General features: G+C 72.7%; 101 protein-coding genes and 2 pseudogenes (1 of these 103 cut by a window edge). 55 read left to right on the forward strand and 48 right to left on the reverse strand.

What is annotated here, in order from left to right:
* Positions 1-65: 65 nt before the first annotated feature.
* The gene (locus tag ACYUD3_RS09265) at positions 66-284 is read left to right on the forward strand and encodes a hypothetical protein (RefSeq protein ID WP_470966533.1); all 219 of its coding nucleotides are present in this window, start codon (positions 66-68) and stop codon (positions 282-284) included.
* Between the two features lie 65 nt (positions 285-349).
* On the opposite strand, the gene ACYUD3_RS09270 is transcribed toward ACYUD3_RS09265, so the two are convergent.
* On the reverse strand, positions 350-910 hold the full coding sequence (locus tag ACYUD3_RS09270; RefSeq protein ID WP_470966536.1) for a TetR/AcrR family transcriptional regulator: 561 nt from the start codon (positions 908-910) through the stop codon (positions 350-352).
* A gap of 301 nt (positions 911-1,211) precedes the next feature.
* Between ACYUD3_RS09270 and ACYUD3_RS09275 the strand changes: the two genes are divergently transcribed.
* The 10 genes from ACYUD3_RS09275 to ACYUD3_RS09320 all read left to right on the forward strand — a co-directional run bounded on the left by ACYUD3_RS09275 (position 1,212) and on the right by ACYUD3_RS09320 (position 11,920).
* Complete coding sequence (locus ACYUD3_RS09275) at positions 1,212-2,510, forward strand: NmrA family NAD(P)-binding protein (RefSeq protein ID WP_470966538.1); 1,299 nt, start codon at positions 1,212-1,214, stop codon at positions 2,508-2,510.
* Positions 2,507-3,274 (forward strand): glucose 1-dehydrogenase, encoded by a 768-nt coding sequence (locus ACYUD3_RS09280; RefSeq protein ID WP_470966541.1) that lies wholly within the window; start codon positions 2,507-2,509, stop codon positions 3,272-3,274. Before ACYUD3_RS09275 ends, ACYUD3_RS09280 begins: the two co-directional genes overlap by 4 nt.
* Before the next feature lie 124 nt (positions 3,275-3,398).
* Positions 3,399-3,911, forward strand: coding sequence for an EF-hand domain-containing protein (locus ACYUD3_RS09285; RefSeq protein WP_470966543.1), 513 nt, complete (start codon positions 3,399-3,401; stop codon positions 3,909-3,911).
* 206 nt (positions 3,912-4,117) lie between these two features.
* On the forward strand, positions 4,118-5,341 hold the full coding sequence (locus ACYUD3_RS09290; RefSeq protein ID WP_470966545.1) for a cytochrome P450 family protein: 1,224 nt from the start codon (positions 4,118-4,120) through the stop codon (positions 5,339-5,341).
* A 132-nt stretch (positions 5,342-5,473) separates the two neighbouring features.
* Positions 5,474-6,046: a hypothetical protein gene (locus tag ACYUD3_RS09295; protein ID WP_470966548.1), complete on the forward strand. Its 573-nt coding sequence runs from the start codon at positions 5,474-5,476 to the stop codon at positions 6,044-6,046.
* 181 nt (positions 6,047-6,227) lie between these two features.
* Complete coding sequence (locus ACYUD3_RS09300) at positions 6,228-7,715, forward strand: ABC transporter substrate-binding protein (RefSeq protein WP_470966550.1); 1,488 nt, start codon at positions 6,228-6,230, stop codon at positions 7,713-7,715.
* Entirely contained in the window at positions 7,712-9,403 is a 1,692-nt protein-coding gene (locus tag ACYUD3_RS09305) for an ABC transporter permease subunit (protein WP_470966552.1), read from the forward strand. Before ACYUD3_RS09300 ends, ACYUD3_RS09305 begins: the two co-directional genes overlap by 4 nt.
* 9 nt (positions 9,404-9,412) lie before the next feature.
* Positions 9,413-10,624, forward strand: coding sequence for a cytochrome P450 family protein (locus ACYUD3_RS09310; protein WP_470966555.1), 1,212 nt, complete (start codon positions 9,413-9,415; stop codon positions 10,622-10,624).
* A 93-nt stretch (positions 10,625-10,717) separates the two neighbouring features.
* Complete coding sequence (locus ACYUD3_RS09315; RefSeq protein ID WP_470966558.1) at positions 10,718-11,419, forward strand: SDR family oxidoreductase; 702 nt, start codon at positions 10,718-10,720, stop codon at positions 11,417-11,419.
* Positions 11,420-11,491: 72 nt separating this feature from the next.
* Complete coding sequence (locus ACYUD3_RS09320; protein ID WP_470966561.1) at positions 11,492-11,920, forward strand: tautomerase family protein; 429 nt, start codon at positions 11,492-11,494, stop codon at positions 11,918-11,920.
* A gap of 26 nt (positions 11,921-11,946) precedes the next feature.
* Here ACYUD3_RS09320 and ACYUD3_RS09325 read toward each other — a convergent pair whose 3' ends face one another.
* The gene (locus ACYUD3_RS09325) at positions 11,947-12,357 is read right to left on the reverse strand and encodes a VOC family protein (protein WP_470966563.1); all 411 of its coding nucleotides are present in this window, start codon (positions 12,355-12,357) and stop codon (positions 11,947-11,949) included.
* Positions 12,358-12,615: 258 nt separating this feature from the next.
* Between ACYUD3_RS09325 and ACYUD3_RS09330 the strand changes: the two genes are divergently transcribed.
* The 3 genes from ACYUD3_RS09330 to ACYUD3_RS09340 are packed head-to-tail and all read left to right on the forward strand — an operon-like array spanning position 12,616 to position 16,887.
* Complete coding sequence (locus ACYUD3_RS09330) at positions 12,616-14,613, forward strand: carbamoyltransferase family protein (RefSeq protein ID WP_470966565.1); 1,998 nt, start codon at positions 12,616-12,618, stop codon at positions 14,611-14,613.
* Positions 14,614-14,623: 10 nt separating this feature from the next.
* Positions 14,624-15,520 carry an SAM-dependent methyltransferase gene (locus tag ACYUD3_RS09335; RefSeq protein WP_470966567.1) on the forward strand — a complete coding sequence of 299 codons (897 nt, stop codon included), beginning with the start codon at positions 14,624-14,626 and terminating at the stop codon, positions 15,518-15,520.
* The gene (locus tag ACYUD3_RS09340) at positions 15,517-16,887 is read left to right on the forward strand and encodes a cytochrome P450 (RefSeq protein ID WP_470966569.1); all 1,371 of its coding nucleotides are present in this window, start codon (positions 15,517-15,519) and stop codon (positions 16,885-16,887) included. The genes ACYUD3_RS09335 and ACYUD3_RS09340 overlap by 4 nt, the downstream gene beginning before the upstream one ends.
* A 1-nt stretch (position 16,888) precedes the next feature.
* On the opposite strand, the gene ACYUD3_RS09345 is transcribed toward ACYUD3_RS09340, so the two are convergent.
* Positions 16,889-18,067 carry a cytochrome P450 gene (locus ACYUD3_RS09345; RefSeq protein ID WP_470966572.1) on the reverse strand — a complete coding sequence of 393 codons (1,179 nt, stop codon included), beginning with the start codon at positions 18,065-18,067 and terminating at the stop codon, positions 16,889-16,891.
* Positions 18,068-18,226: 159 nt separating this feature from the next.
* Between ACYUD3_RS09345 and ACYUD3_RS09350 the strand changes: the two genes are divergently transcribed.
* From ACYUD3_RS09350 to ACYUD3_RS09360, 3 genes are read left to right on the forward strand one after another with little or no spacing between them, the layout of a single operon-like run.
* The gene (locus tag ACYUD3_RS09350) at positions 18,227-19,045 is read left to right on the forward strand and encodes a methyltransferase domain-containing protein (RefSeq protein WP_470966576.1); all 819 of its coding nucleotides are present in this window, start codon (positions 18,227-18,229) and stop codon (positions 19,043-19,045) included.
* The gene (locus ACYUD3_RS09355; RefSeq protein WP_470966579.1) at positions 19,024-20,217 is read left to right on the forward strand and encodes a cytochrome P450; all 1,194 of its coding nucleotides are present in this window, start codon (positions 19,024-19,026) and stop codon (positions 20,215-20,217) included. The genes ACYUD3_RS09350 and ACYUD3_RS09355 overlap by 22 nt, the downstream gene beginning before the upstream one ends.
* Positions 20,218-20,267: 50 nt before the next feature.
* Positions 20,268-20,675, forward strand: a complete 408-nt coding sequence (locus ACYUD3_RS09360; protein WP_470966582.1) for a VOC family protein — start codon at positions 20,268-20,270, stop codon at positions 20,673-20,675.
* Here the strand turns inward: ACYUD3_RS09360 and ACYUD3_RS09365 are convergent, their stop codons facing one another.
* Both ACYUD3_RS09365 and ACYUD3_RS09370 read right to left on the reverse strand, forming a co-directional pair.
* Positions 20,676-22,043: an NDP-hexose 2,3-dehydratase family protein gene (locus ACYUD3_RS09365; RefSeq protein ID WP_470966585.1), complete on the reverse strand. Its 1,368-nt coding sequence runs from the start codon at positions 22,041-22,043 to the stop codon at positions 20,676-20,678.
* Positions 22,031-22,987, reverse strand: a complete 957-nt coding sequence (locus ACYUD3_RS09370) for an NAD-dependent epimerase/dehydratase family protein (RefSeq protein WP_470966587.1) — start codon at positions 22,985-22,987, stop codon at positions 22,031-22,033. Before ACYUD3_RS09370 ends, ACYUD3_RS09365 begins: the two co-directional genes overlap by 13 nt.
* Positions 22,988-23,162: 175 nt before the next feature.
* Here ACYUD3_RS09370 and ACYUD3_RS09375 point away from each other — a divergent pair, with 175 nt between their 5' ends.
* The 5 genes from ACYUD3_RS09375 (at position 23,163) to ACYUD3_RS09395 (ending at position 28,405) form a co-directional block, all read left to right on the forward strand.
* On the forward strand, positions 23,163-24,497 hold the full coding sequence (locus ACYUD3_RS09375) for a nucleotide disphospho-sugar-binding domain-containing protein (RefSeq protein ID WP_470966590.1): 1,335 nt from the start codon (positions 23,163-23,165) through the stop codon (positions 24,495-24,497).
* On the forward strand, positions 24,494-25,603 hold the full coding sequence (locus tag ACYUD3_RS09380) for a polysaccharide pyruvyl transferase family protein (protein WP_470966594.1): 1,110 nt from the start codon (positions 24,494-24,496) through the stop codon (positions 25,601-25,603). The genes ACYUD3_RS09375 and ACYUD3_RS09380 overlap by 4 nt, the downstream gene beginning before the upstream one ends.
* Before the next feature lie 37 nt (positions 25,604-25,640).
* Complete coding sequence (locus tag ACYUD3_RS09385; RefSeq protein WP_470966597.1) at positions 25,641-26,564, forward strand: Gfo/Idh/MocA family protein; 924 nt, start codon at positions 25,641-25,643, stop codon at positions 26,562-26,564.
* Between the two features lie 37 nt (positions 26,565-26,601).
* Entirely contained in the window at positions 26,602-27,513 is a 912-nt protein-coding gene (locus ACYUD3_RS09390) for a phytoene/squalene synthase family protein (RefSeq protein WP_470966600.1), read from the forward strand.
* 77 nt (positions 27,514-27,590) lie between these two features.
* A protein-coding gene (locus tag ACYUD3_RS09395) for an IS5 family transposase (RefSeq protein ID WP_470966604.1) occupies positions 27,591-28,405 on the forward strand; the annotation gives its coding sequence in 2 pieces (ribosomal slippage) (positions 27,591-27,933 and positions 27,933-28,405; 816 coding nt in all).
* 34 nt (positions 28,406-28,439) lie between these two features.
* Here the strand turns inward: ACYUD3_RS09395 and ACYUD3_RS09400 are convergent.
* Together ACYUD3_RS09400 and ACYUD3_RS09405 are read right to left on the reverse strand one after the other, a co-directional pair.
* Positions 28,440-29,012 (reverse strand): TetR/AcrR family transcriptional regulator, encoded by a 573-nt coding sequence (locus tag ACYUD3_RS09400; RefSeq protein ID WP_470966607.1) that lies wholly within the window; start codon positions 29,010-29,012, stop codon positions 28,440-28,442.
* A 32-nt stretch (positions 29,013-29,044) separates the two neighbouring features.
* Positions 29,045-29,293, reverse strand: a complete 249-nt coding sequence (locus tag ACYUD3_RS09405; protein WP_470966609.1) for a hypothetical protein — start codon at positions 29,291-29,293, stop codon at positions 29,045-29,047.
* Positions 29,294-29,347: 54 nt separating this feature from the next.
* Between ACYUD3_RS09405 and ACYUD3_RS09410 the strand changes: the two genes are divergently transcribed.
* Complete coding sequence (locus ACYUD3_RS09410) at positions 29,348-30,151, forward strand: DUF6585 family protein (RefSeq protein ID WP_470966612.1); 804 nt, start codon at positions 29,348-29,350, stop codon at positions 30,149-30,151.
* Between the two features lie 30 nt (positions 30,152-30,181).
* Here the strand turns inward: ACYUD3_RS09410 and ACYUD3_RS09415 are convergent, their stop codons facing one another.
* Positions 30,182-30,619, reverse strand: a complete 438-nt coding sequence (locus tag ACYUD3_RS09415) for a hypothetical protein (RefSeq protein ID WP_470966615.1) — start codon at positions 30,617-30,619, stop codon at positions 30,182-30,184.
* A 392-nt stretch (positions 30,620-31,011) separates the two neighbouring features.
* Positions 31,012-31,344 (reverse strand): annotated as a pseudogene (locus tag ACYUD3_RS09420) (aromatic amino acid lyase); the annotation flags it as partial.
* Here ACYUD3_RS09420 and ACYUD3_RS09425 point away from each other — a divergent pair.
* Entirely contained in the window at positions 31,343-31,849 is a 507-nt protein-coding gene (locus tag ACYUD3_RS09425; protein ID WP_470966618.1) for a MarR family winged helix-turn-helix transcriptional regulator, read from the forward strand. The pseudogene ACYUD3_RS09420 and the gene ACYUD3_RS09425 sit on opposite strands and share 2 nt — an antisense overlap.
* 482 nt (positions 31,850-32,331) lie before the next feature.
* Here the strand turns inward: ACYUD3_RS09425 and ACYUD3_RS09430 are convergent, their stop codons facing one another.
* Complete coding sequence (locus ACYUD3_RS09430) at positions 32,332-32,949, reverse strand: winged helix-turn-helix transcriptional regulator (protein WP_470966621.1); 618 nt, start codon at positions 32,947-32,949, stop codon at positions 32,332-32,334.
* 159 nt (positions 32,950-33,108) lie between these two features.
* Between ACYUD3_RS09430 and ACYUD3_RS09435 the strand changes: the two genes are divergently transcribed.
* The gene (locus tag ACYUD3_RS09435; RefSeq protein WP_470966623.1) at positions 33,109-34,182 is read left to right on the forward strand and encodes an alkene reductase; all 1,074 of its coding nucleotides are present in this window, start codon (positions 33,109-33,111) and stop codon (positions 34,180-34,182) included.
* 23 nt (positions 34,183-34,205) lie between these two features.
* Here the strand turns inward: ACYUD3_RS09435 and ACYUD3_RS09440 are convergent, their stop codons facing one another.
* The 3 genes from ACYUD3_RS09440 to ACYUD3_RS09450 all read right to left on the reverse strand — a co-directional run bounded on the left by ACYUD3_RS09440 (position 34,206) and on the right by ACYUD3_RS09450 (position 37,104).
* Positions 34,206-35,147 carry a zinc-binding dehydrogenase gene (locus tag ACYUD3_RS09440; RefSeq protein ID WP_470966626.1) on the reverse strand — a complete coding sequence of 314 codons (942 nt, stop codon included), beginning with the start codon at positions 35,145-35,147 and terminating at the stop codon, positions 34,206-34,208.
* A gap of 200 nt (positions 35,148-35,347) precedes the next feature.
* Positions 35,348-35,932 (reverse strand): TetR/AcrR family transcriptional regulator, encoded by a 585-nt coding sequence (locus ACYUD3_RS09445; RefSeq protein ID WP_470966629.1) that lies wholly within the window; start codon positions 35,930-35,932, stop codon positions 35,348-35,350.
* 134 nt (positions 35,933-36,066) lie between these two features.
* Entirely contained in the window at positions 36,067-37,104 is a 1,038-nt protein-coding gene (locus tag ACYUD3_RS09450; RefSeq protein WP_470966631.1) for a zinc-dependent alcohol dehydrogenase, read from the reverse strand.
* A 199-nt stretch (positions 37,105-37,303) separates the two neighbouring features.
* Here ACYUD3_RS09450 and ACYUD3_RS09455 point away from each other — a divergent pair, with 199 nt between their 5' ends.
* Positions 37,304-37,783 carry a GtrA family protein gene (locus tag ACYUD3_RS09455; RefSeq protein WP_470966634.1) on the forward strand — a complete coding sequence of 160 codons (480 nt, stop codon included), beginning with the start codon at positions 37,304-37,306 and terminating at the stop codon, positions 37,781-37,783.
* A 68-nt stretch (positions 37,784-37,851) separates the two neighbouring features.
* Positions 37,852-39,003 (forward strand): sensor histidine kinase, encoded by a 1,152-nt coding sequence (locus ACYUD3_RS09460; RefSeq protein ID WP_470966636.1) that lies wholly within the window; start codon positions 37,852-37,854, stop codon positions 39,001-39,003.
* A 65-nt stretch (positions 39,004-39,068) separates the two neighbouring features.
* Here the strand turns inward: ACYUD3_RS09460 and ACYUD3_RS09465 are convergent, their stop codons facing one another.
* The 6 genes from ACYUD3_RS09465 to ACYUD3_RS09490 form a co-directional block, all read right to left on the reverse strand.
* Complete coding sequence (locus tag ACYUD3_RS09465; protein ID WP_470966639.1) at positions 39,069-41,291, reverse strand: MMPL family transporter; 2,223 nt, start codon at positions 41,289-41,291, stop codon at positions 39,069-39,071.
* Positions 41,292-41,478: 187 nt separating this feature from the next.
* On the reverse strand, positions 41,479-42,096 hold the full coding sequence (locus ACYUD3_RS09470) for a class I SAM-dependent methyltransferase (protein WP_470966641.1): 618 nt from the start codon (positions 42,094-42,096) through the stop codon (positions 41,479-41,481).
* 26 nt (positions 42,097-42,122) lie between these two features.
* Positions 42,123-42,578: an anthrone oxygenase family protein gene (locus tag ACYUD3_RS09475; protein ID WP_470966644.1), complete on the reverse strand. Its 456-nt coding sequence runs from the start codon at positions 42,576-42,578 to the stop codon at positions 42,123-42,125.
* Complete coding sequence (locus ACYUD3_RS09480) at positions 42,575-42,952, reverse strand: SchA/CurD-like domain-containing protein (RefSeq protein WP_470966647.1); 378 nt, start codon at positions 42,950-42,952, stop codon at positions 42,575-42,577. Before ACYUD3_RS09480 ends, ACYUD3_RS09475 begins: the two co-directional genes overlap by 4 nt.
* The gene (locus ACYUD3_RS09485; protein WP_470966650.1) at positions 42,952-43,689 is read right to left on the reverse strand and encodes an SDR family NAD(P)-dependent oxidoreductase; all 738 of its coding nucleotides are present in this window, start codon (positions 43,687-43,689) and stop codon (positions 42,952-42,954) included. Before ACYUD3_RS09485 ends, ACYUD3_RS09480 begins: the two co-directional genes overlap by 1 nt.
* A 17-nt stretch (positions 43,690-43,706) precedes the next feature.
* A complete protein-coding gene (locus tag ACYUD3_RS09490; RefSeq protein WP_470966652.1) occupies positions 43,707-45,620 on the reverse strand; it encodes an AfsR/SARP family transcriptional regulator in 1,914 nt (637 codons plus the stop codon).
* Between the two features lie 375 nt (positions 45,621-45,995).
* On the opposite strand from ACYUD3_RS09490, the gene ACYUD3_RS09495 reads away from it, so the two are divergent.
* The 3 genes from ACYUD3_RS09495 to ACYUD3_RS09505 all read left to right on the forward strand — a co-directional run bounded on the left by ACYUD3_RS09495 (position 45,996) and on the right by ACYUD3_RS09505 (position 48,041).
* Positions 45,996-46,331, forward strand: a complete 336-nt coding sequence (locus ACYUD3_RS09495; RefSeq protein WP_470966655.1) for a TcmI family type II polyketide cyclase — start codon at positions 45,996-45,998, stop codon at positions 46,329-46,331.
* A gap of 133 nt (positions 46,332-46,464) precedes the next feature.
* A complete protein-coding gene (locus tag ACYUD3_RS09500; protein ID WP_470966657.1) occupies positions 46,465-47,364 on the forward strand; it encodes a haloalkane dehalogenase in 900 nt (299 codons plus the stop codon).
* Positions 47,352-48,041 carry an SDR family oxidoreductase gene (locus tag ACYUD3_RS09505; RefSeq protein ID WP_470966660.1) on the forward strand — a complete coding sequence of 230 codons (690 nt, stop codon included), beginning with the start codon at positions 47,352-47,354 and terminating at the stop codon, positions 48,039-48,041. The genes ACYUD3_RS09500 and ACYUD3_RS09505 overlap by 13 nt, the downstream gene beginning before the upstream one ends.
* Before the next feature lie 67 nt (positions 48,042-48,108).
* On the opposite strand, the gene ACYUD3_RS09510 is transcribed toward ACYUD3_RS09505, so the two are convergent.
* The 11 genes from ACYUD3_RS09510 to ACYUD3_RS09560 form a co-directional block, all read right to left on the reverse strand.
* Positions 48,109-48,408, reverse strand: coding sequence for an antibiotic biosynthesis monooxygenase family protein (locus tag ACYUD3_RS09510; protein ID WP_470966662.1), 300 nt, complete (start codon positions 48,406-48,408; stop codon positions 48,109-48,111).
* Entirely contained in the window at positions 48,405-48,767 is a 363-nt protein-coding gene (locus ACYUD3_RS09515; protein ID WP_470966665.1) for an antibiotic biosynthesis monooxygenase family protein, read from the reverse strand. The genes ACYUD3_RS09510 and ACYUD3_RS09515 overlap by 4 nt, the downstream gene beginning before the upstream one ends.
* Positions 48,764-49,522 (reverse strand): SDR family NAD(P)-dependent oxidoreductase, encoded by a 759-nt coding sequence (locus ACYUD3_RS09520; RefSeq protein WP_470966667.1) that lies wholly within the window; start codon positions 49,520-49,522, stop codon positions 48,764-48,766. The genes ACYUD3_RS09515 and ACYUD3_RS09520 overlap by 4 nt, the downstream gene beginning before the upstream one ends.
* Positions 49,523-49,585: 63 nt before the next feature.
* Entirely contained in the window at positions 49,586-50,041 is a 456-nt protein-coding gene (locus ACYUD3_RS09525) for an anthrone oxygenase family protein (protein WP_470966671.1), read from the reverse strand.
* A 2-nt stretch (positions 50,042-50,043) separates the two neighbouring features.
* Positions 50,044-51,300 carry a beta-ketoacyl synthase N-terminal-like domain-containing protein gene (locus ACYUD3_RS09530; RefSeq protein WP_470966674.1) on the reverse strand — a complete coding sequence of 419 codons (1,257 nt, stop codon included), beginning with the start codon at positions 51,298-51,300 and terminating at the stop codon, positions 50,044-50,046.
* Positions 51,297-52,601, reverse strand: coding sequence for a beta-ketoacyl-[acyl-carrier-protein] synthase family protein (locus ACYUD3_RS09535; RefSeq protein ID WP_470966676.1), 1,305 nt, complete (start codon positions 52,599-52,601; stop codon positions 51,297-51,299). Before ACYUD3_RS09535 ends, ACYUD3_RS09530 begins: the two co-directional genes overlap by 4 nt.
* Complete coding sequence (locus ACYUD3_RS09540) at positions 52,598-53,437, reverse strand: cupin domain-containing protein (protein WP_470966678.1); 840 nt, start codon at positions 53,435-53,437, stop codon at positions 52,598-52,600. Before ACYUD3_RS09540 ends, ACYUD3_RS09535 begins: the two co-directional genes overlap by 4 nt.
* Before the next feature lie 9 nt (positions 53,438-53,446).
* Positions 53,447-53,701, reverse strand: coding sequence for an acyl carrier protein (locus tag ACYUD3_RS09545; RefSeq protein WP_470966681.1), 255 nt, complete (start codon positions 53,699-53,701; stop codon positions 53,447-53,449).
* A gap of 36 nt (positions 53,702-53,737) precedes the next feature.
* Positions 53,738-54,628: an NAD(P)H-binding protein gene (locus ACYUD3_RS09550; protein WP_470966683.1), complete on the reverse strand. Its 891-nt coding sequence runs from the start codon at positions 54,626-54,628 to the stop codon at positions 53,738-53,740.
* Entirely contained in the window at positions 54,625-55,326 is a 702-nt protein-coding gene (locus ACYUD3_RS09555; protein WP_470966686.1) for an antibiotic biosynthesis monooxygenase, read from the reverse strand. Before ACYUD3_RS09555 ends, ACYUD3_RS09550 begins: the two co-directional genes overlap by 4 nt.
* Positions 55,323-56,540: an FAD-dependent monooxygenase gene (locus ACYUD3_RS09560; protein WP_470966688.1), complete on the reverse strand. Its 1,218-nt coding sequence runs from the start codon at positions 56,538-56,540 to the stop codon at positions 55,323-55,325. The genes ACYUD3_RS09555 and ACYUD3_RS09560 overlap by 4 nt, the downstream gene beginning before the upstream one ends.
* 242 nt (positions 56,541-56,782) lie before the next feature.
* Here ACYUD3_RS09560 and ACYUD3_RS09565 point away from each other — a divergent pair, with 242 nt between their 5' ends.
* On the forward strand, positions 56,783-57,637 hold the full coding sequence (locus tag ACYUD3_RS09565; RefSeq protein WP_470966691.1) for an SDR family oxidoreductase: 855 nt from the start codon (positions 56,783-56,785) through the stop codon (positions 57,635-57,637).
* A gap of 110 nt (positions 57,638-57,747) precedes the next feature.
* On the opposite strand, the gene ACYUD3_RS09570 is transcribed toward ACYUD3_RS09565, so the two are convergent.
* Positions 57,748-58,755 carry a methyltransferase gene (locus tag ACYUD3_RS09570; protein ID WP_470966694.1) on the reverse strand — a complete coding sequence of 336 codons (1,008 nt, stop codon included), beginning with the start codon at positions 58,753-58,755 and terminating at the stop codon, positions 57,748-57,750.
* Positions 58,756-59,017: 262 nt separating this feature from the next.
* On the opposite strand from ACYUD3_RS09570, the gene ACYUD3_RS09575 reads away from it, so the two are divergent.
* Entirely contained in the window at positions 59,018-59,884 is an 867-nt protein-coding gene (locus ACYUD3_RS09575; protein WP_470966695.1) for an NAD(P)-dependent oxidoreductase, read from the forward strand.
* A 53-nt stretch (positions 59,885-59,937) separates the two neighbouring features.
* On the opposite strand, the gene ACYUD3_RS09580 is transcribed toward ACYUD3_RS09575, so the two are convergent.
* Together ACYUD3_RS09580 and ACYUD3_RS09585 are read right to left on the reverse strand one after the other, a co-directional pair.
* A complete protein-coding gene (locus tag ACYUD3_RS09580) occupies positions 59,938-61,011 on the reverse strand; it encodes an LLM class flavin-dependent oxidoreductase (RefSeq protein ID WP_470966699.1) in 1,074 nt (357 codons plus the stop codon).
* A 36-nt stretch (positions 61,012-61,047) separates the two neighbouring features.
* A complete protein-coding gene (locus ACYUD3_RS09585) occupies positions 61,048-62,241 on the reverse strand; it encodes a cytochrome P450 (RefSeq protein WP_470966701.1) in 1,194 nt (397 codons plus the stop codon).
* Positions 62,242-62,454: 213 nt separating this feature from the next.
* On the opposite strand from ACYUD3_RS09585, the gene ACYUD3_RS09590 reads away from it, so the two are divergent.
* Positions 62,455-63,771 (forward strand): NAD(P)H-binding protein, encoded by a 1,317-nt coding sequence (locus ACYUD3_RS09590; protein WP_470966704.1) that lies wholly within the window; start codon positions 62,455-62,457, stop codon positions 63,769-63,771.
* A 56-nt stretch (positions 63,772-63,827) separates the two neighbouring features.
* On the opposite strand, the gene ACYUD3_RS09595 is transcribed toward ACYUD3_RS09590, so the two are convergent.
* On the reverse strand, positions 63,828-65,318 hold the full coding sequence (locus tag ACYUD3_RS09595) for an FAD-binding oxidoreductase (RefSeq protein ID WP_470966706.1): 1,491 nt from the start codon (positions 65,316-65,318) through the stop codon (positions 63,828-63,830).
* A 198-nt stretch (positions 65,319-65,516) separates the two neighbouring features.
* On the opposite strand from ACYUD3_RS09595, the gene ACYUD3_RS09600 reads away from it, so the two are divergent.
* Positions 65,517-66,287, forward strand: coding sequence for an SDR family NAD(P)-dependent oxidoreductase (locus ACYUD3_RS09600; protein WP_470966709.1), 771 nt, complete (start codon positions 65,517-65,519; stop codon positions 66,285-66,287).
* Positions 66,288-66,521: 234 nt separating this feature from the next.
* Here ACYUD3_RS09600 and ACYUD3_RS09605 read toward each other — a convergent pair whose 3' ends face one another.
* Both ACYUD3_RS09605 and ACYUD3_RS09610 read right to left on the reverse strand, forming a co-directional pair.
* Complete coding sequence (locus tag ACYUD3_RS09605; protein WP_470966711.1) at positions 66,522-67,343, reverse strand: SAM hydroxide adenosyltransferase; 822 nt, start codon at positions 67,341-67,343, stop codon at positions 66,522-66,524.
* Positions 67,344-67,570: 227 nt separating this feature from the next.
* Entirely contained in the window at positions 67,571-68,713 is a 1,143-nt protein-coding gene (locus ACYUD3_RS09610; protein WP_470966714.1) for an SGNH/GDSL hydrolase family protein, read from the reverse strand.
* Between the two features lie 199 nt (positions 68,714-68,912).
* Between ACYUD3_RS09610 and ACYUD3_RS09615 the strand changes: the two genes are divergently transcribed.
* Positions 68,913-69,758, forward strand: coding sequence for a hypothetical protein (locus ACYUD3_RS09615; protein WP_470966717.1), 846 nt, complete (start codon positions 68,913-68,915; stop codon positions 69,756-69,758).
* Between the two features lie 63 nt (positions 69,759-69,821).
* Here ACYUD3_RS09615 and ACYUD3_RS09620 read toward each other — a convergent pair whose 3' ends face one another.
* The 3 genes from ACYUD3_RS09620 to ACYUD3_RS09630 are packed head-to-tail and all read right to left on the reverse strand — an operon-like array spanning position 69,822 to position 73,181.
* Positions 69,822-70,505 (reverse strand): SDR family NAD(P)-dependent oxidoreductase, encoded by a 684-nt coding sequence (locus ACYUD3_RS09620; protein WP_470966719.1) that lies wholly within the window; start codon positions 70,503-70,505, stop codon positions 69,822-69,824.
* Between the two features lie 49 nt (positions 70,506-70,554).
* Positions 70,555-71,286 carry an SDR family NAD(P)-dependent oxidoreductase gene (locus ACYUD3_RS09625; RefSeq protein ID WP_470966721.1) on the reverse strand — a complete coding sequence of 244 codons (732 nt, stop codon included), beginning with the start codon at positions 71,284-71,286 and terminating at the stop codon, positions 70,555-70,557.
* Positions 71,283-73,181 (reverse strand): APC family permease, encoded by a 1,899-nt coding sequence (locus ACYUD3_RS09630; protein ID WP_470966724.1) that lies wholly within the window; start codon positions 73,179-73,181, stop codon positions 71,283-71,285. The genes ACYUD3_RS09625 and ACYUD3_RS09630 overlap by 4 nt, the downstream gene beginning before the upstream one ends.
* 253 nt (positions 73,182-73,434) lie before the next feature.
* Here ACYUD3_RS09630 and ACYUD3_RS09635 point away from each other — a divergent pair, with 253 nt between their 5' ends.
* The 5 genes from ACYUD3_RS09635 (at position 73,435) to ACYUD3_RS09655 (ending at position 79,919) form a co-directional block, all read left to right on the forward strand.
* A complete protein-coding gene (locus ACYUD3_RS09635; protein WP_470966726.1) occupies positions 73,435-74,346 on the forward strand; it encodes a LysR family transcriptional regulator in 912 nt (303 codons plus the stop codon).
* 157 nt (positions 74,347-74,503) lie between these two features.
* Positions 74,504-75,805, forward strand: a complete 1,302-nt coding sequence (locus ACYUD3_RS09640; RefSeq protein ID WP_470966729.1) for a flavin-containing monooxygenase — start codon at positions 74,504-74,506, stop codon at positions 75,803-75,805.
* Between the two features lie 14 nt (positions 75,806-75,819).
* Positions 75,820-76,419, forward strand: coding sequence for a TetR/AcrR family transcriptional regulator (locus ACYUD3_RS09645; protein WP_470966731.1), 600 nt, complete (start codon positions 75,820-75,822; stop codon positions 76,417-76,419).
* A 115-nt stretch (positions 76,420-76,534) separates the two neighbouring features.
* Positions 76,535-78,793, forward strand: coding sequence for a glycoside hydrolase family 3 C-terminal domain-containing protein (locus tag ACYUD3_RS09650; RefSeq protein ID WP_470966733.1), 2,259 nt, complete (start codon positions 76,535-76,537; stop codon positions 78,791-78,793).
* Between the two features lie 85 nt (positions 78,794-78,878).
* Positions 78,879-79,919 carry an isopenicillin N synthase family dioxygenase gene (locus ACYUD3_RS09655; protein ID WP_470966736.1) on the forward strand — a complete coding sequence of 347 codons (1,041 nt, stop codon included), beginning with the start codon at positions 78,879-78,881 and terminating at the stop codon, positions 79,917-79,919.
* Between the two features lie 36 nt (positions 79,920-79,955).
* Here ACYUD3_RS09655 and ACYUD3_RS09660 read toward each other — a convergent pair whose 3' ends face one another.
* Both ACYUD3_RS09660 and ACYUD3_RS09665 read right to left on the reverse strand, forming a co-directional pair.
* A complete protein-coding gene (locus ACYUD3_RS09660) occupies positions 79,956-80,876 on the reverse strand; it encodes an MBL fold metallo-hydrolase (protein ID WP_470966738.1) in 921 nt (306 codons plus the stop codon).
* Positions 80,877-81,117: 241 nt separating this feature from the next.
* Positions 81,118-81,960, reverse strand: coding sequence for a FadR/GntR family transcriptional regulator (locus tag ACYUD3_RS09665; RefSeq protein ID WP_470966740.1), 843 nt, complete (start codon positions 81,958-81,960; stop codon positions 81,118-81,120).
* Between the two features lie 157 nt (positions 81,961-82,117).
* On the opposite strand from ACYUD3_RS09665, the gene ACYUD3_RS09670 reads away from it, so the two are divergent.
* The 6 genes from ACYUD3_RS09670 to ACYUD3_RS09695 are packed head-to-tail and all read left to right on the forward strand — an operon-like array spanning position 82,118 to position 88,729.
* Positions 82,118-83,014 carry a proline iminopeptidase-family hydrolase gene (locus ACYUD3_RS09670; RefSeq protein ID WP_470966742.1) on the forward strand — a complete coding sequence of 299 codons (897 nt, stop codon included), beginning with the start codon at positions 82,118-82,120 and terminating at the stop codon, positions 83,012-83,014.
* Positions 83,015-83,045: 31 nt separating this feature from the next.
* Entirely contained in the window at positions 83,046-84,755 is a 1,710-nt protein-coding gene (locus ACYUD3_RS09675; protein ID WP_470966744.1) for an ABC transporter substrate-binding protein, read from the forward strand.
* A complete protein-coding gene (locus tag ACYUD3_RS09680; RefSeq protein WP_470966746.1) occupies positions 84,743-85,786 on the forward strand; it encodes an ABC transporter permease in 1,044 nt (347 codons plus the stop codon). Before ACYUD3_RS09675 ends, ACYUD3_RS09680 begins: the two co-directional genes overlap by 13 nt.
* A 3-nt stretch (positions 85,787-85,789) precedes the next feature.
* Complete coding sequence (locus tag ACYUD3_RS09685; RefSeq protein ID WP_470966748.1) at positions 85,790-86,758, forward strand: ABC transporter permease; 969 nt, start codon at positions 85,790-85,792, stop codon at positions 86,756-86,758.
* On the forward strand, positions 86,751-87,767 hold the full coding sequence (locus ACYUD3_RS09690; protein WP_470966750.1) for an ABC transporter ATP-binding protein: 1,017 nt from the start codon (positions 86,751-86,753) through the stop codon (positions 87,765-87,767). Before ACYUD3_RS09685 ends, ACYUD3_RS09690 begins: the two co-directional genes overlap by 8 nt.
* The gene (locus ACYUD3_RS09695) at positions 87,764-88,729 is read left to right on the forward strand and encodes an ABC transporter ATP-binding protein (protein ID WP_470966753.1); all 966 of its coding nucleotides are present in this window, start codon (positions 87,764-87,766) and stop codon (positions 88,727-88,729) included. The genes ACYUD3_RS09690 and ACYUD3_RS09695 overlap by 4 nt, the downstream gene beginning before the upstream one ends.
* 16 nt (positions 88,730-88,745) lie before the next feature.
* Here the strand turns inward: ACYUD3_RS09695 and ACYUD3_RS09700 are convergent.
* Together ACYUD3_RS09700 and ACYUD3_RS09705 are read right to left on the reverse strand one after the other, a co-directional pair.
* A pseudogene (locus tag ACYUD3_RS09700) lies at positions 88,746-89,203 on the reverse strand (Uma2 family endonuclease).
* 43 nt (positions 89,204-89,246) lie between these two features.
* A complete protein-coding gene (locus tag ACYUD3_RS09705; protein WP_470966755.1) occupies positions 89,247-97,157 on the reverse strand; it encodes an SDR family NAD(P)-dependent oxidoreductase in 7,911 nt (2,636 codons plus the stop codon).
* Between the two features lie 521 nt (positions 97,158-97,678).
* Here ACYUD3_RS09705 and ACYUD3_RS09710 point away from each other — a divergent pair.
* Positions 97,679-98,797: an SDR family oxidoreductase gene (locus ACYUD3_RS09710; protein ID WP_470966758.1), complete on the forward strand. Its 1,119-nt coding sequence runs from the start codon at positions 97,679-97,681 to the stop codon at positions 98,795-98,797.
* 166 nt (positions 98,798-98,963) lie between these two features.
* A complete protein-coding gene (locus tag ACYUD3_RS09715; RefSeq protein ID WP_470966759.1) occupies positions 98,964-99,560 on the forward strand; it encodes a hypothetical protein in 597 nt (198 codons plus the stop codon).
* On the opposite strand, the gene ACYUD3_RS09720 is transcribed toward ACYUD3_RS09715, so the two are convergent.
* Positions 99,457-101,661, reverse strand: coding sequence for an MMPL family transporter (locus tag ACYUD3_RS09720; RefSeq protein WP_470966761.1), 2,205 nt, complete (start codon positions 101,659-101,661; stop codon positions 99,457-99,459). The two genes, ACYUD3_RS09715 and ACYUD3_RS09720, sit on opposite strands and share 104 nt — an antisense overlap.
* 149 nt (positions 101,662-101,810) lie before the next feature.
* On the opposite strand from ACYUD3_RS09720, the gene ACYUD3_RS09725 reads away from it, so the two are divergent.
* The gene (locus tag ACYUD3_RS09725) at positions 101,811-103,067 is read left to right on the forward strand and encodes a GNAT family N-acetyltransferase (RefSeq protein ID WP_470966764.1); all 1,257 of its coding nucleotides are present in this window, start codon (positions 101,811-101,813) and stop codon (positions 103,065-103,067) included.
* A 12-nt stretch (positions 103,068-103,079) separates the two neighbouring features.
* On the opposite strand, the gene ACYUD3_RS09730 is transcribed toward ACYUD3_RS09725, so the two are convergent.
* A complete protein-coding gene (locus ACYUD3_RS09730) occupies positions 103,080-103,943 on the reverse strand; it encodes a sigma-70 family RNA polymerase sigma factor (protein ID WP_470966766.1) in 864 nt (287 codons plus the stop codon).
* Between the two features lie 79 nt (positions 103,944-104,022).
* Between ACYUD3_RS09730 and ACYUD3_RS09735 the strand changes: the two genes are divergently transcribed.
* The 5 genes from ACYUD3_RS09735 to ACYUD3_RS09755 all read left to right on the forward strand — a co-directional run bounded on the left by ACYUD3_RS09735 (position 104,023) and on the right by ACYUD3_RS09755 (position 108,007).
* Positions 104,023-104,688 carry a flavodoxin family protein gene (locus ACYUD3_RS09735; RefSeq protein WP_470966768.1) on the forward strand — a complete coding sequence of 222 codons (666 nt, stop codon included), beginning with the start codon at positions 104,023-104,025 and terminating at the stop codon, positions 104,686-104,688.
* Positions 104,689-104,783: 95 nt separating this feature from the next.
* Positions 104,784-105,590 carry a hypothetical protein gene (locus tag ACYUD3_RS09740; RefSeq protein ID WP_470966771.1) on the forward strand — a complete coding sequence of 269 codons (807 nt, stop codon included), beginning with the start codon at positions 104,784-104,786 and terminating at the stop codon, positions 105,588-105,590.
* Between the two features lie 578 nt (positions 105,591-106,168).
* The gene (locus ACYUD3_RS09745) at positions 106,169-106,615 is read left to right on the forward strand and encodes a hypothetical protein (protein ID WP_470966773.1); all 447 of its coding nucleotides are present in this window, start codon (positions 106,169-106,171) and stop codon (positions 106,613-106,615) included.
* Entirely contained in the window at positions 106,612-107,022 is a 411-nt protein-coding gene (locus ACYUD3_RS09750) for a hypothetical protein (RefSeq protein ID WP_470966776.1), read from the forward strand. The genes ACYUD3_RS09745 and ACYUD3_RS09750 overlap by 4 nt, the downstream gene beginning before the upstream one ends.
* A 157-nt stretch (positions 107,023-107,179) precedes the next feature.
* The gene (locus ACYUD3_RS09755) at positions 107,180-108,007 is read left to right on the forward strand and encodes an SAM-dependent methyltransferase (protein ID WP_470966778.1); all 828 of its coding nucleotides are present in this window, start codon (positions 107,180-107,182) and stop codon (positions 108,005-108,007) included.
* A 26-nt stretch (positions 108,008-108,033) separates the two neighbouring features.
* On the opposite strand, the gene ACYUD3_RS09760 is transcribed toward ACYUD3_RS09755, so the two are convergent.
* Both ACYUD3_RS09760 and ACYUD3_RS09765 read right to left on the reverse strand, forming a co-directional pair.
* On the reverse strand, positions 108,034-108,951 hold the full coding sequence (locus ACYUD3_RS09760; RefSeq protein ID WP_470966780.1) for a helix-turn-helix domain-containing protein: 918 nt from the start codon (positions 108,949-108,951) through the stop codon (positions 108,034-108,036).
* A 104-nt stretch (positions 108,952-109,055) separates the two neighbouring features.
* Complete coding sequence (locus tag ACYUD3_RS09765) at positions 109,056-109,292, reverse strand: DUF397 domain-containing protein (RefSeq protein ID WP_470966783.1); 237 nt, start codon at positions 109,290-109,292, stop codon at positions 109,056-109,058.
* Between the two features lie 912 nt (positions 109,293-110,204).
* Between ACYUD3_RS09765 and ACYUD3_RS09770 the strand changes: the two genes are divergently transcribed.
* Positions 110,205-111,221: a zinc-dependent alcohol dehydrogenase family protein gene (locus ACYUD3_RS09770; RefSeq protein WP_470966785.1), complete on the forward strand. Its 1,017-nt coding sequence runs from the start codon at positions 110,205-110,207 to the stop codon at positions 111,219-111,221.
* A 383-nt stretch (positions 111,222-111,604) separates the two neighbouring features.
* On the opposite strand, the gene ACYUD3_RS09775 is transcribed toward ACYUD3_RS09770, so the two are convergent.
* Positions 111,605-112,674, reverse strand: partial view of an ArnT family glycosyltransferase gene (locus ACYUD3_RS09775; protein ID WP_470966787.1) — the final stretch only. 1,399 nt of this gene lie beyond the right edge of the window; only the last 1,070 of its 2,469 coding nucleotides appear in the window; the start codon falls outside the window, past its right edge; the stop codon is at positions 111,605-111,607.

The following is a 112,674-nucleotide window of genomic DNA, read 5'->3' on the forward strand; positions in this document are numbered from 1 at the left end:
GACTGTAGAGAGAACGGGCGGTCTCCCTTGAGGCGCGCCCTTTTTTCATGGACGGAAGAGGAGACATGGCTGAGATCGACCTGGGCAAGGTGCTCGACAAGGCGTGGGCGGACAAGAGCCTGCCGGAGATCATGGCCGCGCCGGTGGCCGCGCTGAAGGGCGTCTCCGACCGGCACGGCGAGCTGCTCCAGGAGGCGTTCGGCATCAAGACCGTCGCCGACCTGGCCGACCTGAAGTACGTCCGCTGGGCCCAGGCGCTGGCCGCGCTCGACACGGCGAAGTGACGCGGGTGTAGGTCGCGGGGCGGGGGGCGGCCGGGTGACTCCCGGGAGCCGACGCCGCCCCGCCCTCACCCCGCCGGGCTGATCCCCGCGACGGCCAGCGCCAGCAGGCGGGCCGCCTCCGTGGCCGGATCCGCGTGGTGTTCCGTGGCCAGGACCAGGCCCGCGCAGAGGATCAGCAGATCGGGGACGGCCACGCCGGAGGCGACCGCGCCGGAGTGCGCCGCGCGGCGCAGGAGCGGGTCCACCGCCTCGGTGAGCCGCGCCGTACAGCCGCTCATGTCCCCCACCGCGCTCTCGCCCTCCCGGGTCAGCGCCACGGCAAGACCCCGCGCGGAGGCGGCGAACGCGATGAACGTGTCCAGCCACTCCAGCAGCGCGGCCCGCGCGTCCGGCGCGCCGGCCAGTTCCCGGGCGTTGCCGCACAGCGCCTCGATCCGCCCGTCGAACACCGCCTCCAGCAGCGCGAGCCGGGTGGGGAAGTGCCGGCGCACGGTCGCCGAACCCACGCCCGCGGTGCGGGCGATCTGCTCCAGCGAGGCACCCGCCCCGTGCGCGGCGACCTCCGCCTCGGCGACTTCGAGGATGAGCGCGTAGTTGCGCCGGGCGTCCGCACGCCGAGCGCTCACGGCGTCACCCCCCTGCATCCGTCGGGCGTCCGCACGCCGGCCGGGCACGGCGTCACCCCCGGCATCCGCACGCCGAGCGCTCACGACGCCACCCCCAACACCCGCCGGACATCCGCACATCGGCCGGTCACGGCGTCACCTCCTGAGTCCGCCGGGCGACCCGCGTTGCTAAGTGGCGGGGCCCTCCGTATTGTAGCCGCACAGCAAACGGCGGGGTCCGCCACTTAGCTCGGCGGACCCGTATGCCCTTCGGCCCCGGCTTTCGGGCACGCCATCTCTCCCACGTTCCCCCGGAGCACCCATGTCCACAGAATTCCCGCAGCTCGCGGTGACCGGCGCCACCCTGCCGGTCCTCGTGACCGGCGCCACCGGCCGGCAGGGCAAGGCGGTCGTACGCGCCCTGCTCACCGCCGGTTTCGACGTACGCGCCCTGGTCCGCGACCCGGGCACCCCCGCCGCGCGGTACGTCGAGACGCTCGGCGTCCGGCTCCTGACCGGCGACCTCGACGACCCCGGCTCCCTCAAGCGCGCCGCCGAGGGAGTGCACGCCGTCTTCTCGGTACAGCCGGCCGACCCCCGGAGCGAACTCGCCCGGGCGGACCGGCTGATCGCCGCCGCGCGGGACGCGGGCGTCACGCACTTCGTGCACTCCTCCGGCTACGGCGTCGGACAGAACTCCGTTGCTGAGCAAGGGAGTTGGGCGGCGAAGGCGGCGGTCCAGGACGGGGTCCGCGCGGCCGGCTTCCGGTACTGGACGATCGTCAAGCCCGCCCTGCTGATGGAGAACTTCCTTCCCCCGGCGCCCCGTTCACCGTACGGACCCGCCCCGCACCCCGGCGCCGGCCTCGCCCTGACCGCCGTCGCCGACGTCGGCCGCGCGGTGGCCGCCGCGCTGGGCGACCCGGAGCGGTTCCACGGCGCCGAGCTCGAACTCGCCGGCGATCATCTGCCGCCCGCCCGGATCGCGGAGACCGTCGGCCTGCGGCCGGACACCGAACCCGCGCCGGACCTCCCGTACACCTGGCACGACCAGACCCTCGGCGCCCCCGGCGTCCCGCTCACCTCCTTCGCGCAGTGGGCCGGCCGGCGGCTGGCGGCGCCGACGCTGGAGGAGCGGGTGCGCAGGCTGGAGGACCGGACCGACATCGTGGAGCAGGTCGTGCGGTACGCGGTCGGCGCCGACCGCCGGGACTGGCAGATGTTCGGCGGGATCTTCACCGACCCCCTGTACGCGGACCACACCCAGGTCGGCGGCGCCGTCGCGCGGCTCAGCCGGAAGGAGATCGCCGAGCGCACCGCCGCGGCTCTGGACGGGTTCGGCGCGACCCAGCACATCAGCCCCGACCACCTCGTCGAGTTCGACGACGACGATCCCGACCGGGCCGTCTGCCATTCCTACCTGTACGCGCAGCACCTGCTCGAAGACGCCGAGGGCGGTGACTACTGGCTGCTGCGCGGCTCCTACATCAACCACATGCTGCGCACCCCGGACGGCTGGCGCATCGCCCGCATCGCCGTGCGGCCCGGCTGGTCCGACGGCAACCCCGACGTCCTCGTGCAGGCGGCGGCACGCAACGCCAAGGCGAAAGGCGCCTCATGACCGACAGCACCTTCACCCTCGGCGGTAAGACCGTCCTCGTCACGGGCGCCGCCCGGGGCATCGGCGCCGCCACCGCCCGCCAGGTCGTCGCCTCCGGCGGCAACGTCGTCGTCGCGGACGTCCTGGAGGACGAGGGCCGGGCCACCGCGTCCGCGCTCGGCGAGCGCGCCCGGTTCGTCCGGCTCGACGTGACGTCCGAGGAGCAGTGGCGGCGGGCCGTGGACTTCGCCCTCGCCGAGTTCGGCACGTTCGACGGGCTGGTCAACAACGCCGGGATACCCGGCGGGCAGCCGCTGGAGACGGAGAGCGTCGAGAGTTTCCGCAGGGTGCTCGACGTCAATCTGACCGGTGTCTTCATCGGGCTGCGCACGGCGATACCGGTCCTGCGGGACAACGGCGGCGGGGCGATCGTCAACATCTCCTCCACCGCCGGGCTCACGGGCATGGCGAGCACCGCGTCCTACGGGGTCTCGAAGTGGGGGGTGCGGGGCATCACGAAGATCGCCGCCGTGGAGCAGGGTCCGGTGGGGGTCAGGGTCAACTCGGTCCACCCGGGGGTGATCTACACCCCCATGACCACCCCGGCGGGCGTCCGCCAAGGCGCGGGCAACCTCCCCGACACCCCCCTGGCCCGGGTCGGCGAGCCCCACGAGATCGCCGCGGCCGTCGTCTACTTGCTCTCGGACGCCGCCGCGTATGTGACGGGAGCCGAGCTGGCGGTCGACGGAGGCTGGACCGCCGGACGGGCCGCCAAGTTGAGCTGATCCACCCCGGGGGGCGGGCGCCGGCACGGACTCGTCCCCCTTGCGGCTGTCGTACGTGATTCATGACGTATCGGCGGATACGGTGACGGACGTCAAGTAACCGGTGAACAAAGGGAGAAACCACATGTCCGACCCGGTGTCCGATGCCGCCAAACGCCGTGTCTTCGCCATGCTGGACGTGGACGGGGACGGAGTCATCACCCAGGCCGAGTACCTCGCCCGGGTCGGCCGCGCGGCCTCCGCGATGGGGCGGGACGCGGGCCATCCGGTCGTCGCCGCCGCACTGGAGGCCCATGAGACGGTCTGGCGGGACATGGACGGGGACCGCGACGGCCGGGTGAGTTTCGAGGAGTACCGCTCCTGGGCCGGCCACGACGCGTTCGAACGGTCCTGCCGGCCCGCGCTGGGCTCCCTCTTCGACATCGCCGACACCGACGCCGACGGGCGGCTGACCCGGGCCGAGTTCACCCGCCTTCGTACGGCGACGGGGAACAGCACGGCCGACGCCGACGCGGCGTTCGGCAGCCTCGACACCGACGCCGACGGGCTGGTCGGCCGGGACGACTACCTCGCGGGCATCCGGGACTTCGTCACCACCGGGGTCTCCGCGATGGCGGCGGCGTACGGCGCGGGCTGAGCGGACGCCTCCTGAGCGGACGGGGCGGGCGGACGGGCGGGGTGGCCGGACGGGGCGGACGGGGTGGCCGGGCGGGGTGGGCGTACGGCCGGATTTCGCGCCGACCGCGACTCGGGGCCATCGATAAAATGGGCGTCGACCTGCCAGACGCCCACGCTCCGGCACGGCGTCCCCGGATTCGGCACGTATCGCACCGAGGAGCGCCCATGTCCTCCCCGACGCCCCGTCGCCACCCCGTCCTCGACCCCAGCGCGCGCTGCCCCCACGCCGAAGCGGCCGGACTGCGGGAGCAGGCGCCCGCCGTGGTCGTGGAGCTGCCGGGAGGGGTGCGGGCCTGGGCGGTCACCCGGCACAGCGTGGTCACCCGGCTGACCGCCGACCCGCGGATCTCCCGCGACCACACCCGCCACTTCCCCGGCCTCGCCGACATCCCCGACGGCTGGCCGCTCGCCACGATCGGCCTCCAGGACAGCTTCTACAACACGTACGCCGGCGAGCACCGCGCCCTGCGCGCCCGCGTCTCCCCCGCCTTCACCCCGCGCCGCGTGTCCCGGCTGGTCCCCCAAGTGGAGGCGATGACACGGCAGTTGGTGGACCGTATGGCCGCGCTGCCGCCGGGCCGCAGCACCGATCTGCGGGCCGAGCTGTCGCTCCCGCTCACCATGAACGTCATCTGCGACCTGTTCGGCGTGCCCGAGCCGATGCGCGCGGAGCTGGGCGAGGCCTTCGACCGGTCGTTCGTCAGCACCGCCTCCCCGGAGGAGGTCGTCGACAACGACGCCGTCCTGGCCGCCCGTCTCGACGAACTCATCGCCCACAAACGCGCCCACCCCGGCCCGGACCTGAGCAGCGACCTCCTGGCCACCCCCCGCCCCGGCACCCCGGCACAGCTGCGCAGCGACTTCTTCCTGCTGATCAACGCGGGGTACGAGACCACGGTCAACCTCATCACCAGCGCCGTCCACGCCCTGCTGACCCACCCCGACGTCCTCGCCGGCGTCCGCGCCGGAGAGCTGACCTGGGACGACGTGATCGAGGAGTCCTTACGGCACGAGGGCCCGGTCAAGAACCTGCCGTTCCGCTACCCCCTCGACGACATCGACCTCGGTGAGGGCGTCGTGATCCGCGCCGGTGAGCCCATCCTCCTCAACTTCGGCGCGGCGGGCCGCGATCCGCGGCGGCACGCCGAATCCCCGGACCGCTTCGACCCGTCCCGCCCCGACAAGGAGCACTTGTCTTTCGGCCACGGCCCGCACTTCTGCCTGGGCGCCCACCTGGCCCGCCTGGAGGCCCGCACCGCCCTGGACACCCTGTTCACCCGCCTCCCCGGCATCACCCTCGCCGCCCCCGCCGAGGAACCACCCCGCATCCCCTCCCTCATCATCAACGGCCTGGCACACCTGTACGTGGTCCCCGTACCGGCGCTCTGAGCAAGACAGTCGTCACTCATCTGGGCGTTCGCCTGCCAAAACGCGGGGTGCTGAGGCATCGTCGTTCCTGAGCAGGACGCACGGCAACCGCCGCCGAAGCGGCAAGAACAGGCAGTGTGGGAGGGGAACTCGGTGAACTGGCGGGACGAGGAGTTCGGGACGTCGCACGAGGGCAGGGCGAGCGCGGTGCTCACCGACGGCAGCGAGCCGGAGCCGATGCACTTCGCCGCCGCCAACAGCGGCTCGGTGCACGAGAGTACGGACTGGTGGGTGTACGACGGCACATTGGGCGCTCCGACGGCGACGGGTCTGCGCGGGATCTGCTCGTGCGGCTGGCGCGGTACGGAGGTGTACCCGCTCGACTGGTCCGAGGTCGACATGGAGTACGCGTTCAACCACTACACCCCGGGTCCCATGGACGACTGGGAACAGCACATCAAGGAGGTCGACGCGCGGACCGTACCGCTGCCCGAGGAGCTGACGGAGCTGGTGGACCAGCTGGAGAAGAAACTCGACGAGCTGACCGAGCGCAATCCGCTGGCCGGGCTGCGGGCCGTCGCCGACCTGGAGCGGCTGGCCGAGCGGCGGGGCCGGCGGGCGGCGTTCAACATCATGGCGCGCGGGATCTCGGACGAGGCCGTCGCCGAGGCCCTCGGGCTGACCGAGCGCGACGTCAACTCCCTTCTCCTGCGCCACAAGTACTGACACCCGGCGCTTTTCCCGAGGGCGCCCCGCAGGCCGGCGGGGCGCCCTCTCGGTGCGACAAAGACCCCCTACCTGTGAATTCGGTAAGGGTTGCCTTATAAGATGACCGGGTCCTCCGCGTCGTACGGGCATATGTCCGTACAGCGAGGGCGTTTTCGTTCCCTCGTACGACAGGACCCTCATGCGCACCACCTCCCGCGGCCTGATCGCGGCGCTCGCTCTCACCCCGCTGCTGGCCGGCTGCTTCTCGTCGGGCGGGTCGCAGAGTTCGGGGGGCGGGCGGCTGCGGGTCGCGCTCGCGGTGCCGCCCGTGCAGGCGCTGTCGCCGTACAGCAACGACGCGACGGTGCTGAGCAAGCTCTCGGTGACCGAGGGGCTGACCGCGCTGGACGGGAACGGCGCCGCGAAGCCCGCGCTGGCCACGGCGTGGCAGCGGACCGCGCCCACCACCTGGACGTTCACCCTGCGCGAGGCGGACTTCCAGGACGGCACGCCGGTCACCGCCGAGGCGGTCGTCAACGCCCTCGGCCACGCGAACGGCGCCTCGCCGAAGCCGCGTGTCCTCAGCGACGTCACCCTCACCGCGCGGGCCACCGGACCGCACGCCGTCACCCTCACCACGAAGACCCCCGACCCGGTCCTCCCGCTGCGCCTGGCGAGCCCGGCCCTCGGCATCCTCGCGGCGAAGGCGTACGGCGCGAACGGCGCGGTCACCCCGGTCGGCACCGGCACCGGCCCGTTCCGCATCACCAAGCTGACCGGCAAGACCGGCGCGGCCCTTGACCGGTACGACGGCTACTGGGGCGGCAAGGCGAAGGCGCCCGGCGTCGACGTCACCTGGATCGCGGACGGCACGGCCCGCGCGAACGCCCTGCGCGCCAAGGACGTCGACATCGCGGAGTGGATACCCACCGCGCAGGCGAAGCTGCTGGACGCGAGGACCCGGCACGAGGTGCCGTCGGTGCGCACCGACAGCCTCGTCCTCAACACCCGCAGCGGTACGTTCGCGGACGCGGGGCTGCGCGCCGCCGCCCGCGAGGCCGTGTCGGGGCAGGCGCTCGTCGGCTCGGTGTTCGGCGGCTACGCGGACGCCGCGCAGGGCCTGTTCGGACCCGCCGTGCCCTGGGCCGCCGCCGACCGCGTCGCCGTGACCGGCCGCCCGGCCGCCGTCAAGCCGGCGAAGGGGACGACCGTACGGCTCGCCACGTACACCAACCGGACCGAGCTGCCCGAGGCGGCGACCGTGCTGCAACAGCAGCTGGAGAAGGCCGGGTTCACGGTCAGGCAGGACGTGCGCGAGTACACGCAGATGGAGGCGGACCTGCTCGCCGGGAAGTACGACGCGCTCGTGTTCTCGCGGGTGACGCTGCTCGACACCGGGGACGCCGTCTCGTATCTCGCGAGCGACTTCACGAGTGACGGGGTGTACAACATCGCGGGGCTGAAGGACGCGAAGGTCGACGCGGCGATCCAGGCCGCCGCCGCGGAGGGCGACGCGGCCGAGCGGCACAAGAAGGTCATGCGGGCCGAGGCGGCGATCCTGCGCACGGACGCCGTGGTGCCGCTGGTGCACGAGAAGGCCGTGCAGGGGATCGCCGCGGACGTCGAGGGCGTGCTGCTCGACCCGCGCGAGCGCTCCCTCGTCGACGCCGGCACCCACCTGAGGTGAGAGCCGCCGCAGGCCGTCTCCCCGCCGCCGCGGGCCGTCTCCTCGCCGGGGCCGGCCTCCTCGCCGCCGTCGGCACCCTCCCCTGGCTCTCCGGGACCGACCCCGCGCTGACGGTCCTGCGGGCGCGCTCCGGCGACCAGGACCCGACGCCCGGCCAGCTGGCCGCCGTACGCGCACAACTCGGCCTGGACGACGGCCCGTTCACCCATCTGCTGCGCTGGCTCGGCGGGGACGCGGGGACGTCCTGGGTGTCGGGGGAGGCGGTGTGGCCGCAGGTCGCGGACGCCTTCGCGGTGTCGGTGACGATGGTGCTGGGCGCGCTCGTGGTGAGCGTCGCGGTGGTCGCGCTGCTGTGCGGGCCGACCCTGTACCGGGGCCGGGCGGGCAGCGGGACGGCCGCCGCCGTGCTCGCCGCGCTGCCGAAGTTCCTGCTGGCGTCGCTGCTGGCGACGGTGTGCGGGGTGTGGCTGGGCTGGCTGCCGTCCAGCGGCTGGGAGGGGCCGTCGTCGATGGTGCTGCCCGCGCTGGCGCTCGGGGTGCCGTCGGGCGCGATGATCGGCGGGCTGCTCCAGCAGGCGCTGCCGGGCGCGTTCGAGGAGCCGTGGGCGCGCACCGCGCACGCCTTCGGGCTCTCCCGGCGGTATGTCGCGCGGCACGCGCTGCGCCGGGCGCTGCCCGGGGTGCTGCCCCAACTGCTGCCCACGGTCGTGGGGTTGACGGGCGGTTCGGTCGCCGTGGAGAAGATCTTCAACATCCCCGGGCTCGGCCGGCTCGCCCTGGACTCCGCGCTGGCGCAGGACCTGCCGCCGCTCCAGACGGTGACGCTGGTCCTCGCGCTGCTCGGGGTGGGCGCCGGGCTCGTGATCCGGGCCGGCTGCGGGGCGCTGCTCGGCCCGGCGCTGCGGGAGGACGCGCTGCCCGCGCTGCCGCAGCCCCGGCCGGTGCCTCGGCGCGCGCTGGCGCTGGTCCTCGCCACCGCTTTGGTCTGCCTGGTCGTCGCCGGGCTGCTGCGCGATCCCGAACGGGTGGACACCGCCGCCCGGCTGCTCGCGCCCTCGGCCGGACACCCGCTGGGCACCGACTCGTTGGGCCGGGACATGCTCGCGCGGCTCGGGCACGGCGCGCTGCGCACCGCGGCCACGGCCGCCGCCGTGACGGTGGTGAGCGTGCTCGCCGGGCTGCTGCTGGGGCTCGCCGGGCGGGTGGGCGCGGGGCTCACGGAGGTCGTCTCGACCCTCCCGGCCGTCCTCGCCGGGCTCCTGACGACGGCGGTGACGGGTCCGTCGGTGCAGGGCGCCGCGCTCGCCGTGTGCCTGGTCGGCTGGGCGCCGTACGCGGCGCAGACGGCGGCGCTGCTCGCGCAGGAGCGGGCCGCCGGGCACACGCTCGCGTCCCGTTCGCTGGGCGCGGGCCCGGCTCATCTGCTGCGCCGTCACCACCTCCCGGCGGTGCTGCCCGCGGTGTCGCGCAACGCGTTGCTGCGGCTGCCGACGACCGTGCTCGTCCTCGCCTCGCTGGGCTTCCTCGGCCTCGGCGCACAGCCGCCGAGCCCGGAGTGGGGGCGGCTGCTGTCGGAGAACCAGCCGTATCTGGAGCTCGCGCCGTGGACGGTGCTGGGGCCCGCGGGGGCGTTGGTGCTGCTGGCGGTGCTGGCGGTTTCGGTCCCGCACGCCCCGCGGAGTAAGTAGCGTGCTCGCATGATCTCGTCACAGGGAACCTTCGGCGCGGAGTTCTGGCAGGACCCCCACCCCACCTACGCCGAGCTGCGCCGGGAGGCGCCGGTGCACCGTACGGTCACGCCGGACGGGCTGCGGGTGTGGATCGTCACCCGGCACGAGGACGTGCGGGAGGTGCTGACGGACCCGCGCCTGTCGAAGGACTCGGACGTGCTCGGCGAGCTGTTCCTGAGCAACTCCGAGTCGGGGCGGGCCACGCGTCCGGCGGAGCGCAAGACGTCCGGGCACATGCTGAACAGCGACGCGCCGGAGCACACCCGGCTGCGCACGCTCGTGTCGAAGGCCTTCACCCCCCGGCGGATCGCCGCGCTGCGCCCCCGGGTCGAGGAGATCTCGGCGTCCTTGCTGGACGGGCTCGCCGGGCGCGAGGAGGTCGACCTCGTCGGCGAGTACGCGTTCCCCCTGTCCATCACGGTGATGTGCGAGCTGCTGGGCTTCCCTGAGGGTGAGCGGGAGTCGTTCGGGCGGTGGACGCGGGACTACAACTCGACGGGCTCGCCGCAGGTCATCGCCGAGGCCGCCGAGGCGATCGCCGGCTACCTCGGCGAGCTGATCGGGAGGAAGCGGCAGGACCTGGGCGACGATCTGCTGTCCGCCCTGATAGAGGCACGCGACGCGGGCGACCGGCTCTCCGGCGAGGAGCTGGTGGCGATGGTGTTCCTGCTGCTGAGCGCGGGCCACGAGACGACCGTCAACCTCATCGCGAACGGCACCCGCGCCCTGCTGTCCCACCCCGGTGAACTGGCCCGGCTGCGCGCGGACCCGGACCTGCTGCCGGCGGCGGTCGAGGAGTTCCTCCGCTACGACTGCCCGGTGAACCTTTCGACGTACCGGTACACGACCGTCCCGGTCACCGTCGGCGGCGTCGGCATCCCGGCGCGGGAGCTGGTCCTGGCCGCCGTCGCCTCCGCCAACCGCGACGAGGAGCGCTTCGACGCCCCCGACCGCCTCGACCTGGGCCGCACCCCCAACCGGCATCTCGCGTTCGGCGCCGGGGCCCACTACTGCCTGGGCGCCCCGCTGGCCCGCCAGGAGGCGCACGTCGCGTTCGGCGATCTCCTGCGCCGCTGGCCGCACTTCGAGCCCGCCACCCCGCTCCCTGGGCTCCACTACCGGCCGAGCCTCCTCATCCGCGGCCCCGAATCCCTGCCGCTGCGCGTCCACGCGGGCTGACCCAGGGGCGCGGGGGCGGGCCCGGTCTTGCGGCTCTATTTAGATGATGGCTATCATCTAAATAGAGCCGTACCGGACCCTTGGAGATGCCCCATGTCCCCCATCGAAGACTCGGTCGCCCTCGTGACCGGTGGTCAGCGCGGTCTGGGCCGCGCGTTCGTCGACGCGCTGCTGCGGCGCGGCGCCGCGAAGGTGTACGCGACCGCCCGCAACCCCGTCGAAAGCGACGACCCGCGCGTCCACCCGGTCGCCCTGGAGGTCACCGACGCCGCCTCGGTCGCGGCCCTCGCCGCGCGCGCCGGTGACGTCACCCTCGTCGTGAACAACGCGGGCGTCCTGCACCCGGCGCCGCTGCTGACCACACCTCTCGACGCCGTCGCCGCCACGTTCGACACCAACGTCTTCGGACCGCTGCGGATCGCCCAGGCCTTCGCGCCGGTGCTGGCGGCCCACGGCGGCGGCACTCTGGTCGACATCCACTCGGTGCTGTCCTGGGGTTCGGGCTCCGGGGCGTACGGGGCGTCGAAGGCGGCGCTGTGGTCGCTGACGAACTCGCTCCGCCTGGAGCTGGCGGCCCAGGGCACCCAGGTCACCGGCGTCCACCTCGGCTTCGCCGACACCGACATGACCAGGGCGCTCACCGCGCGGAAGCTGGCGCCCGCCGAGGTCGCCGAGGCGGTGATGGACGGGGTCGAGCGGGGGGACGCGGAAGTCCTGGTCGACGAAGTGACGCGGAGCGTCAAGGCGGCGCTCAGCGGGCCGGTGGAGAAGCTCGCGCTCACCCTGGGCGGCTGAGTTCCCTGAGCAGCTGAGCCGGCCGGACCACTCAAAGCACCGAAGCCGCCCCCTTCACCCAAGGACACCACCATGCCCCTATGGCACATCCACCACCCCGAGAACACCTACACCGACGCCGACAAAGAAGCCTTCGCCGGTGACATCACCCGCTACTACACCCGCCTCGGCCTCCCCGCCTTCTACGTCGTCGCCCTCTTCCACGAGACCCCGCCCACCTCCTGCTTCATCGGCGGACAGCCCTCATCCGGCGCCGTACGCATCGTCATCGAGCACCTGGCCCGGCACGCCGACGACGACGCCGTGCGGGAGCGGATGACGGACGGGCTGGACTCGGTCATGGCGCCCTACACCCGGGACCGGGGCCTGCACTACGAGTTCCATGTCGACGAGACCCCGCGTGATCTGTGGATGATCGGCGGACTGCGTCCGCCCGCGAGCGGGAGCGCGGCCGAGCAGGAGTGGGCGCGGGTGAACAGACCTGTTCCGTACGCCCGGTAGCGGGGCGGCCCCGGGTGGGGGCGGGGTCAGTCGGCGGCCGGCACCTGGAAGTACCAGCGCACGCCGAACTTGTCGAAGACGCCCGCGCCCTGCTCGCCCTTGGCGGTGTGCTGGAGGTCGAAGTGGACGCCGCCCTCGTCCACGGACAGCCGCTGCGCGAGGTGTTCGGCCTTGTCGGCGGACTCGATCACGAGCATCACGGAGTAGCCCGAGTACGCGAACGGCTCCAGGATCATGTCCCCGCAGGTCAGCCGCCCGTCGCCGATCCTGAGGGTGGCCATGAGTATTTTGTGGCCCAGTTCGTCGGGCACTCCGTGGTGGTCCGGCAGATCGCTGTAGCGGGTCAGGCTCTCCACTTCCGCCCCGAGAGCGCTCCCGTAGAACTCGATGGCTTCCTCGCAGCGTCCGAAGAAGTCCACGTGCGGCAATACCTGCATGGTCGGTTCCCCTCCGTCGATTCCCGGCCAACTCGCCCCGGGCCGAGCCCGTTTCAGGTTATCGGCCCGCCGCGCCGGATACCGGGGAACACAAAAGAACCAGACCTCTTCCCCATCGCCTTCACGTGAATCACCCCAGGAATCCCCGCCGCATCACAGAACTCCGCCGCCACTCCGGTCGGCCAAACGTGTACAGCTGCCGTGTTCCCCGTTGCCCGGATTGCAGGGTTCCGGAGACCGCCACTAACGTTGTCGAACATGCTGACGATCGGATTGAACGGAAACTTCTCCCCGGAGAATTCCGACCTCGTTCCCGGTCTGCGCGAGTACCTCTACCATGACGCGGCAGCCGCTCTCGTCCGGGACGGCGTCCTGATCGCGGCGGTCGAGGAAGAGCGCCTCAACCGGATCAAACACACCACGAAATTCCCGGGCCGCGCCCTGCGCGCCTGCCTCGACCTGGCCGGCGCAACTCCCGCCGACATCGACGCAGTTGGCTACTACTTCCCCGAGCGGTACCTGGACCTGATGCTCAACGGTCTCTACGTCGACCACCCCGGCGTCGAGCTGCGCTATTCCCGGCAGCTCATCAAGGACCGGTTCAAGGCGGAGCTGGGCTGGGACCTTCCCGACGAGAAACTGTTCTACGTCTCGCACCACCGCGCCCACGCGGTCTCCGGGTTCGCCCGCTCGGGTATGTCGGACGCGCTGGTCGTCGTGCTCGACGGCATGGGCGAGGATTCCTCCGGGACCGTTTTCAGCGCGGGCGGCGGGGAGTTGGAGGCCGTTCACCGGTTCGCGATGCACAAGTCGCTGGGACTGCTCTATCTCAACGCGACCCGGCATCTGGGATTCCGGTTCGGCGACGAGTACAAAGTGATGGGGCTCGCGCCGTACGGTGATCCGTCCGTCTACCGGCCGGTGTTCGACTCGATGTACACGCTGGCGCCGGACGGGGAATACGAATTCCCGCCGCACGCGCTGGCGTTCGAGTACGTGAGCAATCTCTTCTTCGCCCACGGAATGCCGCCCCGGCGCTCTTCGGGGCCGCTGGAGCAGTGCCACAAGGATTTCGCCGCCGGGCTCCAGGAGATGCTGGAGCGGATCGTGCTGCATGTGCTGGCGCACTGGCGGCAGTCCACCGGGCACACCAAACTCGTGTTCAGCGGCGGGGTCGCCCACAATTGCAGCCTCAACGGGGCGGTGCTGCGCTCGGGCCTGTTCACCGAGATGTTCGTGCACCCCGCCTCCCATGACGCCGGGACCGCCGAGGGGGCGGCGCTGCTGGCGCAGGAGGCGCTGCCGGGGGCGGTGCGGCTCAAGGAGCGGCTGCGCAGCGCGAGTCTGGGGCCGGGGCTCGGCAGTCCGACGGCCGTCGCGGACAAGCTGCGGGCGTGGGGGGCGCTGGTGGAGTTCGAGCGGCCGGCGGACGTCGTCGAGGAGACCGCGCGGCTGCTCGCCGGCGGCGCGGTCGTCGGATGGGCGCGGGGGCGCTCGGAGTTCGGGCCGCGCGCGCTGGGCAACCGCAGCATCCTCGCCGACCCCAGGCCGGCGGAGAACCGGACCCGCATCAACGCGATGATCAAGAAGCGGGAGAGTTTCCGGCCGTTCGCGCCCATGGTGGTGGCCGAGGCCGCCGGCACCTACTTCGACCTCACCGACACCACCGCGCACCACGACTTCATGTCGTTCGTGGTGCGGGTGCGGCCCGAGCACCAGGAGCGGCTGGGCGCGGTCACCCATGTCGACGGCACGGCCCGGGTCCAGGTCGTCGACCCGGAGGCGAGCCCGCTGGTGCATCAGCTCGTCAGCCGCTTCGGCGCGCTGACCGGTACGCCGGTGCTGCTCAACACGTCGATGAACAACAACGCCGAGCCGATCGTGCAGAGCGTCGAGGACGTGCTGACGTGTCTGCTCACCACCGGTCTCGACTGCGCGGTCGTCGAGGACTTCGTCGTCCGCCGCCGCCCCGGCTTCCTCGACGCCCTGGACGGCTGCGTCGTCACCCTGCGGCCCGTCACCACGCTGACGCGGACCACCCGCGCGGACCCGCCCGGGACCGTCCATGAGATCGCCCTCGACTACGCCACCGGCCCGCGCGCCGCCGTCTCCCCGGAGCTGTTCGCGCTGCTGGAGCGGGCGGACGGGATGCGGACCGTGGGCGAACTGGCCCGCGCCGCGGGCGTCCGAACCGAACCGGAAGAGCTGCACGCCCTGTGGCAGCAGCGCTTCTTCACCCTCACCCCGGCCCGCTGAAAGGACACACATGCAGAACGCCGAGTACCTCGAACTCGTCAAGACACCCGCAGGCCGGGAGGACCACTACGCGCGGGTCGTCGACCGCTACTACGAACAGGTCACCGAGGTCTGCCGGGACATCTGGTCGGACTCCTTCCACCTCGCCTGGTTCACGGAGGGGCAGCAGCTGCACGAGGCGCAGCGCGCGCTCCAGCACTGGCTCGCCGACGAGGGCCGGTTCGGCGCGGGCGACCAGCTGCTCGACGTCGGCTGCGGCATCGGCGGCCCGGCGGCGGCGATCGCCGGGTACACGGGCGCCGACGTGACCGGCGTCAACATCTGCGGCCACCAGGTGCGGGTCGCCCGCTCGCTGCACCAGGACAGCGGTATCGGCGGGCAGTTGACGTTCGTCGAGGCCGACGCGATGGCGCTGCCCTTCGAACCCGGCCGGTTCGACGGCGTGTTCTCGATCGAGGCCCTGTGCTACGCCCCCGACAAGGACCACGTCTACGCGCAGATCGCGAAGGTCCTGCGCCCCGGCGGCGGTTTCGTCGGCGTCGACTGGTTCTGCGCCGACGGCCTCTCCGAGCAGGAGTACACCCGCTGGGTCGAGCCGATGTGCCAGGGCTTCGCCATCCCGCACGTCATCCCGTTCGGCGCGCTCCAGGGCCACTTGGAAGCCGCCGGGTTCGAGGTCGAGTCGGTGTCCCGGTACGACGACCACGGGGACATCGGGCCCAACTGGCCCGCGCGGGAGGCCGACACGGACCCCGGGTACGAGTTCGCGGACGGTTTCCACAAGCTGCTGGCGGACTCGATGCCGGCGCTGCGCGACGGCTGCCGGGCGGGGAAGATCGTCATGGGGTGCTGGGTGGCCCGTAAGCGCACCGCACCGCACTCCGGTCCCGCCGGCGACCACGCATGACCACCGTCGCGAAGGACTCCCCCCTCACCGCCGCGAAGGCCGCCCTGGCTCCCGGCGCCCTCCCGGTCCTCGGCCACGCCCTCTCCCTGGGCCGCCGGCCCCTCGACTTCCTCGCCTCGCTGTCCGCGCACGGCGACCTCGTCCGGATCAAGCTCGGCCCGGTGCCGTTCCACGTCCTGTGCGACCCGGACCTCGTCCATCAGGTGCTGCTGGACGACCGGACCTACGACAAGGGCGGCGCGATCTTCGAGCTGGTGCGGACCGTCGCCGGGAACGGCCTGGCGACCTGCCCGCACGCCGACCACCGCCGCCAGCGCAGGCTGCTCCAGCCCGCGTTCCACCGCGACCGCCTCCCCGTCTACGCGCAGGTGATGTCGGCGGAGATCACCACGATGCTCCAGGGCTGGTCGGAGGGGAGCGAGCTCGACATCCTGGCCACGGTCAACGAGCTGACCGCGAGCCTCGCGACGCGCACGCTGTTCGCCGCCGAGCTGGACGACGAGACGTTCGCGGAGCTGCGGCTGTGCATGCACGACGTGATGACCGGCATGATGCGCCGCATGCTGCTGCCCTGGCCGCTGCTGAACCGGCTGCCGACCCGGGGCAACCGCCGCTTCGGCCGCTCCCGGGCGCGGCTGCGGCGGTACGTCGCCCAGCTCACCACCGACTACCGGCGCGCGGGCGTGGACCACGGGGACCTGCTGTCGATCCTGCTGGCCGTGCGCGACGACGACGGGCGGGGGCTGACCGAGGCGGAGATCCACGACCAGGTCTTCACGTTCTACCTCGGCGGCAGCGAGACCACGGCCCCGCTGCTGTCCTGGGCGCTGTATCTGCTCGGCCGCCATCCGGCCCTGCGGGAGGAGCTGCACGCGGAGGTGGACGCGGTGCTCGGCGGGCGGATCGCCGAGCACGCGGACATCCCGCGGCTGCCGCTGACCCGCCGGGTCATCATGGAGACGCTGCGCCTGTACCCGCCGGGCTGGCTGTTCACCCGGGTCGCCACGAAGGACGCCGAGCTGGCGGGCCGCCGGCTCCCGGCCGGCTCGGTCCTCGTGTACAGCCCGCACATCGTGCACCACCGGGCGGACCTCTTCCCCGACCCCGAGCGCTTCGACCCCGGCCGCTGGCAGGAGGACGCCGGGCAGCTCGCGCGGGGGGTGTTCACGCCGTTCGGCAGCGGCGCCCGCAAGTGCATCGGCGAGGTCTTCGCGCTGACCGAGGCGACGCTGGCGCTGGCCTCGATCGTGGCCCGCTGGCAGCTCGACCCGCTCCCCGGCGCGCACGCCCGCATGGCACCCCGGCTGTCCTCGACACCGAGGTCCCTGCCGATGTCCCTGAGGAAACGGACCCCGGGTATCACCTGACTCACCACCCGACGGGCATCGCCCGCGGCCCCCGCAGCGACATCCCGGTCCGCCATACGACGTCCCCGGCCGGCCGGAGCCCCGGCAGCCGCTGCAAGAGCGCGCGCAGAGCCTCTTGCAGCTCCACGCGGGCCAGCGCCGCTCCGGGGCAGTAGTGGGGGCCGTGCCCGAACGCCATGTGCTGGTTGCTCTCCCGGCCGAAGTCGAGGTCGCCGGGTGTCGGGAAGCGCCGTCCGTCGCGGTTGGCGGCGCCCACCGACACGACCACCGGATCGCCCTCGCGTACGAGGGTCGCGCCGACACGGACGTCCTCGGTGGCCCAGCGGGCGGCGACGGCGCCGGTGCGCAGGGGCACGAAGCGCAGCAGTTCCTCGACGGCGGCCGGGATCAGCGCCGGGTCGTCCCGCAGCCGGCACAGCTGGTCGGGGTGGCGGAAGAGGACGGACAGGAAACTGGGGATGGAGGTGGCCGTCGTCTCATGGCCGGCGATGAGCAGGCCCACGCACTGTTCGAACAACTCGGCCTCGGAGAGCCGGTCTTCGTGGTCGCGGGCGGCGATCAGGGCGGTCATCAGGTCGTCGCCGGGGCGGGCGCGGCGTTCGGCGACGAGGCCGGCGATGTAGTGGTGGAACGCCGCGCTGCCGGCCTCGGCCTCGGCTGCGCTGACCGTGCTGGAGACGGCCTGTTCGGTCCATGCCCGGAAGCGGGGGTGGTCGGCCTCGGGGACGCCGAGGAGGCGGCAGATGACGGCGACGGGCAGCGGGAGCGCGAAGGACTCGACGAGGTCGGCGGGCTGCCCGGCGGCGGCCATGTCGTCGAGCAGCCCTTCGGCGAGGGCGCGCACCTGCGGGCGGATGGCTTCCATGCGCTGGAGGGTGAACGCGGTGGCGAGCAGTTTGCGCAGCCGCGTGTGGTCCGGCGGGTCCATGGCGTTGAGGCCGCGCACGACCTGGGACGGCGACTCGCGCGGCTCGTCGTTGGCGGCGCAGGCGGCGCGGCTGAACCTCGGGTCGCCCAGGACGTCGCGGGCGTCGGCGTACCGGGTGACGAGCCAGGCGGGGTCTCCGTACTGCAGCCGGACCCGCGTCAACTCCTCGTCCTTCAGGGCCTGTTGGTAGCGGCCGGACAGGTCGAGTCCTGGCCCTTCGTTGAAGGGGTAGGCGGCGGGTTCGGTGGACATCCGGGCCCCTTTCGTCGGTCTTGCAGTGCCCAGGGCCGTGCGGAGTATCCGTGGGGCGCCGGGGATTCCCTCGAACGGTCCCTCTCGCGGCGGCGGGCGTTTCGGCCGGCGGGCCCGGGTGCAGTGCTCCTTATCGACACGCTGATCCGAGGAGGACAGATGGCGGACGCGATGCCCGTGGCCGAGGAGGTCGGGCGGATGTACGACCGCATGACGGTGCTGGCCGCCGGTCTCACGGGCGAGGCCGGCTACAACGCGCACCTCGGGTACTGGGACGGCCCGGACAGCGCCGCGACGTACGAGGAGGCGACGGACCGGCTCACGGACGTGATGGCGGAGCGGCTGCGGCTCGGGGCCGGGGGGCGGCTGCTGGACGTCGGGTGCGGGGTGGGCGCCCCGGCGGTGCGGATCGCCCGGCGGACGGGGGCCGGGGTGGCGGGTGTCTCCGTCAGCGCGGAACAGGTCGTGCGCGCCCAGGAGCTGGCGCGGGTCTCGGGGCTGGCGGACCGGGTCTCCTTCGAGCGGGCGGACGCGATGCAACTGCCGTATCCGGACGGCTCGTTCGACGCGGCTCTGGCGATCGAGTCGATGCCGCACATGCCGGACCGGGGGCGGGTGCTGGGCGAGGTGGCGCGGGTGCTGCGGCCGGGCGGGCGGCTCGTGCTGACCGACTTCTTCCGCCGGCCGGGTCCGTCGGCGCAGGCGCATCCGCTGGGGGAGGTGATGGGTTCGACGAGTGTGCGGCTCGACGACTATCCGGCGCTGCTGCGGGCGTCGGGCCTGCGGTTCGTGGAGATGCTGGACATCACCGACGAGACCGTGCCCCGCTCGTTCGAACTCCTCGCGCGGCGGGCGCGGGAGCTGCGGCTGGCGTCGGACGACACGGCGGCGAACTGCTACTTCGACCCTCAGTCCCTGATCGACCCGGCGCTGCTCGGGTGTCTCCTGGTCGTCGCGTGCCGTCCGCCGACGGGCTGAGCGCCGCGGCGCGGCTGCCGTTCGAGCAGGCCGACCCGCTGCGGATCCCGCCCCTGCTGGGCGAGTTGCTGTCGCGGGGCCCGGTGCACCGGGTGCGGACCGCGCTGGGCGACGAGGCGTGGCTGGTCACCGGTCACGCGTGGGTGCGCCGGCTGCTCGCCGACGCCCGGCTCGGCCGCTCCCACCCGGCGCCCGAGCGCGCGGCGCGCACCGGGGAGAACCTGTTCGACTCGGTGCTGGGCAACTACGACACCGAGGTCGCCGACCACGCGCGCATCCGCTCGCTGCTGCGCCCGTACTTCGCCCCGGCGCGGATGCGGGCCCTGCGCCCGCGCGTGGAGGCCCTGACCGCGCGGCTGCTGGACGAGCTGGCCGCGCAGGGCCCGCCGGCGGACCTGCACGCGACGGTCGCCGAACCGCTGCCGGTCCTGCTGATCTGCGAACTGCTCGGCGTCCCGCACGAGGACGCCGGCCTCTTCCGCGCCCTGACGGCCGACGCGGGCGCCCTGGACGACCCCGCCCGCTCACAGCGCGGGGTGGGTGAACTCTTCGCCTACGGACGGGAGTTGGTCGCCCGCAAGCGGAAGGCGCCGGGCGACGACGTGATCTCCGGGCTGTGCGCGGCCGAGGGCGTGCCGGACGACGAGATCGCCGGTCTGTCGATGGCGCTGCTGTTCGCCGGGCACGAGACCACGGTCGTCCATCTCAGCCTCGGCACGCTGCTGTTGCTGACGAGCCCGCGGCAGTGGCGGGCGCTGGTGGCGGACCCTTCGCTGGCCGGCCCGGCGGTCGACGAGATCCTGCGGGCCTCGACGATGGGCACGGGCGGCGGGGTGCCCCGGTACGCGCGGGAGGACCTGGAGATCGACGGCGTGACCGTGCGGGCCGGTGAACTGGTGCTGCTGGGCAACGCCGCCGCCAACCACGATCCCGGGGTCTTCCCCGACCCGCACCGCCTCGACCTCGCCCGCCAGGCCGGCGCGCACGTCACCTTCGGGCACGGCGTCCGCTACTGCCTGGGCGCGCCCCTGGCCCGGCTCGAACTAGAGGCGGTGTTCACCCAGTTGGCGACCCGGTTCCCGACGCTGGCCCTGGCCGTGGGGGCACCGGAGCTGCGGACCCGCCGCACCTCGCTGACCGGCGGGCTCGCGGAACTGCCGGTGCGGTGGTGAGTAAGGGGCGCGGCCGGCCGCGCCCGTGGATCAGTGACCAGGAGGTCGTCATGCCGTTCACGACGTGTATCAGCGTCCGGGACACCGCCGCCAGCATCGCGTTCTACGAGAAGTTGGGCTTCGAGGTGGACTCCGGTCTCGCGCGGCCCGGCGACGACGTCCATCTCCTGCTGCGCCGGGGCGAGTTCTGCGGGCTCCTGTACAGCAACGCCGACCTCAAGGAGTGGCTGCCCCCGCTCGCCGGCGCGCCCATCGGTCTTGCCGGGATGCTGTATCTGACCGTCACCGACTTCGACGACTTCCACACCCTGGTGGCCCGGCACACCGAGGTCATCAAGGGCCCGCTGACCGACCATGTGGGCCAGCGGGTGTTCTACTTCCGCGACCTCGACGGGTATGTCATCGGCATCCACGACGACGCGGCGTTCCGGGCGAGCGAGCTGGTGAGGTACGCGTGATCACAGCAGGCACGCCATCAGGCTGCGGGTCTCGACGTTCACGTAATAGCCCAGCCGCATCAGGCGGTTGAGGAGGCCGAGGGTCATCCAGCGGTAGTGCGGCGGGGCCTCGACGGGATGGTCGTCGGGGAGGCGGACGACGAGGTGGCGGGTGTCGGCGTGCTGGAACCGGCCGCCGTCCTCGGACTGCACGGCGTCGACGACCGCCCAGGACGGGTCGTGGTCCAACAGGGCGGCCAGCGGCGGCAGGTCGTGCGGGCCCCGGTAGCTGCCCGGGGTCAGCTGGACCGTCGCGGCCAGTTCGACCCGGTCGGTGGCGCCGGGCTGGGCCATCGCCTGGATCAGGAAGCGCAGGGTGCCTTGGTGGCGCTGGGCGACGAGGGCGACGGTGTTGCCGGGGCAGGGGCGCAGCATGGGCTGGGTCCAGGTGGTGACCTCGCGGCTGGTGGCGGCCACCGACAGGCCGACGATCTCGAAGTAGCGGCCCTCGTCGTGCCGGACGCTGTACCCGTCGCAGGTCCAGCCGGTCATCTCGCGCAGGCCGGTGCGCCTGACGTCGAGGCCGAACCTGGTCTTCTGGTCGATGAGCCAGCTCATCGCCGCCGCGAGGTCGACGTCGGAGGACTGCCGCCGGTGCGAGCGGACGACGTCCGCGTGGAAGCCCGCGCAGTCGGTGCCGGAGGGCGCGTAGGTGATCGCGGACAGGACGGTCCGCGCGTTCATGTTGACCCGGTCGCCCAGCGCGAGCATCCGCCGCAGCTGGCCGAGCGTCAGCCAGGTGAACTCCTCGCCGGCCGGCACCTCTTCGTCCTCGGGGATCTCGACGATCATGTTGCGGTTGCGTTTGTAGAGGTACCAGGAGGAGTGCTCGGACAGCAGCTGGTCGAAGACGACCCTGCGGTGACCGGGGTCGAGGAAGTAGCCGAGGTACGGCGTCGACCTGCCGCCGTGCACCCGCTCGTAGTTGCTGGGGGTGGCCTGGACGGTCGCCGAGTACTGGACCAGGGCGCTGTTGCCGGGCTCCATCTTGGCCTGCATCAGGAAGTGCGCGACGCCGCCGATCCGCTTCACCAGGATGCCGAGGACGCCGATGTCGGCCTGGACGATGATGGGCTGGCACCAGTGGGGTGTCGTCCCGAAGCCGGTGCGGACGTCGAGTCCTTCGACGGTGAAGAAGCGGCCCGAGGCGTGGCCGATGACGTCGTCGTAGCGCCAGTCGGTGAGGGAGTCCAGCGGGACCTGCTCGACGTGGAAGGCGGACGCGGCGGCGCGTTCCTTGAGGAAGGCCTCCGGGTCCGGGGTCAGCGGGGTGCCGGGGGTGTGCGCGGAGGTGAGGAAGTCCGGGCCGCCGGTGATCAGGACCGACATCCGTCGCCTCCCGCCCGCAGCCGGCCCGCCATCAGCTCGATGCCGGCGGCGGGGCCGAGCGGCGCGAAATCGACGAGCGAGCGCAGCAGGGCCGTGTCCACGACCAGGTTCCCGGTGTCGGTCCCGGCGCTCGGTCCGGCCGTGACGGGGATGTGCCGTCGCATGGCGGCGGCGACCCGGTCGACGACCTCCGCGATCGAACACCCCATGCCTGAACCGACGTTGACGGTGCCGGGCAGCGAGTCGCCGAGGGCGAGCAGGTCGAGGGCGGCCCGGACGAAGTCGTCGGCGTGCAGGAAGTCCCTGCGCTGGGCGCCGGTGCCGTGCAGTGTGAAGGGTTTTCCGGTGAGCGCGCAGCGGAACGCCGCCGAGACCACCCCCTGGCCCCGGGTCTCGGGGAGCAGCCGGCCGTAGACGTTGGAGCAGCGCAGGGCGGTGCAGCGCAGGCCGTGGGCGCGGCGGTAGAAGCCGAGGTAGTGCTCGGCGGTCAGGCGTGACATGCCGTAGGGGGAGGTGGGCTCGGGCTGTTCCGCCTCGGTACGCAGGCCGGGGCCCGGGGCGTAGACGCCGCCGGCCGAGGAGAGGAACACGATCCGGGTGGCCGGGCCGAGCGTGCGGACCGTCTCGCAGACGTTGATGAGGAGCGAGAGGGTGTCGACGGCGTCGGCTTCGGGTTCGTCCGCCGAGGGGACGGGGAAGCGTCCGCCGGCGGCGATGACGACGGCGTCCTGGCCGTCTTCCCGTAGCACGCCCGGGAGTTCGGCCGCTCCGGCGCCGAGGACGAGCCGGAGGCCGGGCCGCTCGCGCAGCCGGAAGGGGTCGGAGCGGCCGATCACGGTGACGCCCCAGCCCCGGTGCGCGGCACCGAGGGCGAGGGCGCCGCCGAGGAAGCCGGCGCCGATGACCGTGAGGCGCCTCGCCGTGTGTCTCCTGGGTGCAGTCATGGCCCCGGTCCTTTCGCCGTCTCCACCCGAACCGCCGTCGTCCCATGTTCTCCGTCCACGGCCCCGGGACTCCGGCGCGGCGGACTTTGAACTCGATCGAGCTAACGGACGCACGATCGGCGGCGGCCCTGGGAAGAGTGACGACAGCCCGCACGCCTCGCGAACGGAGTCCCGGATGCGCGTCGTCTTCGCCGTCCTGCCGGTGAGAGCGCACCTCAACGCGGTGGTCCCGCTCGCCTGGGCGCTGCGCAGCGCCGGGCACGAGGTGGTGGTGACCGGGGACTGGGGGCCGGAGCGGGAGGCGACGCGGCACATCAGGGCGGCGGGCCTGGACGCGGTGCCGCTGGGCGGGGCGGGCGACGTCTCGCCGGTGCGGCCGGGGGCGCACAACCAGTCCGACTTCCTCGCGCTGGACGCGGACACCGCGGACGAGGAGCAGTGGAACCGCTTCCGCGCGGCGATCCGCTACCTGTGCGCGGAGGTGTACGCGCCCGACACCGCGCTCGGCCGACAGGCTTGTCTGCTGCGGAAGTTGGTCGCGTTCACCGGGTCCTGGCGGCCCGATCTCGTGCTGTGGGACATGCTCATGTTCCCCGCCCCGGTGGCGGCCCGGGTCTGCGGCGCCGCGCACGCGCGGATCGTGTGGGGGAGGGACCTGATCGGTATGCTCCGGGCCCGGCTGCTGACCCCGGCCGGGGACGATCCGTGCGCCGGCTGGCTGCGGCCCCTGCTCGACCCGTACGGCCTGGAGCCCAGCGCGGCGACCCTGCTCGGGGACTGGTCGGTCGACCTGGGCCGGCCGCACCCGTACCGGCCGCACGGGACGACCGTGCCGGTCCGCCGTATCCCCTACGGCGGGTCGGCCGAACTCCCGTCCGGGCCGCCCGAGTTGCCCACCCGCCCCCGGGCCGTGCTGACCCTCGGCATGACCCGGGACGAGATCCACTCCCAGGGCTCGGCGTTCCCGCTGCGCGGCTTCCTCGACGCGGCGGGCGGGCTGGACGTGGAGCTGCTGGTCACGCTGGCGGAGGAGCAACTGGCGGCGCTCGGCGGGCCGTTGCCGGACAATGTGCGGGCCGTCGGCTATGTGCCGTTCGGCCGGCTCCTGCCGTCCTGCGCGGCGATCGTCCACCAGGGCGGCCGGGGGACGTTCGCCACGGCCGCCGCCTACCGGGTGCCGCAGATCGTCGTCCCGCAGCCGCTGTGGGACGAGACGGCGACCGCCCGCCAGGTCGCGCGCTACGGCGCCGGGCTCGCCCTCGACCTGGCCGGGCTCACCGGCGCGGAGGTGGGCGCGGCGCTGGCGCGGGTGCTGACGGAGCCCAGGTTCCGGGCCGGGGCGGGGAGGCTGTACGCCGACACGATGGCCGATCCTGCGCCGGGGGGTGTGGTGGGGCGGTTGGAGGAGTTGACGGGGGCGCATCGGGGTGGCGGCGGGTGGCCGGGGGCGAGCGGCGCGGAACTGTCTTCGGGCGGCGGCGCACGCCCCGGCCCGGGTGACCCCCGATGACCGGCCCCCACTACCTCGTCTGCCCCGCCGGCATCCCCAACTACGGTGACGAACTCATCGCCGGCGCCTGGCTGCGCCACCTCTCCGAGGCCGCCCCCGAGGTGGACGTGATCGTCGACTGCCTCTCCCCCGAAGTCGCCGCCGCGCACCTCACCGGGCTCCACCCCCGCGCCCGCTTCACCAACGTCCTGTGGCAACTGTGCCTGCGCCGCTGGCCGGAGAGCGATCCGGCGGTGATCTGCCCGTGGGTGGAGCGCGCGGTGCGCGAACCGGGGCTCGTGCCGGAGCTCGCGGACGGCATCGCGGACCTCGCCGGCGCACGCGTCGTCCATCTACTGGGCGGCGGTTTCCTCAACGCGCTCTGGCCGTACTTCGCCGGTCTGCTCGCCGGGATCACGGCGGCGGGCGGCGCGCGGACTGCGATGAGCGGGCAGGGGCTGTGGCCGCCGGCCGACACCGCCGGGGTGACCCGGGAACTGATCGGCCGCTTCGACGTCGTCGACGTACGCGACGCCCCCTCCGCCCGGTTCGCGGGCCTCGCCCCCTCCCCCGGCCACTGCGACGACCTGTTCCTCGGGCTCGGCCCGCATCTGCTGCGGGCGGGCGGGGAGGCGCCGGAGGTCATGGTGAGCGTGCAGTCGCTGGCCGCCGAGAGCCCGGCCGCCGCCGAGGGGACGGTGCGGTTCGTGGCGGAGGTGCTGCGCGCGTGGCGGGTGACGGACGTGGGCCTGCTGGAGTGCTCCCCCGAGCACGACCGCGACGTGCTCGCCGCCGCCGGCCGGCTGCTGCCGGGCGCCCGCCGCTACGGCCTCGCCGACGTCCTCGCCCACGGCCTGCCCGTACGCCCCGGCCAGACCTGGATCAGCACCCGGTTCCACCCCCACCTGGTCGCGGCGGCGGCCGGCGCCTCCGGCATCGCGCTGGCGGTGCGGGCCGACTACTACGGCACCAAGCACCGCTCGCTGATCGACGCGGGCTCCTCCTGGCGGCTGCACGAGCGGTCCGGGACACCCGGGCGCCCGGCCTGCGGCGGGTACGACGCCGGGCGGCTGGCGGCGCTGCGGGACGCCAAGTCGGCGGTGGCACAACGGATTTACGGCACGTGAGCATCAGGACCCGCGTGCGCGTCAGGAACGAGGAGCTGTGGAACTACTGCTGATCGGACTCTCCCGCTTCGCCCGCCGCCGGGTGCTGCCGGCCGCCGCCGCGCTGCCGGAGTTCACCGCCGTGGACGTCGCCAGCCGCCACGCCACCTCGGTCGACACCCCCAAGTCCCGCAAGCTGTACGCCGATTGGCGCGAGGCCCTGACGGCGGCGGCGCCGGGCCTGGCCTACGTCTCCCTCGTCAACGCCGAGCACGCCGACGCCGTGCGGTACGCGCTGGAGCGGGGCTGGCACGTGGTCGTCGACAAACCGGCGTTCCTGGACGCCGGTACGGCCGTGGAGTCGGTCGCGCTGGCCCGGCGTTCCGGTCTCGTCCTCGCGGAGGCGACCTGCTACGCCTTCCACCCCATGTTCGCCGTGGTCAGGGAGTTCGCGGCGGACGCGGACAAGGCCGTCGCCGTCTTCACCCCGCCGGTCCCCGCGGCCGACTTCCGCCACGACCCGGCGCGCGGCGGGGGCGCGCTGCTCGACACCGGGCCCTATCTCGCCTCGCTGGGCCGGGTGTTGTGGGGTCTCGAACCGGACGAGGTGAGCGTGATGGTCGGCGACCGCACGCCGGGCGGGCTCGATCTCTCCTACAGCGCGCTGGTCCGCTACCCCGGCGGCCGGACCGCCGTCGGCCACTTCGGGTTCACCAACACCTACCAGAACACACTCCAGTTGCTGGGCCGGCACGAAGTCGCCCATGTGGAACGGCCCTTCTCGGCGCCGCCGGAGCTGGAGCCGGAGGTGCGGGTGGACAACGGCCAGGTGCAGCACGTCCGTTGCGTGCCGGGGGCCGACAGTATGCGGGTCTTTCTCGACCGGGTACTGGGGGCGGTCCGTAGCGGTTCGCGGGAGTTCGACGAGCTGCTGCTCGGCGACGCCCGGACCTTGGACCGCCTCATCCAGGCGGCCCGGTGACGTCAGGCCTCTTCCGCGCGGCCACTACGATCGGCACGTGAGCGCATGGGATCGAAGTCTGGACGCGGCCGGCGTCCGTGAGCCGGGACTGCGGAGCGACTACGGCGCGCAGCGGCAGGTGGTCGCGCGGTACCGGCGTACCGCGTACCTCGCGACCCGGCTGCTGCTGCCGCCCGCGACGCTGCCGCACGCCCTCGCGGCGACCGCGTTCATGCACCACGGCGACAATCTGCTGGACACCGGGCCGAAGCCGGAGCGGGCCGCCGCCTGGGAGCGCTGGGAGCGGCGGGTGCGGGAGGTGCTGGCCGGCGGGGCGGGCGACGATCCGCTGCTGCGCGCGCTGGCGCACACCGTCGCCGCCCGGCCCCGGCTGCGGGGGGCGGTGGAGGAGTATCTGGCCACCGCCACCGCCGAGTTGCACTTCACGGGCTTCGCCACCGAGGCCGACTACCAGACCTACGTCGACGCCTACACGCTGCCCGCCTTCCTGCTGATCGCCTCGCTGGTGAGCCCCGAGGACGACGACGGGGAGTTCCGGGCGGCCTGCCGCACCTTCATCGACGGCAGCCAGCGCCTGGACTTCGTCAACGACCTCGCGGAGGATCTGCGGGAGGGAAGGCTGGGCGTCCCGGCGGAGACGCTGAAGCGGTTCTCGCTCACCGAGGACGATCTGATGGACGGTCAACGTTCGTCGTCCGTGCGGGAGTTGGTGGACCATCAAGTCGGCTTGGCGCGGGCCGACTTGGCGCGGGCCAGGGAGTTGCCGGGGCTGGCGCCCGCTCCTTTCCGGCCGCTGCTGGGCGCCCTCGTCGACATCGAACTCCTCACCGCCGACGCGGCGTTGGCGCGGGGTGCCGGGCTGCTGGAGGGGTCGGCGAGTCCGTCGGCGCGGCGGGCGGTGGGGGTGCTGTTCGTGGCGTGGCGGCGGGCGAAGGCTGCGCGGACTTAGCGGGCTCTTAGAACTCCTAACGAAATGATCTTCGAGGTGGTTGGATCGCTCCGGGACCGTTGATCCGGGGGTGTGAGGTGGCTCGGCCGAAGCCGTGGGATGTCGACGACGAGTTGTGGGCGGTGATCGAGCCGCTGCTGCCCACGATCGAGCGTCGGACCCGGCATCCTGGGCGCAGGCGGCATCCGGACCGGCTGGTGTTCCAGGGCATCCTGTTCGTGCTGCACACCGGGATCGCCTGGGAACACCTGCCGCAGGAACTCGGCTTCGGCTCGGGCATGACCTGCTGGCGGCGCCTGGCCGAATGGACCGGGGCCGGCGTGTGGCCCAGGCTGCACGAGGTCCTCCTCGCCGAGCTCCGCAGCGCGAACGCCCTGGACTTCTCCCGGGCGGCGGTCGACGGCTCCCACATCCGGGCGCTAAAGGGGGAGCCAGGACCGGACGAAGCCCCGTCGACCGGGGCAGGACGGGCAGCAAACACCACCTGATCACCGACGCCACCGGTATCCCGCTCGCCGCCACCCTCACCGGCGGCAACCGCAACGACGTCACCCAGCTGATCCCCCTCCTCCAGGCCGTGCCGCCCGTGCGGGGCAAACGAGGCCGGCCCCGACGCCGCCCCGATGCGGTGCTGGCCGACCGCGGCTACGACCACGACAAGTACCGCCGGCTGGTCCGGGATCTCGGCGTGAAGCCGCTGATCGCCCGCCGCGGCACCGACCACGGCTCCGGGCTCGGCACCCAACGCTGGGTCGTGGAGCGCGCCTTCGCCCATCTGCACTGGTTCCGCCGCCTGCGCATCCGCTGGGAGATCCGCGACGACATCCACGAAGCCTTCCTCACCCTCGGATGCGCACTCATCTGCTGGCGACGCCTGAAGTCATTCCGATAGGAGTTCTTAGGGGGCGTCGCCGGAGCCGGGCTCCCTACCGCGCCCCCGCCCACCCGATCAGCGCCCCTCTCAACGCCGCCACCAACCGAGTAGCCGCCTCCTCCTCGGTCCGCCCGCTCTTGATGAGATCAAGAATGTCGCGCGGATCGAACAAGGCGTTCCACAGATACAGCGCCTCCTCCCCCAAGTCCCCCAGCCCCAGTTGCTCGGTGGTCTCCCGCAACGGCTCGGTGAGCGCCTCGGCTTGGGGCAGCAGATACCCCGTGTCCTCCCGCAGCCGCTCCAAGTACCCCCGGTGCGAACGCATTTGGGCCATGGCACCGCCGTGTTCGAGGACCAGGGAGACCCATTTCCGGGACACCGCCTCCAGGCGCGGCAGCCCCTCGGTGGTCTGTGCGGCGCTGAAGTCCCGCAGTTCGGTGCCGACTTGGGCGCGGAAGGCGTGCAGGATCTCCTCGACGGAGGAGAAGTGGCGGTAGGCGGTGGCGGTGGAGACCTCGGCGTGCTTGGCGATCTCGGCGAGGCTCACGGGGGTCGGCGAGTTCTCGAAGAGGCGGGCCGCCGCCTTGATGAGGTGCCGGCGGTTGCGCTCGGTGTCACTGCGCATCGGTCGGCTCCTCGTCGTGCGCGGTTCGGTGCTCATCGCAGGGTCGCGAAGGCGGCGGCCAGCCGGCGGACGCCCTCCACGATGGACTGCGGACCGGCAGCGTACGACAACCGTAGGTGATATTCGCCGCAGGCCCCGAATTCGCTGCCGGGGCGGACGGCCACGCCGTGCGCGCGCAGCGCCGCCACGACCTCCACCGAGGGCTGAGCGGCAGGGCGGCTGCGGCTGCGGCTGCGGCTGCGGCTGCGGCTGCGGGTCGTAGCCGGAATCGCCCTCTTCACACATTCCGCGCCCTCCTCCGACAATGTCTCCTCCAGCGGCCCTTGGGGGGATTCATGCCGGATCAGAGCGCTGTCGTCGTACCGCCCGCGATGCGGGACGCCGCGCGGGACTGTGAGTTGGGCGGGCGGCGCGGGCTCGTGCGGACCGAGCCGAGGCGGGGCGGCTGGGGGGTGCTGGCGGCCATGGTGGTGTTCGGCCTGGTCATGCTGTCGTACGGCGTCCGGCTCGCCGTCGAGGATCAGCGCACCAGCGGCGCCTGGTACTACGCGGCGCCGATCCTCCTCCTCGGCGCGGCGCCGCTCGCCCTGGCCGTCCGGCTCATGGTGCGGCTCTGGAGCCGGCCGCAGATCTGGGTCGCCCACTACGAGCACGGGCTGATGCGGTGGGTCACCGGGAGGGTGCCCGAGGTCTACGAGTGGGACGAGATCGCGGGCGTCACCCGGGAGGAGACCCGGGTGACCGACGGACTCAGCGGCTCCACCTGGCGCACGCTCACCGTGTTCCCCGAGGGGGGCGGCCAGATCGTGGTGGACGACACCTACAAAGGGCTCGCCCAGTTCGCCGACACCTTCGACACCGCGTTCACCCGGGTACGGCTCCCCCAGGACGCGGCGCGGCTGGAGGCGGGCGAGCGGGTCGACTTCTTCGTCGTTCAGCTCGATCCCGCGGGGATCGGACACCTCGGCGAGCGTCTGGGCTGGCGGGAGGTGAAGCGGGTCGAGGTGCGGCAGGGTTTCCTGAACGTCCATCAACTCGGCGCGAAGAAGCCGTGGTTGTCCGTCCCTGCGGCGTCCGTCCGCAATCTGCGGGTGTTGCTGTCGCTTGCCGAGGGGTTGCGGGGGCGGGGTGGCGGGTGATCGGGGCGGGCGGGGTGAGCTGTCGGTGCCCTAGCCGACCGTGCCGACCGTTTCGCAGTAGGCCCTGGGGGAGCCGCTCACGTACATGCAGACCTTGTCGCCGGGGACCAGGGCTGGGACGGGGGTGAACTCGCCTCGCACGGCGGGCGGTTGCCGCGTGTAGGTGAGGCTTCCGGTGCCGGAGGCGCCGTTGACCGTGAAGTGGAGGTTCAAGGTGGCCGGCGCGGGGTTGAGAGTGAACCAGTAGCGGTAGCCCTGCGCGGCGCTCCCCCGGATTCCGTAACAGACGGAGGCTTCGGGCAGGCAGACGGCGCGCGGGGTGTCGGGCACGGCGGTGGCTGTCGTCGGGGCGGTAGCCGCCGTCGGGGCAGTTGCCGCCGTCACGGCGGTGGCCGTCGCCGGGGCGAGGGCCGCGACGAGGGTGGCGAGGGCGGGCAGGGTGACGAGAGCGTTCCCTCTGATGCGCACGGTTGTCTCCTTCTCTCCGGTCGGCGGCCATGGCGCGTCGGCCGCCACGACAAATCGGTTACTACGGACACTGGTTCGCCGCCCCCGGGGTACGCAAGGGTGCGCAATCGGACAATACCGCCGACCGTCATCGGCCGGCGTGGCACCTACGAGGGCGGCGACGCTGGACGATGCCCTTGTCCTACGGCCGACCCTCGACGAGGAGGCGGACGGCGGCGGTCTCGGTGACGAGCTGCACGGCGAACCGGGCGTCGCGGGCCGCGATCGTCCCCATGCTGACCTTGCCCTGGCCGTACGCCTCGGGGGTCGGCGACGCCGATCGCGGTGAGCTTGATCGCGTGCGGGGCTCCTGGAGGCGCTGGTCGAGTCGGCGGAAGCCGGTGGCGGGTGTCGGCTGCGGCCAGGGTGGCGAACGTGAACATCAAGGAGGTGCCGTTGGCCAGGGCGAGGCCCTCTTCGGCCTCCAGTTCCACCGGTTCGAGGCCGTACGTGTCCAACGCGTCGGCGGCCGGTCGGCGTACACGGCCTCGCCCTCCCCCACGAGCGGTGCGCCGAGGTGGCTCAGCGGCGCGAGGTCCCGACTGAGTTGCACTCGAGGAGGGGGTCGTGTTCGAGCAGGTCGAGCAGTCGGCGTACCGGTGAAATGATTCCGCGACAAGCGGCGTGCTCCCCCCTGTCGACGGGAGGGTCGTGTGCCGGGTACGTGAGTGAGGAGCCGTAGTCATGCCGTCAGTGCCCGAACCGGTCCGGGGGGCCGACGGCGTGGTGCCGGCCGTCGCCGATGCCCCGCTCAGCGAGGCCCTTTTCCGTGCGGCCCGGGTGCATCGGATCGCGGCCGGCGCCCTGTTGCGTGACACCGGTCTCTACCCCGGCCAGGAGCTGCTGATGATGCGGCTGTGGGAGCGGGGTGAGCAGCGGCAGGCGGATCTCGTCAAGACGCTGGGGCTCGATCCGTCGACCGTCACGAAGATGCTTCAGCGCCTGGAGCAGTCGGGGTTCGTCACCCGCAGCCCCTCCACCACCGACCGCCGCGCCGTCGTAGTCAATACCACCCGCGCGGGCCAGGCCCTGCACGACCGGGTCCTCCAGGCCTGGCGGAACCTGGAGACGGTCACTTCGGCCGGGTTCACGGAGGAGGAGTATCGGCTGGCGATGCGGGTGCTGACCCAGATCGAGACGAACCTGAACGGACCGGCGGCCGAAGGGGAGGGGGGCTCGGCGGCTTGCTGAGGTTTTAGGGGGTGCGTGGTCTGGGGGGGGGCTTCGGAGGTCATGGTCCGGCTCGCTGAGTTCGCGGGGTCGGGAGCGGGGTGGAGGGCGCGGGGGCAGGGGGAGGCGGAGGGCGCGAGATCGGGGGCGAGGCGAAGAGCCGGGGGGCGGGGGAGCGGGGCGAAGAGCGCGGGGTCGGGGTCGGGATGGAGGGGCGGGGAGCACAAGGTCGGGGGCGAGGCGAAGAGTGCGAGCTCTGGGGGCGAGGCGAGGGGCACGGGGTCAAGGGAGCGGGGCAAAGAGCGCGAGGTCGAGGGCGAGGCGGCGGGCTCGGAGCCGGGGTGGAGGGGCGGGGAGCGCAGAGTCAGGGGCGAGGCGGAGGGCGCGAGGTCTGCGGGGCCTGCGGGTCTGCGGGATCTGCGGGGCCTGCGAGGTCTGCGGCAACGAGATTCCGCTGTGGCCGGCCAGCGCCCCGGGCAGGCCAGCACCCTTCGTGCCGGTACTCATGCGCTTCTCCCCCGTCCGGCAGCCCTGCTGGGGCGGCAGCACGCTATTGCGTACAGGGTGGCGATACCCAGAGCTACTGAAACGATCCGGCCGCCATGACACCCCGCGCGCCGCGCCACCCCGCCCGCCATGACACCCCACCACACCACTCCGCCCACTGAAACCACCCCGCCGAGCCCCTCCGTTCGCGACGCCAACAGACCCCGGTACACCGCGCAAGCCGCCTCGACCTGGCGCCATGCCCCTATGGACCACTCCGCGAGCGCGGCGAGGACCAGCCCGAGGGAGACGGCGAGCGCAGCGGCCTCGTACTCGACCCTCGGGGGCGCCCCCTCGTAGGCGGTACGGGCCACGAAGCCGTCGCGTTCGAGCTGGCGGAGTCTCTGGGCCGGCATCCTCGCGGAGATCCGAGGGAGCCAGCGGCGCAGTTCGGTGGAGCAGGGCCGGGCGGTATGGCCGATGCCGCCGCCGCACCCGCCGCACCTGCCTGCCGCCGCTGCCGTCGCACAGGCGACACCACAGCACCTGCGCAGTCCATTTGCCGTGCATCGCTTCGACGACGGAACCCACATGGCCCCGCCCGGCAAGAGGGCAAGGCAGGCACCACTGTCCATCCAGACACACCCCCCATCATCATTGGTCGGCCCACAACAATCCGCCAGCGAACAGCAAAATGGCCCCCAGGAATAGATTCATGAGGTTTACTTGTTCGGACAGTAAACGGCCGTGAGGCACACCTCACCGGCCCCCGTTCCGAACCAAGGATGATCACCATGTCGAAGGCCTTCGAAGCGTACGAACTGGGCGGGGTTCGCCTGGTCAACCGGATCGTGATGGCGCCGATGACCCGTTCGCGTGCCTATGGCGCGGGCAACAGCCCGACCGAGCTGATGGCCGAGTACTACGCCCAGCGCGCCGGCGCGGGGCTGATCGTCACTGAGGGGACTCAGCCCTCGGTGATCGGTCAGGGGTACCCCGACACCCCCGGGATCCATTCAGAGCAGCAGGTCGCCGGCTGGCGCAAGGTGACCGACGCCGTGCACGCCGAAGGTGGGGTGATCTATCTCCAGTTGATGCACACCGGCCGGGTCGGACACCCGTCCCTGATGGGGCTGAACCCGGTCGGCCCGTCCCCGGTGAAAGCCGCCGGGCAGGTCTACACCCACGAGGGCCCGCAGGACTTCGTCACGCCGAGGGAGCTGACCGAGGACGAGATCTGGGAGACGATCGCCGACTACGCGGACGCGGCCCGCAAGGCCGTGGCGGCCGGTTTCGACGGAGTCGAGCTGCACGGCGCCAACGGCTACCTCATCCACCAGTTCCTCGCCCCCAACTCCAACACCCGCACGGACGGTTGGGGCGGCAGCCCGGAGCGGCGCATCCGGTTCGCCGTCGAGACCGCGAAGGCCGTCGCCGACGCCATCGGCGCGGACAGGACCGGCTTCCGGATCTCCCCGGCCAACCCCTACAACGACATCGACGAGAGCGACCGCACGGACGCCGACGCCACCTACACGGCCCTCGTCGACGCCCTCGCCCCGCTGAACCTGGCCTACCTGCACCAGATGGAGGCGCCCGACGTCCGCGACCTGACCCTCCGTCTGCGCAAGGCCTGGCCGACGACGTTCATCCTCAACCCCTTCACCGGCCAGTCCCCCACCGGCCCCGGCGAACTCGCCCTCCTCGACGACGGCACCGCCGACCTCATCGCCTACGGCGCCCTCTTCCTCGCCAACCCCGACCTCCCCGCCCGCCTCGCCAAGAACGGCCCCTTCAACACCCCCGACCCCGCGACCTCCTTCGGCGGCGACCACACCGGGTACACCGACTACCCGACCCTCGCCTGACCGGACCGGCCGGTCCCGCCCCCTCACCAGGTGACGACCACCCTCCCGAACCGCTCGTTACCCACAAGATCCGTGAACGCGGCCCGCAGCCGCCCCATGTCGTACACCGCCTCCACCACCGGCTCGATCCGCCCCCGGACCACCATGTCCAGCACGCGGGCCTGGGCCGGCGCCGTGGAGTGCGGGACGTACACCAGCGGCATCCTGCGGCTGCTGAAGCGGGCGGCGGCCAGGCCGGTGAGGTCCTTGTGCGGGGTCGCGGTGACGAACGCCCCCTTCCGGGAGAGCTTCCGGCTGACCTGGGTGAAGCTCAGCGTCCCGGAGAGGTCGACGACGGTGTCGTAGGGGCCGGTCAGGTCCTCGAAGAAGGTGTCGCCGTAGTAGTGGGCGCTGTGCGCGCCGAGTTCCTTGAGACGGGCCGGCGCGCCCCGGCCGCCTATCGCGGTCACCTCGGCTCCGCGCGCGGCGGCGATCTGGACGGCGTACACGCCCACTCCCCCGCTCGCGCCGACGACCAGCACCCGGTCGCCGCTGCCCACGGCCGCCCCGTCCAGGCCCCGCAACGCGGTCTCGGCGCCGATGGGGAGCGCGGCGGCGCCGGCGAAGCCCAGGGTGTCGGGGAGTTCGGCGAGGTATTCCTCGGGGACGGCGACGTACTCGGCGAGCGCCTTCTCGCCCCGGGTGAGGTGCGGGCCGCCCATGACGCGCTGCCCCTCGCGCAGGCGCAGGCCCTCGGAGCGGACGACGCCGGAGAACTCCAGGCCCAGGTTCACCGACCGTCTGCGGGTCCTGCGGGCCAGCGAGCGCGGGTCGTCGGCGCGCGCGAACTCCTTCTCCCAGGGGCTCAGCGCGACGGCCTTGACCTCGACCAGCACCGATCCCGCAGCGGGACGCGGGGTCGGGACACTGCCGAGGCGGAACTTCTCGGCGCCTCTTCGGAGGGGGTCGATGAGGACGGCTTCCATGGGGGGAACTCCGTTCGGGGCAGGGCGAAGCCCAGGGCGGTGTGGGGGTGAGATACAAGAAAACCAGGCGAACCGGCAGCGGCAGCGGCAGCGGCAGCGGCCCAGCATCCCGAGCGAGCGGGCGAGCCGGCGGGCGCTCAGCCCGACCGCGTCAACAGGAGCAGCAGCCCCACGCGGCGCCGGCCCCGTACAGCCGGCGCTCAGCGCACCGGCGCCCGGGGAAACAGCCGTATCAACACGCCCACCGCCTCCTCCCGGCCCACCCGGTCCGCCAGGACCCCCTCCGCGAGGCGGTCGGCGGCGCCCAGGAAACCCGTGGTCAGCGCGTACGCCTCCCGGGGAGCCACGTCGAGCAGTTCGGAGACCAGTCCGGCGTACCGCTCGGCCTCGTCTCCGTGGACGTCGCCGCCGGACTCGCCGGTGGCGACGAGGGCCGCGCTGACGTCCGTGTGCAGCGCGCCGTTCTCCAGCGTGCAGACGACGTACGCGTCGCACAGCGCCCACAGCGCCTCTTCGGCGGCGGTCGCGTGGGCGCGGTGCGCGGTCATCGCCTCGGTGACCGTCTCCTCGTACTCGGCGCCGACGCGGCGCAGCATCGCGCGCAGGAGGCCGGCGAGGGAGCCGAAGTGCTGGTAGGCGATCGGCTTGCTGACCCCGCAGGCGTCCGCGAGTCTGGCCAGCGTCAGCGCGCCCGCGCCGTCCTCACGCGCGAGGCGCAGGGCGGTCTCCAGCATCAGCTCTCTGCGTTCGGCGGCCGGCACCCTGCGCCGCTTCGTCCCGGTCATGCGCATCACCTCGGCCCCAGCTAGGTTACGATTCGTAACTTACTACTCGTAACCCAGCTGGGGCAAGCCCCTTTTTTAAATTCCCCGGACCCCCACGCCCCGGGCCCCCCGCCCCACTACCCCTGCTGCCCCCACTAGTCGATCGTCACCACGATCTTCTCCGCCGCCCCCGGCGTCAGCGCCAGCTCGAACGCGCGCCCCGCCTCCGCGAACGGCACCTGATGGCTGATCAGCTTCCCGAACCGCTCCTGGTGCTCGACCAGTTGGGGCGTGACCTCGAAGATCTCGGTGGGGTAGCCCTGCGAGGGGACGAGGAGCAGTTCGCTGCGGAGCATGCCGCCGAGGTCGATGTCGGCGCCCTTCTTCTGCACGGCGACCATGACCAGCTTCGCGTGCAGCTTGGCGGCCGACACGACCGTGTTGAAGACGACCGCCACACCGGCCGCGTCGAGGTAGATGTCCGTACCCGGGCGGGGCTGGCCGAGCGCGTTGGCGCCCTGCCCGTGCAGCTCGGTCAGCCGCGCGAGGACGTCCTCCTCCGCGGAGTTGATCACCGCGTCCACGCCCACGGCCAGCGCCTTCTCCAGCCGGTCCGGGATGACGTCGACGACGACCACGTGCCGTACGCCGCGCAGCTTGAACCAGATCGCGGCGCCCAGGCCGATGGGGCCCGCGCCGAAGACGACGACCTTGTCGTCGGGGCCGGCCTCGGAGCGGTTGACGGCGTGCAGGGCGACCGCCATCGGCTCGTTCAGGGCGGCCGTCGCGAACGGCACGGTGTCGGGGAAGACCGCGAGGTTGCGGCCGACCTCGGCGTTCTCGATGAGGAGGTACTCGCTCATCGCGCCCTGGGGGCCGCCGCAGCCGATGATGCCGTCGCCGTTCTGCGGGTTGACGACGACCCGGTCGCCGGGCTTGAGGCCGGTGACGTCCGCGCCGACCTCGACGACCTCCCCGGCCGGCTCGTGCCCGAGGGCCACCGGGACGATGTCGCCGCCCAGGTGCGCGTGGGCCGGGGTGCCGCCCAGGTGGAGGTAGAAGGTGTCGGTGCCGCAGATCCCGCAGGCGCGGACCCGGACGAGGACGTCGGCGGGGCCGGGGGCGGGGCGTTCGACCTCGACGGTCTCGACGGCGCCGACGCCCGCGGTGCGGACGGACTTCATGGTGCTCATGGTGGCTCATTCCTGCTGGTGCCTTCGGTGGTGCGTTCTCCACTCTGCGGGGGGACGCGCGCGCCCGCGAGGCAGCCCACTCCCGGACCGGGGTGTAGCGGGCTACACCTTCGCTTCGGGTACGGAACACCTCGTGCCCGAGGGGTGCCGGAGGAGATCGTTGAGGCCTGCTCAGGAAACCTCCGGAAGGAACCCCGCCATGACCTCGCCGCTCGCACCGAAGCCGGAGCTGGAGACGGAAAACGCGCCGAAAGGCCCGCTCTCCTCCTTCGTCCGCTTCGTCGTCTGCGGCGGCGGCGTGGGGCTCGCCTCCAGCCCGGCCGTGACCGTCCTCGCGCTGACCATGCCGTGGACGCTGGCGAACGCGGTGATCACGGTCCTGTCCACCCTCCTGTGCACGGAGCTGCACGCCCGCTTCACCTTCGGCACCGGCCGCGCCGGCTGGCGCCAGCACTGGCAGTCCGCCGGTTCGGCCGCCGCCGCGTTCGCCGTCACCTCGGCCGCGATGCTCGTCCTGCACTCCGTGGTCGCCGCGCCGAGCGTCCTCCAGGAGCAGGTCGTCTACCTCAGCGCCTCGGGCCTGGCCGGCATAGGCCGCTTCCTGGTCCTGCGGCTGTACGTCTTCGCGACGGCGCTCAAGGCCCCCCGGCCGGCGCTGCTGCGCCCGGCCATGGTGTAGCCAGCTCCACCACCGAAGGTGAAGCGCGCCCCACACCAGGGAAAACGCCGATCGTCTAGCGTTGACCCATGTGGAAAACAGTGCGGCGCGCGGGGTGGGCCACACTCCACCTCTTCCTTTCCGCCGCGATGGCCCTCGGCGTCTGGCTCTTCCTGACCGTCGTCTGGATCGCCGTGATCGGCACCGTCGCGGTCGTCGGCGCGTGGCTCCTGCCCGAAGTCGTCATCCTCCTGCGCCGGGTCGCGGGCGCCAAGCGCGATCTGACCGCGCGCTGGACCGGCGTGAAGATCCCCGAGGCGTACCAGCCGCTGACCGGCACGATCCGTGAGCGCTTCCGGACGGCCGTGCGCGATCCCGGTACCCGCATGGATGTGCGCTGGATGGCCGCGTACTGGCTGTACGGCGCGCTGGGGATTCTCGTGGTGCCGCTGTGGGCCGTGGGGCTGGCGGTGGACGGGGTGTGGTGCGGGCTGCTGCGCCGGGAGGCGGTCGTCCTCCCGCTGATCGTCCGGCTCGCGGATCTGGAGGCCGACTGGTCGACGGCGCTCCTCAAACCGTCGCACGAGGCCCAACTGACGGCCCGCGTCGAGGAGTTGGCCGCGACCCGGGCCGACGCGATCGCCGCGCACGGCGCCGAGCTGCGCCGTATCGAGCGGGACCTCCATGACGGCGCCCAGGCCCAGCTGGTGGCGCTGTCCATGCGGATCGGCCTCGCCAAGCGCGCCTACACCCGGGATCCGGACACCGCGCTGCGGCTGCTGGACGAGGCTCAGGAGCAGGCCGAGAAGGCGCTGACCGAGCTGCGGCAGGTGGTGCGCGGCATCCATCCGCCGATCCTCAGCGACCGGGGTCTGGTGGGGGCGGTGCGGGCGCTGGCGGCGAGCAGCGGTCTCGAGGTGAGCGTCGCCGACGAGGGCGTGTCCTCAGGGGTCCGGCCGCCGGCCGCGGTGGAGGCCGCCGCCTATTTCGTGGTCGCCGAGTCGCTGACCAACGTGGCGAAGTACAGCGGTGTCCTGCGGGCCGAGGTGCGGTTCGTGCGGACGCGGCGCGGGCTGCGGCTGCGGGTGGCGGACGAGGGGCGCGGGGGCGCGGATGAGGGCCGGGGTTCGGGGCTGCTGGGGATGCGGCGGCGGGTCGCGGCGCTCGACGGGGCGATGACGGTGTCGAGTCCGGTCGGGGGGCCGACGGTGATCGAGGCGGAGCTGCCGTGCGTGTGGTGAGCGGCTGACGGAACGAAAAGAAGAGGGGCCGCCTGGGTCAGGCGGCCCCTTCTTCCTGCGTCACATCAGCGGACGACGGTCAGCTCCGGCCGCTCGTCGTCCTGTTCGGCCGCCGGCGCCGGCACCTTCCGGCTCAGCCGCTCCCCCTCGACGTCGATGTCGGGCAGCAGCCACGCCAGCCAGCGCGGCAGGTACCAGGCCTTGTGCCCGAGGAGCGCGAGGACCGCGGGGACGATGGCCATCCGGACGACGAACGCGTCGAACAGGACGGCGATGGCCAGCCCGAACCCGATCATCTTGATCATCGACTCGCCCGCGCCGATGAACCCGGAGAACACGGCCATCATGATGAGCGCGGCGGCCACGACGACCCGCGCGCTGTGCCGGAACCCCGACACCACCGCGGCCTTCGGCGCCTCGCCGTGGACGTAGGCCTCGCGCATCCGCGAGACGAGGAACACCTCGTAGTCCATGGCGAGTCCGAAGACGATGCCCACCAGGAAGATCGGCATCATGCTCATGATGGGCCCGGTGGACTCGACGCCCAGCAGTCCGGCGCCGTGCCCGAGCTGGAAGACGGCGACGACGGCGCCGAGCGCGGCGAGGACGGAGAGCAGGAACCCGAACGCGGCCTTGAGCGGGACCAGCAGCGACCGGAAGACCAGCAGCAACAGCACGACCGCGAGGCCGACGACCACGGCGAGGTAGGGGATCAGCGAGTCCTGGACCTTGCCGGCGACGTCGATGTCCAGGGCGGTCTTCCCGGTCACCTCGTAGGTCGCCCCGGCCGCCTCCTCGATGCGGGGCCGCTCGTCGCGGATGGTCTTGACGAGGTCCTTGGTCTTCTCGTCGGTGGGGCTGGTGGCCGGGGTGACGCTGAACACGGCGGTGTCACCGGCGGTGTTGAAGCGCGCGGGCGAGACGGAGACGACGCCCTTAGTCGCGCCGATCTCCTTGCCGACGGTGCTGACGGCCGTCTTCGGGGCCTTGGCGCCCTTGGCGTCGACGACGATGGTGAACGGCCCGTTGAACCCGGGCCCGAACCCTTCGGCGAGGGCGTCGTAGGCACGGCGTTCGGTGGTGGACGTGGGCTTCGACTCGTCGCCGGGCATCCCCAGTTGGAGCTGGAGCGCGGGAACCGCCGCCGCGCCGAGGCCGATCACGCTGAGCACGAGGACCGGGACCGGGTGGCGTACGACGATCCGGGCCCAGCGGGAGCCGCCGTTCTCGGTCTTGCGCTGCTTCTTCTGGTGGCGGCGGGAGTTCTTGCGGGCGCCGCGCGAGAGGACGGCGTCGGGCCAGAAGCCGAGGATCGCGGGGACCAGGGTGAGGCAGATCAGCACGGAGACGAGGACGGCGCCGGCGGCGGCGAGGCCCATCTTCGTGAGCATCGGGATGCCGACGACCCACAGTCCCGCGAGGGCGATGACGACGGTGAGGCCGGCGAAGACGACGGCCGACCCGGCCGTGCCCGCCGCGAGCCCGGCGGCCTCTCTGGGGGCGTGGCCCTTGCCGCGTTCCTCGCGGTAGCGGGAGACGACGAACAGGGCGTAGTCGATGCCGCAGGCCAGGCCCAGCATGGTGGCGAGGGTGCCGGTGTTCTCGGACAGGCCGAAGGTCTCGGACAGGGCCATGATGCCGGTCATGCTGGCGGCCACGCCGATGATCGCGGCGAGCAGCGGCAGCCCGGCGGCGGCCAGCGAGCCGAAGGTGATGAGCAGGACGACGGCGGCGACCGCGATGCCGATGCCCTCGGCCGCGCCGCCCGCCGACGGCTGGGTCGCGAGCGCGTCGCCGCCGACCTCGACGGTCAGCCCAGCCTGCCGCGCCTCGTCGACCGCCTTTTGCAGATGCTCCTTCGACGGGTCGGTGAGGTCGTCGGCCTTCGCCTTGAAGCTGACGGTCGCGTAGGCGGTGGTGCCGTCCTTGCTGACCGCGTTCGCCGTGAACGGGTCGACGGCGGAGGAGACTTGGGAGCCGTCGGCGGCCTCGCCGACGAGGCGCTCGACCACGCGCTTGTTGCCGGCGGCGGTTATCTTCTCGCCGCTGGGTGCGATGAACACGATGCGTGCGCTCGCGCCCTCCGCGGAGGCGCCGGGGAAGCGCTCGCCCAGGAGGTCGAACGCCTTCTGCGACTCGATGCCGGGCATGGTGAAGCCCTCGTCGGCGGCGGCCGGCGCCTTGGAGGCGGCGAAGCCGACGGCGCCGAGCACCGCCACCCACAGGGCGACGACGAACCAGCGCCATCTGAAGGCCACCCGGCCCAGGTGATAAAGGACAGTTGCCATGACGGGGAGAGCCTCCGTAGCGGGGGTTGTGGATCAACGCGTCTCACGATCGCGTGATCGGCCCGCCGCCACGATGGAGCGCTCTCCCTGATCGGGGGTACAGCCCGCTACACCGGCGAGCGCAGTACTTCGTACGCAGTACGCGGCGAGGCCGGCCGCCGGGTGCGGCGGCCGGCCTCGGGGCGGGTCAGACGCGGGTGAGGGAGACCAGCCAGGCCTTCACACCGTCGGCGTCGACGGTGGCGTCGATGACGCTCTCCTCGATGGCGTCGATGCGCCAGCCGTCGGTGAAGGCGGCCTCGAACTCGGCGCGGGAGACGCAGTGCGGGCCCCAGTCCTCCTCCTGCCGGTCGCTGAAGGAGAGGACGAAGACGCGCTTGCCGGGGGTGACGACGGAGGCGAGGCTCTTGACGTAGGCGGTGCGCTCCTCGCCCTGGAAGCGGTGGAAGAGCCCGCAGTCGAGGACGGTGTCGAAGGTCTCGTCCAGTTCGGCGAGCTTCAGGGCGTCGTAGCGCAGGAAGCGGGCGGTCAGGCCGCGTTCGGTGGCCTTGTCCTCGGCGCGGCGCACGGCGTTGGCGGCGAGTTCGACGCCGGTGGCGTCCAGACCGAGCTTCGCCGCCATCAGGACGTGCTCGCCGGTGCCGCAGCCGACGTCGAGGACGCGGCCCTTGATGACGCCGGCCTCGGCGAGCGCGAGGAACGCCGACTGGGGGCGGCCGATCTCCCAGGGGGTCGCGCCGGTGTCGTACAGCTCCTCCAGGAAGCTGGGCTCCTGGTGGCGGGCGTAGACGGATTCGTCGAGCATGTCGGGTGCCTTTCGTCGGGTGGGGCTCAGGTGGCGAGGGCGAGGGCGTTGAGGGCGAGGGCGGTGACGGCGAGCGTCGTGCGGGTCAGGTGCCAGCGGCGCCAGGCGGGGCGGGGGTCGCTCCAGTCGGCGGGCAGCCGGTCGGGGTCCTGTGCCTTGACGCGGCGGTTGAGGGGGACGTTGCGGAAGTGGGAGACCCAGGAGACGGCCACGAGCAGCAGCGCCGCCGCCCCCAGCAGCCCGGCGCGCGGCACGTCGTCGGCCGTGACGGCCAGCGCGGTGCCGAGCAGCGCGGAGAGCAGGACGATCGCCGGCATGGTGGGGTCCCAGTTGCGGCCGAGCAGCTGGTGGGCGTAGACGTACCGGCCGGGCGGCATGGCGGCCAGGGCGGGTACGACGCTCAGGGCGACCGCGAACAGGACGCCGGCGGCGACGCCGTTGCCCAGCAGGACCAGCGCGCCGAGGAGTCCGGCGCCGGTCATGCCGCGGGGTGGTCGTCCGCGGAGAGCTGGGTGAGCACCCGCATGGTGGCGTTGGCGAAGTACTTCCGGAAGCCTTCGGGGGTGGCGGTGTCGCGCTGCTCGGCGAGGAAGGGGGCGAGGCGCTGTTCGACGGTGTGCACGCCCTGCTGGCGGGCCATGTGTCCGGCGATCGCGGCGAAGTCGCCCTCGTACTGGATGACGCGGACCATGACGTCGTCCTTGAGGAAGACGGCGGTGCCGAGCAGGCGTCCGGCGGCCTTGCCGTCGGTGCCGGGCAGGACGGGGGTGTCGACGCGCTTGAAGTCCTGGAAGATCTCGGCTATCTCGTCCTCGTGGCCGGGCTTGACGCGGTAGGTCACAGCAGCGAATGGCATCACATACCTCCATCGACGGTCAGGGTGGTGCCGCTGACGAAACGGGAGCCGTCACCGGCGAGGAACAGCACGGCGGCGGCGACGTCGCCCGGTGTGCAGAGCCGGCCGAGCGGGGTCGCGGCGAGGAGCCGTTGCCGTACGGGCGCGGGGAGTTCGCGGCCGTCGTCGTCGCTGGTGACTCCGGGGGCGACGACGTTGACGCGGATCCCCTGGGGGCCGAGGTCCTTGGCCAGGCCCCGGGTGAACCCGATCATGGCGGCCTTGGAGGCGCCGTAGTGCGCGGCGCCGGGCCGGCCGCGCAGGGCCGCCGCCGAGCCGACGTTGACGACCGAGGCGCCCTCGGCGAGCAGCGGCAGGGCGGCCCGGGTGACGAGGTAGGCGGAGGTGATGTTGTGGTCCAGCAGCCGCCGCCACCGCTCGGGCCCGAGGTCGGCCAGGGGGGCGTGGTCGTCGGCGCCGACGTTGTTGACGACGACGTCCAGGCCGCCGAGCTGCTGCCGGCAGGCCTCCAGCAGCCTTCCCGCGCCCTCGGGTTCGGTCACGTCCTCCTGGAGCACGCGGTACCCGTCACCGTACCGCTCCAAGTCGGCCGTGAGCCGGTCCGCCTCCGGGCCCTTCGCCCGGTGGCAGGTCACGACGCGGGCGCCCGCCTCGGCGAGGGCCAGTACGGTGGCCCGGCCGATCCCGCGGGTGCCGCCGGTGACGAGCACTCGTTTGCCTTGCAGTCCGTACCCCATGCGGGTCTCCGCCTCTCTCAGGCCACGTCGGTCCCCCGAGCGTGCACCAGCGCGCTGGGGTCGGGTTGGAGCGCCGATCGAGTGGGCCGGCCCGGGGGTGTCCCGTAGCCGTGCGCGGCGAACCGCTCGGTGCTGTCGCGGTCGCCCGGCCCGCAGGCGAGGTCGAGTTTGTCCCCGGTCAGGCATTTCCAGGTGAACCGGTAGGCGACGGCGGCGCGGTGGGGTTCCCACGCGGCGTTGACGAGCTGGGCCTCGACGAGTTCGTCGAGGACGGCCTCCGCCTCCGGGACGGGCACGCCCAGCACCGCCGATGCCTCCTCGGCGGTGACGACGGATCCGGCGGTGACGGCGAGCGCGCGGTAGGCGACGCGGACCTGGGGGGTGAGCAGCCGGTAGGTGCGGCGCAGGCTCGGCCCGAGGGAGCCGAAGGTGTGCACCGCGCTCTCCAGGGCGCGGGCCGCGGACCAGTGCGGGCGCAGCTCCAGCTGCCGGGCGACGGCGCACAGGGCGCCGGGCAGCCCCTGGGAGAGCCCGATGATCTTCTGTACGGCGTCGGCCTCGTAGGCGAGCCGGTCGGGGCCCAGGGTGTGGGAGAGGAGCTGCCAGGCGGTGGCGCGGCAGAGTTCGGGGGCGGGGACGGCGGCGGTGATGCGCGGGTCGGACAGCCGGCGGCGGCAGGTGAGGAGGGTGGCGCTGCGGGAGCCGCCGGGCAGCAGGGGCAGCAGCTGGTCGGCGTCGACGACGTCGTCGAGGGCGACGAGCACCCGGCGTTCGGCGGCCCAGCTGCGGAACATACGGGCGCGTTCGTCGAGGTCGTCGGGGATGCGCGCGGGCGGTATGCCGATGGCGCGCAGGAAGTCGCCGAGGATCTCGCCGGGGGGTACGCGGCGGCCGTCGGGGGTGGTGAGGACGGCCCACAGCTGGCCGTCGGGGTAGCCGGCGCGGACCTGGTGGGCGGTGTGCACGCAGAGCGCGGACTTGCCGGAGGCGGGGACTCCGGTGATGACGACGACCGGGCGGCCGACGCGCGGTCCTTCGGTCAGCGCGCGGGACAGGGCGGCCACCTGCCGTTCGCGCCCCACCAGCAGGACGTCCGGGGGGAGTTGGCTGGGCACCGGGCAGACCTGGGCGGGCCGGGCGGCGCCGAGGGCGTCCTCGGGCAGGTCGAGGGAGGGGTCGCCGTCGAGGATGCGGCCGTGCAGCTGGCGCAGTTCCGTGCAGGGTTCGAGGCCGAGTTCGGCGGCCAGGGCGAGGCGGGCGTGCCGGTAGGCGGTGAGCGCCTCCGAGCGGCGTCCGGAGCGGTAGAGGGCGAGCATCAGCTTGGCCCGCAGGCCCTCGTGGGTGGGGTGGGCGGCGACCATGCCGAGGAGTTCGCCGACGACCTGGTGGTGCAGGCCGAGGCCGAGTTTGGCCTCGACGCGCTCCTCCAGGACGGTGCGGCGCAGCTCTTCGAGCCGGACCGCCTCGGCCTGGAGGACGGAGCCGAGTTCGTTCTCGGCGATGGAGGTCTTGCTCCACAGGGCGAGGGCCTGGTCGAGGGTCTCGACGCCCAGGAGGCTGTCGCCCTCGATGATGCGGGCGCGGCCTTCGGCGACGAGGGCGCAGAAGCGGTGGGCGTCGACGGATTCGGCGGGCAGCCGCAGGAGATAGCCGGCGTCGGTGGTCTCCAGGGTGACCGGGGTGCGGGAGAGCTGGGTGAGCCGGCTGATGTTCTTGCGGAGCTGGTAGATGTAGGTCTGGAGGGTGGTGCGGGCGCTGCGGGGCGGGCGGTCCGCCCAGAGTTCGGAGAGGAACTGGTCGGTGCTCACGACCCGGTTCGCGTTCAGCGCGAGCAGGGTCAGGACCTGGCGGAGTTTGGGGGCGGACAGCCGTACCGCCGGCTTGCCGTCAACGGTCAGTTCGAAGGGTCCCAGAAGCCGAACCTGTATCAATGGGGCACCGTCGTTTCTTCGTTCGCTGCGGCAACAAAAACCCGATTCATTTCTGACGAGTATTCATGCGACCGCAATGTGGGGGGACGCTGGGGGGACAGGAACACCCTCTTACTCCAGTTCTGTAACTGTCAATAGTTAACCGACTGAATGACTTGACATCCGCCATTTACGAGGCCCCCTGGCGAAACATCGCATTCGCCGTGTGAAAGTCCCTACCGCTGGGTAAGGAGGGGGCAATTTCAGGACAACGCATGGCGGAAACAGCCGCACTCCGCCCGAAAGGGCCGGTTCAGCGGCCGTCGAGCCGCCGTCGAGCGGGCGCCCCGATCCTTCCCGAAAGCCGCCGAACCACCCCGGCCAGCAGGAGGAACCATGAACCGGACACTCGTCGTCGCCCGCATACGGCCCGGCTCGGCCCCCGAAGTCGCCCAGGCCTTCGCCGATTCCGACGCGACCGAACTGCCCCGGCTGATCGGGGTCTCCCGGCGCACCCTCTTCACCTTCCACGACCTCTACTTCCACCTGATCGAGGCGGACGAGGACATCCGGCCGAACCTCGGCGAGGCCCGCAGCCACCCGCTCTACCGGGACATCGACCGCCGCCTCGCGGAGTTCATCACCCCCTACGACCCGGGCTGGAAGGAGCCCAAGGACGCGATGGCAAGGGCTTTCTACGAGTGGACGCCGGAGCAGGGAAGGATGCGCTAGAAATCCCCGGGGCAGATATCCGCTTTCCCCTCCCTAAACGTGTGATGGGCGACAGTCGCACAATCCGCGAAGCGGCCCCTTTGTCAATTATTTACCAACTCCGGGCGCCGCAGACCTTGAAGGAAACTCATTCATGCCGCACACGACCGCTCTCGGGTCGCCGATGCACTACACCGACACCGGTGACGGGCCCGCCTTCGTCTTCCTGCACGGCAACTGCGCGTCCTCCTACCTCTGGCGCCGCGTCCTGCCCGGCATCGGCGGCGGCCGGCTCCTCGCCCCCGACCTGATCGGCATGGGCCGCTCCGGCCGCCCCGACCTCCCCTACTCCTTCGCCGACCACGCCCGCCATCTCGACGCCTGGGCGGACGCGCTCGGCCTGGACGACGTCGTCCTCGTCGGACACGACTGGGGCGGCACCCTCGCCTGCGACTGGGCCGCCCGCCACCCCGGCCGGGTACGCGGACTCGCCCTGCTGGAGGCCGTCGTCAAGCCCATGACGCGGGACGAGCTCCAGCCGTGGGCGCGCGCCCGCTGCGAGGCCATCGGCGCCCCGGGCACCGGCGAGGAGATGGTGCTCGCCCAGGACCTCTACCAGCGCCAGGCCTACACGGGCGGCGGAGGTGTCCTCACCACCGTCGCCGACGCCGACATGGCCGTCCACCTCGCCGCGCACCCCACCCCCGAGAGCCGCCGCCCGCTGCTGGCCTGGGCCCGGCAGATCCCGCTGGACGGCGAACCGGCCGAACTCGTCGCCCGTATGCGGGAGTTCCACACCTGGCTCGCCGCCAGCACGGACGTGCCCAAGCTGCTGCTGACCTTCCACGGCTCACCGACCCTGCTCGTCGGCGAGGCCATGGCCGCGTGGTGCGCCGAGCAGTTCGCCGCGCTGGAGACGGTGTCCTGCGGCGCCGCGGGCCACTACGCGCCCGAGGACCGGCCGCACGAGATCGCCGCGGCCGTGGCCGCCTGGGCCGGACGGCACGGGCTCTTCGACCCCCTCCGGAAGGAACCCACGACGTGCGAGCAGTGATCATGGGCGGCACGGCGGGCATCGGCCTGGCCACCGCCGTCCGCCTCACCAAGGCCGGCCTCAGCGTCACCGTCACCGGCCGCGACCCCGAACGCCTCGCGGCGGCACGCGATCAGGTGGCGGCGGCCGACCAACTGGACGGCACCGAAGAGGAGTCCGTGGCCGCCTACTTCGAACGCCTGGGCCCCTTCGAGCACTTGGTCCTCGCCTTCGGCCCCGCCACGGCCGGCTTCGCCCCCGCCAAGTCCCTCACCACCGACCGCCTCCGCGCGGTCGTCGAACCCAAGCTGTACGGCTACCTCACCGCGATCGGGCACGCCCAGGTCACCGCCTCCGTCACCCTCCTGACCGCCGGCAGCGCCCGCGTCGCCCGCCCCGGGACCGCCGCCCTGGCCGCCGTCAACGGCGGTCTGGAGGCCGCCGTCCGCCCCCTCGCCGTCGAACTCGCGCCGGTACGGGTCAACGCGGTCTCGCCCGGGGTCATCGACACGTCCTGGTGGGCGGGGCTCGACGAGGAGCAGCGCGCCGCCCAGTTCGCGGCCGTCGCGGCGGCCACTCCGGCGGGGCGGGTGGGGCGGCCCGACGACGTCGCGCGGGCCGTGGAGTATCTGGTGCACGCCGAGTTCGTGACCGGGGCGGTGCTGCCGGTGGACGGGGGGCTGACGCTGCCGCGCTGAAGTCGCCTCGCCTGGGCATGAGTTGGCCCCGGCCTCCTTTCGAAGGAGGCCGGGGCCGCAGTCGTTCTCAGTACGCCGCGTTCACCTCGTACACCGCGAACGGGACCGCCAACTCCCGGTCCCGGAACGGCCGTAGCGCCGCCGTGCTGGGCCGGTGGCCTTCGCTGCGCTCCCACTCCTGGAACGACGACAGGTCGCGCCAGCGGCTGAGCACGACGAAGCCGGGTCGGCCCGCGACGGACTCCAGGAGTTCGTTGCCGAGCATGCCGGGGACGCCGGCCAGGGACTCGCTGACCTCGTGGTAGGCCCGGCGGATCGCCTCGGGGTGCTCGGCGTGGTGATGGACGAGCACCCGGACCTCGGTCACCGGGCCCCGCCGGACAGCGATCCGCCCCCGCCGGACAACGACCGCTCCCCGCCCGGCAGCGCGGCGACCACCTTCATCGTCACCATCGAGCCGCCGGAGCGGAACGGGTGCAGTTTCTGGCGGTGTTGAAGATGCCGGTCGCTGGTCTCGAAGGCGCGGAACTGCGGCTCGTCGACCCAGTCGCTGATGATGTAGTACACGCCGGGCTCCTCCTCGCCCCGGCACAGCCACTGGCCGAGGTTGGCCGGGTGGGAGGTCACGGAGTCGCCGACGGCCGACCACGTCTTCTCGAAGTCCGCCTCCATGCCGGGCTTGACGTTCATGCGCAGCATGATGCGGAACGGCTGGGCGGTGGTCACGAGATGCCTCCGTCGACGTAGAGGGTGGAGCCGGTGACGTACCGGGACAGGTCACTGGCGAGGAACAGCACGGCGCCGGAGACCTCTTCGGGGGTGCCGAGGCGGCCCAGCGCGGTCTTCGCCTTGTACCGCTGGACGAGCGCCTCGCGCTGCTCCGCCGGGCGGCTGGCCAGTTCCTCGGTCTCGATCACGCCGAGCGCGATCACGTTGAAGCGGATGCCCTGGGCGCCGTACTCCTTGGCCAGGGAGCGGGAGAGGCCTTGCAGGGCCGACTTGGACGCCGTGTAGTGGGCGCGCAGGGGGATGCCGACGTCCGCCGACTTGGAGCCGATGAACGCCACCGACGCGCCCTCGCCGAGCAGGCTCAGCGTCAGGGCCTCCTGCGCGAGGACGTACGCGGCCGTCAGGTTGGTGTCGAGGACGCGGCGCCATTCGTCGGCGGGGAGTTCGCCGAACGGGATGTGGCTGACGGTGCCCGCGTTGTGGACGAGCAGGTCGATCCGGCCGTACCGCTCGCCGGTCGCGCGGACGAGGTCGCGGGCGCGGGCCGGGTCGGCCAAGTCGGCCTGGATCACCTGGTGGTCGCCGGGGGTCTCCTTCAGCTCGGCGGTCAGGGAGTCCACGGCGGCTGAGGGCTGGCGGTAGCAGGTGGTCACGTCGGCGCCGGCGCGGGCGAGGGCGAGGACGATGCCGCGGCCCACGCCCCGGCTGCCGCCGGTCACCAGGGCTTTGCGGCCGGTCAGGTCGAGATCCATGTCATCTCCGGGAGGGGGTGTCTGGGAAGGGTGTCTATACGAAGGGGGTATTCAAAGGGCCGCTCAACTGATCGCGACCGTCACGCAGTTGGCGACCAGCGCCGTCGCGACGAGCACGCAGCGCCGCAGGTTCCACCGGCCCCACGCGGCCCGCCGCTGCCGCCAGTCGCGCGGCGGGGCCTGCGGGTCGAGGGAGCGGACCCAGGCGTTGAGGGGGACGTTGCGGGTGACCGCGATGAGGACCGCGCCGGCCGCGAGGACCGCCGCCGTGCCCGAAAGCCCTTGGGCGAGCGGGGTGTTGGCGGTGACGGCAAGGGTGAGGTCGCCAAGTACCGTCAGGATCAGGCAGGTCGGCATGAAGGGGTCGTAGCGGGTGGAGAAGAAGGCGTGGGTGCGGATGTACTGGTCCGCCGGGAGCCGCGCCATCAGCGGGAACTGGCCCAGTTCGCTGGCGGTGAGCACCCCGGCGGCCAGACCGTTGCACAGCAGGACGGCCGCCAGGACGAGCGGGTCGGACACGGTCACCTCCCCGGCTCCGAACGGCGCAGCACAGCGGCCGAGTTGAAGCCGCCGACCCCGCGCGCGACGACGAGCGCGTGCCGTACGTCGGCCTCGCGGGCCTCGGTCACCAGGTCGATGCCGGGAGGAGCGGGCACGTTGACCGTCGGCGGCAGCACCCCCTTCTCGACGGCGAGCGCCGCCCACGCCAGGTCGAGCGCGGCGCCGCCCGAGCAGAGCCGCCCGGTCATGGTCTTGGGCACGGTCACCGGCACCCGGCGTCCGCCGAACACCGCCCGCAGCGCGTCGAGTTCGAGCCGGTCGGCCTGCGCGGTGCCGGCGCCGTCCGCGAAGACGACGTCGATGTCGTCCGGGGTGCAGCCGGCCCGCGCGATGGACTCCCGTACGGCGCGCTCCAGTTGGCGCGCGTCGGGTGGTGGGTCCTCGGGGTGCCAGGCGTCGTGGGTGGCCGCGGTGCCGGCCACCTCGGCGTACACCCTCGCCCCGCGCTCGCGCGCCCGCTCCTGCGGTTCGAGGACGAGCATCGCCCCGCCCTCCCCCGGCACATACCCGCCGGCGTCGGCGGCGAAGGGCCGGTAGGCGGTGTCCGGGTCGCTCTCCCGGCTGAGCCCCGGCAGCCCGCTCTGGCACACCAGCGCGTACGGCGACAGCGGCGCCTCCGTACCGCCGGTGAGGACGCCGACGCTGCCCCGGGCGAGCAGCCGCCGGGCCTGCCGTACGGCGTCGATGCCGCCGGCGCCGTCCGCGACGAGGACTCCGCAGGCGCCCTTCAGCTGGTGGCGGATGGACAGCTGGCCGCTGCTCGCGGCGTAGAACCAGCCGATCGACTGGTAGGCGCTGACCGCGCGGGGGCCGTCCTGCCACAGGGCCTGGATCTCGCGCTGGCCGAAGGCGTTGCCGCCGGAGCCGCCCGCGGTGACCACGGACAGCTCCATGGGGTTCTCGTCCGACGGGTCCAACTCGGCGTCGTCCAGGGCGAGTCGGGCGGCGGCGAAGGCGAGCCAGGTCCAGCGGTCGGTCTGGACGAGGAGGCGGTGGTCCGCCCACGCCGTCTGGTCGAAGCTGGTGACCTGTCCGGCCACCGAGACGGGCAGGCCGCTCGCGTCGAAGGAGGTGATCGGGGCGATGCCGGAGCGGCCGGCCAGGGTGTTGTCCCAGTGCTCGGCGACGCCGGTGCCGGTGGGGGCGACGACGCCGATGCCGGTGATCACGGCGGCCTCTCGCGGCCGGGCGCCCCCTTTCAGCTGGGCCGCAGTCATCCGAGCCCCCCGCCCCGGCTGAACACCATCGCCGACTGGAACCCCCCGAATCCGCTGCCCACCGACAGCGCGTGCCGGACCGTCGCCTCGCGGGCCGTCAGCGGGGTGTAGTCGAGGTCGCACTCGGGGTCGGGCTCGGTGAGGTTCGCGGTCGGCGGGATCACCCCGCGCTGGAGGGTCAGCGCGCACGCGGCCATCTCGATGGCGCCGATCGCGCCCAGCGAGTGCCCGACGACCGACTTGATCGAGCTGATCGGCACCCGCCGCACCGGCTCGCCGAGCGCCCGCTTGTAGGCGGCCGTCTCGTGCCGGTCGTTCTGCCGGGTGCCCGAGCCGTGCGCCGAGATGTATCCCAAGTCCTCGGTGTTCAGCCGGGCTTGGCCCATGGCGTCGCCGATCGCCGCGGCGAGTTCGGCGCCGTCGGGGCGCAGGCCCGTCATGTGGAAGCCGTTGGCGCGGGCCGCGTAGCCGGTGATCTCGCAGTAGATCCGGGCGCCCCGGGCGCGGGCGTGCTCCAGCTCCTCCACGACGAGGAACGCGGAGCCCTCGCCGAGGACGAAGCCCTGGCGGCCGTCGTCGAAGGGGCGCGAGGCGGCCTCCGGGTCGTCGTTGTGCGGGGTGGTCGCGCGGATCGCGTCGAAGCAGGCGACCGTGATCGGGGAGATCGGCGCGTCGGAGGCGCCGGCGATGACGACGTCCGCCTCGTCGTCCTGGACGAGTCCGAGGGCGTGCCCGATGGCGTCGATGCCGGAGGTGCAGCCCGTGGAGACGACGGCGGCGGGGCCGTGGGCGCCGTAGCGGGCGGCGAGTTCGGCGGCGCCGCTCGCCGGGACCAGGGACTGGTAGAGGAAGGGGCCGGTGTGCCGGTGGTCGACGACCCAGTCCCGGCCGTGGTTGCTGGCGACGACGTACTCGTCCTCGAGGCGGGTGGTCGCGCCGACGGCGGAGCCGAGGGTGACGCCGGTCCGGTCGCCGTCGTGGAGGTCGAGCCCGGCGTCGGCGACGGCCTCGTCGGCGGCGATCATCGCCATCTGCACGAACCGGTCGGTGCGGCGCAGCTCTTGGGGGGTCAGGCCGCGGCCCGCCGGGTCGACGTCGACCTCGGCGGCGATGCGGGAGCGGAACGCGGCGGGGTCGAACTTGCTGATCCGGCGGATCGCGGGCTTGCCGTCGGTGATCCGGGCCCAGAACCGCTCGCGGGTCTCGCCGCCGGGGGCGACGACGCCGATGCCGGTGACGACGGCCCGCCGCTCTTCATTGACGGTCTGCCTCTCTTCGCCGCCGCGCCTCACGCCGCTCATGAGGCGGCCGGTTCGGGCTCGGCCGTCTCCGTGTCCACGTGCCCGAGTTCGGGCCGGGGCGCGAGCGGGCTCAGGTGGAACACGGCGAGGACGTCCGTCTCCCCCACGTTGACCAGCCGGTGGCGCACGTTGCGCGGGATGAGCAGCCCCTGCTCGCCGCCCACCTTCACCGGCTCCCCGTCGAGATCGACCCGCAGCTCACCGCCGGTGACGAACAGGAACTCCTCGGAGTAGGGGTGGTAGTGCTCGGTGACCTTCTCGCCGGGCGCGATGCGGACGGCGCCGCAGAACCCGGCGGACGAGCCGACCGTGCCGGGCGAGACGAGGGTGCGCAGGTCGCCGCCGCGCCGGGTGTTGGACGGCACGTCGTGGAAGCCGACCGGGAGCAGCCTGCGCCGCTCGACTCCGGCCTTGACGGCGGCCAGCTGGACGGGCGAGTTGGTGTTGATGCGGTCGGTCATCGCGGCGGTGTCGACCGGCGCGTCCGGCTTCATCCGGAAGTCCTGCACCCACCGCAGCCGGGTGCGGTCGGGGCCGATCTCCTCGTAGGTCCAGGTGAGGTTCATGAACTCGAAGGGGCCGGTCTCCACCCGGCGGGCCCGTACGGTCCAGGTGTCCTTGTCCCAGACCCGCTCCGAGATCCAGGACCAGGTGCGGCCCTCCTCGTCGGGGTGCATGGTGAGCCGGAAGACGACCGACGCGGCGGTCTCCTCCAGGACCTCCACGGCGGCGTACTCGGTGAAGAGGCGCGGCCAGTCGCGGACGTCGTTGGTGAGGTCCCACACGAACCCGATGGGCGCGTCGATGTCGGTCTGGTTGTCGGTGTGCCCGATCATGTCCGCCTCCTAGGCCAGTTCGCCGGTGAGCCGCAGATTGACGAGCTGCCGGATCCCGGCGGGCGTCTCCTGCGGGGTCAGTTCGTCCTCGACCGTGATGCCGTAGCGGTCGAGCAGCCGGCCCGCGATCTCCAGGCGGGCCAGCGAGTCCATGCCCAGCTCCTCGAAGGAGCTGTCGAGACCGCCCTCGGCGGCCAGGGGGTCAACTCCCACGGCGATCAGCAGCTGTTGCACGTCACGCTCGGTCAGTTCTGTCTCCGCCATCGCGGAACTCCTTTCGGACAACGGTCGGTTGGTGCGTCAGGAAGGCAGGGGCCTGCTCGCGAACGCCGCCTTGTTCTCCAGCGCCCACTGCGCGAAGCTCCGGCCGGGCTTGCCGGTCAACTCCCGTACGGCGGGCGAGATTTCTTCGGCGCGCTCGACCCCGGTCGCGGTCAGCGCGAGCAGCGTGTCCGCGACGGCGGCCGGCATCCCCCCGATGACCATCGCCGAGCGCGCCCGGTCCGGCGTGATCTCCTCCAGCCGCACCTCCCGCCCCACGGCCACGCCGATGAGCCGCGCCCGCTCGTGATAGGTGATCGACTCGGGCCCGGTCAGCTGATAGGTCCGCCCGAAGTGCCCGTCGCTGGTGAGGACTTGGACGGCGACGTCGGAGATGTCCCGCTCGTGGACCGGCGCCCACTGGGCGTCGGCGTAGGGGGCGCGGACGACGTCGGTGGCGCGGATCTGCGGGGCCCAGTCGAGGGAGTTGGCCATGAACTCGCCGGGCCGCAGCAGGGTCCAGCCCAGGTCGGAGTTCTCGACGGCCTCTTCGACGACGCGGTGCATCCGGCCGATGACATTGGACTGCTGCTCGGCGGGAACACCGCCCTGGGTGGTGCCGGAGGTCAGCAGGACGACCTTGGACACGCCCTGTTTCCGGGCGAGTTGGAGGAACGCGGCGGTCTGGGCGCCGCCGTCGGGGCCGTGGAGGAAGGCCGCCGCGTTGAGGAAGATCCCGTCGACGCCGTGCAGGGCGTCCTCCAGGCCCGCCGGGTCGGTCATGAGGTCGCCGGTGACGGTCTCGGCGCCGGCCGGGACGCGGGCGCCTGCGGGGTCGCGGGTCAGCGCCCGGACCTTGACGTCTCGTTCCAGCAGCAGTTCCACGACGCCCCGGCCGACGTTGCCGGTGGCGCCCGTCACGAGTATCACTGCGAACTCCCTTCGCCGGTGGGCTTGTTGCCGAGCGCGGTGTGCAGGTGCCAGCGGTGGTATCCGCTCGGCCGCACTCCGGGGATCTCCTCGGTGAGGCGCTGCCGGGAGGCGGCCGTGTCCTCGGCGCCGACCGCCGCGAGGTGCGCCTCCTCGTCGGTCCACTCCGCGTAGCCGAGGACGCGGGTGCCGTCCGCGCTGACGTGGAAGTACGCCGACAGCGCGCCCGGCATCTGCCCGACGTCCCGCGTGTCGTCGTCCCCCGCCATCGTGAACAGCGTGTCCAGGAAGTGCTGTTGGCGTTCGGGGCCGTCGGTGTCGAAGACCGGGGTGACGAGGCAGCCCGGCATCTCGCCGGGCGCCCCGCCGGGGTAGGAGCGCGCGACCCGGTAGCGCAGGGGCGCCGCCGGCTGGGTGCCGGGGATGCCGGGCACGTACGGCACGGGGCCGGCGAGCGCGGTGTCCAGGGCGGTGTCGTCGCTCCACTGCTCGTAGGCGAGCAGCGCGCGCCCGTCGGTGCCGGCGAACAGCGCCCAGCTCAGCAGCCCGCGCGGCCACACCTCCTTCTGCCGCTCGGCGGCGGCGAAGGCGGCCGACTCCCGTTGCAGATCGGGGCGTCCGATGTGCCGGATGGTGACGACGGCGACGCCGGCCCCGGCGCGGGCGGGGTCGGGCCAGCCCTCGGTGCGGCGGTTCACGCGCGTGTCCCCTTCTCCTGCGCGCCGGCGCGGGTGTCCCAGCTGACGCGGTGCTCGTAGATCCAGGCCAGCGAGTGCTCGCCGCCGGAGGCGTGCCCGGCGAGCAGGGCCGGCAGCTTGCGGTCGCGGACGCGCCGCTGGAGCGGGCCGACGGCCTTGAACTTGCTGGCGCGCGCGCCCTGCGCGGTGACCTTGCGGGCGCGCGGCTGCCGCAGCCGCTGGAAGGTCCGGAAGGCGGCCTCGGGGGTGGGCAGGTCGCGCAGGCACTGGGCGAGCACGACGCCGTCCTCCATCGCCATCGACGCGCCCTGCCCGGCGGCCGGGGAGGCGGCGTGCGCGGCGTCACCGGCCAGCACGATGCGGGAGGTGTGCCAGACGGGGAGGTCGGGGACCTCGTACGAGTTGGAGACGGTGACCGGGCCGCTCGCCGCGACGATCGCGCGGGCCGGGCCCTTGTCGCGGGCGAAGACGCTCGCCAGCCGGGCCTTCCAGCGGGCGTCGTCGACGCGCTCGACCTCCTCGCGCGTCACGGCCTCCTTGCGGCCGAGGTTGGCGAACCACCACACGTCGCCCGCCGGGTCGACGGCGCAGCCGAAGAAGGCGCGGCGGCCGAACACCATCCGGTGCTCCCCGGGCGCGAGCCCGAGCCCGGCGGCCGGGCTGAACCCGCCGACGTTGATGAGCCCCGTGTAGGGCGCGACCGCGAGCTCCGGCAGGATCAGCCGCCGTACGGTGGAGTGGACGCCGTCGGCGCCGATCAGCAGGTCGCCGCCGGCCGACGTGCCGTCCGCGAAGTACGCGGTCACGCCGTCCGGCTTCTCGTCCAGGGCCTTCAGCCGCTTGCCGGTGTGCACGGGGATGCCCCGGCGGCGGACCTCGTCGAGCAGCCGGGCGTGCAGTTCACCGCGCCGCACGCTCCGGGTGGCCGTCCCGTCGGGGAGCGAGCCGCCGACCTTCACCTCGTTCAGCTTGCGTCCGTCACCGAGGTAGAAGGCGATGGACGGCGCCGCGAACCCGATCCCGTTGACGACGTCGACGGCGTCGACCGCGTACAGGGCGCTGAGCCCGTTGACCGCGACGGTGAGATAGCTGCCCCGGTGCTCGGGCGAGGTCTCGTACGCCTCGTACAGCTCGGGTTCGTACCCCGCTTTGGCGAGCGCCAGAGCGGTGACGGCGCCGGCGACACCGCCTCCGATGATCAGTGTTCGGGTCATATGGGTGGTCCTCCTGACGTGGCGGCGGCTGGGGCCCTTCTGATGGATCTCCGTGGGAGAAGGAGCGGCGTTCGGCGAGCGGGCGTGCCGGGCGCCGCGACGCCGCGGAGATCCGTCAGAAGGGCCCTGGGTCCGGTCAGCGTGCGGGGCGGCGCTGGGGCGGTTGTCCAGCGGCGTTGGAGCAGTCGGCGCTGGCTCGCCGGTCGAGCCCCGCTCCAGCGGCGGCGGTGACGCTGGCGGGTATGGCAGACGAGATTCTGGTGACAGGAGCGCGCGGCGCGGTCGGCCGGGCCGCGCTGGAGGCGCTGGTTCAACGGGGCGCGCGGGTAAGGGCGTTGACGCGGCAGGCGGGGCGGGAGGGGCTGCCCGACGGGGTGCGGTCGGTGGCCGTCGGCGATCTGGCCCGGCCGGGGAGTATCGCGCCCGCGCTGCGCGGGGTGGGCGCGCTGCTGCTGGTGGTCGTCGCGGACGAGGACGTCGCCGCCGTGCTCGCCGAGGCGCGCCGGCAGGGGGTGCGGCGGGTGGTGCTGATCTCCTCCGGCGGGGTCCACGACGGCGTCGCCGTCCAGCCCGACGCGCTCGCCGCCCGGCACGCGCGCGCGGAGGACGCCGTACGGGCGAGCGGTCTGGAGGCGGTCGTGCTGCGTCCGCGCTGGCTGGCGCGCAACGCCCTGTGGTGGGCGGGGGCGTTGCGGGCGGGGCGGGCGGTGCGGCTGGCGTATCCGGAGGCGGTGACGGCGCCGGTGGACGAGCGGGATGTGGGGGAGGTGGCGGCCGTGGAGCTGCTGGCGGAGCGGCCCGAGCAGAGTTTGCGGGTGCTGACGGGGCCTCAGATCCTTACGCAGGCCGAGCAGTTGGGGGTCATCGGGGCGGTGACGGGGGTGCCGGCGCGCTGGGAGCGGATTCCTGCGGAGGAGTGGCGGCGGGGGCTCCAGGAGTATGTGCCGGGGGAGGTGCTGGACGTACTGCTGAAGCAGCAGGCCGAGTTGACGGCCGATCAGATCGAGATCTCGGGGGAGACGGAGAAGGTGCTGGGGCGGGGGGCTTCGGCGTTCTCGGAGTGGGCGGGGCGCAATCGGGGGGCGTTCGTGAACTGACCCTGCTCTTGGCCCTCTTACTGGACGAGGCCCCGCCGCCCTCTCCCGGGCGGCGGGGCCTCGTCGTCCCCAGGAGTCCCCTCAACTCCCTTGCTGCATAAGGGAGTCCGTCACACCTTGTGCCCGATGACCAAGCTGCTCGACGCCCCGTGCGCGTGCCGTTCCACATTGCTGAAGCCCGCCTCCGCGAGCCAGGAGGCGCAGTCGGCTGCGAGGTACTGGGAGCCGCCGGACCACATGCGCATGTCGAGGCTGAGGAGGGAGTTGACGAGGCGCGGGGTGTCCTCGTCGAGCATGGCGTCGTAGATGAGGAGCGCGCCGCCGGGGTTGACGGCTTCGGCGGCCGAGCGGATCAGTGAACGGCGGGCGTCCTGGGGCCAGTTGTGCAGGACGTGGCCGAGGATGACGACGTCGGCCTTGGGCAGCGGGTCCTTGAAGAAGTCGCCGGGGTGGAAGGTGAGCCGGCCCGCGCTGACGCGGCCCGCCGTGAAGCGGGTGAACGCCGGTTCCAGCGCGGGCAGGTCGAAGACGGCGGCCCGCAGGTGGGGGTGGGCCTCGGCGATGGTCGTCGCGAGGCTGCCGCGCGCGCCGCCGACGTCCAGGACCGACTTATAGCCGCTCCAGTCGCGGTCGGCGATCTGCCGGGCGAGGGGGGCGACGATGAAGTCCATCGCGTCGACGAACCCGTCCCGCTTCGCCTCGGACTCGTACAGGTCGTAGGGCCGGTCGTCCTCCGCGCGGGGCGTCGACTCGCCGGTGCGCAGGGTGTTGGCGAGGCCGCTCCACGCGGGGTGGACCTCGGTCTCCTGGTTGTCCAGGAAGCCGCCGATGTAGCCCGGGCGGCCCGGGACGAGGCAGGCGGCGTGCGCGGTGAGGGAGAAGGTGCCGTCGTTGGCGCGCGTCACCAGCTCAAGACCGGCGAGGGCGTGCAGCAGGTCGCGCAGCGCCTCCGGGTGCAGGCCGAGCTTGCCGGCGAGCTGGCGGTCGGTGCGCGGGCCCTTGTCGAGTTCGGTGAAGACGTCGGCGCGCCAGGCGCCGAGCACGGCCAGGGCACGTCGGTAGCCGCCGACGATGTCGATCACTCGCCAAGGCTGCGGCGTGGTCTGTTCGGTGGTCATGGGGGCCTCCTTGTCGGGAGCGGCACACGCTAGGCGGATCCGCTGGGGCGGCACTCGACGACGACTGGCGCGGCGGCACGCACCCGCGCCCCAAGCCGCGCCCTGGCCCGGCGCACCCGGCGCCCGAGCCGCGCCCAAGCTCCAGCGCACCCAGCCCTGAAGCCACCCCCTTCAGCCACACCCCAACTCCCATCGAGAGCCGCCCGCGAGATTGGTGCACCTACCGCGCGGGCGTCGCGCGGACGACGGAAGGCGGCCGGAGATGGCGGAGCGAGGCAGTGTCGGGGTGATCGGACTGGGCGCGATGGGCCGGGGCATGGCGCACCGGCTGGTCGAATCGGGCTTCCCCACAACGGTGTTCAACCGGACCCCGGGCCGGGCGGACGAGGTCGTCGCGGCGGGCGCGGCCCAGGGCGCGACGGCCGCCGAGACGGCGGCGGGCCGGGACGTCGTACTGATCAGCCTCAGTGACGAGGACGCCGTCGAGGATGTGCTCGGGCGGCAAGGGGTGCTCGCGGCGATGCGGGGCGGGGCGACGCTGCTGGACACCTCGGCGGTGGGGCGGGACTTCGCGCGGGAGCTGGACGGGCGGTGCGCCGCCGCCGGGGTCCGCCGGGTGGAGACGGCCGTCATCGGCAATCCGCTCCAGGCGAGGGCGGGCGATCTGCGGGTGTTCACGGCCGGGGACCCGGCGGACGCCGAGCGGGTCGCGGACGTGCTGGCCGCGCTGGGCTCCTCCCGGGTGCACTGGGGCGGTCCGGGCGCCGCCACGACGGCGAAGCTCGCCTTCAACCTGGTCCTGGCCGCGCAGGTGGCGGCCCTGGCGGAGGCGGTGTCGGTGGGCGCGGACGCGGGACTTGACCGCGACCTGCTGCTCACGGCGATCTCCCAGAGCGGCTTCAGCTCCCCGGTGCTGCGCTTCCGCGCCGACCTGATGCGCGCCCGCCGCTACGACCCGCCCTTCTTCCGCACCCGCCTGATGGAGAAGGACCTCCGCCTGGCCCTGTCCACGGCCCGCCCGGACACCTACCGGGTCCTGGAGGCGGCCCGCTCCCTGTTCGAGGAGGCGGCGAAGGCCGGGTACGGCGACAAGGACGCGGCGTCGGTGATCGAGCACGTGACGGGCTGACGCGGAAGGGCGCCCCGACCGCGGCCGGGGCGCCCTTTCCCGCCGGGCACCGCCTACAGCTCGGACAACACGGCCTTCAGCGTGGGCAGTTCACGCCCCCGGGCCATGATCTCGTCCATCCCGCCCAGCAGTCCGGTGATGTTGGCGAGCACCATGTGTTCCATGCCGGCCTTGGCGTAGTCCTCGAACTGCCGGGCCAGTTCCTCGGCGTTGCCGACGCACAGCACCTTCTGGACCATCTCGAACGGGATGGTCGGGGCGAGGTCGCGCAGGTCGTCGGCGTCGAGGTCGTGGACGACGACGTCCACGAACCCCTTGGACGTGCCGCTGAGCGGATGCGTCAGGCCCTGCGCCTCCCACATGGCCCCCGTCGCGAACAGCCCGAACAGCTTCGCGAGCGGCGCCGCCTCGAACATCTCGGCGGCCCGGTCGACGCTCTCGGCGAAGAGGGTGAACCGCAGCATCGAGGCGACCGGAGTGGGCCGGCCCGCGGCCTCGGCGTGCCCCGCGACGACGGCCAGCTTCTCCCCGTACTCCTGCGGCGACATCCACCACGCCGGGATCCAGCCGTCCCCGTACCGCCCGGTGAGCCGCAGCATGCGCGGGCCGTGTCCGGCGACCCAGACCGCCGGGCCGCCCTTGCCCTCCAGGGTCAGCGGCAGGCCGGTGCGGCCGGGGCCCGAGGGCATGCGGCCGGTGTCGAGGAGGTGGCGCAGTTCGCCGAGGACGTGCTCCAGGACGGACACCGGCTTGTCGAAGGGGTAGCCGAACGGCAGCAGGCTCTCCGCCTCGCCGGAGCCGATGCCGAGGATGAAGCCGCCGGGGAGCAGTTCGTTGAGGGTGAGCGCGGTGCGGGCGAGGTCGGCGGCGCCGCGCCGGGTCGCGTCGGTCACGGAGACGCCGTAGGGCAGATCGGTCAGCGTCGACAGGCGGGCGCCGTAGCAGAAGGGGTCGTAGAAGGCGTCCGGGTCGTCGCCCAGGGCGGACAGCGCGATGTCGGGCCAGAGCTTGGGGTGGAAGACGCCCAGGAGGTGGTCGGGGGCCCAGTAGGAGTCGAAGCCGCTCTGTTCGTAGAGGGCGAGGAGCTGTTCGGTGCCGGCGAACGGGGACATAGCGGGAAGGGTCATGCCGACGCGCATGGTGCCTCTTTCGTGGGGGTGGGGTTACCGGGCGGGTACGAGGGCCGTCGGGAGGCTGGTGAAGCCGCGCAGCATGTTGTGCAGGAGGCGCACCGGCTCCCCCGCCGGTTCGAGCCGCTCGACGCGCTGGGCGAGCGAGATCAGCAGCGCCGTCATCTCGATGCGGGCGAACCGGGCGCCGGGGCAGACGTGGATGCCGTGGCTGAAGGTCAGGTGGTCGTTGGCGCGGTGCCGGTAGGGGTCGAAGGCGTCGGGGTACGGGTAGTGGCGTTCGTCGCGGTTGGCGGAGGCGATCAGGACGAGGACCCGGTCGCCCTCGGCGAACGGCACCCCGTGGAAGTCGAGGTCGCGGGTGACCGTGCGGCCCGTGAACCAGTTGACGGGCTCCAGGCGCAGCGTCTCCTCGACGACGGGTCCGGCGAGGGTGTGGTCCTCGCGCAGGGCGGCCCAGATCTCGGGGTGGGCGGTCAGGAACCACAGGGCGCTGGTGGTGGTGTTGATGGTGGTCTCGAAGCTGCCGAAGACGAAGCTGGCGAGCGTCGTCATGACCTCCGCCAGCTCCATCCGCCCGGCGTCCAGGGCCGCGTAGTAGGCGGCGCCCCAGCTGTCGGGGAGGATGTTCTCCCGCTGGAGCAGTTCGCCCAGGTTCTCGAACGCCCCGGCGAGCAGCGGAATCCCTTGTTTGGTGCGCTCGTTGGCGGGTCCGAAGGTGTTGAACGACGCGGTGGTCATCGCGAGCAGTTCCTCGCGGCCTTCCCGGGGCAGGCCGATGAGATCCCCGGCGACCTCCAGCGGGAAGGGCTTGGCGAGGTCGGCGACGAGGTCCACGCTGCCCTTGCCGAGCAGCGCGTCGACGTACGCGTCCGCGCGCGCCGCGATCCGCTCCCGTACGCCGCGCAGCGCGCGCGGGGACAGCTGTTCGGCCGCGAGGTCGCGCATCCGCTCGTGCTCGGGCCCGTCGGCCCCGGAGGCGCCGGTCTGCGACATGTCCTCCCGGTAGGGCTCGACGCCCGCGTTGGGCGCGGAGGTGAACGACTTGTGGTCGCGCAGGATCTGCCGGACGTGCTGGTAACCGGCCACGGCCCAGGCCCCGTTGTGGGAGGTGAGGCGGACGGCGGGGCCCGCGGCGCGCAGCCGGGCGTAGACGGGGTAGGGGTCGAGCAGCTGCTCGTCCAGGAACATGTCCTGGTCGTGGGTGGGAATCTGGGCGGTGGTCATGCCGGGCCTCCTGGCGGGTGGGGGTTGCGGTGCGGCGGGCGGGACCCCATGAGCGGGATCAATCTCGCGGCGGCTGCTCGAACGCCGTTGGAGCACGGCTGAAAGAGACCGGGCGCACCCGCTGTGACCAGGGCGGATCAGCCGCCGTCGAGTCCGGGCCGAGCGGCGGCCCCTAGCTTGGGCCGACCCGTTGTGCGACCCGAGGAGACGATCATGATCCTGGTGACCGGTGCGACCGGAAACGTCGGCCGCCCGCTCGTGGAACAGCTGCTCGCCGCAGGAGCCTCGCTGCGGGCCCTGACCCGCGACCCGGGGGCGCTGCGACTCCCGGCCGGCGCCGAGGTGCTGGGCGCCGACCTGCTGCGGCCCGAGCAGGTGACGGCCGCGCTGACCGGCGTGGACACGGTGTTCCTGAACATGTCGGCGGTGGGTGAGACGACGGCGGAGTTCCTGGCGGTCGCCCGCAAGCAGGGGGTGCGCCGGGTGGTGATGCTGTCGTCGTCGTCCGTGCGCGACGAGGCCGCCGAGCAGCCCAGTATGCTCGCGGGCTGGCACAAGGCGAGCGAGGACCTGGTCAAGGAGTCGGGCCTGGAGTGGACGATCCTGCGGCCCGGCGAGTTCGCGAGCAACGCCCTGTGGACCTGGGGCGAGCAGCTGCGCGCGACCGGCGCAGTCCGGGGCGCGTACGGCAAGGCGGCGACGGCGCCGATCCATGAGCGGGACATCGCGGCGGTGGCCGTACGGGCGCTGCTGACGGACGATCACGTCGGCAAGGTGTACGTGCTGACCGGCCCCGAGTCGCTCACCCAGTACGACAAGGTGCGCGTCCTCGGGGAGGCCGCCGGGCAGCCGTTCCGGTTCGAGGAGATCTCGCCGGAGGCGGCGCGGGCGGACTATCTCGCGCGGGGTATGCAGGAGCAGGCCACCGACACGATGCGCGAGCACTTCGGCAAGGCGGTCGACGGCATTCTGCGCGGCCTGTCCGAGTCGGTGTCCGGTCCCGCCCCGCTCACCTCGGCGGTGCGGGACGTGACGGGTCTGCCGGCGCGGACGTTCGCCCAGTGGGCGGCGGAGAACGCGACCGCGCTGCGGCCGGCCGTGCCGAGCCCGCGCGAAGTGGTCCTGGAGCTGCTGGAGGAGCGGCAGAAGGGGGCGCGGGTCGGGCTCTCCGACTACTACGCCGACGACGCCGTCCTCGAGCACGTCTTCGGTGTCTTCCCCCCGACCCGCTGGGAGGGCCGCGAGGAGCTGCGCAACCACTTCGGCTACCAGGGCTCGCAGGCCTTCCAGGTCAAGGCCCACAAGGTCTTCGTGCACGAGACGGCCGACCCCGAAGTCATCGTCGTGGAGTGGGAGTTCGACATGATCGAGATCTCCTCCGGCCGGGCGACCCGGCTCGCGAACATCGTCGTGATGCGGGTGCGCGACGGCCGGATCGTGGAGTCCCGCGACTACCACAACCACCTCGGCCTCGCCGCCGCCACGGACAGCCTGCCGGCCCTGGTCGACTTCCTGAACGGCGCGAGCTGACCTCGTACGGACACGGCTGAGGCGCCCGGATCACCGACCCGGGCGCCTCAGCGGCGCTAGGCCGGCTCCACCGACAGCGCGTGCCGGAAGACCCCCTTGGGATCCCAGTGCGCCTTCGCGCGCGCCAGCCGGGGGTAGTTGCCCTGGTGGTAGAGCCGGCACCAGGGCACCCCCGAGGTGTTCCAGCGCGGGTCCGCGAGGTCGGTGTCGGGGTAGTTGATGTACGACCCGTCCAGCGCGGGCACTCCCCCGCTGTCCGCGTAGACGTCCGCGTACAGCCGCCGGATCCGCTCCAGATGCAGGTCGTCCTCGGCCGGGTCCCGCCATGTCGTCACGTACAACGCCTTGAGGACGGCGTCCCGCTGGGCCGTCGCGGTGGCGCCGGGCGCGACGGTGCGGACGGCGCCCCCGTACGACATGAACTGCACGCCGGCGGCCGGGTACGCGTACTCGGCGCTGCTCAACCCCGCGTACAGGGCGTCCAGTTGGCGGTCGGTGTAGCCCGCGCGCAGATAGGCGGCCTTGCCCTTCCAGCGCGAACCGGTGTCGGGGAGCGGGGAGTTGAGCATCGACTCCAGCCAGGGCCTGGTGCGTACGGACAGCTCGGGTTTCAGTCCGACCCCTTCGTCGAGCGCGTCCACGTACGCCCGCAACAGCCCCTCGGCGCCGGGGAGTCCAGCGTCGATGGTCGTGCTCATCAGCACGCTGCCGAGGGCCCGGTTCATGACGTTGAGGACGCTGTAGAGGGCGGTGTACGGGGAGTCGGGGGCGCTGTTGCGCTCGTGCCAGCCGGCGTGGTTGCGCAGGAGCCTGCGGAAGCGTTCGGGGGTCAGCTCGGCCCAGGGCCAGATCACCAGGCTGTCCAGCACGGCCGCCGGGGGTTTCGGCAGGAGGTCGGCGGGGGCGGTGCCGGCGGGTTCGGCGGCGCGCAGCCAGTACTTCGTGACGGCGCCGAACGTACCGCCGCCGCCCCCGGTGTGCGCCCACCACAGATCGCCGAGCGCACCGCCGTCGTCCCGGCTCGCCACCACCCGGCGGGCCCGGCCCGCCTCGTCCACCACGACCGCCTCGACGGCGTGGAGGTAGTCGACGACGCAGCCGTGCCGGCGGGTCAGCGTGCCGTATCCGCCGCCGGCGATGTGCCCGCCGGCCGCGACGCCGGGGAACGCGCCGCCGGGTACGGTGACGCCCCAGCCTTTGTAGAGGGTGCGGTACAAGTCGCCCAGCCGGGCGCCGGGTTCGACCGCGAAGGCGCCCATGGCGGGGTCGTGATACACCTGGTTCAGCTCGGACATGTCGATCAGGAACTCGGTGGCGGGGCCGTCGACGAGCGCGTCGAGGCAGTGGCCGCCGCTGCGGATCGCCAGGCGCAGGTTCGCGTCGACGGCGTCCTGCACCGCTTCTACGGTCTGGTCGGCCGAGCCGACGATGCGGATGTGCTGCGGGGTGCCGGTGAAGCGGTGGTTGGCTCCTCTGGTCAGGTCCGGGTACCGGGGGTCCTCGGGAGTGATCCGCACCGGGCCCAAAGGGCGTTCGCCGTCGGTCATCTGCCACCCACTTCTCGTCGCGCGGCCCGGTTTCGGGCATGTCGCGTCCAGCTCATCCGAACCGGCTCGACTGAGGCTGGTCCCCGGATCCAACGGGCCCTCGGGCCAGGGGACTTGCGCTCGCCGGGGTGAGAACCCGCCCGGGACTTGAGCGGCGCTTGAGTCCGCCTTGAGCCGGCGCCGCTAGGGTCCGCCGCCATGAGCGACCACCACGCGCAGCCCGCAGCAGACAGAGCCGTCGTCGTCACCGGCGGCGGGACCGGTATCGGGCGTGCCGTCGCGCGCCGGTTCGCCGAGGAGGGCGCGCGGGTCCTCGTCGTCGGCCGCAGCCCCGGCACCCTTGCGGAGGCCGCCGGGGGCAGCCCCGCGATCAGGACACTCTCCGTGGACATCACGGCGGACGGCGCGCCGGACGCGGTCGTCGGGGCGGCGCTGGAGCACTTCGGCCGGATCGACGTACTGGTGAACAACGCCGCCGTCGGCGTCAGCGGCACCCTGGACACCCTCTCGGTGAAGGACATCGACGCCCAGATCGCCACCAACCTGCGCGCCCCGCTGCTGCTGACGCGCCGCGCGCTCGACGCGCTGACGGCGAGTTCCGGCACGATCGTGAACGTCGGTACGGCCGGCACCCTCGGCACCCGGGCCTGCCCCAACCTGTCGGTCTACGGCGCGACCAAGGCCGGTCTCGACCTGCTGACCAGGACCTGGGCGGTGGAGCTGGCGCCGCGCGGCATCCGGGCGGTGGGGGTGGCGCCGGGGGTCGTCGACACGGGCATGGCCGTGCGCAGCGGCTGGGACGAGAAGAGCTACGCGGAGTTCCTGGAGCAGATGGCCGGCCGTGTCCCGGCCGGGCGGGTCGGCACGCCGGAGGAGATCGCCTGGTGGGTGGCACGGCTGGCCGATCCGCTCGCGGGGTATGTGAACGGGACGGTGGTGGCGGTGGACGGGGCGTTGTCGCAGTGCTGAACTCCGGCTGTTCATAGGGGAGTTGGCTTGCCGGGAAGCCCGCTCGGGGAGTTGGCTTCGCCGGGGCGCCCGCTCGGGAAGTTGGCTTGCCGGGGCGCCCGCTCGGGAAGTTGGCTTGCCGGGGCGCCCGCTCAGGGAGTTGGCTTGCCGGGGAGCCCGCTTCCCAGGAGCGTCGGCCTCCCTCTGCCGGGGCCGGCTTCCCGACGGCGCCCGCTTCCCAGGAGTGCCACCCTCCTACACCAGACCGTCCCCCTGCCGCAGCCCGAACCGCTCCGCCGCCGACCCGCCCCGCACCACCAGCTCCGCGAATCCGACCCCGGAGCTGCCGGTGGTCAACCCGGCCTCGCCGTACGGGACTTCGGGCAGCCGCTCGTACACGGGCACGTCGACGGTCCGCCCCGCCGCCCGGTCGAGGACCGTGACCGACCCCCCGCTGCCGCCCAACTCCCCCACGGGCCGGTCGAGTTTGCAGTTGCCGAAGTTGTCGACGACCGCGATCCGGGGGGCCGCAACCGTCCCGGGGGCGGTGACGGGCTCGGCCCGCCCCGGCACCGGATGCCCCTCCGCGAGCCAGCGGGCGAGCAGCGGGACGTACCAGAGGCTGCGGAACTGGGTGCGGGTGATCTCCTCGATCTGCCCGGGGTCGAGCTTCGCCCAGTCCCCCGCCGCCGCCTCCAGCACCTCGCGGACGTCGGTGACATGGACCTCCGTGACGCCGAGCGCGGGGGCGAGCGGGGCGAGGACGCGCGGGTTCCACGTGCTGATCACGAGGTGGTCGCCGTACCGGAACCAGCAGAAGGGCACGCCGTTGGGCCAATGCCCGTCCCTGGGGGCGATGTTGACGAGGACGACGACGGGGTGCGTGTCACCGCCGGTCGTGTCGGTGGCGCGCAGGACGTCGAGGAGGGTGAGCGCGGCGGCGCCCTCCGGGTCGGGTCCGGCGAGCGGCAGGACGGTCGGGACGCTGCCGAAGAGGGCGGCGGTGCGGGCGGCCTGGCGGGCCTGGGCGTTGGGGTCGACGCAGTCGGTGAGGACGACGACGGGGCGCGTGATCATGTGAGCAGCTTTCAGGGGGAGTTCGGGGCGGCGGTACCGGAATCCGGGTAACAAAAAAGGACCCTCCGGTGTCCGGAGGGTCCTTGCGCTGTGGGGCGCACGGCTTCGCTAGCGAAGTGCCTCCGGTGGAGGGGGCATCATTCGCATCATGGCGAGGGTGGAGGTGCGCTGCATGCGGCGTACCTTAACACCGTCGGCGGGGCGGTCGTCCACACCGTCCACGGCCCTCACCTCAGCACCCCCTCCGCCCCGAACGCGACCGGCAGGAACCGCTCCGCGATCAGCGCGTAGCCGGCCGTGTCCGGGTGCAGCCCGTCGGGCAGGTGCCCGACGTCGCCGGGCCCGAACAGGGTCAGCCCGTCGACGAGGTGCAGATTCCCGTCCCCGTCCTTGCGCCGCAGCTCGACATGGGCCCGCAGCAGCTCCCGTATCCGCGTCAACGTCAGCGCCCCGACGGCGAGTTCGTCCGGCCGGTCCGGCGTGTAGACCTTCCCGTCGCTCCCCACCAGCGTCGGCCCGGGCCGGGTCTCGGCGGCCGGGCAGACGAACGGGCTGGAGACGAGGATCGGCGTCGAAGGATGCCCCTCGCGGACGGTGTCGAGGAAGCCGTGCAGGGCGGGTACGAAGGTCCGCTCGCGCATGCTGTCGCCGTTGATGATGTTGATGCCCAGCTCCAGGCTGATCACGTCCACCGGGAGGTCCCGGATCGCGCGGGCGGCGAAGGGGTCGAGGTGGCACTGTCCGCCGAGGGCGAGGTTGACCAGCGAGCGCCCGGCCGCGCGGGCGACCAGCGCCGGCCAGGTCGCGGTGGGCCGGCCGGCCTCCGAGCACTGGCTGACGGAACTCCCGTAGTGCGCCCACACCGGCCCGCTCGCGGGCGCGGGCCGCACCGAGGCGCCGTCGGGGACGCGTACGTCGACCAGCGCGAAGCTCTGCGCGTTGGGCAGCCACACCTCCACCCGCCGCTCGGGGCCGGCCGCGCCCAGTTCGAGGCGGACCGTCGCGGGCGGGGCGGGACGGAGCTGCGCCGTCATGGTCGCGGGGTCGAAGTACGCCCGGGTCGTCCCGCGCACCACGACCGGCTCGCGCAGCTCCCCGTCGACGACGAGGTCGAGGCGGGCCCCGCCGGGCTCCGCGCCGAGCGGCAGCAGCTCGGTGAACCGCGCCTCCAGCTCCAGCGCGGCGGCGTCGGTGAGCAGTTCGAGGCGTACCCCTGAGGGCACCGAGCCGCACCACAAGTAGCCCTCTTCTTCGGCGAGTTGGGCGCGGCCGGAGTCGGGGGTGCGGTGCAGGACGATCCCGTCGGGCCCGGGTGTCCTCGCGAGGGCTCCGACGACGCAGTCGAGGGCGGTGCCGAGCACGGATCGCATATCAGTACCTCTTCCGTCGAACACCCGATGCCGATGTTTCCGGTATCTCATGACCGGCGCGAGAAGTGTGAGCCCCGATTCCGTCACTCTCCGGGCGGATCAGGCGGGCCCGCCGTCCCCCCGATACCGGAAAGGACCGAGCAGTCCGCGAAAGGGGAATTCCATGGCACCGGCCGTCCGGAGAATGCGCGTTTCACTCATGGCCGCCTTGGCGGTGGCCCTCACCACCGCTTCCGGTTTCGCGCCGGACCCGGCGGTCAGCACCGAATACGGTCCCCCGCTCCCGCTCGGCGACGGCACGCTGCGCACGTACACGCAGCGTGAGGGCGGCCGTCCGCTGGTCATGGGCGTGACGTTCCCGGCGTCCGCGCTGCGGAACCTCCCGACGGCGCCGAGCGACGGGAAGCACTGCTTCGACAAGGACGGGAACGGAACGATCGACCTGCACACGGAATGCTCGGTCGGCCATGAGCACGTCCTCGATCTGCCCTCCGGTTTCCCGGCCGCCGCGAATACCCCGTTCCTCTGGTCGCTGGTGAACTGGAACCCTTATGGCCATATCCCGATGGGCGTCTACAACGTCCCGCATTTCGACGTCCACTTCTACCTCCAGCCGAAGTCGGAACGCGACGCGATCCGCCCAGGACCGTGCCCGGTCCTCACGAACTGCGACGACTACAAGCGGGCGAAGCGCCCGGTGCCGTCCCGCTATCTGGCGCCGGGCCACGTGGACATGGACGCGGTCGAGCCGGCCATGGGCAACCACCTCCTGGACGCGGCGGCCCCCGAGTTCAACGGCGGCCGGTTCACCCGGACGTGGATCTACGGCGCGTACGACGGGGAGATCACGTTCTACGAGGCGATGGTCACGAAGTCCTGGCTGGACGGCCTGCGCACGGGCGCCGCCGCGAACGGCTGCCTCCCGTTCAGGCAGCCGCAGGCGTGGAAGCGGGCGGGGTGGTATCCGACACGGTACTGCGTGGAGTACCGGGCGGAGGACTACACCGTCTCGCTGAAAGGGTTCGCCTTCCGGCCCGGGACCTGAGCGGGCGGGCCGGGCGGCCGGTCGAGAGGCCGGGCCGCGCGGCCGGTTCCGCGCGAGCGCCCCTCACCGGACCGTGAGTCCCCCGCTGACCACCAGCGTCTCCCCGGTCAGATAAGTGCCGTGGCACAGCTTCCACACCCAGTCGGCGATCTCCTCGGGCCGCGCGGCCCGGCCCAGCGGGACGGCGCTCACCGCCTGTTCCATCCGGCCGCCCGCGCGGGTGCCGGGGGTGTCGACCCAGCCGGGGGCGACGGCGTTGACGGTGATGCCGGCGGCGCCGAGCTCCTGGGCGAGGGAACGGGTCAGGCATACCACGGCCGCCTTGGAGGCGCTGTAGATCAGCTGGCCCGGGGAGACCGCGAAGGCGTCGATGGAGGCGAAGTTGACGACCGCTCCGCCTCCGGCGGCGCGCAGGGCGGGGACGGCTTCGGCGGTGACGTTGAGGGTGCCGAGGACGTTGACGTCGAAGATCCGGCGGTACGTCGGCTCGTCGTAGTCGGCGAGGAGGGTGGGCGGGTAGACGCCGGCCGCGTTGACGACCGTCCGCAGGCGCGGTGTGGGGCGCAGGGCCTCGGCGACCGCCGTCCGGTCGGTGATGTCCACCGGCAACGGGCGGTAGGCCGGGCCGAGTTCGGCCGCCGCCTTCTCCAGGGCGGTGGCGTCGCGGTCGAGGGCGAGGACCGTCCAGCCCTCGGCCAGGAAGCGGTCGGCGACGGCACGGCCCATGCCGCTTGCCGCGCCGGTCACGAGGGCCGTACTCGCGAAGGGCTCGGCAAACTCGGTGAGTTCAGTGCTCTCAGTGCGCGAGAAACCCGCCATCAATGATCATCTCCGTTCCGGTGGTGAAGCTGGAGTCGTCGGACGCGAGGAAGGCGACGGCGCCGGAGATCTCCCGGACGTGGGCGCGGCGGCCCAGCGGGGTCCGCGGGATCACGCCGCCCTCCTCCTCGTGTGCGTTCATGGGGGTGCTGACCCCGCCGGGGCACAGGGCGTTGACGCGGACGCCGTCGGCGGCCAGTTCGAGGGCGGCGGTCTTGGTGAGCGCGATCAGGGCGCCCTTGCTCGCGCAGTAGGCGGCGTACCCGGGGGCGCCGACCACGCCGAAGACCGAGGCGACGTTGATCACCGAACCGCCGCCGCCCGCGCGCATCAGGGGTACGGCCGCCTGTATGCCGAGCAGGGCGCCGGTGACGTTGACCGCGAGGGTGGCGTTCCAGTCCTCGGGGCGTTCGTCGAGGAGGGGGGTGACGTGGATGATTCCCGCGTTGTTGACCAGGACGTCGAGGCGGCGGGCGTGTGCGGCGGCTGCCGCCCAGTCGGCGCGGGAGGTGACGTCGAGGTGCAGGTACTCGACGTCAAGACCGGCCTCCTGGAGGCGGGTGGCGGTGGCGTGGCCGGCGTCGTCGAGGATGTCGCAGGCCAGGACGCGGGCCCCTTCGGCGGCGAGCCGTTCGGCGTGCGAGGCGCCCTGTCCTCGGGCGGCGCCGGTGATCAGGGCGGTCTTTCCGGACAGCCGGGGTCTGGTCAACTGTGCCTCCTTGTAAGGGTGTTCACGGGATACGGCGCCGGTGCCGCTGCGGCGCGGCGGATCTCCAGCGCGACGTGCTCGTCCAGCTCTGCGGTGGCGAATCCGGAGGCGACGCCCCAGTAGTAGGCGATGAGCGCCACCCCGAGTTCGAGGAGCGTGCCGGCGGGGAACGCCAGCTCTTTCACCGGGCCGAACTCACCGGCGTAGCTGACCGGGAGGGTCGCCAGGAGCAGGAAGACGAGCCAGAAGCCGCTGCGGGTGTGCCGTCGGCCCTCGGTGTCGGCGAGCGCCCACACCGTGGCGACGTACGCGGCGACCACCATCGTGCTCGCGGCGCAGTAGACCGGGAACGGCCAGCTGCCGGCGGCGGGCTTCGTGCCGGTGGCCAGGAACCAGCCGCCCATGTCGCTGACGTAGCTCCAGGCGGCGAGGTAGAGCACGCTCACCGTGACGCCCGTGCGGCGCGGGAGCCAGCCGCGGCGGGGGGCGTAGTGGGCGCCGTACACGGCGAGGCCGGTGAAGATCACCACGGTGAGGTTGACCAGGGTGGTGTAGCCCGCCCAGTACATGATCGCGGCGGCGGCGAGGAAGCCCGCCGGGGCCCAGAGCCTCGGCCCGCGGAGCAGGAACGGTCTGGGCAGGGCGGGGGCGTGGCGGCGCAGCACCGGCAGGCAGACCGCGGCCATCAGGGCGCTGAGGACCATCGCGGCGCTGATGAAGCCGACCAGCCGGTACCAGCTGGGGGCGGGCAGGAAGAAGACGCAGCCGGCGGCGAAGGCGACCAGGGTGGAGACCCAGGGGATGCCGTGCCGGTTGGTCTTCTGGAACGCCTTGGGGAGGTAGCCGTGCACGCTCAGTCCGAAGCCGACGCGGGCCGCGGTGCCGAGGTAGATGTAGCCGGCCCCGCCCGGGGACACGACGGCGTCGATGAGCAGGACCGTCGCGAAGGCGCCGAGGGCGGCCAGGGAGGAGGCGCGCAGGGCGTGCAGCAGCGGTCCTTCCGCCCATGAACTGCCGCCCAGCGCCGACCAGTTGCCCACCGAGATGCCGGCGTCGGGCCAGTTCACCGCGCCGATGAAGGCGATCTGGAGGGCGAGGTAGACGGCGAGCGGGATCAGTATGGTGCCGAGCGTGCCGAGCGGGACCGTGCGGCGCGGTGCGACGACCTCGCCGCTGAAGTCGATGACGCCGCGGAAGCCCATCAGCGCGAAGGCGATGCCGGACACCGCGACCGTCTCGAAGACCGAGCCGCCGCCTTCGGGGAAGAAGCCGTGGGCGGTGTAGTTGGCGGAGTCGAAGACGAACAGGAGCAGTACGAAGGTGGCCGTGGGGACGAGGATCTTCCACCAGGTCACCCAGCGGTTGGCCTCGCCGAGCAGCCGTACGCCGAAGGTGTTGATCAGGAGGAAGAGGGTCATCAGGCCGACGGCGGCGAGGATCCCGGCCGGCCAGGTCAGCACGGAGACGCCGGACTTCACCTCCATCAGGCCGAGGCCGGGGAAGGCGCTGCCGAGGTAGGTGATGACGGCGAGCGCCTCGATGGCGGGCAGCGAGACGTTGGCGATCCAGTACGAGAAGCCCATGATCCAGCCGGTCAGGCCGCCGTGGGTGAGGTACGGGTAGCGGACGATGGCGCCGCTGCGGGGCAGGGCCGCGCCGACCTCCGTCCAGGCCAGCGCGATCAGGGTGATCAGGACGCCGCCGATGATCCACGAGATGATCGCGGCCGGGCCCGCGGCTCCGGCGGCGTACAGCATCGCGAACAGCCAGCCGGAGCCGATCTGGCCGCCGACGCCGAGGAAGAGGACCTGCTGGAGGGACATGGTGCGGCGGAGTCTGCCGTCCGCGCCCTCGTCCGGAGCCGGCCGCCGGGGCCGCTCAGGGGATTGCGGCACGGGAAACCTCCTGGATACCTGGGGAGTGGGGAGGTGGGAGGAGCCTGAGCGTGAGGGTGCGGGGAGGCCGGGGTCCTGCGCCGACGGTGTGCGGCGGGCCGTTGACCGCCTCAGCGCTTGCGGTGAGTATGAGGAGCCCCCGGGCGATCGGTGAACCCTCGAAGTTCCGGGGTTCCTCAAGGGAGAACCTTTGGCGGAACGTCTCGACACACCTGGAGGAGCTTTCGATGGACCCTCTTCGCCGGGCGGCCCGATGATGACGCTTCAGCAGCTGACCTATTTCCTCGCCGCCGTCGAGCACGGCTCCTTCTCCGCCGCCGCCGAGGCCCTGTACATCGCGCAGCCGAGCCTGTCCGAGCAGATCAGACGCCTGGAGCACGCGCTCGGCGTACCGCTCTTCGTGCGCACCAACCGCAAGCTGGTGCTGACCGACGCGGGCCATCTGCTGCTGCCGCGCGCCCAGCACGCGCTGGCCGCCGCGCAGGAGGCGGAGGACTCGGTGCGCGGGGTGCGCACGCTCACCGGCGGCACCGTCTCGCTGGGGACGTTCAGCAGCGCGCAGCATCTTTTGCTGGGCGACCTGATAGCGGAGTTCCACGACCGCCACCCCCAGGTGCGGGTCCGGGTCGTGGGGCTGAACTCCACGGAGGTCGCCGACGCCGTCCGCGACGGCACGCTGGAGGCGGGGCTCGTCTCGCTGCCCGTGGACGACCGCGGGCTGGACGTGAGCAACGCGGTCTGGACGTGCGAGGCCGTGTACCTCAGCACCTCCCCGGTGACCGAGCCGGTCACGGCCGAACTGCTGGCGCGGGCGCGGCTCATCCTGCCCGAGGCGCGCTGGGGCAACGCCGATCCGACGCGGCGGCGGCTCCTGGAGCGGGTGCAGAAGGCGGGCCTCTCCCTGACGCCGTGGGTGGAGGTCGAGTCGCCCGCGCTGGCGATCGCCCTCGCCTCCCGGGGCGTCGGGGACACCGTCGGCTCACTGCCCCTCGCGCGCCGCCTCGGCTACCTGGGCCGGCTGCACCCGGCCCCGCTGGACCCGCCGCTGCACGAGACCTTCGCGTTCATCACCCGCCGCGAGGCCCATCTGTCCCCGGCGACAAGGGTGTTGATGGAGCTGGCAACGAAACACCTGGCCCGGCTGGGGAGTTGCGCGCGGCCGTAGCCAAACCTTGCGGCCGTAGCCAAAGCCTTGCGGCCGTAGCCAACCCTTGCGGCCATAGCCAAAACCTTTGGGGCGGGGCGGAATTCACGCGTTCACCTGGAGCCGCGCCGCTGCCCATACTTTGCTCCCGTCGGAAGTCCCCGCGAAGGGAGTCCTCATGCCCCGCTACTGCGTCATCGGCGCCGGCGCCGCAGGCGTCTCCGCCCTCCAGCAGCTGCGCCGACTCGGCCACGACGTCGACTGCTTCGAGCGGACCGACCGCGTCGGCGGCCACTGGCACACCGACTACGACGCCCTGCACCTCATCACGTCACGCGACATGACGGCGTTCGAGGACTTCCCGATGCCGGCCGACTACCCCCACTTCCCGCGCCGCGACCAGGTCCGCGCCTACATCGAGTCGTACGCCCGCGCGCACGGCCTCTACGACGTCATCCGCTTCGCCGCCGCGGTGACGGCCGTCGAACCGGCCGAGGGACCCGCCGGCTCACGCCCGGGTTCGTACGGCTGGCGGGTGACCACGTCCGCCGGGGACGACGAGGTCTACGACGGTGTCCTGGTCGCCAACGGCCACTTGTGGGACCCCAAGATCCCTGACATCCCCGGCGAGTTCACGGGCAGGACGGTCCACTCCGGGGTCTACCGCAACGTCTCCGACCTGGCGGGCGAGCGCGTCCTCGTCGTCGGCGCGGGCAACTCCGGCTGCGATCTCGCCGTGGACGCCGCCCAGCACCGGCTGGACGTGGACATCGTCGTCCGGCGCGGCTCATGGTTCCAGCCGAAGACGTACTTCGGGGTGCCCCGCCAGCAGGTGCCCTTCCTGGCCGGCTTCTCCCCCGCCGAACAGGACCTCGTCAACCGGCTCATGTCCCGCCTCGCCCTCGGCGAGTGGCACGCCTACCCGGGGCTGCCCGCACCCGAGGGCGCCACCCTCGCCGAGGGCCGCGCGGTCGTCAACGACCTCCTCCTGTACTGGATCCACCACGGCCGCATCACCGTCCGCCCGGCCGTCGAGCGGTTCGACGGCGCCACCGTCCACTTCAGCGACGGCACCGCCCGCGACTACGACACGATCCTGTGGGCCACCGGCTTCAACGTCCGCCTCCCCTTCCTGGACGACGCCCTGTTCCCCTGGTCCGCCGGGGCCCCGGTGCGCTACGCGGGCGGCATCCTCGCGGCGACCGTGGAGAAGCTGTACTTCATCGGCCTCATCGCTCCTCGCGGACCGCAGATCCCGGTCTACGGCGCGCAGACCGGGCTGGTCGCGAAGATGATCGCCCTGCACGAGCAGGCGGGCCCGGCGGGCGCCCCGCTCGCCCGCTACCTGGCCTCGCTCCAGGAGCCCGAGACCGGCATCGACGTGGTCCGCGACGGCTGGCTGAGGCAGCTGGCGGACACCGAACGGCTGCTCGCGGCCTACGAGTCGTCCTCGCTCCAGACCGTGCGGGACAGGGGGTGAAGTACGGTCGGGGCGTGACGACACCACGGGGGCCCCGGGGCCCGTACCGCAAGGGACTCCAGCGCCGGGACCAGATCCTGCGCGCCGCGCTGGAGGTGTTCGGCGAGCACGGCGGGCGCGGCTCCTCGCTCAAGGAGATCGCCGAGCGCGCGGGGCTGTCGCAGGCCGGGGTCCTGCACTACTTCGGCTCCCGCGAGGAACTGCTGGTCGCCGTGCTCGCCGAGCGGGACGCCCAGGACACCGCGGCGACCTCCGACGCCGCGTCACCGGGCGAGGCGCTCGCGCGGACGGCCGCGCACAACGCCGGCCAGCGCGGTCTCGTCGACCTCTTCGTCACCCTGTCCGCCGCCGCCTCGGACTCCGCCCACCCCGCCCACCCGTTCTTCGCCCGCAGGTACACGGAGTTCAACGAGTCCATCGGGGGCGGGCTGCGCGCGGCCCAGGAGGCGGGCGAGGTCCGCCAGGACGTGCGGCCCGAACAGCTGGCCCGCATGCTGCTCGCGCTGTCCGACGGGCTCCAGTTGCAGTGGCTGCTCGATCCGGACGTCGACATGGCGGGGACGATCGAGGCGTTCAACCGGATGTGCCTCGGGCCCGGCGGCGAACAGGGCTGATCCGCCGGCAGGGCGCGTCCTCCGGCCGCCGCGAGTCAAAAACCTAGCCTCGCTCGGTTTTTGACTTTACAGTCGTCCCGGCAGGCCCGAGACATCATCAGGAGGAAGCCTCAGCATGGACAACGCCCCCTCCCCCAGCGGCACCCCCGCTCTCGATCTCGCCCAGAAGACGTCCCTCCTCTCCGGCCGGGACATGTGGTCGACCGAGTCCGCCGAACCGGCCGGCCTCCCCTCGCTGGTGCTGTGCGACGGCCCGCACGGGGTGCGCCGGCAGACCGGCAGGACCGACCACCTGAGCATCTACGACAGCGAGCCGGCCACCTGTTTCCCCCCGGCGGTCGCCCTCGCCTCCAGCTGGGACCCCGCGCTGCTGCGCCGCCTCGGCGAGGCCCTCGGCCGTGAGGCGCGCTCGCTCGGGGTCGACGTGCTCCTCGGCCCCGGCGTGAACATCAAGCGCTCCCCGCTGTGCGGCCGCAACTTCGAGTACTTCTCCGAAGATCCGCTGCTCAGCGGGGTCCTCGGGGCCGCCCATGTGGAGGGGGTGCAGAGTCAGGGGGTCGGCGCCTCGGTGAAGCACTTCGCGGCCAACAACCAGGAGACCGACCGGATGCGGATCAGCGCCGACGTCGACGAGCGCACCCTGCGGGAGATCTACCTCCCCGCGTTCGAACGGATCGTCACGCAGGCGCGGCCCGCGACCGTGATGGCCGCCTACAACAAGGTCAACGGCGTGTACGCCAGCCAGGATCCGTGGCTGCTCACCCAAGTGCTGCGCGAGGAGTGGGGTTTCGAGGGACTGGTCGTCTCGGACTGGGGCGCGGTCTCCGACCGGGTCGCGGCGCTGGTCGCCGGGCTCGACCTGGAGATGCCCGGCGGCGGGGGCGGCACGGACGCCGAGGTCGCGGCGGCCGTGCGGGCGGGTGAGCTGGCGGAGTCGGTGGTGGACACGGCGGTCGGGCGGCTGCGGGGGCTGGCGGAGGGGGTGCGGGGGCAGGCCGGTACGGTCGCGGCCGGCCACCAGGGGCAAGCCGATACGGACACGGCCGTCCGCCAAGACCCCCACGACACCGCCCGCGAGATCGCCGCCGACTGCCTGGTCCTGCTGCGCAACCGCGGCCGGACCCTCCCCCTCGCGCCGGCCGGACGGATCGCCGTCATCGGCGAGTTCGCCGAGCACCTGCGCTACCAGGGCGGCGGCAGCTCCCACGTCAACGCCACCCGGGTGGACAGCCCGTTGGAGCAGCTGCGTGCCCAACTCCCGGGCGCCCGGGTCGACTTCGCCCAGGGGTACGACACCTCCGGCGCGGCCGGCGCGGTCCGGTTGCGGGAGGAGGCGGTCGCGGTCGCGGCGGAGGCCGACGTCGCCGTGCTCGTCGTCGGGCTGCGCGAGTCCGACGAGTCCGAGGGGTTCGACCGCGAGCACCTTCAACTGCCGGAGGATCAGGTCGAGTTGATCCGGGAGGTGGCGCGGGCCGCGTCCCGTACCGTCGTCGTGCTGCTCAACGGCGGGGTGGTGAGCCTGGAGGGCTGGCACGACGAGGTGGACGCCGTGCTGGAGGCGTGGCTTCCCGGGCAGGCCGGCGGGGGCGCGATCGCGGACGTGCTGACGGGCCGGGTGAACCCGTCCGGGCGGCTCGCCGAGACGATCCCGCTGCGGCTCCAGGACACCCCCGCGTACCTCAACTTCCCTGGCGAGCAAGGGCAGGTGCGTTACGGGGAGGGCGTGATGGTCGGCTACCGGTACTACGAGAGCGCCGAGGTCGCCGTCCGCTACCCGTTCGGCCACGGCCTGAGCTACACCTCCTTCGAGCAGAGCGAGGCGCGGGTCACCGCCACCGGGCCGGACTCGGCGGACGTCCACGTCACGGTCACCAACACCGGCGACCGGTTCGGCAAGCACGTCGTCCAGATCTACGTCGCCGCGCCGAAGCGCCCGGTCAGCAGCCCGGCGCGGGAGCTGCGGGGCTTCGCCAAGGTGGCGCTCGCGCCCGGGGAGAGCACGGTCGTCACGGTCGCGCTGGACCGGCGGGCCTTCGCGTACTGGGACGTCACCCGCGACGACTGGACGGTGGCGCCCGGCCGGTACGCCGTCCAGCTCGCCGCGAACGCCCACGACATCCTCGCCTCGCTCCCGCTGGACCTCCCCGGTGACCGGCTGACGAAGCCGCTCACCCTGGACTCCACCGCCGACGAGTGGTTCGGCCACCCGGTCGCCGGGCCCGAGCTGAAGAAGGCGATGGCGACGGAGGAGAACTCCGACACCCTGCGGATGGTCGCCTCCATGCCCCTGCGCCAGCTCCTCGGTTTCCTGCCCACGCCGGTCCCCGCCGAGCTGCTGGAGCGGCTGATGGAGGAGAGCCGGGCGGCCGGCTGACGGCCGGCGGCCTTCTCCCGGAGACAAAGCGGACACATCCTTTCGGCACAATGTCGGCCCCGACCCCCGAACGGCTGGAGCCCCCATGTCACGGCACACCGACGCGTTCTCCGTCCCGATCGTCGACATCAGCCCCTACACCACCGGCACCGGCGACCGGGCCGAGACCGCCCGGCAGCTGGACGAGGCCTGTACGACGGTCGGCTTCGCGCAGATCCTCGGGCACGGCGTCCCGCCCGAGACCCTCGCCGGACTCGCCGAGGCGGTCGACTCCTTCTTCGCGCTGTCCCTGGAGCGGAAGAAGGAGTACCGGGTGCGGGGCGCGAACCGGGGCTACAGCCCGCCGGCCAGCGAATCGCTCAGCCTGAGCCTGGGCATCGAGCCGGCGGGCCGCATGAACGACTTCTTCGAGGCGTTCAACGTCGGCACGGAGGCCCGTTCCTTCCCGGACCTGGCGCTGTCGGAGGACGACTACGGCCTCAACGTGTGGCCCGGCGTCGAGGACTTCCGCCCCAAGGTGGAGGCGTACTACGCGCAGGCCGCGCGGGTCGCCCGTACGCTGACCGGGATCTTCGCGGACGCCCTCGGCCTGCCCGGCGACTTCTTCGCCCGCCTGACCGACCACTCCGTGGACGTCCTGCGGATGAACAACTACGCCCTGCCGGAAGGGCGGATCACCCTGGACGGCGACCTGACCGGTATGGGCGAGCACACCGACTACGGCCTGGTCACCGTCCTCTGGGCGGACCAGGTCGCCGGCCTCCAGGTGCTCGGCACGGACCGCGTCTGGCACGACGTCTCCCCCGCCGACGGCGCCCTGCTGATCAACCTCGGCGACCTGACCGCGCGGCTGACCAACGACCGCTGGATGTCGACCCTGCACCGCGTCAAGCCCCCGATCGTCGACGGCACCATCCGGCGCCGCCGCTCCGCCGCGTTCTTCCACGACGGCAACATCGACGCCGTCATCTCCCCGCTGCCCACCCATCTCGACACCGCCGACGGCCTCTCCTACGAACCCGTCCTGGTCCGCGACCACATCAAGGCCAAGCTCGCCGGCTCCCGCCAGGGCCGGGCGAACCCGAACGCGGCGCGGGAGGCGGCGCGGGTGCGCGGCGCCGGGTGACCGGACCCCGGCCGGGGTCCGGTCGAGGGACGCCCGTCAGTAGCGGACGGCCCCGTAGTCGATCCCTTCCTCCGGATAGGTCGCGGCGCGCCGCCCGAGTCCGCGCATCCGCTCCCGCATCTCGTCGGCGGGCAGGTGGTGCAGGTCGCCGTGGCCCGGCAGCACCCACTCGAAGGTCAGCTCCTCGGCGCCGCGCGCCACGGACTCCGCGAGCGTCCTGATCGACTGGTAGACGACGCTGTGCGCGACTTCGAGGGTGGCCTGCGAGTTGGACCAGAAGAACGCGTCGCCGGTGAAGCAGTACTTCTTGTCGACGATGTAGAGCGTGCTGCCCTCGGTGTGGCCGGGGAACGGGTGGGCCACGACGCCGGGCGCGATCTCGACCGGCTCGGTGCCCCGGATGACGTGGTCGGCGGAGGGCAGGGAGTGCAGATCCCCTTCGTGGATCCACAGCCGTGCCCCAAAGGCGTCGGCGTACTTGCGGGCGTGCGCGACATGGTCGAGGTGGGTGACGAGGACGTCCGTGATCTTCCCGGCCTTGGCCTCGTACCGCCGGGCGAGCGCAGGCCGCCAGCGCGGGGTGTCGATCATCATCGCGGTGCCGCCGGGGCGGCGTACGAGGTAGGAGGTGGCGCCGTAGGTCTGCGGGGAGGCGTGTCCGCACAGGAGGACGACGCCGTCCTCGTCCAGCGGTTTCGGGTACGGGTCGGTGTCCGCGCCCAGGTCGTCGGCCGGCGGGTGGATGGAACGGGTCGGGCAGGCGTGCGCGGCGAGGTACATCCGCTCGGTGTCGGCCTCGGTCTCGGGCTGGCGGACGACGACCGAGAGGCCGCCGTACTCACCGGCGTCCCGCCGGTAGCCGATCATGCCGGGGGCGAGCTGGCGGGCGATGTTGCAGTTGAGGCAACGGTCGTCGACGGACCAGCCGCCGGTCTGCTCTGCCTGGGGGGTGCTCAAGATGGTTTCCCGCTTTCACAGGAGACGGAGCGGCACCCATGCGCGGCAAGACGGGCTTCCGGCGCATGGACTGACGCTGTGACGTGTCAGGACATGGAGCGCGCGACGGAAGGCGATGCAGCGGACGGCGAGTTCCGTGGACAACTTAGCGGACGTACAGGGGGTGGTGCTGCCCGATCGTTACCGAGCCCCTGCCCGAGAATCTGTGACGATCGCAAAGATCGCAAACGCGTGTCGGCCGTCAGTCCCCCCGCACCCGGGCCAGCACCCCCCGGATCATCTCCGCGGTGATCATGAAGTGTTCCCGGGCGATCTCCTCCGCCCGGCCCGCCTCTCCCGCGGCGATCGCCTCGTAGAGCGCGGTGTGGCCCTCCCCGGCCCGGTGGAAGTGGCCCCGCTCGCCCTTGCCCCACGGCTCGATCGGGAAGCCGAGGCTGATGCGGGCCAGCAGGTCGCGGCTGAGGCGGGCTATCTGGGGGTTGTGGGTGGCGGCGCAGACCGCGCGGTGGAAGGCGCTGTCGGCGGCCTGTTCCTCGCGGGGGGTGCCGGCCCGCAGGTGCGCGGACAGCGCCTCCCGCATGGGTACGAGGTCCTCGGGGCGCCGGCGCCGGGCGGCGGTCGCGGCGACCATGCCCTCGACCAGCCCGCGCAGGTCGAAGAGCTGCTCGAACTCCTCCCAGCGCGGCAGCAGCGTCCGGCGGACCGCGTCCCCGGACGACTCGCTCCAGCTGTCGCGCACGAACGCCCCGCCGCCCCGCCCCCGGCGCACCTCGATGACCCCGAGCGCGCTGAGCCGGCCGACGGCCTCGCGCACGGTGGGCCGGCTGACGTGCAGCAGCCCGGTGAGTTCGCGCTCGGCCGGCAGCCGCTCGCCGGGGAGGAAGTCGCCGACGGCGATCGCGGTGAGCAGCCGGTCGGTGACCTCGTCGACGGCGGAGGTCACCCGGACCGGGCGCAGCGCGGACGGCGGGCTGCCGCCGAGGAGGACGCGGTCGATGAGGCGCGCGTACTCGTCGCCGGACCCCGGCGGCTCAGGTGCGGATGTCAGCTGTCCTCCCGGAAATCGTCGCTTCTGTAAACACACGCGGGCCATGTGAACCCGGCGTTACGTCTTGCCCCGCCCCGACTAAAAGGTCTTGTGGACTGACCTTTTCCCCGTTCACTATCCCATCCATCCGTCACACACCCACTATTTTTCAGACGTCGGCCGGCTGGTTCCGGCCGCTCTGGGAGGCTTCTTCGTGGCGATCCCCGAACCGAACCACACCGGCACGGTCGACTTCAACGGCCACTCCACCTGGTACCGGATCACCGGCACCCCGGGCCGGACACCTCTGGTGGTCCTGCACGGCGGCCCGGGCGCCGGTCACGACTACACGCTCAGCATCGCGGGCATCGCAGGCCAGGGCCGCCCGGTGATCCATTACGACCAGCTCGGCACCGGCCGCTCCACCCATCTCCCCGGCGCGGGCGCCGACTTCTGGACCGTCCAGCTCTTCCTCGACGAACTCGACACCCTGCTGCGGGAGTTGGGCATCGCCGACGGCTATCACCTCCTCGGCCAGTCCTGGGGCGGCATGCTCGCCGCCGAGCACGCGGTGCGCCGGCCGCCGGGGCTGCGCGGGCTGGTCATCGCCAACTCCCCGGCGTCCATGGAGCTGTGGCTCAAGGCGGCGGCCGAGCTGCGCGCCGAGTTGCCGCAGGACGTCCAGGAGACCCTGCTCGCCCATGAGGCGGCCGGCACCACGGACCACCCGGACTACCGGGCGGCGGAAGCGGTCTTCAACGAGCGCCACGTCTGCCGCCTCACCCCCAACCCGCCGGAAGTACAGGCGACTTGGGACAACATCGCGGCCGACCCGACCGTGTACCACACGATGAACGGCCCCAACGAGTTCCACGTCGTCGGCACCCTCAAGGACTGGTCCGTCATCGACCGGCTGCACCTGGTCGAGGCCCCGACCCTGCTGGTCTCGGGCCGGTACGACGAAGCCACCCCGGACACCGTCCGCCCCTTCGCCGACCGCATCCCCGACGCGCGCTGGCACCTGTTCGAGCACTCCAGCCACATGCCGCACGTCGAGGAGGAGGAGCTGTACCTCAGGGTCGTCGGCGCGTTCCTCGACGCCAACGACTGATCCACGCCCGACACCGAGAGAGTTGCCCGCCATGCTTCGCACCCCCGCCGGACGGGGCACGCTAGCCGCCGTCACCGCCGCGCTCGCCCTCACCGCCACCGCCTGTTCCTCCTCCGACAGCGGCTCCTCCGGCCCGAGCGCCGCCGGCTCCGCCTCCGGGTCCACCGCCTTCCAGTCCCAGCACAAGGGCGGCACCCTCAGACTCGTCGCCCACGCGGCGGCGGGCAGCTTCGACCCGCAGATCAACTACACCCTCCAGTACTGGCAGCTGTACCAGTCGATGTACGACGGCCTGCTCGCCTTCAAGAAGGTGAACGGCCAGGAGTCCTTCACGGTCGTCCCGGACCTCGCGACCGCCCTGCCGAAGATCAGCAACGCCGGCAAGACGTACACCTTCACCCTCCGCAAGGGCATCACCTTCTCCAACGGCAAGCCCCTCACCACCGACGACGTGGTGGCCTCCTTCGAGCGGATCTTCAAGATCTCCAGCCCGACCGCCGGCACCTTCTACAACAACATCGTCGGCGCCGACGTCTGCATCAAGACCCCGGCCTCCTGCACCCTGCCCCAGGGCGTGATCGGCGACGCGAAGACCGACACCGTCACCATCAACCTCACCGCCGCCGACCCGGAGTTCGAGTACAAGCTCGCCGTCCCGCACGCCAGCATCGTCCCGAAGGACTCCCCGGCGAAGGACGCGGGCACCACCCCGCTGCCGACGACCGGCCCGTACATGGCGGCCTCCTACGACCCGAACCGGGCGCTGAAGCTGGTCCGCAACCCGCACTTCACGGAGTGGTCGCGCGAGGCGCAGCCGCAGGGCTACCCGGACGCCATCGACTACACCTTCGGCCAGACCGTCGAGTCGGAGGTGACGGCCGTCGAGAACGGCCAGGCGGACTGGATGTTCGACGCGCCGCCCGCCGACCGCCTCAACGAGATCGGCACCAAGTACGCCTCCCAGGCGCACGTGAACCCGCTGACCGCGTTCTGGTACGCGACGCTGAACGTCAACACGGCGCCGTTCAACAACAAGCTGGCCCGCCAGGCGATCAACTGGGCCGTGGACCGCTCGGCGGTCGTCCGGCTGTACGGCGGCACGAACCTCGCCTCGCCCGCCTGCACGATCCTGCCGCCGGGCTTCCCCGGGCACGCCGACACCTGCGCCTACACCAAGGGCGGCGTCAGCACCTGGACGGCGGCCGACCTCGCGAAGGCGAAAGAGCTGGTGAAGCAGTCCGGCACGGCCGGGCAGGAGGTCGGGATCGTCGTCCAGGACGACGATGTCAACAAGTCGATCGGGCAGTACCTCCAGAGCCTGCTCACCCAGCTCGGCTACAAGGCGACCCTCAAGCCGCTGTCGGCGAACATCCAGTTCACCTACATCCAGAACACCAAGAACAAGGTGCAGCTGGCCCTGACGTCCTGGTACCAGGACTACCCGGCGGCCTCCGACTTCCTCAACGTGCTGTTCTCCTGCGCGAGTTACCACCCGGGCAGCGACTCCAGCATCAACATCTCCGGGTACTGCGACAAGGGCGTGGACGCCAAGATGCAGGCGGCGAAGAGCGCGGCGAACGCGGACGCGCAGTGGGCCGCGATCGACCAGCAGATCATGGGCGAGTCGCCGGTGGTGCCGCTGATCAACCCGAAGATGATCGACTTCACGTCGACCAAGGTGGGCAACTACCGGTTCAGCAAGCAGTTCTACATGCTGGTCGGTCAGCTGTGGGTGAAGTGACCGCCGCGACGGCCACCGCGGTCCGCCCGGCGCCGGCGGTCCGGCGCCCGCCGGGCCCCTGGCGGACCGCCGCCGGCGACCTGCTGCGCAACAAGCCGGTCCTGGCCTCCGCCGCGCTGCTGCTCCTGATCGTGCTGGCGAGCCTGTGCGCCCCGCTGTACGCGCAGCACATCGCCCACACCGACCCGTTCCAGTCGCACATCTCGGCCACCACGGTCGTCGACGGCAAGACCGTGCCGGTGCTCACCCCGAGCAGCACAGGACTCGGTCTCGGCGTCACCCCGATCGGCCCGACCTGGGACCCCGCCCACTACTTCCTGGGCGCCGACAACCAGGGCCGCGACGTCATGGCCCGCCTGCTGTACGGCGGCCGGACCAGCCTGTTCATCGGCGTGACGGCGGCCCTGCTGACCTGCGCGGCCGGGACGGTCGTCGGCGTGGTCGCCGGGTACGCGGGCGGCGTCGTCGACTCGGTCGTCTCACGGGCCCTGGACGTCATCTGGGCGTTCCCGGTGTACCTGCTGGCGATCTGCCTGTCGGTGGTGCTGCTCACCGACGGGCTGAAGCTGGGCCCGGTGACGGTCGAGGCGGGGAGTCTGTGGCTGCCGGTCACGATCATCGCGGCGATCTATGTGCCGTACATCGCGCGGCCGTTGCGCGGTCAGGTGCTGGTGCTGCGGGACAAGGAGTACATCCAGGCGGCGATCGGCTCCGGCGCGTCCACCGCGCGCATCCTGCGCCGTGAGGTGCTGCCGAACGTGGTGCCGACGGCGATCGTGTTCGTGCCGCTGATGACGGCGCTGGCCATGCTGACCGAGTCGGCGCTGTCGTTCCTGTCGGTGGGCGTGCAGCCGCCGGAGGCCAGCTGGGGCACGATCATCGAGGACGGTCTGGGGCTGCTGTACACCCGGCCGGTCGTGACGGTCGCGCCCGGTCTGCTGATCGCGCTGACCACGGCCGCGCTCAACGTCCTCGGCGACGGGGTGCGCGACGCCCTCGACCCGGGCGCCCGGCTGCGCGGAGGGGTGTGACCCATGCTGCTCTTCGCTCTGCGCCGCTTCGGCTCGGCCCTGCTGGTGATGTTCGCGATCAGCGTGCTGGTGTTCCTGATCTTCTTCGCGACCCCGGGCGTCGACCCGGCGGCGCGGATCGCGGGCCGCAACGCGGACGCGGCCACCCTCGCCCAGGTACGCCACTCCTTCGGCCTGGACCGCCCGCTGCCCGTCCGCTACCTGCTGATGATGCGCCACCTGCTGATCGACCGGGACCTGGAGTCGTTCGTCAACCGCGGCTCCAAGGTGATCCCCCAGATCATCCAGGCGACCCCCGTCACCCTGTCCCTGGTCATCGGCGCCGCCCTGATCTGGATGACGGCCGGCATCGTCATGGGGACGGCGGCGGCGACCCTGCGCGGCAAGGCCGCCGACCCGCTGATCATGCTGGTGGGCGTCGTCGGTGTCTCGCTGCCGGCCTACTGGCTCGGCGAGGTCGTCAACCTCCTCACCCAGAAGCAGTTCCACGACTCCCTCTTCTCCTGGGTGCCACCACCCGGTTACGTCGGTCTCGGCCACGACCCCGGGCAGTGGGCGCTGCATCTGCTGTTCCCCTGGCTGACGCTGGCCCTGCTGTACGCCGGGATCTACGCCCGGCTGCTGCGCGGCGAGGTCGTCACCGCGCTCGGCGAGGACTACGTCCGCACGGCCCGCGCCAAGGGCCTGTCCGAGCGGCGCATCCTGCTGCGGCACGCGCTGCGCTGCTCGCTGATCCCGATCGTGTCGCTGTTCGGCCTGGACTTCGGCGCGCTCGTCGGCGGGGCCGCGCTGCTGACGGAGGTCGTCTTCGGCCTGCCGGGCATCGGCAAGCTCACCTATGACGCCCTCCAGAACCTCGACCTGCCGGTGATCATGGGGACGGTGCTGTACGCGGCGTTCTTCGTGGTCCTCGCCAACGCCCTGGTGGACATCCTGTACGCCCGACTCGACCCGAGGGCCCGCCATGCCTGAACCCCTGCTGGACGTACGCGACTTGACGGTCCGCTTCCGCACCCGCCAGGGCACGGTCACCGCCGTCGACGGACTCTCCTTCTCCGTCGCGCCCGGTGAAGTCCTGGGCGTGGTGGGCGAGTCGGGGTCGGGCAAGAGCGTGTCGATGCTGGCCGTGCTGCGGCTGCTGACCAGTCCGAACGTCACCGTGTCGGGCCAAGTGCTGTTCCGTGGGCGGGACTTGCTGACGCTGCCGGACGGGGAGATGCGGGCGGTGCGCGGCCGGGAGATCGCCATGGTCTTCCAGGACCCGATGACCGCCCTCACCCCCGTCTACACGGTCGGCTGGCAGATCGCCGAGCAGATCCGCGCGCACGAGAAGGTCTCCCGCAAGGAGGCCCAGGCCCGCGCGGTACGGCTGCTCTCCGACGTCGGCATCCCCGACGCCGCCTCCCGCGTGCACGCCTACCCGCACGAGTTCTCCGGCGGCCAGCGCCAGCGGGCGGTCATCGCGATGGCCCTGTCCTGCTCGCCCGCCCTGCTGATCGCCGACGAGCCGACGACCGCGCTGGACGTGACGGTCCAGGCCCAGATCCTCGACCTGATGCGGGAGTTGAACGCCCAGGGCTCGGCGATGGTCATGATCACCCATGACATGGGCGTGGTCTCGCAGATCGCCGACCGGGTCCTGGTCATGTACGGCGGCCGGGCGGCCGAGGAGGGCCCGCGCCGCGCGGTCTTCCACGACCCCCGCCACCCCTACACCTGGGGCCTGCTGGACTCGGTGCCGCGCGTGAACGGCCCCCGGCTGCGCCGGCTCCCCACCATCTCCGGCACCCCCGTCTCCCCCGGTTCCCTGCCCGAGGGCTGCGCGTTCGCACCCCGCTGCGCGCTGCGCCACGACCGCTGCGCAGAGCGCCCCACGCTCTCGCCGCCCGACTCCCCGCACCTGGACGCGTGCTGGCTCCCGCCGCAGGACCGCGCGGGACAGCGGACGGCCGCGCGACACGACACGGAGGCGACGTCATGACCGACGTACTGCTGCGCGCCACTGACCTCACGAAGCACTATCGACTCCGGGGATCGCGGCGGGAGTTGCGCGCGGTCGACGGGGTGTCCCTGGAGGTGCGCGCGGGCGAGACCCTGGGGGTGGTGGGCGAGTCGGGCTGCGGCAAGTCCACCCTGGGCCGCTGTCTCGTCCGGCTCACCGAACTCACCGGCGGGCGGGTGGAGTTCGACGGCCAGGACATCTCGTCGCTCTCCACCCGCCGGCTCCGCCCGCTGCGCCCCGGCCTGCAACTCGTCTTCCAGGACCCGCACGCCTCCCTCAACCCCCGCCGCCGCGCCGGGGACATCGTCGCGGAGCCGCTGCTCGTGCACCGCTACGGCGACGCGGGCGCGGTGCGCCGCCGGGTCGCCGAGCTCTTCGACGTCGTCGGCCTCTCGGCGGCCCATCTCGACCGGTACCCGCACGAGTTCTCCGGCGGGCAGCGGCAACGCATCGGTATCGCGCGGGCGTTGGCCACCGACCCGAAGCTGATCGTCGCCGACGAGCCGGTGTCCGCGCTCGACGTGTCCATCCAGGCCCAGGTGTTGAACCTCTTCGCCGACCTCCAGGACGAGTTCGCCCTCACCTACGTCTTCATCGCCCACGACCTGGGCGTCGTACGGCACGTCTCCGACCGGATCGCCGTCATGTACCTGGGCGAGATAGTCGAACTGGCCGAAACGGACGCCCTGTACGCGGCCCCGGCGCACCCGTACACGCAGGCGCTGCTGTCGGCGGTCCCGGAGATAGACGACGGCACCGGATCGTCCCGCGCCCGCATCCCCTTGACCGGCGAGGTCCCCAACCCGGCGGACAAACCCACGGGCTGCCCCTTCCGCACCCGCTGCCCCTACGCCCAGCCCCTGTGCGCAACAGAACGCCCCCGCCTGACCCCGGGAGCCGACGGCAGAGAGGTGGCCTGCCACTTTCCGCTGGCGGGGTGAGCGGTCCGCGCTCGCGTCAGATCCGGCCGAGGTCGATCTCCACCGGGAAGGGAGCGGCTGTTTTGAGGACGCTGGTGAACACATCGGCGTCCCGGTAGGTCCTCGTCGCGGGGTCGAGCACGTAGGTGTACACAAGGGGAACGCCTGTCCCAGCACTTGCTCAGGGCGGGTGGGTGTGATGTCGATCGTGTCCGCGCGGTACACGGCGACGTCCGGGCGGCGATTGGTGAGCGGGACGTCCTGGAGCCGGACGTCGAAGCCTGTGCCGGCGTTCCGGTCCGGGCCCGCGGCGGCGTCCAGGGCGTTCGCCAGGATTCGCGCCAACCGGTTGTGCCGCTTGGAGGCACTGGGGCTCACGACGACCATCCCGTCCACGATCCCGATGCCGGCGCACCGCTCCTCGGACCAGGACGCGTACTCCTCCGCCGTGACCTGCTCACGCATCCACGCCGGAGCCGTCATCTCGGCCGCCATGAAGATTTCAGCTTGCTGCCGGTACCCGGCCGACCCCGTCGGCTCACCACCCCCTCATCCACCCACCCCCCTCTCCCCCGTCCCCCGAACCCGTCGACTGGGTGCTCAAACCCAGTCTGACCTGGACGATCCGGGCGAACTCGGCGATCGTGCCGTTGCTGCGCAGGAGTTCCATAGGTGGGATGTCCAGTTCGTAGCGCTGGTTCAGGGTCACCAGGACCTGGGCGGCCATCAGGGAGTCGATGCCGTAGGCGTCGAGGCGGCGGTGGGGGTCGAGGGCGGTGGGGTCCATCTGGAGGACGTCGGCCAGGAGGGTCGTGAGCTGGCCGGTGAGGTGGGCCATGGCGCTCTCCTCGTCCATCTGGGAGAGCGTGCGCAGCAGCGCCGCCCGGTCGGCCTCGGCGTCGCCGTCCCGGGTGGGGACCAGGTCGCGCAGGCGGGGCGCGCGCAGCAGCGGCAGGAGGGTGGCGGCGCGCGCCCAGTCCATGCGGGAGACGGCGACGACCCCGCCGGCGTCGGGGCGCTCCCCGGCGATCAGCCGCATACCGTGGGCGAAGGCGGTCCGCGGGGCCAGCGACTCGGTGCCGAGGCTGTTCAGGGAGTCGGTGAGGTCGTTGCGGGCGGCGTAGCCGACTTCCCCGATGGCTCCCCAGACGAGGGCGAGCGCGGGCTGTCCGCGCCGGTGGCGCGACCGGACCAGGCTCTCCAGGCAGAGGTTGGCCGCCGCGTACGCGGACTGTTTGACGTTGCCGACGACGGCGGTCGCGGAGGAGTAGCAGACGAAGAAGTCCAGGTCCCGGCCCCGGGTCAGCTCGTCGAGGACGTAGGCGCCCGCGACCTTGGCGCGCAGCGCGGCGCTCACCCGCTCAGGGGTGAGGTCGGCGATCGGGGCGTCGTCCAGGGCCATCGCCGCGTGCACCACGCCCCGCAGCGGCCGGCCGTCCGCCTCGGCGGCGGCCAGGACCGCGCGCATCGCGGCCGGGTCGGCGACGTCCGCCGCGTGCACGCTGACCTGCGCGCCCTCGGCTGCGAGGGCTTCACGGGTCGCGGCGGTCTCCGGGGCGTCCTCCCCGCTGCGGGACACCAGGACGACATGGCGGGCGCCCCGGCGGGCCAGTTCCCGCGCGGTGGCCGCGCCGAATCCGCTGGTGCCGCCGGTGACGAGGTAGGCGGCGCCGGGGTCGAGGCGCGGGGCGCGCGGCAGGGGCTCCACCGCGCACGGTTCGTCCAGCGGGTCGAACCCGACGATCACTTTGCCGAGGTGGCGCGAGTGGCGCATCAGGGCGAAGGCGTCGCCGACGCGGGCGGCCGGGAACACGCTGTGCGGGAGCGCGTGGCAGACGCCGTGGTCGCGCAGGGCCGCGCCGACGCCCTCCAGGAGTTCGGCGCACAGCCGGGGGTCGCCCAGCACCCGGGTGAGGTCCACCCCGTGGAAGGACAGGTGGGAGCCGAAGGGGCGCAGGGGGAGCGCGCGGTCCTCGTAGAAGTCGCGTTTGCCGAGCTCGACGAACCGGCCGCCGGGGCGCAGGACCTCCAGGCCCCGGCTGAGGGCGTCCCCGGAGAGGGAGTTGAGCACGATGTCGACGCCCTCGCCGCCGGTCAGCTCCTTCACCTGGACGATGAAGTCCAGGGAGCGCGAGTCGAGGACGTGCTCCACGCCGAGCCCGCGCAGCAGGTCCCGCTTGGCCTCGCTGCCGGCGGTGGCGATGACCTTCACGCCGTGGGCGTGCGCGTACTGGAGCGCGGCGAGCCCGACGCCGCCGGCCGCGCCGTGCACGAGCAGCGTCTCGCCGGCCCGCATCCGCGCGGCGTGCAGCAGGCTGTAGTGGACCGTGCAGAACGCCACCGGCACGCTCGCGGCCTGCGCGAAGGACCACTCCTCAGGCAGCGGCCACAGCGCCTCGGCCGGGCCGACGACCCGGGACGCGAGCGCCCCCACGACCACCCCGAACACCCGGTCCCCCGGCGCGAAACGCGTCACCCCGGGCCCGCAGGCACGCACCACACCCGCGCACTCCAGGCCGAGGTTCTCGTCCGGGGCACAGCCCGCCAGCGCCTCGGTGGGCAGCAGCCCGACCGCCCGCATGACGTCCCGGTAGTTCAGCGCGGAGGCCCGCACGTCGACGACGACCTCCCCGGGCCCCGGCACCGGCTCCGGGATCTCCCGCCAGAACAGCTGGTACGACAGCCCCGGCCGCCGCACCCGCAGCGTGTACGCCCGGTCGTCCGCACCCTCGCCCGGCGCCGGCGCGGGCGGCAGCGGGCGCTCCCTGGGCGCGAAGCGGTCGTGCGCGGTGAGGACGACCTCGTCCTCGTCGTCCGGCTCCAGCAGCTCCCGCGCGAGCCGTACGGCGTCGGCGGCCGGGTCGGTGCCCCGGCACAGGCTGATCCGGCGTCCGCGCAGGCCGGGTTCCTCGTTGGCGAGACAGCGGGCCGCGCCCCAGGCGGCGGCGTCGACGGGGTGGGTGATCGGGCCGGGGGTCGCCTCGGCGCCGTGCGGGCGGGTGACGAGCCAGAGGTCGACGCCGGGCGGTGAGCCGGCCTGCCGGAAGGCCATGACGAGGGCGCGCAGCAGCTGCACGTGACGGGTGCCCAGGGCCACGGCCTCCGCGCCGTCCGCGGGCGGCTCCCCGCCGAGCAGCAGCACCACGGTCACGTCACCGGGCCCGGCGTCGGCCAGCGCCCGCGCCCAGGCGTCGGGGTCGGTCGCGGCGTCGGTCACCGCGCGGTGGCGTGCCCCGCGCGCGGCGAGCGCCTCGGCGAGGGCGGCGGGCAGCGGGTCGTCGGGGTCGTCGCGGCCGATGACGAAGGCGGCGTCGGTGGCGGGGAGTTCGGGCCCGCCCGGGACTGCTGCGGAACCCGCCGCCGCGAGGAACACCGACGCCTGGTCCCGGCCGGGCAGCCGGTCGTCGCCGGTCTGCGCGCAGGACGTGAACCCGCACCGCTCCAGCAGCCCGGGCCACTGCGCGCGCGACAGCAGCGGGGAGGCGGGGCGCAGGTCCGTGTCGGTGCGTTCGTGGAAGCTCGCGAGGGTGCCGAAGACGGCCAGCAGCGGCTCGGGGTCGTGGGCCTCGAAGCCCAGCAGGTGCCCGCCGGGCGCGAGGGCCGCGCGCACCCGGCGGGTCGCGGCCGCCAGGTCCTGGGCCGTGTGCAGGGCGTTGGCGGCGACGACGAGGTCGTAGCCCCGGTCGGGGTAACCCTGCGCGGGCAGGTCGCGGTCGAGGTCGAGGGTGCCGTACTCGACGAAGTCGTAGGCCTCGAAGCGTTTGCGGGCGCGGGGCAGGAAGGCCGGGGAGACGTCCGTGTAGTGGTAGCGGGTGCGCTCGGGCGGAAGCAGGGGGAGCAGGGCGGCCGTCATGCCGCCGGTGCCGGCGCCGATCTCCAGGACGCGCAGGGTGCGGTCGGCGGGCCAGTGGACGAGGAGTTCGGCCAGGAGGCGCTGGGCGACGCAGTTGTGGAAGCGGCAGGCGGGCGCGGTGTCGTAGTACTGCTCCAGGAGGTGGGTGGTCGACTCGTTGAAGAGGAGGTCGAGCGGGTTCTCCAGGCCCCGCAGCACCGCTTCGAGGTGGGCGGCGAGGTGGGTCTTGAGGGCGATGACGACGACGTTCCCAGGCGACTGGGCCAGCGCCTCCCGCACGGGCGGGGGCGTGCTGAGGACGTCGGGTGCCAGGCGGGTGCCGTCCGGGGTCTCCAGGAGCAGGCCCCGGCGCAGGAGGAGGGGCCGCAGCAGGGCGAACAGCGGGCGGTGGCGCTCCTGCATGCCGGCCGCGACGAGGTCGTCGGCGGTGAACGGGGCCGCCGCGTCGGGCAGCAGCCGGGCCAGCGCGGCGGCCGTCCCGCGCGCGGTCAGCTCCTCCTCGTCGCGCACCATCGACGCGAACCGCCCCTCGCGCAGCCGGGCCTGCACGGCGTCCAGGCGCGGCCGCGCGGCGCGGACGACGTCCTGCGGGGCGGGCAACGGCGAGGGCGCGCACGGGAGTTCAGCGCGCGGGGCGGCGCGGGGCACGGTGTGGTGGAGGACGACGGGGGTGGTGCGGGAGACCCGGATCAGGCGCAGCCGGCACTCCTGGAGGACGGCGCTGACCGTGCCGTCGGGGTCGGCGACGGTGATGTCCCAGCAGACCTCGCCCTCGGTGGCCTCCTGTTCCCGCACCCGGACGACGCCTGCGGGGGCCGGGGTCGACCAGACCTGGACGGAGCCGATCGACGCGGGCAGGTAGACGCCGCCGTCCCGCAGCCGCCCGTACAGCAGGGCCGCCCCGGCCTGCAACGCCCCGTCCAGGAGCGCGGGGTGGACGGTGTAGGGGGCGCCCGGCGTCTCGTAGCGGTAGTCGGCGAGGGCGGTGCGCTCGCCCCAGCTGATCCCCTCCAGGACGCGGAAGGAGGGGCCGTAGCCGAGGCCGGCGTCCGCGCAGGCCGCGTAGTGCTCCTCGCCACCGATCCGCCGCGGACAGAGCGCGCGCAGTTCGGCGACGGGCAGCGGGCCCGGCCGGGGGTGCAGCAGCGGGCGGACCCATGCGCGCGCGTGGGGGCGCGGCTGCGTGCCCTGCTCCTCGGTGCTGGTGACGGTGGCGAGGGCGGTCGCGGGATCGAGACAGACCCGCAGCCGTACGGCGCCGGGGTCGGCCCAGGGGACGACGAGGCTGCTGCTGATCTCCAGGTGGCCGACCTCGACGGGTCCGGCGTGGACGGCGAGCCCGGCGGCGAGGAACGCCTCGGCGTAGCCGGTGGCCGGCATGACGACGGAGCCGCCGACCCGGTGGTCGGCCAGCCACGGCACGAGCACCGGTTCGACCGCGCCCTCCCAGCTCGGCACGGCGGTCGGCATCCGCTCCCCGAGCAGCGGGTGCGCGCGCAGGCCGTCGCCGCTGGACCTGATCCACGTCTGGGCGGTGCCCGACCAGTGCCGTTCGCGCTGCCAGGGGTAGGCGGGCAGGGTCACGACCCGGCCGGGCCGCGGGAAGTAGCGCTTCCAGTCCGCCGAGGCGCCGGCGGCGAGCGCCCCGGCGGCGGCCCCGGCGAGCGCCAGGGGCCCGTCCTGCGCGCGCCGCAGCGTCGGCAGCACGGCGACCGAGGCCTCCTTGCGCCCGGCCGCCGCCCGCCGCAGATAGGTGCGCAGCACGGGGTGGGGGCCGATCTCCAGCAGCACTCCGGCCCCGTCGGTGAGGGCGCGGCGCACGGCGTCCGCGAACAGGACGGGACGGCGCACGTTGCGCCACCAGTACTCCGCGTCCAGGTCGGCGCCCCGGGCCCGCGCCCCGGTGACCGTCGAGTAGAACGGGACGCGTACCGGGCCCGGCGTCAACCCGGCCAGCGCGGCGCGCAGTTCGTCGCCGACGGGGTCCATGTGGCGGCTGTGGAAGGCGTACGGGAGGCCGAGGTCGCGGAAGAACACTCCGCGCGCGGTGAGGTCGGCACCCAGCTTCTCCAGGGCGTCGGCGTCCCCCGCGACGGTGACGTCCTCGGCGCTGTTGACCCCGGCGAGGTCGAGCCGGCCCCCGTACCCGGCGAGTTCCTTCGCGGCCTGTTCGGCGGACAGCCCCACGGCGGCCATCCGCCCACTGCCCACCGTCCCCGCCTGGACCCGACTGCGCACGGCGACCACCAGCGCCGCGTCCGCCAGGCTGAGCGCCCCGCAGACGTAGGCACCGGCGACCTCACCGACGCTGTGCCCGACGACCAGATCGGGGTGAACGCCCCGGGCACGCAGGGCGGCGGCGAGACCGGCTTGGACGGCGAAGAGGAGGGGTTGGGCGATCTCTGTGGCGGAGAGGTGGGGTTCGGTGAGGCTTGCGGTGGGGGTGGTGTTGTTGGTGGGCTGTTCGGCGGGGGCGGTGCCTTCGGTCGGCTGCTCGGCGGGGGGTGCGGTGTCGGCGGGCTGTTCGGCGGGGGTTGCGCTGTCGGTGGGCTGCTCAGCGAGGGCCGGGCTGTCGGTGAGCTGCTCGGCGGAGTCGGCGCCTTCAACAGGCTGTTCGGCGGGCTGCTCGGCCGGGTCCGCGCCCTCGGCTGTCTTCGCGGCGGAGTCGGTGCTGTCGGCCGGCCTCTCGGTGAAGTCGGTGCCGTCGGCCGGCCGCTCCGCGAACTCCGCCCCCTCCGCCAGCCGTTGGAGGACGGACCAGCCCAAGTGCGGTGCCAGGGCCGCGTCCACGGCCGTCACCTCGGCGCGGAACGCCTCGTCCGAGGCGAGGAGGTCCGCGCCCATGCCGGACCACTGGGAGCCGTTGCCGCAGAACACGAACGCGGTCCGGCCGCTGCCCGCCGCCCGGCTCACCGCGCCCGCGGCCGGCTCGTCCGCCGCCAGGGCACGCAGGGCGCGCGCCGCCTCGGCCGGCCCCTCGGCCCAGACGACCGCGCGGTGCTCGTGCCGCCCCCGGCGCAGACCGGAGGTGTACGCGACGTCGTAGAACTCCTCGGCGGGCACGGCGTCGAGGTGGTCGGCGGTCACCTCGGCGGCGCGGGTCAGGGCGGCGGCGGTGCGGGCGGTCACCATCAGCGGGAGCGGGCCGTTGGGCGCGGATGCGGGTGCCGGCACGGGCGCGGGTACCGGCGCAGATGCGGGTGCCGGCACGGATGCGGCGGGTGCGGCGGGCGGCGGGTCGGCGAGGATCGCGTGGGCGTTCGCGCCGCCGAAGCCGAAGGAGTTGACACCGGCGACGGCGCGCCCCTCCGCGTGGATCGGCCGCGCCTGCGCGGTGAGTTTGAGGCCGAGCCCCTCGAAATCGATGCCGGGGTGCGGCGGTTCGGCGTGCGGGGAGGCCGGGGCGAGACGGTGCTTCAGCACCAGGAGCGCCTTGAACAGCCCCGCCATCCCCGAAGCCGGCTCCAGATGGCCGAGGTTGGCCTTCACCGAGCCGACCGGGAGGGCACCGGTGATCCGGCGGACCCCGAGGGCGCGGCCGATCGCGCGCGCCTCCAGCGGGTCGCCGACGGGGGTCCCGGTGCCGTGCGCCTCGAAGTACACCAGCTCGTCCGGGTGGACGCCGGCCCGCGCGTACACCTCGCGCAGCAGCCGTTCCTGCGCGCCCGCGTCGGGCAGGGCGAGACCCATCGTGCGGCCGTCGCTGTTGCTGCCGGTGCCCAGGATCAGCCCGTGCACCCGGTCGCCGTCGGCCCGCGCGTCCGCGAGCCGCTTCAGCAGCACGACCCCGCCGCCCTCGGCCCGTACGAACCCGTCGGCGTCCGCCGAGAAGGAGGCGCACCGCCCGCGCGGGGACAGCATCGACGCCTGCGAGAACCCCACGTAGTGGTAGGGGCTCAGCAGCAGGTTGACCCCGCCGCACAGCGCCACGCGCCCCGTGCCCTCCCACAGCGCGCGGCACGCCCGGTCCAGGGCCACGAGGGACGACGAGCAGGCCGTGTCGATCGCCATGCTGGGCCCGCGCAGGTCGAAGGCGTGCGAGAGCCGGTTGGCGGCGATGGAGGAGGCGGCGCCGGACATCGTGTACGGCCCGACCGTGCGCAGCGACGCCATCTGGAGGCCGCCGTAGGAGGCGTCGGAGATCCCGACGAACACCGAGGTGTCCGAGCCGGCGAGCGCGGCCGGGTCCACGGCGGCGTCGTCCAGGGCCTCGGCGGTCAGCTCCAGCAGGAGGCGGTGCTGGGGGTCCATGTGCGCCGCCTCCTTCGGGGAGATGCCGAAGTAGGCCGCGTCGAACCCGGCGACGTCGTCGAGGAAACCGCCCGCCGCCGTGTACGACTTGCCCCGGCGCGGCTGGCTCGGGTCGGTGAACAGGCGGGCGTCGAAGCGGTCGGGGGGCACCTCGCCCACGAGGTCGGCGCCCCGGCTCAGCGCGTCCCACAGGCCGTCCAGGTCCCGGATGCCGCCCGGAAGCCGGCAGGCGGCCCCGACCACGGCGATCGGCTCGACCCCGCCCTGTCCACTCCGCTCGCCCTGTCCGTCCCGCTGGTCCCGCTCGCCCTGTCCGTCCCGCTCGTCCTGAGGCAAGTGACGCATGTTCGGACCCCGTTCCCTGTCGCGGCTGTGCTGCGCGGCGCCGTCGCGTGTCTCTTCCACGCGGTGGCGCCTCGCGGTGCTCGCCGGGTCCGGCGGCGTGGGCCGGGCCCCGGCAGCGACGCACACTAGCCAGCGGGGGCGGGGGCGACCCCGGCCGCATTCACCCGTTCGGCGGTACGGCGGGCAAGTGCACCCATTCGGGTGAGAGGGCGCGCGGCGGCGGGGGGACCCGTTCGGGTGGAAGCAGCGGGTGGAGACCTGGGCGCGGGACGTACGGCGGTCCGGGGCGCCCGCCGGGTGTGGTGTCCTCGGCGCCCCTGAACTCCCTTCCGCCGCCGCCCTTTTCACCGCTTCCCCCGCTTCTCTTTCCGCCACTTCCGCCGCTCCCCTCCCGCCGTTTCCGCCGCTTCCCCTCCCCTTGTCTCCGCCGCTCCCGCCGCTTCCCCACATCTCCCCGTCCCCCGTCCCCCGTCCCCCTTCCCCCGGCATCTCCCCACCCCCTCCCGACCCCTGGAGTCCCCATGGCCATGCTCTTCACCGGCGCGACCGGCTTTCTCGGCAGCCGTGTCCTGCGTGACCTCCTCGCCGGGCCCGGCGACGGCGCGGTCACCGTCCTCGGCCGGGGCGGCGTACCCGCGCTGCGGGAGCGCGTGGAGTCGGTGCTCGACGCGCTGGACGCGCAGGCCGGGTCCGCCGTCCCGCGCGGCCGGCTGCGGTACGCCCACGCCGACCTGACCGAGCCGGACCTCGGCCTGTCACCCGCCGAGCGCGCCGCTCTGGCCGGCGGGTGCGCGGAGATCTGGCACTGCGCGGCCCATCTCGCCCTGCACGACGACCCCGTACCCCTCTTCAAGGCCAACGTGCTCGGCACCCAGCGCCTCCTCGGTCTGGCTGACGCGGCGCCCGGCGCGCACTTCGTGCACCTCAGCACCGCGTACGTGGCCGGGGGCCGCGCCGAGGGTCACATCGGTGAGGGGGACCTCAGCGACCGGGACGGCTTCCTGACGCCGTACGAGGAGAGCAAGTACACAGCTGAACGCGCGGTGCGCGCCTGGAGTTCCCGCACCGGACGCGCGGCCACGGTGCTGCGGCCCTCGCTGCTCGTGTGCGGCCGGCCCGTCACCGGCGGCCGGCGGCAGCCGCTGGCGGTGCTGGCGCTCCTGATCCATGAGGCGCTGCGCGCCAGGGCCGCCGACGACCCCGTGATCGCCGCTCTCCTGGCGGGCGGTGACGTGCGCGGCAGCGGGCTGCGGGTGCGGGTCAGATGCGCGGGCGAGGGGGCGCTCAACCTGGTGCCGGTGGAGTACGCCGCGCGGGCGGCCGTCCTCGCCGCGCGGGCCGGGGACCGTACCGCGCCGGGCGTGCGCACGGTCCATCTCACGCATCCGCGCAACACCCCCTTCCGGGTGGCGGCCGAGGTGCTGGAACGGCGCTATCCGGGGCTGTCCGTGGAGCTGGTGGACGACCTCCCCGACCCGGACCCCTACGAGTCGCTCTTCGCCCAGGGTCTCGCCGCACTGCTGGTGTTCACCGGGCAGCGCCGGACGTACGACCGCTCCGCCCTGCTGCGGTACACCCCCGGCCTGCCCGAGCCGGAGGACGTCGACGTGGCGCTGCTGGCAGGGGCACTAGGAGTGTGACGTCCACCGGGCGCACCCGGTTTCACGACATCGGGTGCACCTGGGTGACCGACCGGATGAACCTGCGCCACCCGGCCCCCGTCACCGCCCGCCCGCCTCCATCATCGACAGACGACGCGTCAGACCGGCCCCGCCCCGCGCGCGGCCCGACTTCGGGAGAGAAGCCGTGACTTCAGCGAACGGGCGCCCGCGTGCCCTCGTCCATCTGGCGGCGCTCGGGGCGCTGGTGGCCGCCGCCGGCGCCGTCGCCGTCCTCGGCCAGCAGCCGCCCGCCCGCGCCGCCGCCGAGGCGCCCGCCGTGCCGCTGCCGCTGACCTGCAAGGGCACCGCGGCGGTCGATCCGACGGACCCGGCGAAGGTGCTCCTGCGGGACAGCACCGGTACGGCCGGCTACCGGGCCACCATCACCGCGAACTGCACCGGCTCGTCCCTGGTGTCCCAGGTGAAGGTGACCCTGGAGGGCACCGCCGACGGCACGTGCGGGCAGGCCGTCGGCACGGGGACGGGCACCGCCCAGTGGATCGGGCCGCTCGGTGAGCAGGTCGGCACCAGCAAGGGCAGCGGCACGCTGCACTTCGCCAACGACGCGAACGGCGACGTGACCTTCACCGCCGAGAAGGTCCAGTTCACCGAGGGCCTGTTCGCCGGGTCCGTCGGCGTCACGATCCAGGTGGGTGACCTGGGCGTGGGCCAGGACTGCTGGACTCAGGGGAAGCTGAACGGCGGTTCGGGCTCGGGATCGGCGCGGCTGACGTTCGGCTGACGGGCCGGGCGCCGCCGCCGGGCCACCACCAGTTGGCGGCGCCCAGCAGCCGCATCACGGCCGGGACGAGCACCGCGCGCACGAGCAGCGCGTCGATCACCACCGCGAGGAAGATCCCGACGCTGATCTCCTTGACCATCACCACCTCGCTGGTCGCGAACGACCCGGTGACGACCAGGACGGCGGCGGCAGCGGCGGTGATCACCCGCCCCGAGCGTTCGAGGCCAGTGGCCACCGCCTCCCGGTCGTCCCCGAGCGCCCGGTACTGCTCGCGGATGCGCAGCAGCAGGAACAGCTCGTAGTCCATCGACACCGCGATGAGCAGGAACAGCATCACGATCGGCGCGAGCGCGTCCACGTACCCGGTCGGTTCGGCGCCCAGCAGCCGGCTCGCGTGCCCGTCCTGGAAGATCCAGGTCAGCGCGCCGAACGAGGCCCCGATGGACAGCGCGTTCATCGCCAGGGCCTTCACGGGCAGGACGAGGGAGCGCAGCGCCAGGGTGAGCAGCAGCAGGCTGGTCACCACCATGAAGGCGAGCACCCCGGGCAGCAGGTCGAAGAAGGTGTCCATGGTGTCGACGGCGAGCGCCGACGCGCCGCCCACCAGCACCGCGCCGCCACCGGGAACAGGCAGCGCCCGCACCGCCCGGACCAGCGACTTCGCGGAGTCGCTCGCGACGCCCTGGCGCTGTCCGACGTACACCACGGCGTGGTCGCGGGCCGTCCCGGCGACCATCACCCCGTGGGCGCCGGGCAGTTCGGAGACGTCCCGGGTCCAGGCGAGCAGGTCGGCGTGGCCCTGGGGGGTGTCGAGGGGGCGGGTGAAGGTGGCGATCGCCTGGAGGGTGCCGAGCCCGGAGACGGCGAAGTCCCGTTCCATGTGCTCGGCCGCGACCCGCGCGGGCGCCCCTTTGGGCAGCATCCGGTGGTCGGGGAAGCCGATGACGGTGTGCAGGAACGGCACCGCGAGGGCGAGCAGCAGCGCGGAGACGGCGCAGGTGTAGGCGACGGGCCGCTCCATCACGGCGCGCGCGACCCGCCCCCACACCACCCCGTCCTTGTGCGCGCCGCGCCGCCGCAGCCAGCCCGGGGAGAGGGCGTCGACCCGCGTACCGAGGCAGCTCAGCAGGGCGGGCAGGACGGTCACGGTCACCAGGGACCCGACCAGCAGCCCGGCCGCGGCGCCGATGCCCAGCGCGCGGACGAACCCGAGCGGGAAGAACGCGAGCCCGACGGCGATGAACGTCATGACCGTCCCCGAGAGCAGCACCGTCCGCCCGGCCGTGTCCACGGTGACGACGACGGCTTCCTCCGGGGTGCGCCCGGCGGCCAGTTCCTCGCGGAACCTGCTGACGATCAGCAGCCCCGCGTCGACCCCCGCGGCCAGGCCGATGGCGACCACCAAGTTGACGGTGACGTAGGGGACTTCGACGAACCCCGCCACCGCGCGCAGCGCCGCGAGCGCGGCGGCCGTGGCCAGCGCCCCGGTGACGACGGGCAGCAGCGCGGCGACGGCTCCCCGGAACACGAACACCATGAGCAGCGTCATCAGCGGCAGGATCAGCAGCTCGGTCCGCGCGAGGTCCTGCCGCGAGCGCTCGACGATCTCGGAGATGACGGCCGTGGGCCCGGTCCAGGTGACGTCGAACCCGGCCGGCCGCAGCGCGTCCCGCAGCGCCAGATAGCTGCGCGTACGCCCGGTCTCCCCCTCGCCCCGCAGCAGGACGGCGACGACGGTCGCGTGCTGGTCCAGGGAGACGAGCAGCGGGTTGCCCGAGCCCCACACGGTCGTGGCCCGCTGCACCGTCCCCTCCGGCGCCCGCCGCAGCGCCCCTTCCACGGCGTCCCTGAACTCCGGCCGCCCCACGGTCAGTTGCTCGTCGCGGAACGTGACGAGGACGTCGGCGCCGCCCTCCCCCACCTCGTGCCGGATCGCCTCGGCGGCCCGGCTCGCCTCCGCGGCGGGCGCGATGAACCCGCCGTAGCTGAGCCGGGAGGAGAGCCCCGAGCAGGCCAGCAGCGAGACGACGAGCACGACGCCCGCCCCCAGCAGCACCCAGACCCTGCGCACACTGTCGAACCGCCCCAGCCGGACGAACACATCACCCTCCCTCTCGGCGGCTCAACGAGGGGGTGTCCGGCCGGGACACGGGCCGGTCTGTCGCGCGCGCCCGTAATTCGGTTGCCCCGCCCGTGGATCGACGCTGGACTGGCCGGACACCGGCGTAATCCGATGAGGGGGCTGCGGCAATGGAGATCCGTTCGGCGACCGATGAGGACTCCGATGTCTTCGTCAACACCTTGCACGCCGCGTTCGGGCTCTTCCCGGAGACCCCGGCCGAGAACGGCGGCCTCTGGTGGTCGGCGCTCGAAATGGACCGCTGCCTGCTCGCCCTGACCCCGGACGGCCGGCCCGTGGGCACCGCCGCCACGTACCCCTTCGAACTCACCCTGCCCGGCGAGATCTTGGCACCCACCGCCGGGGTGACCGCCGTCGGCGTCCTGCCCTCGCACCGGCGCCGGGGGGTGCTCAGCGCGGTGATGCGGCATCAGCTGACCCAGCTGCGGGCCGACGGGGAGTTCCTGTCCGTGCTGCTGGCCTCGGAGGCGGGCATCTATGGGAGGTTCGGTTACGGACCGGCGGCTTACACCGGGGAGTTGACGGTGCAGCGGCATCGGGGGGAGTTCGCTGTTCCCCGGGCGGGCGGGGCGGCTGACGCGGGGACGGGCGGGACGGCTGGCGCGCGGGCGGACGGAGTCGCGGCGCCCGGCTCGGTCGAAGTACTGCCGCGTACCGACTGCGGCGACCTCCTGGAAGAGATCTACGACCGCTACCGCCGCACCCAGCCCGGCGCCCTGTCCCGGCCGCACCGCTGGTGGGCCCGGCGCGCAGGGCAGCCCCCCATCTCACCGGCGCCGCGCTACATCGCGCTCCACCGGGACCCGGACGGCGTCCCCGACGGCTACGCCAGCTACTCGGTCGAGTCCGGCACCCTGACCGTCGACGAGACCATCACCGCCGACGACACCGTCTTCACCGCCCTGGCCCGCTTCGCCCTCGGCCACGACCTGGTCTCCCGCGTCGTGTTCAAGCACACCCCGCCCGACCACCCGCTGCGCTGGCAGCTCACGGACTTCCGCGCCGCCGAGGTGACCCGCGCCGGCGACTGGCTCTGGGTACGCCTCCTGGACGTCCCGCGCGCGCTGACCGCACGCGGCTGGTTCACGGACGGCGAACTGGTCCTGGACGTGACCGACCCGTTCCTCGGCGAACACACCCGCTACCTGCTGACCGTCCACGACAACAAGGCCGACTGCACCCCGACGACCCGCAACCCCGACCTGTCCCTGGACATCAGAGACCTGGCCTCCGTCTACCTGGGCGGCACAACCCCGAGCACACTCGTCCGCGCGGGCCATATCCGGTCCCACCACCCAGCGGCCCCCGCCCAGGCCGACGCCCTGTTCCGCACCGAGCGTTCCCCGCACTGCCTGCACTGGTTCTGAGGACCCTCCCCCCTAGCCCACCCCAAGATCCAGCCGCCGCAGCTCCCCCGGCTCGGCGAGCACGCGGTACTCGGCGATCCGGCCGTCCCTGACAAGGAACGTGAGCACGAGGAGCAGCCGCCCGCGCGGCGCGACGGCGAGTCCCGCCCGGCCGTCGACGAGCAGGACGTCGGCGGCCCGCGCGTTCCGGGTGAGCAGCAGCGTCTCCTCCACGACCGCCGCCGCGCCCCGCACCTCCAGCGGCACCCCGTCCAGCAGCGCCCCCGCGTCGGCGCGGCGCACGACGTCCGGGTCGAGCACCGCCAGCAGACCGGCGAGATCGCGGCCCCGCGCGGCGGCGAGGAACGCCTCGACGGCGCGGCGGTGGGCCACGAGATCGACGTCCGCCGGCGGGGCGGTCGTACCGGCGACCCGGAGCCTGGCCCGGCTGGCGAGCTTCTTGGCCGCCGCCGGCGTCCGGTCGACGATCGGGGCGATCTCGTCGAACCGCACCGCGAACAGGTCGTGCAGCACGAACGCGACCCGTTCGGCGGGGCTGAGCCGGCCGAGGACGACGAGCAGCGCCCGGCCGACCGACTCGGCCAGGATCGCCTCCCGCTCCGGATCGGACCCGTCGGGGATCGCTGCGACGGCGTCGTGGTCCGCGCCGGTCTCCCGGCGTGCCGTCCGCGCGCGCAGCATGTCCAGGCAGATGCGCGCCACCACTCTCGTCAGCCAGGCCCGCAGGTTCCGCACATCGTCAGGAGCGGAGCGGTCGAGCCGGAGCCACGTCTCCTGGACCGCGTCCTCGGCGTCGCCCAGCGATCCGAGCATGCGGTAGGCGACGCCCCGGAGATGACCGCGGTGGGCTTCGAACTCCTCGTCCCGCTCACCCATCGGTCACCTTTCCGCGCCCCGCTTCGTCCTGTCTCCGAACGCCGGCTCCACGAGAGCCGCACATTGATCGGAGTATCACATGATCGAATCGACGCAGGCGCAGGACCACTTGGCCGGGCCGACCCGCATAGCGGTGGCCTTCCACAGCGGCTACGGCCACACCGCCCGGCAGGCGGACGCCGTGGCCGACGGCGCCGGGTCCGTCCCCGGCACGGTCGTGGACCTGGTGGCCGTGGACGATCCCGACGACCCCGCGCTGTGGGCGGCCCTGGACGCCGCGGACGCGATCGTCTTCGGCACCCCCACCTACATGGGCAGCCCCTCGGCGGTGTTCAAGGCATTCGCCGAGCGCACCAGCAAAGTCCTCGCCGACGATCTGCGCTGGCGCGACAAGTTCGCGGCCGGTTTCACGACCAGCGGGGGCATGAGCGGCGACAAGTTCAACACCCTCGTCGACCTGGCCGTGCTCGCCGCCCAGCACGGCATGATCTGGGTCGGCCTCGACCTCCCCGCCGGCTGGTCCACCAGCACCGGCTCCGCCGCCGACCTGAACCGGCTCGGGAGCTGGCTCGGGGCGATGGCACAGGCCGACGCGGACCAGGGACCCGAAGTGGCGCCGCCGGCCTCGGACCTGGAGACCGCGTTCCGGCTGGGGGAACGGGTCGCGAGGGTGGCGGGAGCGTATCGGGCAGGGGTACGGGTTCAGCGCCCCCAGGACGCCACCGCGCCGCTCATCGGGACGTGAGCCCCCCGGACACGCGATGGCGGGAATCGTTCCGGCCCACTTCCCCGTGGGCCCCTCACGTACTACCACTCGTGATCCGACCCCGAGGAGGCGCCATGACGTCCGCTTCGTACGAGCTGCGGCCGGTCACGTCCACAGGCATGACCAGCTTCGACGACATCTACGTCCAGCCCGACCCCCGGGCGTACTTCCGCGTCCTGGGCCCCCTCGGCTACCGGACCCCGCACCACGCGCAGAAGGTCTTCCGCGGGCTGCTCGACAGCTCCCCGCCGGTCCTGGACCTGTGCTGCTCGTACGGCATCAACGCGGCCCTCCTCAACCACGATGTGACCTACGACGAGTTGCACGAGCGCTACACCTCCCCGCGCGCGGAACGTATGACGACCGCCCAACTCACCGCCTGGGACCAGGAGTTCTACGCGAGCCGGCGCCGCCCCGACGCCGTCCGCGCCATCGGGCTCGACATCTCCGCCCCCGCGCTCGACTACGCCCGGGCCGTCGGCCTGCTCGACGAGGCGTACGCGGAGAACCTCGAGACCACCGGGCCCAGTACGGCCCTCCTCCGAGCGGTGCGCCCCGTACGCCTCATCACCGTCACGGGCGGCGTGAGCTACCTCTCCCCGCGCACCCTGACGCCCCTCCTCTCGAACACCGAACTCCCGCCGCAGGTCTGCGCGTTCGTGCTGCGCACCACGTCATACGCCGCGCTGGAGACCTGTCTGTCCCGACACGGCCTCACGACCGAGCGGGACTCCTCCCGCACCTACCCCCAACGCCGTTTCACGGGCCCCCGCGAACAGGCCGCGGCGATCGCGGCGGTGCGGGCCCTGGGCGAAGATCCCCAAGGCAAAGAGGACGACGGCTGCTACCACACGCACGTGTACCTGTCCCGGGCCGTCTGAAATCCCGGATCTTCACTTCCGCACATTCGCCGACTTCCCATCCGCACGGGATTCCGGCGACGGGGGGAAATCGGCAGGGAAGAAAAACCATCACCTCTGATCCAAAACAATCTACAAGAGAGCATTCAGATCACATCAACGATCATCAAGGGAACCAAAGTTGTCGAAGAGAAGGAAGATTGCAGGCGGGACCTCCTTGCATGAAGGGAAACCAGACGACCGTTGGGCAAATAACCCCGATCTGACGATACTCTTGCGAGACTACGCGCAGCCGAAGCTGAATAACCGGCTGTAATAGCGGTGGCCCCGGGCTGCACCCCCGAGGCCACCTTTCAGGTCGACGACAACCAAAGAGAGGATTGACCGTGACCAACGGAGAAGTCCGGGAGCTTGCCTTCACTCCCCCGGAGATTCCCCTCGTGATTATCCCTGCCCCGCCCCGGGGCGAAACCCGCGCGATGCCCGGCCCACGGCCGAGGGCCGGCGCGGTCGTCCCCGCATCGCCCGTCCCCGCCGGGCCGTGACCGATGACAGTGCCATCACCGAAGACGCACTGCGTCTTCTGCGGAAAGGGAATCGTGCAGCTGAAAAGGGGCGGGCGGCCCAGGGACTACTGCGACCGGTCCTGCCGGCGGCGGGCCCAGCGCCAGCGTGACCGCGACCGGCAGACGTCCAAGGTGCCCGACACGCAATGGCGGTCGATCGCCGGGGACATGTTCGTCCGCGCCGGGCAGCTGCACGCCGTCCGCGGCGACCGGCTGCCGCTGGCGGAGGTGCTGGAACTGACCGCCCGCCTCCACGAGGACGTCGACTGCCTGGCCGCCGTGGCCGTCGAGACGGTCCGTCACGACGGCTGGGCCTGGACCGAGATCGCGTCCGCGGCGGGGCAGACCGAAGCGACCGTCCGGGCCCGGTGGGGCGGCGCGCGCGTCTCGCGCCTGCTGTCCGCGCGGTCCCCGCTGTCCCCGGACCGGCCTGCGGCCCCCGGGAGCGACGCAGCGCCGACGGGAGAACGCCGACCGTGACCGGGAACAACTACCGCACACCGCCCTTATCCCGGCTGGACTTCGTGGCCTTCTGCGACGCCAACCGCGGCCGGTACCTCCGCTACACGCTGACCCGACTTGAGGGCCGGCCGGAGGCGGAGCACTGCGTCGACGCCGTGCTCGACGCGCTCAGAACGCGGTGGAACACCGTGCTGGGCAGCCCGAGCGCGGCCGCCGTCGCCTGGCAGATCCTGCGGGCCGAGGTCGACCGCCGTACGACGCGAGCGGGGAAGCCGTACGGCCACCTGCGCGACGACCAGGCCGACATCCTGCTCCTGCACCGCCGGCTGGAGATGCCGCTCGACGAGGCCGCCGGACTGATGGGGCTCGCGGGCCATCAGGGCCGGGCTCTGCTGCGCGGGGCCGAACGGGAGCTCGGCTGCTGAAGGCGTGCGCCGGTGGACATCGGACGTCCACCGGCGCCACGTCTCCACCCCTTCGGGTACTAGACAGTTCCTTCCCCCGCGCCCGCCCCACGCCCGCTCCTACGATGGCCGCTTTGATTCCGGACACCAGCCCGCATCGGGGCGCATGGGAGCACGCATGGCCGACGGGGAGAAACCCCAAACTCACTTCATCGACATCAGCAGCGTCAGTTGCGCGCGCATGTATGACTGGTTCTTGGGCGGGACCGAGAACTACGAGGTCGACCGCATCGCCTGCGGCGAACTCCTGGAGCTCGCCCCCACCACCCAGCAACTGGCGCGCACGAGCAGGGACTTCCTCAGACGCGTCGTGCACGTCCTGGCCGAGGAGGAGGAGATCGCCCAGTTCCTCGAACTCGGGGCCGGACTGCCCACGGCTCAGGACAATGTGCACGAGGTCGCGCAACGCGCCAACGAGCACGCCAAAGTCGTCTACGTCGACAACGACCCCACCGCCGTGGCCCACGCCCGCGCGACTCTGGACGACAACGAGAACACCATGGTCGTGGACTGTGATGTGCGCAGCCCGCACACCATCCGGCAGGCCACCAAAGGCTTTCTGAACTGGCGCGAGCCCATCGCGGCGCTCTTCGTGTCGGTGCTGCACTGCCTGCCCGACGCCGACGACGAGGAGGACCCGGCGGCGGTGGTCAAGGCCGTCGCCGACTCACTCGCACCGGGCAGTTACCTGGTCATCTGCCATCTCGTCAGCGACGATCCCGTCGTACGCGACGGCGTCACCCGGCTGATGACGGACGCCGCGCCGAAGCAGTGGGGGCGGGTCCGTGAAGTGCATGAAGTGCGCCGGTACTTCGAGTCGCTGACGGTCGAACCGCCCGGGCTGGTCGACGTGGTGGACTGGCGGCCCGGCTCCGCGCCGCCGCCCGCCCGGCTGCGGTCAGCGGAGTGGACGGAGTGGGGCGGCGTCGGCCGCGTCACGGGATGAAGGCGCCGGGGAGGAGCGGGGGCACCTCAGCCCTGCTTCTCCCTGGCCACCGCCCGCTCCCAGCGTTCGAGGGCGGACCTGAGCGCGGCGTCGCTCTCCTTCCGGTCGTACGCGTTCGCGCGCGCGTTGTCCAACAGCCCTCGGTATCGGTCGAGTTGACGCTTCTGTGTCACATAGTTCGCCCCGTCGAGGTGCTCCACGTACGCCAGTTCCTGGCAGTCGCCGTCGGCGAACACCATGTGGAAGAGGGGGTACTGAAGCACCGCGGCCTCCTCCCGGATTATGCGGATGTTGATCCGCTCCGCCTTCGCGGCCCGCAGCAGGAACCTCACCTGCTCGGCCATGACGCCGGCGCCGCCGTAAGGACGCCGGAGCACCTCTTCGCTGATGAGGGCGGTCAGCGTCGGCGTCCCCTTGCCGAGCATGATCTGGCGCTGCATCCGCAGCTCGACGATGCGTTCGATGTCGGCGTCGGGGAGCGTGATCTCCATCAGCCGTACGATCGCCCGCGCGTACGCCTCCGTCTGCAACAGGCCCGGCACGACGCGGGGTTCGAAGACGGAGATGGATTTCGCCGTTCCCTCCAGCCGGATGAGGCGTCGGAGGAAGCTCGGCGTCACGTCCGCGAACCGTGCGTAGAGGTCCGCGTTGCCTGTCTGGGCCAGCAGTTGGTCCAGCAGGCTGCGCTGTTCACGGGTGAGGCCGTAGAAGACCGCGAGGTCATGGATGTCGCGGGGCTTCGCCGGGCTCTCGCCCCGTTCCAGCCGGCTCACCTTCGACGTCGAGGCCCGGATCACCGCCGCGGCGTCGGCGAGGGTGAACCCCAGACGCTCGCGGTGGAACCGGAGTTCGTCGCCCAGCAGCCGTCTTGTGGGGCGCTGTTCGTCCGATGCCTGGACGACAGGCGCGTCGGGCTCGCGCCCTGCCTTGCGAGCGGCGGGCATACACACTCCGGAGGGGGTTCAGAGACACGCAAAACAGCTCCAGAGTGCCTGTCGCAGGCCCGCCGCCACAAACTATGGCCCAAGCATACCTCTGCGTCGCCCCGCTAAGCGGCGAACCGATCGAACTCCGCTCTCTTCACACCCTCCAGAAAAGCCCGCAGCTCGGCTTTGCTGAAAACCAACGCCGGACCTTCCGGGTGCCGCGAGTTCCGCACAGCCACATCCCCCTGCGGCAGACTCGCCACTTCCACACACTCACCGGCCCCGATACTCGCCCTCGCCTTCGTCCACGTAACTCCCGCGATCCCGTCCGCCGGAACACCATTCGTGATCGCCGCCATAGCCGACCTCCCCTTCCTCCCATGCACGACCGGACGCCGGTGCACACGATTCCCATATGGGAATCGGCGTCGCCGTTCATGCAAGGGTAGGCGGATGGCAGGGGGTGCGACATTTCCCCAAAAGAGTGCAGTTCGATTTGGATTTGCTGATGAAATTACTTACCGGCTGCTGCGGGGGTCGCTGAACTCGGGGGTGGGCACGTTTCCATGGGCGCTGCCACGAAGGAAGCCGACGGGGGAAAGCGCGCCCTCTTCCGCCGGTTCGGTGACCGGGGGTCTTCTTCGCGGCCTCTTCACCGAGGGCGAGGCTGAGTTCGAGGCCGAGTTCGAGGAAACGTACGCGTCCCGGCGAGGGAACGGCTCGGCGCCCCCATCGAGCGCATCGCGGCCGACACCGCCCGCCGCCGGCGGGGACAGACGGCGACGTCGATCTCCTCATCCACGCCCCGCTCACCTTCCTGGACATCGACACGCTGGACCGCCCGCGCCACGAGGACCAGATCCCCGTCGGCCAACTCCAGGCCACCTGGACCGATCATGTATGACGGCCCCTCCCCAAGCAGCGGTACGGCCAACCGGCCGCCTACACGAGGACTTCGCCCCCCTCCGACCTGGTCCTGCTCCACATGGCCAGCGCCGGGATTTCCACGAATCGTGCCCCGGAAACATGTCACGCAATTCACCGGAAAAGGCGGGACAGGTTTTCCGGCGGGAAACCGCATCACACATCGCGGCCAGATCCACCCGCCCCCTTCCCTGGCCGGCACGCATTATCAGCCACCAGGCCGGATAAGGCGGTTTCCTTCCTGGTCGCATCGCCTACGGGATGGAATTCTTCTCTCTACGGACCCCTACCGGCGGTTCCGGAGTCTGTTGTGGACATTCTCTGATAAACGTGTCAGGAGAAACGACATGCGAGCAACTGTGATCCACGCCCCCGGCGACATCCGGGTGGAGGACGTCCCCGAGCCGAAGATCCTCAAGCCGACGGACGCGATCATCAGCACGGTCGCGACCTGTGTCTGCGGATCCGATCTGTGGCCCTACCGAGGCATCGAACCCACGGATCAGCCGCACCCCATGGGCCATGAGTACGTCGGTGTCGTGGAGGAGGTCGGCTCCGAGGTCACGAGCGTCAGGCCCGGCCAGTTCGTGATCGGCTCCTTCGCCTCCTCCGACAACACCTGCGCGAACTGCCGCAACGGCTGGCAGTCCTCCTGCCTGAACCGCGAGTTCATGAGCACCTGCCAGGCCGAACGGATCCGTATCCCCTACGCCCACGGCACCCTGGTCGCCACCGACGAGCACCCGGACGCCGCGTTCGTAACCGGTCTGCTGGCCGTCTCCGACGTCATGGGCACCGGCTGGTGGGCGGCCCTGGCCGCCGAGGTGAGGCCCGGGTCGACGGCCGTCGTGGTCGGTGACGGGGCGGTCGGGCTGTGCGCGGTCATCGCCGCGAGAGAGTTCGGCGCGGAGCGGATCATCGTCATGTCCCGCCATGAGTCACGGCAGAAGCTGGCGCTGGAGTTCGGCGCCACGGACATCGTGACCGAGCGCGGGGACGACGGCGTCGCCCGGATCAAGGACCTCACCGACGGCATCGGCGCCGACTCGGTCCTGGAGTGCGTCGGCACCGCCCAGTCCATGAGCCAGGCCCTGCGCTGTGCCCGTCCCGGCGGCAACGTCGGCTTCGTCGGCGTCCCGCACGAAGTGTCCGTCGACGGCCAGGAGTTGTTCTTCTCCCACGTCGGCCTGCGCGGCGGCCCCGCCCCCGTACGCCGCTACATGCCGGAGCTGATCGACCTGGTCCTGCGCGGCCGTATCAACCCCGGCAAGGTCTTCGACCTCACCCTTCCCCTGGAACAGGCCGCCGAGGGCTACAAGGCGATGGACGAACGCCGAGCCATCAAGACCCTGCTCACGCCCTGAACCTCGGCGCGCCCCCGCACGCCGGGTTTCGCCGGGGGCCACGCCATGCTCGCCGACACCGACGGGGGAACGGCCTCGCACTGAGCGCGGTCGGCACCCAAGGGGGCGACGCTGCCAAGGAGTTGCCGCGGCGGGGCCGGCCCTGATCCGAGGCCGACGCCGAAGCCGTGACGGGGCATCCCGACACCTCACAGCCGCTCGACGCCGTCCTCAGCGGGCGACGCCGATCGCGGCAGCGGGGTCCCGTACTTCGAGGGCCCCGACGCTCGCATCGGCCGCCAACTGAAGCTCGCCCCCTGCAAGTTGGCGGACACTCAGACAGTCAAGGTCTCCGAGGAGGTGCCGGGCCTGCCCAAGACGTCGAACGTGTCGAGGGCGGGCCCTCATCCGCAGCGGTACAGCATCTCCGTCCCGTCCGTACTCCCATACGCCGACGCCGGGACAGTCGTACAACTCGACACGACCCACTCGGTGATCCGGGCCGCAGGGGTCGTCCCGCCCGTGTCGCGTACGCCGCCCACCACCACGTACCGCAGCCCGCCCGTCGCGACGAGCCGGCGGAACGCCGTCTCCGTCGGGAACGGTACCCGGCCGGTGAAGCCGCCTAGGGGGAGGACGTGGGCGCCGGTGGCGAGGATGTACGGGGACGCGGTGCTCCAGTTCGTGGTGGCGAAGACGTAGCGTGCGGAGCCCTGGTGCGCGCTCGTGTAGGCGAGCAACTCCCGCTGGAACACGGTGAGTCCACCGCCCGACCCGCCGCCGAAGCCGCCGCCCGTACGACCGGTGCGGCCCATGTCCCCGGCCCACCGCAGCCGTTCCGCCCCGCCGCCCGCCGCCGCGAAAGCCCCCGCGGACGCCGGCCGTTCGTACGACGCCGGCGTACCGCGCCCACCGCTCACGTCCGACGGGCCGACCGCACCCATGCCGGTGCTGCGGTACGACGGGTTGAACACCTGCGCCACCCACATACCCGGCGCGCCCAGCACCGAGACGAGCGCCACCACAAGCCCGACGAGAGCCAGCCGACCACCGGACCGTCCGCCCAGCCCACCGCCGGACCACCCACCGAACCGACCACCGGATCGCCCGTCAGTTCGCTCGCCGGACCACTCTCCCGATTGCTCATCAGCTCGCCCACCGGGCCACCCGTCCGATCGCCCACCGGGCCACCCGTCCGATCGCTCACCAGACCGACCGCCCGATTGCCCGCCGGACCGCTCACCAGACCTCCCGACCACCCGCTCACCAACCCCCGCCACCACCAACAACCCCACAGCCACGACCCCAAGCACCCCCACCACCCCCGCCAACCACGGCAGAAACGCCCTGAACTCCCCCGCGAGATACGTACTCCACGCCGCCGAGACCGCCACCGCCCCCGGCAGCGCCCAAGCCCGCCGCCCGCCGGACCGGTACGCCCGCCACAGCACAACCGTCCCGCCGCCCGTGAGCG

The sequence above is a fragment of the Streptomyces sp. AMJ-169 genome, assembly GCF_055597585.1.

Bases quoted from the DNA above. Each gene is read 5' to 3' on its own strand.
- ACYUD3_RS09265 (WP_470966533.1), top strand. From the start codon at position 66: ATGGCTGAGATCGACCTGGGCAAGGTGCTCGACAAGGCGTGGGCGGAC.
- ACYUD3_RS09275 (WP_470966538.1), top strand. From the start codon at position 1,212: ATGTCCACAGAATTCCCGCAGCTCGCGGTGACCGGCGCCACCCTGCCG.
- ACYUD3_RS09280 (WP_470966541.1), top strand. From the start codon at position 2,507: ATGACCGACAGCACCTTCACCCTCGGCGGTAAGACCGTCCTCGTCACG.
- ACYUD3_RS09285 (WP_470966543.1), top strand. From the start codon at position 3,399: ATGTCCGACCCGGTGTCCGATGCCGCCAAACGCCGTGTCTTCGCCATG.
- ACYUD3_RS09290 (WP_470966545.1), top strand. From the start codon at position 4,118: ATGTCCTCCCCGACGCCCCGTCGCCACCCCGTCCTCGACCCCAGCGCG.
- ACYUD3_RS09300 (WP_470966550.1), top strand. From the start codon at position 6,228: ATGCGCACCACCTCCCGCGGCCTGATCGCGGCGCTCGCTCTCACCCCG.
- ACYUD3_RS09310 (WP_470966555.1), top strand. From the start codon at position 9,413: ATGATCTCGTCACAGGGAACCTTCGGCGCGGAGTTCTGGCAGGACCCC.
- ACYUD3_RS09315 (WP_470966558.1), top strand. From the start codon at position 10,718: ATGTCCCCCATCGAAGACTCGGTCGCCCTCGTGACCGGTGGTCAGCGC.
- ACYUD3_RS09320 (WP_470966561.1), top strand. From the start codon at position 11,492: ATGCCCCTATGGCACATCCACCACCCCGAGAACACCTACACCGACGCC.
- ACYUD3_RS09325 (WP_470966563.1), bottom strand. From the start codon at position 12,357: ATGCAGGTATTGCCGCACGTGGACTTCTTCGGACGCTGCGAGGAAGCC.
- ACYUD3_RS09330 (WP_470966565.1), top strand. From the start codon at position 12,616: ATGCTGACGATCGGATTGAACGGAAACTTCTCCCCGGAGAATTCCGAC.
- ACYUD3_RS09335 (WP_470966567.1), top strand. From the start codon at position 14,624: ATGCAGAACGCCGAGTACCTCGAACTCGTCAAGACACCCGCAGGCCGG.
- ACYUD3_RS09340 (WP_470966569.1), top strand. From the start codon at position 15,517: ATGACCACCGTCGCGAAGGACTCCCCCCTCACCGCCGCGAAGGCCGCC.
- ACYUD3_RS09345 (WP_470966572.1), bottom strand. From the start codon at position 18,067: ATGTCCACCGAACCCGCCGCCTACCCCTTCAACGAAGGGCCAGGACTC.
- ACYUD3_RS09350 (WP_470966576.1), top strand. From the start codon at position 18,227: ATGGCGGACGCGATGCCCGTGGCCGAGGAGGTCGGGCGGATGTACGAC.
- ACYUD3_RS09360 (WP_470966582.1), top strand. From the start codon at position 20,268: ATGCCGTTCACGACGTGTATCAGCGTCCGGGACACCGCCGCCAGCATC.
- ACYUD3_RS09365 (WP_470966585.1), bottom strand. From the start codon at position 22,043: ATGTCGGTCCTGATCACCGGCGGCCCGGACTTCCTCACCTCCGCGCAC.
- ACYUD3_RS09370 (WP_470966587.1), bottom strand. From the start codon at position 22,987: ATGACTGCACCCAGGAGACACACGGCGAGGCGCCTCACGGTCATCGGC.
- ACYUD3_RS09375 (WP_470966590.1), top strand. From the start codon at position 23,163: ATGCGCGTCGTCTTCGCCGTCCTGCCGGTGAGAGCGCACCTCAACGCG.
- ACYUD3_RS09380 (WP_470966594.1), top strand. From the start codon at position 24,494: ATGACCGGCCCCCACTACCTCGTCTGCCCCGCCGGCATCCCCAACTAC.
- ACYUD3_RS09400 (WP_470966607.1), bottom strand. From the start codon at position 29,012: ATGCGCAGTGACACCGAGCGCAACCGCCGGCACCTCATCAAGGCGGCG.
- ACYUD3_RS09410 (WP_470966612.1), top strand. From the start codon at position 29,348: ATGCCGGATCAGAGCGCTGTCGTCGTACCGCCCGCGATGCGGGACGCC.
- ACYUD3_RS09425 (WP_470966618.1), top strand. From the start codon at position 31,343: ATGCCGTCAGTGCCCGAACCGGTCCGGGGGGCCGACGGCGTGGTGCCG.
- ACYUD3_RS09430 (WP_470966621.1), bottom strand. From the start codon at position 32,949: ATGGACAGTGGTGCCTGCCTTGCCCTCTTGCCGGGCGGGGCCATGTGG.
- ACYUD3_RS09435 (WP_470966623.1), top strand. From the start codon at position 33,109: ATGTCGAAGGCCTTCGAAGCGTACGAACTGGGCGGGGTTCGCCTGGTC.
- ACYUD3_RS09440 (WP_470966626.1), bottom strand. From the start codon at position 35,147: ATGGAAGCCGTCCTCATCGACCCCCTCCGAAGAGGCGCCGAGAAGTTC.
- ACYUD3_RS09445 (WP_470966629.1), bottom strand. From the start codon at position 35,932: ATGACCGGGACGAAGCGGCGCAGGGTGCCGGCCGCCGAACGCAGAGAG.
- ACYUD3_RS09450 (WP_470966631.1), bottom strand. From the start codon at position 37,104: ATGAGCACCATGAAGTCCGTCCGCACCGCGGGCGTCGGCGCCGTCGAG.
- ACYUD3_RS09455 (WP_470966634.1), top strand. From the start codon at position 37,304: ATGACCTCGCCGCTCGCACCGAAGCCGGAGCTGGAGACGGAAAACGCG.
- ACYUD3_RS09460 (WP_470966636.1), top strand. From the start codon at position 37,852: ATGTGGAAAACAGTGCGGCGCGCGGGGTGGGCCACACTCCACCTCTTC.
- ACYUD3_RS09465 (WP_470966639.1), bottom strand. From the start codon at position 41,291: ATGGCAACTGTCCTTTATCACCTGGGCCGGGTGGCCTTCAGATGGCGC.
- ACYUD3_RS09470 (WP_470966641.1), bottom strand. From the start codon at position 42,096: ATGCTCGACGAATCCGTCTACGCCCGCCACCAGGAGCCCAGCTTCCTG.
- ACYUD3_RS09475 (WP_470966644.1), bottom strand. From the start codon at position 42,578: ATGACCGGCGCCGGACTCCTCGGCGCGCTGGTCCTGCTGGGCAACGGC.
- ACYUD3_RS09480 (WP_470966647.1), bottom strand. From the start codon at position 42,952: ATGCCATTCGCTGCTGTGACCTACCGCGTCAAGCCCGGCCACGAGGAC.
- ACYUD3_RS09485 (WP_470966650.1), bottom strand. From the start codon at position 43,689: ATGGGGTACGGACTGCAAGGCAAACGAGTGCTCGTCACCGGCGGCACC.
- ACYUD3_RS09495 (WP_470966655.1), top strand. From the start codon at position 45,996: ATGAACCGGACACTCGTCGTCGCCCGCATACGGCCCGGCTCGGCCCCC.
- ACYUD3_RS09500 (WP_470966657.1), top strand. From the start codon at position 46,465: ATGCCGCACACGACCGCTCTCGGGTCGCCGATGCACTACACCGACACC.
- ACYUD3_RS09520 (WP_470966667.1), bottom strand. From the start codon at position 49,522: ATGGATCTCGACCTGACCGGCCGCAAAGCCCTGGTGACCGGCGGCAGC.
- ACYUD3_RS09530 (WP_470966674.1), bottom strand. From the start codon at position 51,300: ATGACTGCGGCCCAGCTGAAAGGGGGCGCCCGGCCGCGAGAGGCCGCC.
- ACYUD3_RS09535 (WP_470966676.1), bottom strand. From the start codon at position 52,601: ATGAGCGGCGTGAGGCGCGGCGGCGAAGAGAGGCAGACCGTCAATGAA.
- ACYUD3_RS09540 (WP_470966678.1), bottom strand. From the start codon at position 53,437: ATGATCGGGCACACCGACAACCAGACCGACATCGACGCGCCCATCGGG.
- ACYUD3_RS09545 (WP_470966681.1), bottom strand. From the start codon at position 53,701: ATGGCGGAGACAGAACTGACCGAGCGTGACGTGCAACAGCTGCTGATC.
- ACYUD3_RS09560 (WP_470966688.1), bottom strand. From the start codon at position 56,540: ATGACCCGAACACTGATCATCGGAGGCGGTGTCGCCGGCGCCGTCACC.
- ACYUD3_RS09565 (WP_470966691.1), top strand. From the start codon at position 56,783: ATGGCAGACGAGATTCTGGTGACAGGAGCGCGCGGCGCGGTCGGCCGG.
- ACYUD3_RS09570 (WP_470966694.1), bottom strand. From the start codon at position 58,755: ATGACCACCGAACAGACCACGCCGCAGCCTTGGCGAGTGATCGACATC.
- ACYUD3_RS09575 (WP_470966695.1), top strand. From the start codon at position 59,018: ATGGCGGAGCGAGGCAGTGTCGGGGTGATCGGACTGGGCGCGATGGGC.
- ACYUD3_RS09580 (WP_470966699.1), bottom strand. From the start codon at position 61,011: ATGACCCTTCCCGCTATGTCCCCGTTCGCCGGCACCGAACAGCTCCTC.
- ACYUD3_RS09585 (WP_470966701.1), bottom strand. From the start codon at position 62,241: ATGACCACCGCCCAGATTCCCACCCACGACCAGGACATGTTCCTGGAC.
- ACYUD3_RS09590 (WP_470966704.1), top strand. From the start codon at position 62,455: ATGATCCTGGTGACCGGTGCGACCGGAAACGTCGGCCGCCCGCTCGTG.
- ACYUD3_RS09595 (WP_470966706.1), bottom strand. From the start codon at position 65,318: ATGACCGACGGCGAACGCCCTTTGGGCCCGGTGCGGATCACTCCCGAG.
- ACYUD3_RS09600 (WP_470966709.1), top strand. From the start codon at position 65,517: ATGAGCGACCACCACGCGCAGCCCGCAGCAGACAGAGCCGTCGTCGTC.
- ACYUD3_RS09605 (WP_470966711.1), bottom strand. From the start codon at position 67,343: ATGATCACGCGCCCCGTCGTCGTCCTCACCGACTGCGTCGACCCCAAC.
- ACYUD3_RS09610 (WP_470966714.1), bottom strand. From the start codon at position 68,713: ATGCGATCCGTGCTCGGCACCGCCCTCGACTGCGTCGTCGGAGCCCTC.
- ACYUD3_RS09615 (WP_470966717.1), top strand. From the start codon at position 68,913: ATGGCCGCCTTGGCGGTGGCCCTCACCACCGCTTCCGGTTTCGCGCCG.
- ACYUD3_RS09635 (WP_470966726.1), top strand. From the start codon at position 73,435: ATGATGACGCTTCAGCAGCTGACCTATTTCCTCGCCGCCGTCGAGCAC.
- ACYUD3_RS09640 (WP_470966729.1), top strand. From the start codon at position 74,504: ATGCCCCGCTACTGCGTCATCGGCGCCGGCGCCGCAGGCGTCTCCGCC.
- ACYUD3_RS09650 (WP_470966733.1), top strand. From the start codon at position 76,535: ATGGACAACGCCCCCTCCCCCAGCGGCACCCCCGCTCTCGATCTCGCC.
- ACYUD3_RS09655 (WP_470966736.1), top strand. From the start codon at position 78,879: ATGTCACGGCACACCGACGCGTTCTCCGTCCCGATCGTCGACATCAGC.
- ACYUD3_RS09675 (WP_470966744.1), top strand. From the start codon at position 83,046: ATGCTTCGCACCCCCGCCGGACGGGGCACGCTAGCCGCCGTCACCGCC.
- ACYUD3_RS09685 (WP_470966748.1), top strand. From the start codon at position 85,790: ATGCTGCTCTTCGCTCTGCGCCGCTTCGGCTCGGCCCTGCTGGTGATG.
- ACYUD3_RS09690 (WP_470966750.1), top strand. From the start codon at position 86,751: ATGCCTGAACCCCTGCTGGACGTACGCGACTTGACGGTCCGCTTCCGC.
- ACYUD3_RS09695 (WP_470966753.1), top strand. From the start codon at position 87,764: ATGACCGACGTACTGCTGCGCGCCACTGACCTCACGAAGCACTATCGA.
- ACYUD3_RS09705 (WP_470966755.1), bottom strand. From the start codon at position 97,157: ATGCGTCACTTGCCTCAGGACGAGCGGGACGGACAGGGCGAGCGGGAC.
- ACYUD3_RS09710 (WP_470966758.1), top strand. From the start codon at position 97,679: ATGGCCATGCTCTTCACCGGCGCGACCGGCTTTCTCGGCAGCCGTGTC.
- ACYUD3_RS09725 (WP_470966764.1), top strand. From the start codon at position 101,811: ATGGAGATCCGTTCGGCGACCGATGAGGACTCCGATGTCTTCGTCAAC.
- ACYUD3_RS09730 (WP_470966766.1), bottom strand. From the start codon at position 103,943: ATGGGTGAGCGGGACGAGGAGTTCGAAGCCCACCGCGGTCATCTCCGG.
- ACYUD3_RS09735 (WP_470966768.1), top strand. From the start codon at position 104,023: ATGATCGAATCGACGCAGGCGCAGGACCACTTGGCCGGGCCGACCCGC.
- ACYUD3_RS09740 (WP_470966771.1), top strand. From the start codon at position 104,784: ATGACGTCCGCTTCGTACGAGCTGCGGCCGGTCACGTCCACAGGCATG.
- ACYUD3_RS09755 (WP_470966778.1), top strand. From the start codon at position 107,180: ATGGCCGACGGGGAGAAACCCCAAACTCACTTCATCGACATCAGCAGC.
- ACYUD3_RS09760 (WP_470966780.1), bottom strand. From the start codon at position 108,951: ATGCCCGCCGCTCGCAAGGCAGGGCGCGAGCCCGACGCGCCTGTCGTC.
- ACYUD3_RS09765 (WP_470966783.1), bottom strand. From the start codon at position 109,292: ATGGCGGCGATCACGAATGGTGTTCCGGCGGACGGGATCGCGGGAGTT.
- ACYUD3_RS09770 (WP_470966785.1), top strand. From the start codon at position 110,205: ATGCGAGCAACTGTGATCCACGCCCCCGGCGACATCCGGGTGGAGGAC.